Here is a 112,478-nt window from a genome sequence, read left to right as displayed (position 1 = left end):
CAGAAGGGCGCCGACCCCTGGCTGGAGTACTACAACGGCAGCTATTACCTGATCAACACGACCTTCACCGGCGAGCTCACCATGCGGAAGTCCCCGACGCTCGCCGGGCTGGCCACCGCCCCGAGCGTGCAGGTGTGGGCCGACTCCACTGCCGGGCGGAACGCCAACATGTGGGCTCCGGAGTTCCACTACTTCAACGGCCACTGGTACCTGTACTACGTGGCCGGGCAGGCCGGAGCCGCCTGCTGCGACACCCAGCGCACCCATGTGCTGGAGAGCGCGGGCTCCGACCCCATGGGGCCGTACACCTACAAGAACACGCTCACCGGCTCCAACCTCACCCCGGGCGGCTGGCTCATCGACCCCAGCGTGCTGGAGTACGGCGGCAAGCTGTATCTGGTCGGCAGCGGATTCGTCGGCGGCAGCGCGCAGAGCCTGGTCATCGCGCCGATGAGCGATCCGTACACCCTGAGCAGTTCCGCCTTCACCGTCATCTCGCAGCCCACGCTGAGCTGGGAGACCTCCGGCGCCCCCGTCAACGAGGGCCCCGAGCCGCTGTACCACGACGGCCGGACCTTCCTGACCTTCTCCGCCAGCTACTGCCAGACCGCCGACTACAAGCTGGGCCTGCTGGAACTCACCGGCAGCGACCCGCTCGACCCCGTCTCCTGGACGAAGTCGCAGTCCCCGGTCTTCCAGCGCGACGACGCGAAGGGCGTGTACGGCCCGGGCCACAACGGCTTCTTCACCTCGCCGGACGGCAGCGAGAACTGGATCGTCTACCACGCCAACAGCTCGGCGAGCGGCGGCTGCGGCAACGCCCGCACCACCCGGGCCCAGAAGTTCACCTGGAACGCCGACGGCACCCCGGACTTCGGCACCCCCACGGCCACCGGCACGACACTGGCCGGACCCGCCGAGGAGACCGCCACGACCCCGACGGCGTACACGCTCGTGAACCGCAACAGCGGCAAGTGCCTGGACGTCGCGGGCGGCAACACCGCGGACGGCACCAATGTCCTGCAGTGGACGTGCAACGGCGGCGCCAACCAGAAGTGGCACGTCGAGGACCAGGGCGACGACACCAGCCGCCTCGTCAACGTCGCCACCGGCAAGGTCCTGGACACCGCGGACTGCTCCACCGCCGACGGAGCCGACATCCGGCAGTGGTCCTGGCTGAACAACAACTGCCAGAAGTACCGCCTGATCTACACCGGCAGCGACTACGTCCGGATCGTCAACGCCAACAGCGGCAAGGTCGCCGACGTCGCCGACTGCTCCGCCGCCGACGGCGGCGACGTACGCCAGTGGACCTGGCTGGACAACACCTGCCAGCAGTGGCGCCTGACGCCCACCACCTGATCCCGCTCCACCGACAGAGAGGAAGACCGATCTCCGTGAAACGCATCGTCGGACGGGTGCTGACAGCCGTCCTCGCCGTACTCGCCCTGCTCGTCACCGCCACCCCCGCGCACGCCGCCGCCCCCACCTCACCCGCCGTGACCTTCACCAACCCCCTCGTCGAACAGCGCGCCGACCCGCACATCTTCAAGCACACCGACGGCTACTACTACTTCACCGCGACCGTCCCCGAGTACGACCGGATCGTGCTGCGCCGGGCCACCACCCTCCAGGGCCTCTCCACCGCCCCCGAGACCACCATCTGGACCGAGCACGCCAGCGGCGTGATGGGCGCGCACATCTGGGCGCCGGAGATCCACTACATCGACGGCAAGTGGTACGTCTACTTCGCCGCCGGGTCCACCAGCGATGTGTGGGCGATCCGGATGTACGTCCTGGAGACCAGCGCCGCCAACCCGCTGACCGGAACCTGGACCGAGAAGGGGCAGATCACGACGGAGTGGGAGAGCTTCTCCCTCGACGCCACCACTTTCGTCGTGAACGGGGTCCGGTATCTCGCCTGGGCACAGCACAACCCCGGCGAGGACAACAACACCAGCCTCTTCATCGCCAGGATGGCCAACCCATGGACCATCAGCGGCACACCGGTGGAGATATCGCAGCCCACCCTGTCCTGGGAGACGGTCGGCTACAAGGTCAACGAGGGCCCGGCGGTCATCCAGCACGGCGGAAAGGTCTTCCTGACCTATTCGGCCAGCGCCACCGACGCCAACTACTGCCTGGGCATGCTCACCGCGTCCGCCTCCGGTGACCTGCTGGACGCCGCCTCCTGGACCAAGAGCCAGCAGCCGGTCTTCAAGACCAACGCCTCGGCCTCGCAGTACGGGCCCGGCCACAACTCGTTCACGGTCTCCGAGGACGGGAAGTCCGACATCCTCGTCTACCACGACCGCAACTACAAGGACATCACCGGCGACCCGCTCAACGACCCCAACCGCCGCACCCGTCTGCAGAAGATCTACTGGAACGCCGACGGCACCCCCAACTTCGGCATCCCGGTGGCCGACGGCGTCACCCCGGTCCGCCTCTCGTCGTACAACTACCCGGACCGCTACATCCGCCACTGGGACTTCCGCGCGAAGATCGAGGCGAACGTCACCAACCTCGCCGACTCCCAGTTCCGGGTCGTCACCGGCCTCGCGGGCAGCGGCACGATCTCCCTGGAGTCGACGAACTACCCCGGCTACTACCTCCGCCACAAGAACTTCGAGGTCTGGGTCGAGAAGAACGACGGCACCGCCGGCTTCCAGAGCGACGCCTCCTTCTACCGGCGCTCCGGCCTCGCCGATTCGGCGGACGGCGTCTCCCTGGAGTCGTACAACTACCCGGGCCGTTACGTCCGCCACTACAACAGCCTCCTGTACATCCAGCCGATCAGCACCACGCTCGGCGAGGCGGACGCGACCTTCTACCTGGAGTAGGTGACCGGACGACGGTGTCGCGGGCCGCGCGAACGCGGCCCGCGAACCCGGGGACCTTGATTCCCGCGACGCCTACCGTCCAGTAATATCCGGCCAGGTCGTCAGAGGAGGAACCGTGCCCCGGTCCGAACGCTCACCCCTGCTGCTAGCCGGTCTGCTGGCCACCGCGGGGGTCGCCCACTTCGCCGCTCCCCGGCAGTTCGATGCGACGATTCCGAGGATGCTGCCGGGCTCGCCCCGGACGTGGACATACGCGAGCGGGGTGATGGAGCTGGCGCTCGCCGCGGGCGTGGCGCTGCCGCGGACCCGGGCGGCGGCAGCGCGGGCCGCCGCCGCGTTCTTCGTCGGGGTGTTCCCCGCGAACGTGCAGATGGCCGTGGACTGGCGGCACCGCCCCGCACCGCTGAAGGCGGCGGCCATCGCGCGGCTGCCGCTCCAGGTGCCCCTGGTGCTGTGGGCCCGTGGTGTCGCGCGGAACGGGGAGGGCCGGTCGTGAGCGAGCGTGTCGACGTCGGCGACAAGATGGAGGACTTCGCGCTGCCGGACGAGACCGGCACGACGCGGAGGCTGTCGGAGCTGCTCGCCGACGGGCCCGTCGTGCTGTTCTTCTATCCCGCCGCGCTGAGCGCCGGCTGTACCGCCGAGGCCTGCCACTTCCGTGACCTGGCGGCCGAGTTCGCCGCCGTCGGAGCACGGCCCGTCGGGATCAGCGGTGACTCCGTGGAGCGCCAGCAGGAGTTCGCCGGGCGCCACACGCTCGGTATGCCCCTGCTGTCCGACGCCGACGGAACGGTCCGGGAGCGGTTCGGTGTGAAGCGCGGCTTCTCCCTCGCGCCCACCAAACGTGCCACCTTCGTCATCGCGCAGGACCACACGGTCCTGGAGGTCGTCCGCAGCGAACTGCGCATGGGCACCCATGCCGACCGGGCGCTGGCCGTACTGCGCACCCGGCGGGGGTGAGGGGAGCCGCGTTCGCGCTTGATGCGCCGGAACAAAGGGATCATCCTGGGGCGTATGGAGCATGTCGCGGCCGCGGCGATCATCGACGCCCTGGGCATCGTGACGGGGTGGAGCGAGGGCGCGCGGCTGCTCACGGGCCACCGTGCCGAGGAGGTCGTGGGGCGGCCCGCGGCCGGACTCCTCGACGGGGAGGTGCCGGAGCGGACCGTCGCCGCACGCGCCGGTGTCGTCGCCCTGCGCCACCGGGACGGCCACCGCGTCGAGCTCGCGCTGACCGCGTGCCCCGTGCTCGGCCCGGACGGCCGGCCCACCGGACACGTGGTCACCGCCGACCGGCCCCGGGGAGCCGAGCCCGCGCTGGCGGGCCAGGTCTTCCAGCAGGCGTCCATGTGTATGCAGGTCTTCGACACCCGCCAGCGCTACCTGCGCATCAACGACGCGGCCTGCCAGGAGATGGGCGTGTCGGAGGAGGGGCTGGTCGGCCGGCTCTTCATGGAGAGCGTGGAGGATGCCGAGCACAGCCGGGGCTTCCAGCGCCATCTGCGCCAGGTCGTGGAGACGGGCATGCCGGTCCGCTACGAGGCCTTCAGCAACGCGCCCGCCCTGAACCGGGACCACGCCTGGAGCGTCGAGATGTGGCCCGTGAAGGACTCCTCCGGCGAGCTGACCGCGGTCGCCCTGGCCGCGCTCGACAGCACCGACCAGTACTGGGCCCGCAAGCGGCTGGCACTGCTGAACGAGGCGGCGACCACCATCGGCACCACCCTGGACGTGGTGCGCACCGCCGAGGAACTGGTGGAGCTCCTCGTACCGAAGTACGCCGACTTCGCCAGCGTGGACCTGCTCGACTGGGTCCTCGGGGCCGACGAGCTGCCCATGGTCCCGGTGGACGACGTCGTGGTGCGCCGCGTCGCTCACGGCTCCACCAGGGAGGGCGTCCTGGGCGCGGCGGTGCACCTCGGCGAGACGCACCTCTACCAGGCGTCCTCGCCGCCGGCGCGAGCGCTGCGGGAGGGCCGGGCGGTGCTCTGCCAGGCCGGCGAGCCGGGATTCGTCCAGTGGCTCGCGGAGCGCGACGCCCGCTCGCCCGAGGGCCGACCCTACCGCCAGGGCGTCCACTCCATGATCGCGGTGCCGCTCCGGGCCCGCGGCATCACCCTCGGCGTCGCGGCGTGCGTCCGTATGGCACACCCGGACGACTACGTCGCCGATGACGCCGTGTTCGCCGAGGAACTGGCCAGCCGCGCCGCCGTCTGCATCGACAACGCGCGCCGCTTCGCCAAGGAGCGGACCACCGCCCTGGCCCTGCAGCACAGCCTGCTGCCGAGGGGACTGCCCGGCCAGGCGGCGGTCGACGTGACCCACCGCTATCTTCCGAGCGGGTCCCTGGCGGGCATCGGCGGCGACTGGTTCGACGTGATCCCGCTGTCCGGCAGCCGGGTCGCCCTGGTCGTGGGCGACGTCGTGGGGCACGGCATCCAGTCGTCGGCGACCATGGGCCGGCTGCGCACGGCCGTGCGGACCCTCGCGGACGTGGACCTGCCCCCGGACGAGCTCCTCACCCACCTGGACGACCTGGTCACCCACCTCGCGGCCGGGGACGGCGGCGAGGAGGTGGCCGAGCTGGGCGCCACCTGTCTGTACGCCGTCTACGACCCGGTCTCGTGCCGCCTCAGCCTGGCCGCGGCCGGCCACCCCGCACCGGCCCTCGTCCTGCCGGGCGGCACCGCCGAGCTCGTCGACGTGACAGCCGGGCCACCGCTCGGCGTGGGCGGGCTGCCCTTCGAGGCGGCCGAACTGGAACTGCCCGAGGGAGCGGTCGTCGCGCTGTACACCGACGGCCTCGTGGAGGACCGCGAACGCGACGTCGACCGGACGACGGAGGAGATGCTGCGTGCGCTGACGGCACCGGCCGACTCGCTGGAGGCCCTCGTCGACAACGTGCTGAAGGCCGTCCTCCCGGAGCAGCCCGGCGACGACGTGGCCCTGCTGCTCGCCCGCACCCGGGCCCTCGGAGCGGACCGGGTGGCCACCTGGGGCATCCCGCCCGATCCCGCGCACGTGGCCGTCGCCCGCCAGGCGGCCACCGAGCAACTGGCCGCCTGGGGGCTGGAGGAGACCGTCTTCGTCACCGAACTCGTGGTCAGCGAACTCGTCACCAACGCCATCCGCTACGGCGTACCGCCCATCCAGCTGCGGCTGATCCGGGACCGCGCGCTCATCTGCGAGGTCTCCGACGGCAGTTCCACCTCACCGCACCTGCGCCGGGCGCACGCCTTCGACGAGGGAGGCCGCGGTCTGCTCCTCGTCGCCCAGCTCACCCAGCGCTGGGGCAGCAGGCAGACGGGCAGCGGCAAGACGATCTGGGCCGAACAGCCGCTGCCCGGTACGTGATCATGGAACGGCGGCGGTGATCACGGAGCGACGCCGTTGATCATCGATGCGGTCGTCACTGGAAGGAGCAGCCCGGATTCGGCGCGTCCTCGGAGAACGGGGCGCCGTGCGGCAGGACGTACAGGACGTCGAGGACGAGTGGCTTGTCGCCCCGGTTGGCACCGAGATGGACGTCGCCCGGCCCGCCCGGCTCGTACACGGTGGTGCCTGTCCGGTACAGGCCGTCCTGGGCGCAGTCCGCGTGGTAGTGGGTGAGGGTGCCCTGCCTGACGTAGCCGTAGACGGGGCCGTCGTGGTAGTGCCAGCCGGTGGTCTGCCCCGGCGGAATCGTCACCTCCCGCAGGACGTAGTCGGTGCCGCCCACGGTGGTCCGGCTGATGACCCGTCCGGTGACGCCCGGGCCGGCGGGCGTGGCGTCGGCGGTGCCGCCGGCCAGGACGGTGCCGGCGACCACCGCCCCGGCTATGGCGGTACGGAGCGCGTTGCGCATGCGAAAGGCCTCCTGGGACGAAGAGACGTAGATCGAGTACCGCCGTGAACATAAAGGCCCGGAGGGGCAGTTGGGGGCGGAACCGGTCGATCCGGTGGGGTCGGCCGGCTTCCGCGCGGGATCAGCTCCCGCCCTGCCGCCCGATGCCGTCCAGCTCGGCGATCGCGTCGGCGGGCAGGACCAGGCCCGCGGCGGCGATGTTCTCGCGCAGGTGCTCCGGCGAGGAAGTGCCCGGGATGAGCACGATGTTCCGCGAGCGCCGCAGCAGCCAGGCCAGGGCGACCTGCTGCGGTGAGGCGTTCAGCCGTGCGGCGACCCTGGTCAGCGTCTCGGACTGCAGAGGGGTGAAGCCGCCCAGCGGGAAGTACGGGACGAAGGCGATGTTCTCGGCCGCGGTGCGTTCGACCAGGGCGTCGTCCTGCCGGTTGGCCAGGTTGTACAGGTTCTGCACGGTGACCACGGGCGCGATGGTCCGGGCCTCGTCGAGCTGCGCCGCGGAGGCGGTGCTGAGCCCGAGGTGGCGGATGAGGCCCTGCTGCCGCAGCTCGGCAAGCGCGCCGAACTGGTCGGCGATCGAGTCCTCGTTCGGGGTGTCCATGTCACCGAGGCGCAGATTGACCACGTCCAGGGTCTCCAGGCCGAGGTGCCGCAGGTTGTCGTGGACCTGCGCCGTCAGGTCCGCGGGGTGCCGGGACATGATCCAGGCGCCGTCGGCACCGCGGCGGGCACCGACCTTGGTGACGATGCGCAGGCCCTCGGGGTAGGGATGGAGGGCCTCCTTGATGATCTCGTTGACGACCACGGGACCGTAGAAGTCGGCGGTGTCGATGTGCGTGATGCCCGCCGCCACCGCCTCGCGGAGCACCGCGACGGCCCGGTCCCGGTCCCTGGGCGGACCGAAGACGTGCGGCCCCGCGAGCTGCATGGCGCCGTAGCCCATGCGGGTCAGGGCCAGACCGTCGACCGGGGTGAAGGTTCCGCCGAGCGCTGCAGACATGTCGTACCTCTCGTGCTGTCCGTCGCGGCGGGCCGTCGATCCGGCGGCCCGCTCTCGGCGCCCACCCTGCGCCGGCGGCACGGGCGACGGCAGTGTCCCCCTGATCCTGGGAGTGGCAGGGCCACTCACCCCGCGCGACCCGGCCGTACGGTGGTGGCATGGACGGAACGAACGCGCTGGGGGAGTTCCTGCGGGCCCGCCGGGCGCTGGTCCGGCCGCACGACGTGGGACTGCCCGGCGGCGGTCTGCGCCGGGTGCCGGGACTGCGCCGCGAGGAGGTCGCGATGCTCTCCGGCATCAGCTCCGACTACTACCTCAGGCTGGAGCAGGGCCGCGACCGCAACCCGTCCGTCCAGGTGCTGGAGGCCATCGCCAGGGTGCTGCGGCTGGACGCCGACGCCACCGCGTACCTCGTCGGCCTGGTCCAGGAGCGGCCCGCCGACGCCCGGCGCCTGGCCCGCGCCCGGCCGGCACGCGGACAGGAGCAGGTGCCGGTCGGCATCCTCCAGCTCATCGACGGCTGGACCCGCAACCCCGCCTATGTCCAGAACCGGTACACCGACTGCCTGGCCGCCAACGCCCTCGCGCGGGCGCTGACTCCGAACTACGCGCCCGGAGTCAACCTGCTGCGGGCCGTCTTCCTCGATCCGGCCGAGCGGGAGCTGCGCCGGGACTGGGAGGACCTCACGGAGGAGGGCGTGGCCACCCTGCGGGCCCACGCCGGGGCGGACGCCGACGACCCGCGGCTGCGGGACCTGGTCGGCGAGCTGTCCGTGCGCAGCGAGCGCTTCCGTCTGCTGTGGGCCCGGCACGACGTGCGGCCCCGGCGCGGCCGGGTGAGCCACCTGACCCACCCGCAGGTCGGCGACCTCGACCTGCACTCGAACAAGCTGTCCATGGACGGCACGGACGGCCTCACCCTGGTCGTCTTCCACGCCGAGCCCGGCAGCCGCAGCGCCGAACTGCTGGACATCCTTGGCAGCCTCACCGCGACCGGGGCGGATCGTGTCACCCTCACAGGGACGGACGGCACCGGATCGGAGCGTGCATGACGACGGACAGGGGCACGGTGTACGGGGGCACGGCGGAGGGGGACACGGTGGACGGGGCCGAGCGGGGCGCGGGGATCGAGGTGAAGCCGGTCGCCGGCCACATCGGAGCCGAGATCACCGGGGTCGATCTCGCGGAGGAGATCGACGACGCTGTGGTCGCGGAGATCCGGGCGGCGGTGCTGCGCTGGAAGGTGGTCTTCTTCCGCGACCAGAAGCTCGACCACGCCTCGCACGTGGCGTTCGCGCGCAGGTTCGGTGAACCGGTCGTCCTCGGGCGGCGCGGCAGCGCCTCGCCGCCCGGCTTCCCGGAGGTGGAGACCACGGCCGACCGGCTGGAACTGGGCGGACGGTTCGGCATGGACCACGACGAGTGGCTGAGACGGCGCCGGCACACGCTGCTGCGCGGCTGGCACTGCGACCACGGCGCCCGCGTCGACCCGCCTGCCGCGACCGTCCTGCGCGCCGAGACCGTCCCGCCGTACGGCGGCGACACCACCTGGTCCAACCTGGCCGCCGCGTACGCCGGACTGTCCGCCCCCGTGCGGGCCTTCGTCGACGGGCTGCGGGCCGAACACCGGCTCGGCGTCGGCTATCAGGCGCGGCCCGGCGACGACGGGTACCTGCGGCACCTCCTGGACCATCAGGTCGCCTCCGTCCACCCGCTGGTGCGGGTGCATCCGGAGACGGGGGAGCGGGTGCTGTTCGTCAACGGCTACTACGTCGAGCAGATCGTCGACGTGTCCCGGCCGGAGAGCGCGGCGCTCCTGGAGATGCTGCTGGAGCAGGCGGTCAGGCCCGAGTACACGGTCAGGTTCCGCTGGGAGCCCGGCAGCGTCGCCTTCTGGGACAACCGGGCCACCATCCACCTGGCCCCCGGCGACAACGCCCACCTGGGCTTTCCCCGGACCATGCACCGGGTGATGCTCACCGGTGACGTGCCGGTCGGCGTGGACGGCAGACCGTCCGAGCCGCTCACCGGCACCGAGGCGGGCCGCTGGTGAGTCAGGCGGCGGGCCGCCATCCCAGCGCCGGGCCCAGCCCGGTCGCCATGTCGGTGAGGATCTGTACGTAGTCCTCGTGCTCGAAGGTGAACGGCAGCGCGAACGCCACCTCGTCGGCCTCCCGGAACCCGGCGTGCGCGTGCAGCCGCTCGGCGATCTCCGCCGAGGTGCCCACCAGGTCCGGCGCGAACAGCAGTCGCGCCGGGCCCTGCGGAGTCGTCGTACGGGGCAGCCGCTTCGCCGCGTAGGCCTCGTACCTGGCGCGCTGCTCGGGCGTGGCGGAGTCGGTGGGGATGACGACCAGGCCCTGGGAGACGCGGGCCTCCTCGCCGTCGGGGTGGTGGGCGCGGAACTCGCGGATGTGGGAGAGCTGGATCTCGGCGAAGTCGACCGGCCCCTCCGTGCCCTCCGCCTTGACGACGCTGCTGGTCAGGAAGTTCATCCCGTGCTCGCCCGCCCAGCGCGCCGAGCTCAGGCTGCCGCCGCCGTACCAGAGGCGACGCCCGAGCCCGGGGGAGTGCGGCTGGACCACGTCGGAGAACACCTCGAAGCCTTCGACACCGCTGAAGTCGGTCGCCGGCTCGCCCCGCACGAAGTCCAGCAGCCGTCGCACCCGCTCGTAGCCAAACTCCTCCGCCTCGGCCGTGTCCGGGTACAGGGCTTCCTTGACCTGCTCGTAGTGCATCGGCGGGCCCACGCTCACACCGGGGTTCAGACGGCCGCCGGACAGGATGTCGACGGTCGCCAGGTCCTCGGCGAGGCGCAGCGGGTTCTCCCAGCCCAGCGGGATGACCGCGGTGCCGAGTTCGATGCGGCTGGTGCGCTGCGAGGCCGCCGCCAGAACGGCGACGGGGGACGAGATGCCGTACTGCAGATGGCGGTGACGCACCCACGCGCTGTCGAAGCCCAGCCGCTCGCCCAGCTCGATGATCTCCAGCGTGGACTCGTGGCCCGGCCGCGGATCCGCACCGTCGAACAGGCCGATGGTGAGGAAGCCCAGCTTGCGCAAGGGGCGTGGGGTGGGCGGCACGGGCTCCTCCGGCGGTCTTACATCGGCGCTGCCCCGATTCTGACAGGCGAACATTGCAGCCGTGTGATCAGAAAAGCGGGATGGTGACCTCGTCCTCGACCGGCGGGTCCAGTTCCTGCGCGCGCTTGCCGGTCGCGGCGAAGCAGCGCAGCCGTACCGCCTCCGGGGTGACGTCCAGGCGCAGGAAGCACTTGAAGAACGGCGGGCTGTAGGTCACCGAACCCGGCGAGAACAGCTGCGTGTAGATCTTCCGTACCGGCAGCCGGACCCGGGAGGTCCGGTCGGGCCGGCCGCCGGCGCCGAGCAGGCTGGCGATCAGCCGGGTGCGCCGGGTGACGCGGGTCTCCGGGCCGGGCGCGCGGCCGGGCTTGATGCCGAGCCGTTCGGCGATGACGGCCGTGGCCTCGGCCGCGGTGAGGGTGAAGAAGCGGCGCAGGCGCAGCCGGCGGCCGTACAGCCGGCTGTAGAAGGCCAGCGAGTCGCCCCGCAGCGGATAGCAGCGGAAGTCCTCCTCGGTGACGCCGGCTATCGACACCCGGGGGATGGTGTGCGTGGCGTGCATGAAGGCCCCGCCGCCGCCCGAGACGACGTACTGGATGGTGCGGCCGTGCACGTCGACCGGATAGCGCTGGTAGTTGTGGATGTCACCGCCGATCGCCGCGACGTAGTGGTGGGCGGGGTCGCGGACGATGTCGTCCACGGTGCCGCCGCCCTCGATGGCGCACGGGTGGTGCTCGCCGTCCACGTACAGCGGGGAGCCGGTGACGAGGATCTTGGGGCGGGGTCCCCGTGACACCTCGCGGAGCCACGCGCCCTGCTCGGCGTCGATCGTGCCCAGCAGACCCGTGTCGATGCCTATGATCCGCACAGGTCCCGCGTCGATCGCCCAGTACGGGCCCGGCTGGACGGCCTGTTGGGCGGGCGCCGAGCGCAACTTCCGTGCCTCGGCGAGGAGTTGCTCGTCCGTCGCCCGCGGTTTGTGCCACAGCAGCGCGCGCCACCAGGCACGGCTGAGCGTGCGGGGGGCCGGCTCGGGGGCCAGGGGCGGGGCGTCGTCGCAGAAGACGCGCATGAAGCCGCCGAGGTCCTCGTACCAGTCGTGGTTGCCGGGTATCGCGTACACCGGCGCTCGGTAGTCCTGGTACGGCCGGAAGAACTTCGTGCCGTAGTCGTCGGTGGTGCCGACCGGATAGATCACATCACTCGCGATCACCGCGAATCTCGTGTCCTGACTGACCTTCAGAAAGCCCGGCACGACTGCGTACTGGGAGTCGCCGCCCTCGCCGGTGTCGCCGACGACCATGAAGGAGAACCGGTCCGGATCCTCCCGCCGGATCACCTTGTCGGCGGGAGCGCCGGCGGCCGCCCGCTGCGCCGCCAGGCGGCTGCGGGTACGGCCCGTCGGGTCACCGAACCAGGACGCGACCACCCCGTTGCGGGCGACCCACAGCGCCCTCGGATCGAGCCACGACAACTTCTCGACGTGGTGCGGCATCAGCTGCTTGTAACGGCCCGGTTCGGCGGCGCCCCAGCCGGCGCCTTCTGCGGTATCGCGTGAAGAGTCAGACACGGCGTGAACCGTAGCAACGCCCGCCACATGACCTGCCAAGGGCTTGCCGGCGGGGGATTGTTGACCGCGTCACCGTCGCGGCCGGCGGGTCGCCGAGCCAGGTCCGCCATAGGGAAAACCCTTGAATGTTACCGACGGTACTGACATGGCTGGGTCAATGCTGAGATTCTCCCTCCGACCCCCCACAGCGTTCCCCATGGTCCGTTCACGGATCACGCTCCCGCACAGCTCATCTCGTCCCGGACAGCACACCCCGTCTGCCCGGTCTGTCACCGGCCGCGACCCGGCGGCCGCAGCAGGAGGAGTTCGAGTGAGACGCCTTCCCCACAGACGCTCCGCGGTCGGAGCAGCGCTGGTCTCGGCCGCGGCCTTCCTCGCCGTCGGCATGCAGTCCGTCCCGGCGACCGCCCAGCCCGCCACCCCCCACCCCGGTCCGCTGCGCACCGGCGGTCTGGAGGCGAAGCTCACCCCGGCCCAGCGCGGCGCACTGATCAAGAGCGCCCAGCAGAAGACCACCGCGACCGCCCGCACCCTCGGCCTCGGCGCCAAGGAGAAGCTCGTCGTCAGGGACGTCGTCAAGGACAACGACGGCACCGTGCACACCCGTTACGAGCGCACCTACGCCGGCCTCCCCGTCCTCGGCGGCGACCTCGTCGTGCACACCCCGCCCGCCTCCCTGGCCACCGGCACGGTGAGCACCACCTTCAACAACAAGCACACCCTCAAGGTCGCCTCCACCACCGCGACCTTCACCAAGGCGGCCGCCGAGACCAAGGCCCTCGGGACGGCCAGGTCCCTCGACGCCAAGAAGCCCGCCGCCGACAGCGCCCGCAAGGTGATCTGGGCAGGCACCGGCACCCCGAAGCTCGCCTGGGAGACGGTGATCGGCGGCTTCCAGGACGACGGCACGCCCAGCAAGCTGCACGTCATCACCGACGCCACCACGGGCAAGGAGCTCCACCGGTACCAGGCGATCGAGACCGGTACCGGTAACACGCAGTACAGCGGCACGGTGACCCTGAACACCACGCTGTCCGGTTCGACGTACCAGCTGTACGACACCACGCGCGGCGGCCACAAGACGTACACCCTCAACAACGGCACGTCGGGCACCGGCACACTGATGACCGACTCCGACGACGTCTGGGGCACCGGTTCCGGCTCCAACACCCAGACCGCCGGCGCCGACGCGGCCTACGGCGCCCAGATGACCTGGGACTTCTACAAGAACACCTTCGGCCGCAGCGGCATCAAGAACGACGGCGTCGCCGCCTACTCGCGCGTCCACTACAGCACGGCGTACGTCAACGCCTTCTGGGACGACGACTGCTTCTGCATGACCTACGGCGACGGCACCAGCAGCACCCACGCCCTGACCTCACTCGACGTGGCCGGCCACGAGATGAGCCACGGCGTCACCTCCAACACGGCGGGCCTCGACTACACCGGCGAGTCGGGCGGCCTGAACGAGGCGACCTCCGACATCTTCGGCACCGGCGTCGAGTTCTACGCCAACAACTCGACCGACGTCGGCGACTACCTCATCGGCGAGAAGATCGACATCAACGGTGACGGCAGCCCGCTGCGCTACATGGACAAGCCCAGCAAGGACGGCTCGTCCGCGGACAGCTGGTACTCCGGCGTCGGCAACCTCGACGTGCACTACTCCTCGGGTCCGGCGAACCACATGTTCTACCTGCTCTCCGAGGGCAGCGGCACCAAGACCATCAACGGCGTCACCTACACCAGCACCACCTCCGACGGCGTCGCCGTCGCCGGCATCGGCCGGGACGCTGCCCTGCAGATCTGGTACAAGGCGCTGACGACGTACATGACGTCGAGCACCAACTACGCCGGCGCCCGCACCGCCGCCCTCAACGCGGCCGCGGCCCTGTACGGCACCAGCTCGACCCAGTACGCCGGAGTCGGCAACGCCTTCGCCGGCATCAACGTCGGCAGCCACATCACCGTGCCCACCTCGGGTGTCACGGTCACCAACCCGGGCAGCCAGTCCTCGACCGTGGGCACCGCGGTGAGCCTGCAGGTCTCGGCGAGCAGCACCAACAGCGGCTCACTGACCTACGCGGCGACCGGCCTGCCGACCGGCCTGTCGATCAGCAGCTCGACCGGCCTGATCTCCGGTACGCCCACGACGGCGGGCACCTACAGCACCACCGTCACGGTGACCGACTCCACCGGCGCCACCGGCACGGCCTCCTTCACCTGGACCGTGAGCTCCAGCGGCGGCGGCGGAACCTGCACCTCGGCCCAGCTCCTCGGCAACGCGGGCTTCGAGTCGGGCAACACCACCTGGACCGCCACCAGTGGCGTCATCACCAACTCCAGCAGCGAGTCGGCGCACGGCGGTTCGTACAAGGCCTGGCTCGACGGGTACGGCTCGACGCACACCGACACGCTGTCCCAGTCGGTGACCATCCCGAGCGGCTGCAAGGCCTCGTTCACCTTCTACCTGCACATCGACACCGCGGAGACCACCACCAGCACCCAGTACGACAAGCTGACGGTGACCGCCGGTTCGACGACCCTGGCGACGTACTCGAACCTCAATGCCGCGACCGGCTACACCCAGAAGACCTTCGACCTGTCCTCGTACGCGGGCTCGACGGTCACCCTGAAGTTCAGCGGCGTGGAGGACTCCTCGCTGCAGACCAGCTTCGTCGTGGACGACACCGCCGTCACGACCAGCTGACCCACCGCACATGACACGTCCCGCACGCGGAAGCCGTCCGCGTGCGGGACGCGTGCGTGTCAGCTCAGCGGATCCAGTGTGAGGTACGCCTGCTGAGGGCCGCCGTCGTGGACCAGCGACTCCTGGTTCCCGACGTCGTCGAAGGCGAACGCGTACGCCTTGCCGTCCGCCATCTGGGCGTGGATCTTGCGCGCGTAGTGGTTGGTGACCACATCCTTGTAGAAGTCCGCCGTGTTGGTGTCCGGCTGGTTGGAACTGGTCAGCAGCGTCGACCGGTTGAAGCCTGCGCACAGCGTGCGGGAGATCGGGCCGCGCACCTGGTCGTTGGGCGCGTCGAGCAGGTTGTGACAGCCGAAGATGCTGTTCGCGTCCGGCTTCTGGAAGCTCGTCACCACCGCCCCTGACGAGTTGGTGAAGTTCATGACGTTCCCCGAGACCCGGCCGTAGTACTTGGTGCTCGGCTGGTCGGCGAACGGCGTGACGGTCAGGGTCGACGTCGAGTACTTCGACCAGACCCGGTTGACGTAGTCGTCCATGACGGTCGACGGAAGCGCCCCCGTCTCCACCCCGTACAGCGGGGAGAGCGCGCGGAGCACGGTGCCGTCGGACCGGGTCTGGATCAGGTTGGCCCAGCCGCCCGGCTGTCCGCGCAGCGCGTTGAAGAATCCGTTGTATCCACCCGACTTGAGGTGACCGGTACTGCTGACGCTTCCGTCGGACCGCTGCACCCCGACCGCGTAGGGCGCGGAGAACATGTCGACCTGTGTGCTGTTGAGCCACAGTCCGGAGTCGTTGAGCGTGTACTCCGACCAGTTGAAGAGGATGTTGCGGTTGGGGTCGCTCGGATTCTGCACGGCCGGCTGCACCAGCCCGCCGGTGGTGAGCCGGAAGTCGAGCTTCTGGCCGTAGGAGAAGTAGATCCGGCCGGAGAACTTCGGGATCCGGATCGTGATCGACTGCCCGGCCGCGGGCCCGGGAATCGAGGCGTCGGGAGCGGGTGTCGGCGGGATCCCGCCCGCCGGCCAGGCGTGGAAGGTGCCGTTCGCGTCCGCCCAGCCCTGCCGTCCCGTCGACAGCTGGGTGCCGAGATCGTAGATGTAGACCGCGTCGCCGCGGCCGGAGTTGTTGGACACCTTCAGGGGGATCGTGTCCGGCACGGCGGCACCGGCCGGTTCGGGCGAGGCCAGCACGAGCAGTGCGCCGACCAGGGTCGCCGCGGCCGCGAAGGGCAGTGCGGGACGGGTGAGTCTTGCGAGCACTCTCCACCTCCGTGTGGGGTCGGGGCGGTACGGACATTGGTCCGGACCAGTTCTGAGAGCGCTCTCAGAGTTGCGCCGAGGCGCGTGCATGTCAATGAGTTGGACCGGCTCAGAAGGTACGGTTCAGCAGGTCGAGCAGCGCCGCCCAGTGCCGCTCGTCGGCCTCGCGGTCGTACGCCGAGGTGTCCGCCTGCGTGTACCCATGGCGAGCGCCCGGGTAGACCTCGCAGCGGTGCCGTACGCCCGCCGCCGTGAGCGTGTCCTCGAGGAGCTCGATCTGCTCCGCGGGCATGGACGGGTCCTGGTCGGCGTGGCCGAAGTACAGCTCGGCCGTCACGTGTCCGGCGACCAGGTGCGGGCTGTCCGGGCCCTCGGTCGCCAGCCGTCCGCCGTGGAACCCGGCCGCGGCCGCGACCCGGTCCGGGTAGCCGCCGGCGACGAGCAGGACCAGCCGGGCCCCCATGCAGTAGCCGGTCAGCGCGACCGGGCCGTCCGCGACCAGCGGGCTGTCGGCCAGCCAGCGCAGATAGGCACCCGCGTCCCGCTCGGCGAGCTCGGGCGTCAGCGACTGCACGATCGGGCCCACGCGCTCCCAGATGGTGGGATCGGCGGCGGTGTCGATGAACTCGGGCAGGTCGACGACCGGCGCCCGGCCGTGACGGTAGAACACGTTCGGCACCAGCACCGTGTAGCCGGCTCCGGCGAGCCGGTCGGCCATCGCCCTCAGGTGCGGACGCAGTCCGTAGGCGTCCTGGTAGAAGAGGACGGCCGGACGGGGGCGCCCGTCACCGGGGTGGACCAGGTAGGCGTCGGCGGTGCCGTCCTCGGTCGGGATGTCCACGGCTGCTGCCTGTACGGCGGTCATGGCGTCGGTGCCTTCCTGAGGAATCGTCGTCGGAGGCGGGCGCCTCCATGACGCGGCGGGTACGGGATCATGGTTCCACGCGAGACCGACGCCCCCGTGCCTGACCCTCCGGCCCTGGGAGTCACTCGAAGCGTGTCGTGTCGCCCGCTCCCCGCCGTACGATCTCCGCCTCGCCGCTGGAGAAGTCGATGACCGTGGTCGGCTCGGTGCCGCAGTCCCCGGAGTCCACCACCGCGTCCACCGCGTGGTCGAGGCGGTCCTTGATCTCCCAACCCTGGGTCATCGGCTCCTCCTCGTCGGGCAGGAGCAGCGTGCTGGACAGCAGCGGTTCGCCGAGCTCGGCCAGCAGGGACTGGGTGACCACGTGGTCGGGGATGCGTACGCCGACGGTCTTCTTCTTGGGGTGCAGCAGCTTGCGCGGCACCTCCTTGGTCGCAGGGAGGATGAACGTGTAACTGCCGGGGGTCGACGCCTTGACGGCCCGGAACACGTCGTTGTCCACGTGGACGAACTGGCCGAGCTGCGCGAAGTCCCGGCACATCAGGGTGAAGTGGTGCCGGTCGTCGAGCCGTCGGATCGCGCGGATCCGGTCGATGCCGTCACGGCTGCCGAGCTGGCACCCCAGCGCGTAGCAGGAGTCGGTCGGGTATGCGATGAGCGCACCCGAGCGCACGGCATCGGCGATCTGGGCGATGCTGCGCGGCTGCGGGTTCTCGGGGTGCACGTCGAAGTACTTCGCCATTCGCCGAGCTTATGCCGTCGGCCGGGGCCAGGTGCGCAGGCGGGCTCCGGGGCTCGCGTCGTCCCGAGGCCGGGGGAAGGCTCCGAGCGGACCGCAGGCGGAACCTTACCCTCCTGCTCCGGGCCGTTTGTCGGGTAACGTCCACCCCCGAACACCGAGGTCAACGCGATGGACAAGGAGAGGGCAGACGTGGGTGGCCGAGCGGACGAGGACCCGCGCTCACAGACGCCGTACGACACGGACGCCTCATGGGCCGAGGAGCTCCTCGATCATCTGCGCCCGACCGGGCGCGACCTGCGCCGGGTCGTAGCCTGGCTCGCCCGCGCCGTACGGGGAACGGCCTGCCTGCAGGACGCCGGCGGTGTCCTCCTCGCCGGAGAGCGGATGACGCTCGACGACGTGCTCGTCGCCGATGTCGTCGCCGGCCGGATCTCCTCCGCCGCGCTGCAGGACGCCGGCCGTCACGTACGCCTGGTCGCCGTCCGGCACCCCGACCCGCACCCGGCGTCGACGTGCCTGCTGGCCGTCGCGCGCGCGACCCCCTTCGACCGGCGCGCCGCCGAGATCGTGACCCGTACCGCCGGCGTCGTCGAACTGCTGCTCGGGGACCGCGAGCTTACGGCCGCCTGCCACAGGCTCCGGCGCGCCGCCTCCGACCTGCGGCTGGCGATCCTGCAGCTGCTGATGGTGGAGGACACCGTGTCGGCCCGCCGGGTCGCCGCGGGCCTGTGGCCCGGCCTGCTCGACACCGACACGGCCCGTGTGTACGTCGTGGAGGGGTCCGCAGGGGAACGGGACCGTCTGGCCGACGCATGCCTGGAGGTGACCGACGGTCAGGCCCTGGTCGTGCGCTGCCCCGCGATGGACGGGCACGTCATCGTCGTCAGCGCCGCGGTCAGGGCGGGGGAACGGCTGCGCTCCCTCGTCGGCGGCCGCCCCGGCACCTTCCTCGGCGCCAGCGCCCGGCAGAGCCTCGCCCAGACGGCCACCGCCTACGGCCAGGCCATCAGCGCGCTCGCCGTCGCCCACTTCCGCCCGGACCAGGCGGCCGTCTATGCCGAACGCACCCACCCGGAGCGGCTGATGGACCCCGCGACGCTGCGTGCCTGGTCCGCCGGCGTCCTGCGCCCCCTCGACACCCTGCCCCACCACACGCGCGCCGAGCTGCTCGCCACCACAAGGCTGGGCCTGGAGTTCACCGCGGTGAGCGCGGCCAAGGTCCTCGGCGTCAACCGCAACACCGTCCGCGCCCGCATGGACCGGGTCGAAGGTCTGCTGCGCACCGACTTCTCCGATCTCACCGTCCGCGCGGCCGCCCATCTCGCCCTGAACACCGAGGCGGGCTGCGCGGCAGGCGCCGCCGACGGCGCCGAGTCCCGGCCCGGCGCCGTCCGGCTCGGTGACCTGGTCGCCGGTCCCGCGCTGCGCACCTGGGCGCACGACCTTCTCGGGCGTCTGACCCGCGACGGACGCGACCTGCGCGGTACCCTGCGTGCCTGGATCGCCGCCGGGGGGAACGCCGAACGCGCGGCCCAGGACCTGGGCGTCCACGCCCAGACCGTGCGCGAACACGTCCGCAGCGCCGAACCCGTCCTCGAACGTCAGCTCCTGGCCGCGGGCACCGACCTCTACGAGGTCGTGCTGGCCCTGCTGGCAGTCGGTGACCTCGCCGAACCCGCACTCCACGGTACGTAGCCGGGCCATTCGGACTCACCTGTGCACGGGTGAGTCCTCCGTGCGTCGAAACGGGCATTGCCGCGATACCCAACGGCCCGACCTGCACGTAGGTTCACGTTCCGCGGGGCACGACCGGAACGGGGGACCGGTCGCGCCCCCACCGGATGCCTAGCGCAGGCGGACCGGTACCTCCTGCCAGCCGAAGGCGATGAAGGACGGGACCTGCCGCAGCTCGTCGGCCGCGACGGCCAGCCCCAGGTCCGGGAACCGGTCGAACAGCGCGGGGAGCGCGGTCAGCGCCTCCATCCGGGCGAGCGGCGCGCCGATGCAGCGGTGCACCCCGATGCCGAACGCCAGGTGGTCGTCGGCTCCGCGCGCCGCGTCGAAGACGCCCGCGTCCGCCCCGTACCGCTCGGGATCCAGTCCGGCGGCGGCGTACGTCGTGATGATCGCGTCCCCGGCCGGAACGGTGACGTCCCCGACCTTCAGGTCGCTCACCGCGAAGCGCAGCGGCAGCGAGGAGATCGAGGGGTGCACCCGCAGCGTCTCGTCGATCACGGCGTCCCAGGAGACCGCGCCCGAGCGCACGGCCGCGAGCTGCTCCGGGTCGCGCAGCAGGGCGACGATCGCGTTGCCGATGAGGTTGACGGTGGTCTCGAAACCGGCGCCGATCACCAGCAGCAGCGTGTAGAGCAGCTCTTCGTCGCTGAGCCGGTCGCCGTCCTCGTCCCGGACCCGGATCAGCTCCGTGGTCATGTCGTCGCCCGGGTGCGCGACCTTGTGCGCGATCAGCCCGCCCAGCACCGTGCCGATCCGCTCCTGCACGAACGCGGCGTGCTCCGGGCTCGGGTCGGTGGTGTCCATGATCGCCGCGATGAGCTGTGCGGTGTCCGGCCGCATCTCCTCGGGCATGCCGAACAGGTCGCAGATCAGCCGCATGGGCAGCGTGAGCGCGAGCCCCTGCCGGAGGTCGACCGCCCCGCCGTCGGCCCCGGCGCTCTCCAGCGCGTCGAGCAGCTCCGCGGTGATGGCCTCCACCCGCGGGCGCATCGCCTCGGTGCGCCGGTGCGTGAAGCTCGGCGCCACCAGCTTGCGCAGCCGCGCGTGGTCGGGGCCGTACGAGGAGAGCATGTTGACCACGCCGACCCAGCTGATGATCCATCCCCAGGAGGGGTGTTCGCCGACCTCGGGAAACAGCCGCCAGTGCAGCCGGGGATCCTTGCTGACCTGGGGATCGAGGATCAGTTCCTTGAGGACGTCGTACCGGGTGGGGGCCCAGGCGGGGATGCCGCCGGGCAGCTCCACGGGCACGATCGGGCCGAGGGCGCGCAGCTCGGCGGCCTCGGCGGGGATGTCGGCGCCGAACGGGTCGACGACGAACCGTTCGATGTGGTCGGTCACGGTCACGACAACTCTCCTGGCTGGTCGGGGGAGCGGGGGCTGAACCGCACGGGCAGGGACGTCAGCGAGCGGTGGAAGGGGCCGGGCCGCCAACTGAGGCGCTCCCGGGGCACTACGGGTTCGAGGTCGGGCAGCCACTGGGTGAGCTGCTCGATCGCCTCGGTCACGATGAGCAGCGTGTGGTGCCGGACCGGACAGGTGTGCGGGCCCGCGCCCCAGGACAGGTGCGAGGCGTCCCCCGGGCGCCGGCCGCTGGTCGCCTCCTGCTCGGCGAACAGCCCGACCGCCCCGAACGACACCACCACCGGCACCGCGTCCCGGATCCACGCCCCGTGGAACGACACGGGTCTGCGGGCGTAGTAGATGCCGTAGTTGGCCAGCGGCGTCTCGTGGTGCAGCACCTCGACCACCGCGTCCATGACCGGGCGGGCACCGCTGGTCAGGGTGGAGTAGTAGAGCGGATTGCCGAGGATTCTGGACAGGGCGTTGGACAGCAGGTTCGCGGTCGGCTCGTAGCCCGCGCCGAGGGTGAGGAACACCTGCCAGGTGACCTCCTCCGGCGTCAGCCCGGCAGGGTGGTCGAGGAGCCTGCTCGGCAGGTCGTCGCCGCGCCGTTCGACCTTCCCGGCGATGAGCCTGAGCACGTACTCGGCGAACTCCGCCTCGCCCTCGGCGGCCTGGGCGCCGCCCTCCATCATCTTGCCGAGGCCCTCGTTGAGCCGGTCGCCCTGGCTGTCCGGCAGGCCGAACAGGTTGTTGAACACCAGCGCCATCAGCGGCCGGGTGAAGTCGGCCACCAGGTCCGCCTCGCCCAGGGGACCGAAGCGGTTCACCAGGAGCCGCACCGCCCGGTGCACCCGGCCCCGCAGGTCGTGTGGCTCCACCAGCTCGAAGACGTCGATGAGCGTGGTGCGGTAGCGGACGTGGGCGCCGCCGTCGGAGAACAGGGCGTTGGGCCGCCAGCGCATCATGGCGAGGACCGGTGAGTCGTCGGGGACCGTGGTCTCCCACGCGCGCGGGTCGTGCGAGAAGGTGTCGGTGTCGCGCAGCACGTCCAGTGCGGCCTGGCGGTCCGTGACCAGGTACGCCGGCACACCCGGCGCGAGCTCCGCCCAGCCCACCGCGCCCTGGGCGCGCAGGGCCGAGTAGTAGCGGTGGGGATCCTTCGCGAAGCCGTCCTCCCACAGCCGCACGGGTCCCGAGACGGTGAAGGACTGCCGGTCCGTCGGTTGGGTGGTCACCGGTTCTCCGCTCGGGGATCGTCGATCAGGTGCTGGACCAGGGCGAGCAGCGCGTCGATGGAGGAGTGCGCGTCCCTCGCGTCGCACGTCACCATGGGCGTGCCCGGCTCCAGGTCCAGGGCCGCGCGCAGCTGCTCTCCGGTGTAGTGGCTCGGGGCGTCGGGGAAGGCGTTGAAGGCGACCGCGTACGGCACCCCGGTCTCCTCCACCAGACCGAGCACGTCGAAAGAAGCATCGATCCGGCGGCTGTCGACCAGCACGAGGGCGCCGAGCGCCCCGTACGCTATGTCGTCCCACAGCGGGCGGAACCGCTGCTGGCCGGGCGTGCCGAACAGGTACAGCACGATCTCGTCCGGCAGGCTGATCCGGCCGAAGTCGATGGCGACGGTCGTCGTCGCCTTCTCCCGCACCCCGTCGAGGTCGTCCACGTGTGCGGACTCCTCGGTGAGATGCTCCTCGGTGTGCAGGGCCCGGATCTCCGACACCGAGTCGATCAGGGTCGTCTTGCCCACCCCGAAGGGTCCCGTGACCAGGATCTTCACCAGGTGCCGGGCGGTGTCGGGCAGATGTATGCCACCAGTGCCGCGGACGTCACTGGTGCTTGAGGGCGCGGAGGCCATCGGCCACTCTCTTCAGCAGGTCGGGGTCGAACCGTTCGGCGGGCGGGATCGGTGCGCGGGCCAGGACCAGATTCCGGTCGACGAGCTCGGCGGCCAGCACGCGTACGGCGGAGACCGGCAGCTCCAGCAGGGCCGCGGCCTCCATCACCGTCAGCGCCCCGCCGTCCAGGAGGTCCAGGAGGGCGAGTTGAGCGGCGGGCAGCCCCGCGGGCACCGGCTCCCCGCCGGCGGTGAGGACCGACAGCCGCTCCAGGTGCGGACGGCTGGGCCGGGCCACGCCGCCGGTCGACAGATACGCGGGAACCAGGGGACGGCCGCCACGGCGGCCGGTCATGCCGGCGCGCCGCCGTCGGAGACTCTGGGCGCCGCCGCCATCGCCTTCTCGCCCAGCCGGGCCACCTGCGAGTGGACCCGGTGCGCCAGCAGGTCGAGGCGCACCTCGGGGTCGCCGTACGCGGCGACACAGGTGCCGTGGTCGGTGGGCACGATCAGCACGTACCCGTGGTCGGACTCGATGACGACCTGCCGTACCTCGGCCCGGTCCCGGTCGGCGAACGCGGCCGCGGCGGTACGGCAGGCGCCCTGCACGGTGCTGGTGATGGCGGCCACCCGCTCGGCCGAGGGCTGCGACAGCGCGTCGGTGTAGCCCGTCACGAGTCCGTCCCTGGTGAGCAGGACGGCGGCGACGACGTGCGGTACCTGCAGGATCGGTTCGAGCACCCACGCCGTGTCGCCCGCATCGCGGCTGGTCATCGAGCCGCTCCCCCTTCGTGTTCGGTCTGTTCGGTGTCGTCGGTCCGTTGTCCGTGCGCCGGTTCGGACTCGCTGCGGCTCGCGTCCGCCGGTCTGGGGGCGCGTGCCGCCGCGGTGCCGTACTGCAGCGCGGCGAGCGCGGCGGCGGCGTCCTCCGGGCGCCGGGGCGGACTCTGCGGCGCGGGTGCGGCCGGGGCGGCGGCCCGGGTACGGCGCCGCCGCTGCGGAAGGCCGCCCGGGTCCCGCAACCTCTGGTGCCCCGACGCCGAGCCGGGACCGTCGTGTTCGGCGCCGTATCCATGGGCAGCGTCGCGGCTCGGTGCGGTGGCTGCTGCGTCCGGTACGGCCGCTGCCCTCGCCGGCGCCGCGGAGGCCCTGGCGTCGGGTGCGGCGCTTCTGCGCGTCGAGCGCGGGGCGCTGGCCGCCGGCGGCTGCTCGACCGGGTCGACGCGGCTGAGCAGATGGCTCTCCACGCGCAGCACCGCGCGCACACCGCCGTACGGCGAGGGGGAGGAGACGTCGGCGCTCAGGTCGAACTGCCGGGTCAGCCGGCCGATCGCGGCCAGGCCCATGCGGGGCGGGTCGCCGAGGTCGGTGAGCAGGATGGGGTCGCTGCCGGCCACCAGGCGCTGGGCGCGGGCCCGTTCGTCCTGTGTCATGCCCAGGCCCGCGTCGTCGACAGTGACGCAGACCCCGTGGTGGACGTGTTCCAGGTTGACCACGACGTCGGTCTCCGGCGCGGAGTGCCGAAGCGCGTTGTCGAGGAGCTCGGCGACGATGATGGCGACCGGCTCGACCGCGTGCGAGACCAGCGCGGTGCCCGGCTCCAGGTGGTTGTGGACCCGGACGCGGTGGTAGCCCCCGAGCCGGGCCTGGCCACCCGTCACCGCGTCCACCACATGGGACTCCTCACGGGCGAGCCCCACCCAGGCGCCGCACACCACCGCGGCGACCTGCGCCCGGCGCAGCGACTGCTCGTTCTCGTGGTCCAGTGCGAACAGTGTCTGCGTCAACTCGGGGTCGTCGTACCGCTGTTGCAGTCCGCGCAGGGCGTCCTGCAGCCGGTACAGGGCCGCCTGGATCTCCCGGGTGGCGCCGCGTAGTCCCGCCTGTGCGGCCGCGTCTATTCGGGTGCGCTGCGCCGTCAGCTCGGACCGCAGGCCCGTCAGTGCGTGCTCCAGCGCGATCCCCGCCGGCGTTCCGGCGGTCTGCGGCCGTGGCGGGCCCGGCACGACGACGTGGGGATGCGCGAGCTGCTGGGCGGCGGCCGGGATGCGCCGCGCCGCGAGGTGCTCGATCTCGGCGGTGAACGCCTGCTCGGCGCTGTCCAGTCGGGCCCGCAGCTCGGTCAACTCGACGCGTAACGCGGCCCGTTGGCGCCGAGATCGCAGCAGACCACCGCCGAGCGCGAGCGCGGACAGCGTGCCGGCGGCGAGACCGCCGGCCACCAGGTCCGGTAATTCGATCATCGAAAGGGCTTCCAGAGAAGTCGGGCGGGGGAGGACAGGGGAGTCCAAGGCGCTCACTGAAGGCGCTCGCAGCACAGTACACACCGTCATCGACCGACCTCGCACGGTTGGAGAAGAACTCGTTCCGAATCGGCTCAGAATCTGTTCGCTTCTGTGTGGACTGTCTGAATTGCCATGTCCACACGGCCGGGTGGCGGCGTGCGCCCCGCTTTCGGGTGACGCCGCCGCTTGTCGGTGGCGGGACCCGCCGCGGGTGGCGCAGCATCACAGTCGGCCGGGCACGACTGCCCGGTGCGTCGTCCGCCGGGAGTACGCCGTGCACATCCTGCTCGTGGCCAGCGCCTTCAACAGCCTCACCCAACGTGTCCACGCCGAACTGCGCGACCACGGCCACACCGTGGCGGTGGAGCTCGCACTGCCGGGCACCTCCCTGACGGCGGCCGTCGAGCGGCACGACCCGCACCTGGTCCTCGCCCCGATGCTGAAGACGGCGATCCCGCGGGAGGTGTGGGCCGCCCGGCCGTGCTTCGTCGTGCACCCGGGCCCGGTCGGGGACCGGGGTCCCTCCTCGCTCGACCGGGCCGTCCAGGAGGGCGCCACGCAGTGGGGAGTGACGATTCTTCAGGCAGTGGAGGAGATGGACGCCGGTGATGTGTGGGCGACCGTACGGTGCCCGGTGCCGCCGGTGTCCAAGAGCGACCTGTACCGGGGCGAGATCGCCGACGCCGCACTGGCGGCCGTCCTGCTCGCCGTGGACCGCTTCGCCACCGGGCGCCACACCCCGCTGCGGCAGGGCGCCGCGCGCACCCGCCCCTACCTCGACCAGAGCGTCCGGCGGATCGACTGGGCCGTGGACGGCACCGAGACCGTCCTGCGCAAACTCCGCGCCGCGGATTCACAGCCCGGCGTGCTCGACGTCCTGCTCGGCGACGAGTGGTACCTGCACGGCGGCCACCCCGAGGACCGTCTCCACGGAGCACCGGGAGCGCTGCTGGCCACCCAGACCGGGGCGATCTGCCGGGCCACGAAGGACGGCGCCGTGTGGATCCCGGAGCTGCGGCGCCGAAGCGGTCCTGGGCGGCCGCGCGCGATCCGGCTGCCCGCGGTGACCGCCCTCGGCGACCGGCTGCCGCCCCTCCCCGAACTGGCGCCGCTGCCGGCCTCCACCGCGGGGACCTGGACGGACATCCGCTACCGGGAAGCCGGGAGCGTCGGCTTCCTGTCCTTCTCCTTCCCGGGCGGTGCCCTCAGCACCACCCAGTGCCGGCGCCTGCTCGCCGCGTACCGGGAGGCGTGCGCCCGCCCGACCACCGTGCTGGTGCTGGGCGGGCAGCGGGACTTCTTCTGCAACGGCATCCACCTGGGCGTCATCGAGGCCGCCGCCGACCCCGCCGCGGAGTCCTGGGCGAACATCAACGCCATCGACGACCTGGTCGAGGCGGTCCTGACGACCACCGACCGGCTCGTGGTCTCCGCCATCGGGGGCAATGCGGCGGCCGGCGGCGTGATGCTCGCCCTGGCGGCCGACGAGGTGTGGTGCCGCGCCGGTTCGGTGCTGAACCCGCACTACCGGCTGATGGGGCTGCACGGCTCGGAGTACTGGACGTACACGCTGCCCCGCCGCGTCGGCGCGGCCACGGCCGACCGGCTCATGGGCGAGGCCCTGCCGATGAGCGCCGCGAGCGCCGTGCGTCTGGGTCTCGTCGACCGACTGGTCGACTGCGGACCGGGGGACTTCGCCGCCGAGGTCGGCGGCCTCGCGGCCCGGCTGGCCGCGCTGCCGGGAACACCGTCCCGGATCGCGGCGAAGAAGGAGTCGCTGGACCGCCAGGAGAGCACCGAGCCCCTCTCCGCGTTCCGGGAGCGGGAGCTGACCCGGATGCGCAGGACCTTCGACGACCCCGAGGCCCCGTATCACGCGCTGAGGTGCGCGTTCGTGCGCAAGGAGCGGCAGGCCGGCACACCGCCGCAACCCACCGTCGGCACCGGCCCCGCGGGAGCCACCGGACCGGACCCGTCCGGGGCCCGTGTCACCGGAACGGACGGCGCCAGCGTCACCTGACCGCCGCATCACTGGTAGCAAGAGTCTGGCAGTCGAAAAACATGCCTTCGTCCCTTACCTCCCCGAGGAGGCGGTCCCATGACACCGGCGACGCCCGACACGGCCGGCACGATGCACACCGCCGGCGCGCCCGCCGACGAGACGCCCACGATCCACATCCTCTGGATCAACGCCGGACTGAGCTGCGACGGCGACTCGGTCGCACTGACGGCCGCGATGCAGCCGAGCATCGAGCAGATCGCGCTCGGCGCGCTGCCGGGGCTGCCGAAGATCGCCGTCCACTGGCCCCTGATCGACTTCGAGTGCGGGCCGGTCGGGGGCGCCGACACGTTCATCGAGTGGTTCTTCAAGGGCGAGCGCGGCGAGATCGACCCCTTCGTTCTGGTCGTCGAGGGCTCCATCCCCAACGAGAAGATCAAGCCCGAGGGCTACTGGTGCGGCTTCGGCGACGACCCGGACACCGGCCAGCCGATCACCACCAGCGAGTGGATCGACCGGCTCGCGCCCAAGGCCCTCGCGGTCGTCTGCGCCGGCACCTGCGCCACCTACGGCGGTATCCACGCCATGGAGGGCAACCCGACCGGTGCCATGGGCGTGCCCGACTACCTCGGCTGGGACTGGAAGTCGAAGGCCGGCATCCCGATCGTGTGTGTCCCGGGCTGCCCGGTCCAGCCCGACAACTTCGCCGAGACGCTCACCTACCTGCTCTACCAGGCGGCCGGCTCCGCTCCGATGATCCCGCTGGACGACAAGCTCCGCCCGGCCTGGCTGTTCGGCGCCACCGTGCACGAGGGCTGCGACCGCGCCGGCTACTACGAACAGGGCGAGTTCGCGGAGACGTACGACTCGCCCAAGTGCCTGGTCAAGATCGGCTGCTGGGGGCCGGTCGTCAAGTGCAACGTGCCCAAACGGGGCTGGATGAGCGGTATCGGCGGCTGCCCGAACGTCGGCGGCATCTGCATCGCCTGCACCATGCCCGGCTTCCCGGACAAGTTCATGCCCTTCATGGACCAGCCCCCCGGCGCGACGATCTCCACCACGGCCAGCGGCGCCTACGGCGCGGTGATCCGAAAACTGCGGTCCGTCACCCTCCACACCGTCGACAAGGAGCCGAAGTGGCGCCACAAGGGCCGCAAGCTCACCACCGGATACCGACGTCCGTGGTGAACCCGCCGCGCGGCCGAACCACCGCGTGAACCCACCCCCGTCCCCCGCCCGACCCCCGCCACACGAAGGACACCACACAGACCATGACCCCCAAGACCAAGGCGGCCGGCGACGGCAGCGGCCTGATGGAGATGTCCTGGGACCCGATCACCCGGATCGTGGGCAGCCTGGGCATCCACACGAAGATCGACTTCAAGCAGAAGCGGGTCGCCGAGTGCTACAGCACCTCGTCGGTCTTCCGCGGCTACAGCGTCTTCATGCGCGGCAAGGACCCGCGCGACGCCCACTTCATCACCAGCCGCATCTGCGGCATCTGCGGCGACAACCACGCCACCTGCTCGGTGTACACGCAGAACATGGCCTACGGCGTGAAGCCCCCGAACCTCGGTGAGTGGGTCATCAACCTCGGCGAGGCGGCCGAGTACATGTTCGACCACAACATCTTCCAGGAGAACCTGGTCGGGGTCGACTACTGCGAGAAGATGGTCAAGGAGACCAACCCCGGCGTCCTCGAACTCGCCGAACGCACCGAGGCCCCGCACGCCGCCGAGCACGGCTACCGCACCATCGCCGACATCATGCGGTCCCTGAACCCCCTGGAGGGCGAGTTCTACCGCGAGGCGCTGCAGGTCAGCCGGTACACCCGCGAGATGTTCTGCCTGATGGAGGGCCGCCATGTGCACCCCTCCACGCTGTACCCGGGCGGCGTCGGCACCAATGCCTCCGTACAGCTCTTCACGGACTACCTCAGCCGCCTGATGCGGTACGTGGAGTTCATGAAGCGGGTCGTCCCGCTCCACGACGACCTCTTCGACTTCTTCTACGAGGCCCTGCCCGGGTACGAGGAGGTCGGCCGCCGCCGCGTCCTGCTCGGCTGCTGGGGAGCGCTCAACGACCCCGAGTACTGCGACTTCACGTACGCCAACATGACGGGCTGGGGACGGCGCATGTTCGTCACCCCCGGCATCGTCGTCGACGACAAGCTCGTCACCACCGACCTCACCGAGATCAACCTGGGCATCCGCATCCTGCTGGGCAGCTCGTACTACGAGGACTGGGAGGGCAAGGACCTCTTCGTCACCCACGACCCGCTCGGCAACCCGGTCGACCCGCGCCACCCCTGGAACCAGCACACCATCCCGGCCCCGCAGAAGCGGAACTTCGACGACAAGTACAGCTGGGTCATGTCCCCGCGCTGGTTCGACGGCAAGGACCACCTCGCCCTGGACACCGGCGGCGGCCCCATCGCCCGACTGTGGACCACCGCCCTGGCCGGACTCGTCGACACCGGCGGCGTCAAGGCCACCGGCCACAGCGTGATCATCAACCTGCCGCGCACCATGACCAAGCCCGAGACCACCTTCGAGTGGAAGATCCCGAAGTGGAGCAACGCGCTCGAACGCAACCGCGCGCGCAGCTACTTCCAGGCCTACACGGCCGCCCTCGCCCTGCACTTCGCAGAGCAGGCCCTGGACGAGGTCCGCGCCGGACGCACCCAGACCTGGGAGAAGTTCGAGGTCCCCGACGAGAGCATCGGAGTCGGCTTCACCGAGGCCGTCCGCGGCGTCCTCTCCCACCACATGGTGATCCGCGACGGCAAGATCGCCAACTACCACCCCTACCCGCCCACCCCGTGGAACGCCAGCGTCCGGGACTCCTACGGCACACCCGGCCCGTACGAGGACGCGGTGCAGAACACCCCGATCTTCGAGGAGAACCCGCCGGAGAACTTCAAGGGCATCGACATCATGCGCACCGTGCGCAGCTTCGACCCCTGCCTGCCCTGCGGCGTCCACATGTACGTCGGCGGTGGGAAGACCGTGCAGAAGATGCACGTCCCCACCGGCCTGAGCGGACTGGGCGGATGAGCGCGGCCACGGCGGCCGCCGCCACGCGTCCGATGAACGCGGAACAGGCCGGGCGGCGGATCGAGGACGTCCTCGACCGCCTGGCCGACACCGGTGACACCGCCGCGGTCGCCGCGGCGGAGGAACTGGTGCGCTCCCTCATGGAGTTCTACGGCGCCGGGCTCGCCCGGCTCCTGGAACTGCTGCCCGCGGGCGGTCCCCTGGAGGCACTGCTCGGCGACGAACTGGTCGCCGGTCTGCTGGTGCTCCACGGCCTCCACCCCGACGACCGGGAGACCCGCATCGCCCGCGCCCTGGCCACCGTTCCCGACCAGGGCCTTGAGGTCGAGGACTTCGACGAGCCCACCGGCACCCTCCGGCTGCGGGCGGCGGCCGGGCCGGGCTGCGGCTGCGCCGCCACCGCGACGGCGGCACGGCAGACGACCGAGGACGTCATCGCCTGCTTCGTACCCGAGGTCACGGCCGTCGAGGTGCGGAGCGTCGGCGGCCCGGGAGAGCCCGCGCTGCTCCAGATCGGCATGCGGCCCGGGGCCGGCGGATGACCGCGCCCCCGGCACAGGCGTCCGGCCTGCGCAGGTTCCTCGCCGAACGCCCTGAGCAGCCGGAGCGGTGCGGACTCTGCTCGGCCGTCGTGGACGAGGACGAGCACCGCCACCTCGTCGACACCGAGCAGCGGGCCCTGGTGTGCGCCTGCCCGCCCTGCTACCTGCTGATGGACCGGCCGGGCGCCGGCGCGGGCCGGTTCCGGCCGGTCCCCGGCCGCTACCTCGCCGATCCCGGCCATCGCCTCGACGACCAGGCCTGGGACGCGCTGCGCATCCCCGTCGGTGTCGCGTTCTTCTTCCGCAACGCCTCGCTCGACCGGCTGGTCGCGCTCTACCCGAGCCCGGCCGGCGCCACCGAGAGCGAGCTCGATCCGGAGGCGTGGACAGGCGTCCTCGCCGCCACCGGGCTCGCCGGGCTGCTCGAACCGGACGTCGAGGCACTGCTGCTGCGCCGTACCGGCACCGGAGTCGAGTGCCATCTCGTGCCGATCGACATCTGCTACGAACTCGTCGGCCGCATGCGCCTGCTGTGGACGGGCTTCGACGGCGGGGCCGAGGCCCGCGCCGCCCTGGACGCGTTCTTCGCGCGCGTCCGGAGCCTCGCCCGGCCCGTGGGCGAGGGGGAGCGGCCGTGACCGGACTCTCCTTCGTCTGCACCGGCGTACGCGCCGACCCCTACGCGGCCGGGCCCACCCTGGTGTTCCGGCTGCGCATCACCAAGCCCGACGACGAACCGGTGCACGCCCTCCTGCTGAACTGCCAGATCCGCATCGAGCCCGCCCGGCGCGGCTACGAGGGCGCCGAGGCCGACGGGCTCACCGACCTCTTCGGCGAGCGCTCCCGGTGGGGCAGCACCCTCCAGCCCGTGCAGTTCGCACAGGTCCCGCTCATGGTCACGGGCTTCACCCGGGAGACCGAGGCGGACCTCGTCGTGCCCTGCACCTACGACATGGACATCGCCGCGACCCGCTACCTCGACGCTCTCCAAGGGGGCGAGGTGCCGCTGCTGATGCTCTTCTCCGGTACGGCCTTCACCGGAAAGGGCGGGTTCCGCGTCGAGCCCGTCCCCTGGGACCGGGAGGCGACGTTCCGGATGCCCGTCGCGATCTGGCGCGAGATGGTCGAACAGCACTTTCCCGGCTGCGGCTGGATCCGGCTGCCCCGCGACACCATGCTCGCCCTGCTCGCTTTCCGCTCCCGCCGGGCGCTGCCGTCCTGGGAGGCGACCGTACGCGCCCTGCTGGAGGAGACGCGCGGCGCATCCGTCACCGGCCCCGTCATGTCCGGGAGGAGCGCCCCGTGAGCGTGACCACGTTCGCGCCCGAGACCGAGGCGCGGCTCGCCCTCGCGCGGCAGGTGGCCGACGCCGTCCTCTTCGAGGGCTATGTGCTCTACCCCTATCGCGCCTCGGCCGCGAAGAACCGGCTGCGCTGGCAGTTCGGCGTACTGGTGCCGCCCGCCTGGGGCGCCGAGTGCGAGGAGCACGCCTTCCAGCACACCGAGTGCCTGATGGAACCCAGGGCGGGCGCCACGCTCGCCGTGGAACTGCGTTTCCTGCGCGCCCGTCGGCGCACGGTCCAACGGGCGCTGCCCGACGGCGGGTTCGAGACCGTCCCCGAACTCCGGCTGGCCGACCGGGTCCTGGTCCCCTGGGACGAGGGGGTCGAGGAACGCGTCGAGGCGGTCGTAGCGGTGGCGGACCTCCTGGCCGGCGATGTCACCCTTCCCTTCGACCGGCCCGCGGGAGAGGAGACCGAACCCGTCCTCGACGAGACGGGCCGGACCGTCGGCCGCACGATCCGCCGCTACGAGGAACTGGGCGGAATCCTGCGCCTGTCGGCGCGCGAACTCGACGGGCCCTACCGGGTCGTGCGGCTGACCGCCGTCGCCGAGAACACCAGCACCTGGCTCCCGCCGGCCGGCCACGCGGCCGACCGCGACGCGGCGCTCCCGCGCTCCCTGGTGGCCGCCCACCTCCTCATGGCGCTGAGCAAGGGCTCGTTCCTGTCGATGACCGATCCCCCCGAGTGGGCGAAGGCCGCGGTCGGCTCCTGCCGCAATCTGCACACCTGGCCGGTGCTCGCGGGCGAACCCGGCCGGGCGGACGTCGTCCTGTCCTCGCCGATCATCCTGGAGGACCATCCGGCCATCGCGCCCGAAAGCCCCGGCGCCCTCTACGACGCCACCGAGATCGACGAGATCCTCGCTCTGCGCACCGCCGCCCTCACCGACGAGGAGAAGCGCGAGGCACGGGGCACCGACGAGCGGGCCGCCGCCGTGATCGACCTCGCCGACTCGCTGCCCCGGGAGGTGCTGGAGCGGCTGCACGGCGCGGTGCGCGGCCTGCGCGAGGTGACACGGCCCGCGCCCGCCGCCGGCTTCCCCGACGAGCACGGCGTGCAACAGCCCGATACACCCTGGTGGGACCCGGCAGCCGACGCCGGCTTCGACCCCGTCCACGACCGGGTCACGGTCGACGGCCGGCCGGTGGGCGCGGGCAGCCGGGTCGTCCTCAACCCCGGCCTGCGCCGCACCGACGCCCAGGACCTGTTCCTGCGGGGGCGCGCCGCGACGGTCGAGGCCGTGCTGCACGACGTGGACGGCGGAGTGCACCTGGCGGTGACGGTGGACGGGGACCCCGGCGCCGACCTGCGCCGCGAACAGGGCCGGTACCTGTACTTCCAGCCCGACGAACTGACCCCCCTGGAGGACGGCGCATGAGCTCTTCCCCGGAGCGGGGCCTTGGCGGCCGCGTGCTCGTAGCGGGCATCGGGAACATCTTCCTCGGCGACGACGGCTTCGGTGTCGAGACCGTGCGCGCCCTCGCCGGACGCCCGCTGCCCGGCCATGTCGAGACCGTGGACATCGGCGTGCGGGGCGTGCACCTCGCCTACCAGGTCCTCGACGGCTACGACACCCTGATCCTGGTGGATGCCACGGCCCGCGGCGGAGCCCCCGGCACCCTGTACGTGATCGAGCACGACGACACCGGCGCGGGCGGTACGGAGCACGCCCCGCTCGACGGCCACCGCATGACCCCCGACGCCGTGCTCGCCCTGCTGGGCACCCTCTGCGCCGGAACCGGCGGCCGGCCCCCGCGCCGCACCCTTGTCGTGGGCTGCGAACCGGCCTGTGTGGAGGAGGGGATCGGTCTCAGCGGGCCGGTGTCCGACGCCGTAGCGCCGGCCGTACGGCTGATCGAAGAGCTGCTGGGCGCGCCCCCGGAGCCCGGCTCGCGGCCCCTGGCCGGCGAAGCCGTCAAGTGAGGAGAGACAGGATGAAGAAGAACATCGTGCTCGGAGTGCTGTCCGCCGCCGTCGCGGCCCTGGTCGTGCAGTCGCTGCCCGACATCAGGCGCTACCTGCGGATGAGCAGGATGTGAGGCACGGCCGCGTCCGCCCGGCGGCTCGTTGCGGCGAACGGCGTACGCACCCGGGCGGCGACGGCGTGCCGAGCCGCCCGCCCGCGCCGCCACGCCTCTAATGGGATCCGGTGACCGGCGCGCACACCACGCGCCAGGACGGAGACCGATGCACGAGATGTCCATCGCGCTGGCGGTGATCGAACAGGTGGAAGAGGCGGCCGAGCGGGCCGGGGACGTCACCGCGGTGCGTTCGGTGCGCCTGGAGGTGGGCGAACTGGCCGGTGTCGTACCCGACTCCCTCTCCTTCTGCTTCGAACTGGCCTGCGCCGGCACCGTGCTGGAGGGCGCCGAACTGATCACCGACACCGTGCCGGGGCGGGCGCGCTGCGCACCCTGCGCGTACGAATGGGCCGTCGGCATGCCGCCCTCACTGACCTGCCCGCGCTGCGACGGCGGGACGGCCGACCTGCTGTCGGGCCGTGAACTGCGCGTCACCAGCGTGCGGTGGGACGACGGCACGGTCCCCGCACCCACCCGCGAACCGTTCGTCGAGGAGCGCTGAACCATGTGCCGTGTGGTCGACCTGCAACAGGCGGTCCTCGCCCGCAACGACGAGGCCGCGCACACCCTGCGCGCCGAACTGGCCGCCCGCGGCACCACCGTCGTCAACCTGCTCTCCAGCCCCGGCAGCGGCAAGACCGCCCTGCTGGAACACGAGCTGACGCTGGCGCGCGAGCGAGCCGTGCCGGTCGCGGCGCTCACCGCCGACCTCGCCACCGAGCACGACGCGGCCCGGCTGGCGCGTTCGGGCGTCCCGGTCAAGCAGGTCCTCACCGACGGGCTGTGCCACCTGGAGGCCGGGATGCTCGCCCGCCACCTGGACGGGTGGCTGCCCGATCCGACCCGGCTGCTGTTCGTGGAGAACGTGGGCAACCTCGTCTGTCCGGCCTCCTACGACCTCGGAGAGACGCTGCGGATCGTGCTCGCCTCGGTGACGGAGGGCGAGGACAAGCCGCTCAAATACCCCACCGCCTTCGGCCTGGCCCACCTGGTGGTGGTCACCAAGACCGACATCGCCGAGGCGGTCGGCTTCGACGAGGCCGCCTTCCGGGCGAACGTGGAGCGGGTCAATCCCGGAGTCGAGGTGCTGCTGACCTCGGTACGCGGGGACCAGGGCCTCGGCACCCTGCTCGACCGGGCCCTCGCGGCCGCGGAAGGCGCCCCGCCGCACAGCCCCGTCATGGCCCGTCAGCCCCTTCACCACCATCATCACCACGACCACGACCACACCACGGTCCCGTCCCGGTCGTGAGCGTCCTGCCCCCACCGGCCGAAGCCGACGGCCTGACACGCCTGCGCCGCCGGGTCACCGTACGGGGCGTGGTCCAGGGGGTCGGCTTCCGGCCCTACGTCCACACCCTCGCCACCGCCCTGGACCTGTCCGGGCACGTGACCAACACCCCGGACGGTGTCGTCCTGGAGGTCGAGGGCGCGCCGGAGGCGGTCGCCCGGTTCTGCGCCCGGATCGCGCCGGACGCGCCGCCCCTGGCCCGCGTGGACACGGTCGACCACCAGGACGTGCCCGCCACCGGCGACACAGGGTTCACCATCCTCGTCTCCCGCACGGCCGGACCCGCCCGCACGCTGATCCCCCCGGACACGGCGACCTGCGCTCAGTGCCTGCGTGAACTGGCCGACCCCAGCGACCGGCGCCACCGTCACCCCTTCGTCAACTGCACCCATTGCGGGCCGCGGTTCACGATCGTCACCGGCCTGCCCTACGACCGGGCGCAGACCACGATGGCCGGCTTCCCGATGTGTGCCGACTGCGCCCGCGAGTACGCCGATCCCGGCGACCGGCGCTTCCACGCCCAACCCGTCGCCTGCCCGGCCTGCGGGCCACGCCTGCGGCTTCTCGCGCGCGCACCCGAACCCGCAGACCCACCGGCTCCGGTCGCGGCCGCCGATCCGATCGGCACGGCCCGCGCCCTCCTCGCGAGCGGCGCGATCGTCGCCGTGAAGGGCCTCGGCGGCTACCACCTGGCCTGCGACGCCACCGACCCCCGTGCGGTCGCGCTGCTGCGGCGCCGCAAGTCCAGGGGCGACAAGCCGTTCGCCGTCATGGCCCGGAGCCTCGACGACATCGAGCACCTCGTGCGCCTCGACCCCGAGGAACGCCGTCTGCTCACCGGCGCCCGCCGTCCTATCGTCCTGCTGCGCCGGCGCACGGACACCGGGACCGCGCAGCCACGGCCGGCGGACACCGTCGCCCCCGGCAGCCCCGACCTCGGCGTCATGCTGCCGTACACCCCGCTGCACCACCTCCTGTTCGGCCTGCCCGGCGACCGCGCGGGCACCCGGCTGCTCGTCATGACCAGCGGCAACGTCTCCGGCGAGCCGATCGTCACCGATGACGGGGAGGCACTGGAGCGGCTCGCGCACCTGGCCGACGCCTGGCTCACCCACGACCGGCCGATCCACGTGCCGTGCGACGACTCCGTGGTGCGCGTGTGCGACGGGAAGCCCCTCGTCGTACGCCGGGCCCGCGGATACGCGCCCCTGCCCCTCGACCTCCCCGTGCCCGTGCGCCCGGCCCTCGCGGTCGGCGGCGACCTGAAGAACACCTTCTGCCTCGGCGAGGGCCGCCGGGCCTGGCTGTCGGCCCACATCGGCGACATGGACGACCTCGCCACCCAGCGGGCCTTCGAACGCGCCGTGGGGCAGCTGGAGTCGATCACGCCGGTACGGCCCCTGCTGCTGGCCGCCGACCGGCACCCCGGCTACCGCTCTGCCGGGTGGGCGGTCCGCAACGCGGCCGGCCGGCCCGTCGTACGCGTCCAGCACCACCACGCCCATGTCGCCGCCGCGATGGCCGAACACGGCCTGGACGGCAGCCGGCCGGTGCTCGGGGTCGCCTTCGACGGCACCGGGTACGGCGACGACGGGGCGGTGTGGGGCGGCGAGTTCCTGCTCGCGGACTACGACGGCTTCACCCGCTTCGGACACCTCGCCTACGTGCCGCTGCCCGGCGGTGACGCGGCGGTGCACCGGCCCTACCGCATGGCCCTAGCGCACCTGCGCGCGGCCGGGCTCGGCTGGTCCGCCGACCTGGCGTGCGTCTCCGCCTGCCCGCGCGACGAACTCCCGCTACTGGACCGGCAGTTGCAGCGGAACCTCAACTGCGTGCCCACGTCCAGCATGGGCCGGCTCTTCGACGCGATGTCGTCCCTCGCGGGCGTGTGCCACCGGGCCGGTTACGAGGCGCAGGCGGCCGTCGAACTGGAGGCGGCGGCCCTTCAGGCTCCCCCTGAGGACACCGTCGCCTACGCCTTCGCCCTGCGCGGCACCGACCCGGTGCGGGCCGACCCGGCGCCCGTCCTGGCCGCGGTCGTGGACGATCTGCGGGCGGGTGCGGACCGGGCGAGGGTCGCGGCCCGTTTCCACCGGGCCGTGGCCGACCTCGTCCACCGCCTCTGCGTACGGGCGCGGCAGCGCCACGGAGTGGACACCGTCGCCCTGACCGGCGGGGTGTTCCTCAACTCCCCACTCTCCTCGGCCTGTACGACCGCGCTCGACGCGGACGGCTTCACGGTGCTGCGCCACCACCTGGTCCCGCCCGGCGACGGAGGCCTGGCCCTCGGCCAGCTCCTGGTGGCCGCGCGCACGACAGCCCCCGACTGACGAACCACCCACAGCGAGGAGAGGCCCATGTGCCTGGCGGTACCCGGCAGAGTGCTGCACATCGAGGAACGCGACGGCACCCGGTTGGCCACCGTCGACTTCGGCGGTGTGGTCAAGGAGGTGTGCCTGGAGTACCTGCCCGACCTGCGGGTCGGTGAGTACGCCATCGTGCACGTCGGGTTCGCGCTGCAGCGGCTGGACGAGGAGTCGGCCCGGCAGACGCTCGAACTCTTCGCCGAACTCGGCATGCTTCAGGAGGAGTTCGGCGACCCCTGGGAAGCGGCCGCGGGCGAGGCCGTACCGCCCGTCGGCGAGGAGGCGCGGCAGTGAAGTACATCGACGAGTTCCAGGACCCCGAGCTGGCGCGACGGCTCCTCGACGAGATCCACGCCACGGTGACCAGGCCCTGGGCGCTGATGGAGGTGTGCGGCGGGCAGACGCACTCCATCATCCGTCACGGAATCGACCAACTCCTGCCGGAAAAGGTCGAGTTGATCCATGGACCGGGCTGCCCCGTGTGCGTGACCCCGCTGGAGGTCATCGACAAGGCCCTGGAGATCGCCTCCCGGCCGGAGGTGATCTTCTGCTCCTTCGGTGACATGCTCCGGGTGCCCGGCACGGGACGGGACCTGTTCCAGGTGCGCGGTGAGGGCGGCGACGTACGGGTCGTGTACTCGCCGCTCGACGCCCTGCGGATCGCCCAGCAGAACCCCGGCCGCCAGGTGGTGTTCTTCGGCATCGGCTTCGAGACGACCGCGCCGCCCAACGCCATGACGGTCCATCAGGCCCGCAGGCTGGGAATCCGCAACTTCAGCCTGCTGGTCTCGCACGTCCGTGTCCCTCCCGCCATCGAGGCGATCATGCGCTCCCCGAGCTGCCGGGTGCAGGGCTTCCTGGCCGCCGGGCACGTGTGCACGGTGATGGGCGTGGACGAGTACCCGGAGCTGGCGCGGCGCCACCGGGTCCCGATCGTCGTGACCGGCTTCGAACCGCTGGACATCCTGGAGGGCGTGCGCCGGACCGTGGCACAGCTGGAACGCGGTGAGCACACCGTCGAGAACGCCTACCCCCGTGCCGTCCGTGCCGAGGGCAACCCGGCCGCCAAGGCCATGCTGGAGGACGTCTTCGAGGTCACCGACCGCGCCTGGCGGGGCATCGGCGTGATCCCCGGCAGCGGCTGGCGGCTGTCCGCCGCGTACCGCGACTACGACGCCGAGTCACGCTTCTCCGTGCAGGGCATCCGGACCCGCGAACCGGCCGAGTGCCGCAGCGGAGAGGTCCTGCAGGGACTGCTCAAACCGAACGAGTGCGCGGCGTTCGGCACCCGCTGCACCCCCCGTACCCCGCTCGGAGCGACGATGGTCTCCAGCGAGGGCGCCTGCGCCGCGTACTACCTCTACCGGCGCCTGGACCTCACCCCTGCGGCCCGGGAGGCGAGCCCCGTTGCCTGACACCACGACCGCCCTGGACCCCACCGCCTGGGCCTGTCCGGCGCCGCTGCGCGACCAGCCCCGGATCGTCATGGGCCACGGCGGGGGCGGCACGCTCTCCGCCGAACTGGTCCAGCACGTCTTCGCACCCGCCTTCGGCGGCGACGTGCTCGCCCAGATGGGCGATGCCGCCGCGCTCTCCCTCGGCGGGCTCCGGCTGGCCTTCTCCACCGACTCCTTCGTCGTACGGCCGCTGTTCTTCCCCGGCGGCAGCATCGGCGACCTCGCCGTCAACGGCACCGTCAACGACCTCGCGATGAGCGGAGCCCGGGCCGCCTACCTCTCCTGCGGATTCATCCTGGAGGAGGGCGTGGAGCTGGAGACCGTCGCCCGGGTCGCCGAGGCGCTCGGCGCGGCCGCGCGCGCCGCGGGCGTCGAAGTGGCGACGGGAGACACGAAGGTGGTGGAGGCCGGCCACGGCGACGGGATCTACGTCAACACGGCCGGTATCGGGGTCATCCCGGCGGGCGTCGACCTGCGTCCGCAACGGGTCGTGCCCGGTGACGTGGTGATCGTCAGCGGTGCCGTCGGCGTGCACGGGGTGGCGATCATGAGCGTTCGCGAGGGCCTCGAATTCGGCGTGGAGATCGAGAGCGACTGCGCCGCGCTCGGCGGTCTGGTGCAGGCCATGCTCGCCGTCACACCGGATCTGCACGTGCTGCGCGACCCGACCCGCGGCGGCCTCGCGGCATCGCTCAACGAGATCGCGGCCGCCTCGGGGACGGGCGTGGTCGTCACGGAACGGGACGTCCCGGTCCCGTCGGCCGTGGCCAATGCCTGTGCGGTACTGGGCCTCGACCCCTTCTACGTCGCCAACGAGGGCAAGCTGGTGGCCTTCGTCCCGCGCGAGCACGCGGACGCCGTCCTGGACGCGATGCGGGCACATCCGCTGGGCGGGGAGGCGAGGATCATCGGCGAGGCGGTGCGGGAACACCCCGGGATGGTGGTGGCCCGCACCGGTCTGGGAGGTACCCGCGTGGTCGACATGCCGATCGGGGAGCAACTGCCGAGGATCTGCTGACCGGGCCGTGGTGCGCGCGTTCAGGATGCTTGTCGGACCGGCCGGTGGTCCGATCGGGCGGTGTGCTCACCCGAGCCGGTGAACCGGCCGTACCACCGGCGCGCGGTGAGCGTTGCTCCGGCATGGACCGGACTTCCTTCGGGTTCCGACGCTCACCGCACCTGGAGCCCGCGCCTCTCCGCCGCGCACAGCCCGTCGGCGCCCCGCGGACACGTGAACCGATCTACGCGCAGCTCGTCGCGGAGTGGCGCGCCGAGGGGCGGACCGTGCCGGCCGCCGCCGAGCTGAAGTGGGCCTTCCGCATCGGGCTTCCGGCACGCACCGGGCCGGAAGCGAAGCGTCCCTGAGGCGCTACCCGTCGCCGGGTGGCGCGAGGACCGCCAGCGTGCCGTTGGCCTGGCGCAACGCCATTTCCAGGGTGCCGGGCCCGTGCAGCGAGCCGGTGCCGTCGGGCGGGATCAGCCACTCCAGGGACCGGGCCGACCGGTAGGGCGGCGGCACGGCCACCCACGAACCCTTGCTCGCGTAGCGCAGTCCCGCGCCGACCCACTGCCCGGACGGGTCGGGCGGCACGAAGAAGCCGACCCGGTGGGCCGTCGTGTCCACCAGGGTCGGCCCCGGCACGGGCAGCGACGGCCGCCACAGCAGGTCGAGGGTGAGCAGGCCGAGCCGGTCGGGAACGCTCAGTACGTCCCAGAAGCGGCCGGCTTCCAGCAGCGCGATGCCGTCGCCGTGGTCCCAGTCCCATTTGCAGGTCCGGGGGTCTGCCGCCGCCGCGGCAAGCCATTCCACGCCCTGCATCCACATCGTGTTCGTCATGCTGCTCCGGGTGATCTCCGCTTGCCTGACACGGCCGTACACAGTGGCTTTCACCGGGCACTCGGTGCGACACCACACCTACCCGGCGTATGCATGCTGGTAGATAGATCTACCTCACGGAAGGGGTGGCGCGGCCTGGCGTTTCGTGCCGTTTGTTCGAAGGGTGAGCGCGCTTTCGGCACACGGACGGAGGAATCGTTACTGCCAGTGAGGGAGATGGCGCTTGATTCAAGCGTCGTGACGATCGAATCGTTTGTAGATCCTTGTCTTCTCGGCTGTTCCGGTCGTACGCTCCGACTGATCCGTCGTCGTAGTCGTCGCCCCTGGGGTACTCCATGGACCGCACCCGTCTTCACCACCTCCTGGCCCGCGAGAGCGCCGAGGCCGACCGCCGCAACCCGCGCTCGAAGGCGGCCTACGGCCGGGCCGACCATCTCTTCGGCCGGGTGCCGATGACGTGGATGAACAAGACCGCCGGCGCCTTCCCCCGCTACCTGGCCACGGCCCGGGGAGCCCGGGTCACCGACATCGACGGACACGAGTACATCGACTTCTGCCTGGGCGACACGGGAGCCATGGCCGGTCACTCGCCCGACGTGGTGGGTGAAGCGGTCAACCGCAGGTTCACCGAGCAGGGCGGGGCCACCGCGATGCTGCCCACGGAGGACGCCGAATGGGTCGGCGCCGAGCTGACCCGCCGTTTCGGGCTCGCCCGCTGGAGCTTCTCGCTGACCGCGACCGACGCCAACCGCTGGGCGATCCGGCTTGCCCGGGCCGTCACGGGCCGGTCCAAGATCCTTGTGAACAGCTACAGCTACCACGGCAGCGTCGACGAGTCGCTGATCGTCGTCGGCCCGGACGGCCGCGGCACCGCCCGGCCCGGCAACGTCGGAGCACCCTGCGAGGTCACCCTGACCAGCAGGGTCGCCGAGTTCAACGACCTGGCGCAGCTGGAGCGCGAACTGGCCCACGGCGACGTCGCCGCCGTCCTCATGGAACCGGCGCTCACCAACATCGGCATCGTGCTCCCCGAACCCGGATACCTGGCGGGTGTACGCGCCCTCACCAGGCAGTACGGCACCCTCCTCATCAACGACGAGACGCACACCTTCTCCGCCGGGCCGGGCGGCTGCACCGCGGCCTGGGACCTGGAACCCGACCTGCTGACCATCGGCAAGGCCATCGGCGGCGGCATCCCGGCCGGCGCCTACGGGCTCTCCGCCGACCTCGCAGGGCAGCTGCTCGCCCGCGAGGACCTGGACCTGGTGGACATGGGCGGGGTCGGCGGCACCCTGGCGGGCAACGCGCTCTCAGTCGCCGCGATGCGGGCCACCCTGGAACACGTCCTCACCGACGAGGCGTTCGCCCACATGGCCAAGCTGTCCGAACGCTTCGAGGCAGGCGTCCGCGCGGGCATCGAGGCACACGCGCTGCCCTGGTCGGTGAGCCGCCTCGGCGCCCGCACCGAGTACCGGTTCGCCGACCCGGCACCGCGCACCGGCACCGAGTCCGAGGCCGCCGCCGACCCGGAGCTGGAGGACTTCCTCCACCTCTACCTGGCCAACCGGGGCATCCTGCTGACCCCGTTCCACAACATGGCGCTGATGTGCCCCGACACGACCGAGCGGGACGTGGACACGCACACCGAGGTCTTCGCCGCCGCCCTCGCGGAACTGACCGGCTGAGACACGCCGTTAGGGTGGGCCCGAGCCGACCAGGGGCGGAAAGGAAGCACGTGGACGAGATCGACCGGGCCATCCTGCGCGAACTGCAGACCGACGGGCGCATCGCGTACGCCGACCTCGGCCCGAAGGTCGGCCTGTCCGCCTCGGCGGCCCGGCAGCGACTGCAGCGGCTGCTCGACACCAAGGCCGTCCAGGTCGTCGGCGTCACCGACCCGATGGCCATGGGCGGGCAGGCCATGGCCCTGCTCGGCATCGGCGTGGACGGCGACCCGCGTGCCGTCGCCGACGCCCTGGCCGACCGGCCCGAGGTCGTCTACTCGGTGCTCACCTCGGGCGGCTTCGACCTGTTCGCCGAGGTGGTCACCCCGGGGCCGAAGGATCTGCTGGACTTCGTCAACGACGTGGTCCGGCAGATCGAGGGGGTACGGCAGGTCCAGTCCTTCCCGTACTTCGCCATTCACACCCACCGCTTCCTGTGGGACGTGGGCTGACTCAGGCCGGAGAGGTCCTAGGGCTCGGGGGCGAGGACCAGCATGCTGGTGTCGTCATGGATCGTGCCGCAGTGCCGGACGAGATCCGCCCAGACCAGCTCGGTCAGCGGGGCCGAGCCCTGGGCGGCCAGCTCCGCGAGCCGTTCGGGCAGCGGATAGAAGCCGCCGGAGTCGTCCCGCGCCTCCCATACGCCGTCGGACGCCAGGAACAGCCGGTCGCCCGGCTCCAGCGCCACCGTGACCTCCTTGGGCGCATCGACACCGACCAGACCGAGCCCCAGGGGAGTCCCCGCCGCGACGCCGATCTCGCGGACCTTCCCGTCGTGCAGCAGGATCGGTGCCGGATGTCCGCACGCCACGATGCGCACCGAACGGGCGTCCGCGGAGAACTCCAGCAGCATGGCGGTGGCGAACAACTCGGCATTCTGCGCACCCGCCGAGTCGACCGTCAGCCGGCGGTCCATCCGGGCCGCGACCGACTCCAGGTCGGGCTGGTCGAGCACCGCTTCCCGGAAGGCCCCCAGCAGTGACACCACGGTGGCCACCGCCGACAGCCCGTGCCCCTGCACGTCACCCATCACCGCCCGCACGCCGTACAGCCCGTCGCGCACCTCGAAGAAGTCCCCGCCGACCAGCGTGCCGTGCTGGGCGGCCCGGTACAGCCCCGCGCACCGGACCGGCCCGACCCGCTTCGGAAGCGGTGGCACCACGGCCCGCTGCACCACCTCGGCGACCGTCCGCTCCGTGACCAGCTGGGCGTCCCGGTGACTGCGCACATAGGACACGAACACGCTCAGTACGGAGACGAAGACGATGGTGAGCAGATCGGTCTCGCCGGGCCGGTTCAGATGGGTGGCCGGAATGTGCAGCACGCCGATCACCAGAACGCCCAGCACCGCGGTGGCCAGCGGTCCGTACGACAGGACGGCCAGCGGCGGGATCGCGCCGAGCAGGAACCCCAGGTCGAGGTAGTTGCGACTGGCGACGGTGACCACGACGACGCCCACCAGCAGGGCGATGGGCAGCACCCGCACCCACCACGGCGGCGGAGCGCCCCGCAGCCAGCTGCGCTCGTCCCGGTACTGGCGCGACCAGCGGCCGCCCACCGTCCTCACAAGCCCAAACTACGCTCCCACCCGGCCCCGGGCCCGCCCGCGAAAAAGCGGTGGACGCGTGCGTACGCGCCCGCCTACGGTGTGACACCACGCCCGACGACCCCGCGGAAGGAGGCGAGTGCCATGCGGTCCACGACCATCCAGCGCTCCCTCCCCGTTGCCCGGGCGTGCCACGTCTGACCTGACCGGGAGCGCTCCACGCAGTACGCATCCCGGAGGAATCCATGACCGGTCTGGTCATCCGCGCGCTCGACGAGAGCACCGTCCATGTCTTCGACACCCTGTCCGACCCGCTGAGCGCACGTGATGCGCACCGGCCGGTGCAATACCGCCCCGACTGGAAGCGCGTCGCCCTGCGCGACGGCGCGGTGGTGGCACGGGGCGCCTGGTGGGGCGGCCCCGACGACCCCGAGCCGCTCCTCGTCGACCACTTCGACGTGGCCGAGGGCGAGGAGGACGCAGGGGCCGAGCTCCTGCGGACCGCGCCCTGGCAGGTCGACCACCTGGAGATCAACCTGCCCAGCGGCTGGCGCGACGCACCCGCGTTGCGCGCGGCCGCCGAGGCGCGCTTCACCGCCGTACGCAGGGCCGGATACGAGCTGCTGGTGGAACGCTTCGTGTACCGGTGGACACCGCAGTGCGGCCTGCCCGAGCGGCCCGGCCGTCTCGTCTTCGGCGCCGACCCGGACGACGCCGTGTTCTTCGACGCCCTGCGCCGCATCCACTCCGTCACCCTGGACGCCCATGCCCGCCGGGCCATCGAGGAAGGGGGAGTGGACCGGGCAGCCCAGGAGGAGCTCGACTTCTTCCGGTGGTGCCCGTCACCGCGGGAGTGGTGGCAGGTCGCCCGCACGCCGGACGGAGAACCGGTCGGCATCCACATCCCCGCGCACAATCCGTCGGGGCCGTGCATCGGATTCATCGGCGTGCTGCCGCAGCGGCGCGGTCACGGCTACGCCTACGACCTCCTCGCGGAGTGCACCCACTTCCTGGTCGAGCGAGGAGCCGAGGTCATCGCCGGTGCGACCGACCAGGGCAACTTCCCCATGGCCGCGCACTTCACCAGCGCCGGGTATCCCGTCGTCAGGGAGCTGGCCACCTTCCGGGCCGGGTCCGATGTCAGTGCCGGCTGACATGCTGTCCGTGCGGTGACCGGCAGCGGGCGGCGGAGGGTGCGGGGATGGCGTTGGGCGGCTCGGTGTGGCGCGTGCGCAGCGGCGGGGAAGCCGTGGGCGAGATCCTGATCGACGACATGGACTTCCCCTGGCTGTCGGGGAAGTTCACGCCCGGCCCCGGCTTCGACTCCGTCCGGCATCTCTTCGTCCGCGAACTCGCCCTGGCGGAGCGGGACGACGACTGGGAGCAGTGGGAGAGAGCGTACGACGAGATCCGGCGCCGGGTGTCACTGTCCTCGCCGGACGGCCCCGTCCCCGAGTTCCTGCTGCACATAGAAGGGGACCGGGCCTGGTTCCGGTGGAGCGACGAGCCGTTCGACGACGACTGACCGGACGGGGCCCGGCCGACCCCGGGGACGGCCGGGCCCAGGGGGCGTTTCCCTCCGGCCCCTGCCGTGCATGTGGCCGACGCGTCCTGCCGATCGCAGCAGTCGGCCGGTCTACCCGGTCAGCAGGCCGGCGCCCAGCACGAGTAGGGTGAAGACCTTGGCGACCTCCAAGGTCACGTAGTGCACATGGCCCCGGGAGCGCGGCAGTTGCCCTCAGGCCAGTACCCGGTCGGTCCTCCGGTTGAGGCGGGGCCGTACGATCCCGAGCTGCACCGCGAGCAGCACCGCCAGCACCGCGGTGGCCCCCGCGGTGACGGCCGACACGCTGTTGGTGGCGACCACAGCGATCACTGCGATGAACAGCGCGACTTCCATGAGGTTCAGCGCCCGGAAGACCAGGCGACCGATCCCGAGCCCGAGCGGGACCGTGATCCCGGGGGCGCGGAACTTCAACGGCGCTTCGACGAAGGAGATGGCGAGGACCATCCCCAGCCAGACGAAGGTCACGGCACCGGCTGTCGCGGCGGCGGTGGTATTCATGACTCCTGAGGCCTCTCTGCATGTCGCGCGGCCGCTGTCGGCTCCCTCATGCGGTGGGCCAGGCCGCCAGGTTCTCGGTGAAATCGGGAGGGCAGGCCACGGCCATGACGGAGGCCGGTTCGGTTCCCGGGTTGGCCACGCTGACGCGCTCGCCGACGCCGATGTGCGCGGCCATACCCGGTGACAGGGTCCGGGACTGCCCTTCGTGCAGGAGCTCGATGGACCCGGCCAGCGGGATCAGCACGATCTCCGAAGGTCCGTGGGCGTGTTCGGGCATGCCGCCGTCGGCAGGGATCTCGATGTGGAAGACAGCGACCTGATCGGAGATGCCGGACGGGGTGAGCAGGGCCACGGTGGGACCGCCGGGGACGGGGGCGCGGTGCCGTTCGGTGCCGGCGATCTCGGCGATGTGCATGGGTCCTTCTTTCGGGGCTCGACTGCGCGGTTCGGTGTCAGGCGGTGGGTCAGGGACGAGTCACTCCGCGCCTGCTTGTGGCGGCAGAGCGGCGATCAGGGGGTGGTCGCGTTCGATGAGGCCCAGCGTCGATGCGCCGCCGGGCGACCCGAGCTCGTCGAAGAACTCCGTGTTCGCCTGGAGGTAGCCCTTCCATTCGGAAGGCAGGTCGTCCTCGTAGAAGATCGCCTCGACGGGGCACACCGGCTCACAGGCACCACAGTCCACGCATTCGTCGGGATGGATGTACAGCGACCGCTGTCCCTCGTAGATGCAGTCGACCGGGCACTCCTCGACACATGCCTTGTCCTTCACGTCCACACATGGCTGCGCGATCACATAGGTCATGGGTCCCTGCCTTTCTGCGACTCCGCCGGGCGCGGGCCAATTTATCTAATAAATATTAGGAACGCTAGTGCCGCGCTCGACCACGGTGCCATCACGGGGGCCCCGGTCGGTGTGCCTCCGTCGGCCGATGACGATGATTGCCAGGGCACCGGCGTCGCTGACGATCAGCCGGTAGCCGGCGCCGTGCAGTGCCCGCATGGCACGGACCATCGGGGTGGGGGCAGGGCACTTGAGGACAACCATGTGGCGTTGTCTTGCCCAGGACCAGTCGTACTGGGCGAAAAGCGGGGCGACGAGCGCGAAGACGGCCCGGGCGCAGCTGTCAGGAACCTGCGTGGTCGGGACAGCGTTCTCGGCCGCAGAACAAGGCGTCATGAGCGGGAACCTCAGCTGTGGGGACCAGGTGCGGCGACGCACCTGAATATCTCTGATACATATCGGCGATGGTAGCTGCTGGCGGCCTCCGAGCCCAGAGGCCTCAGGTGTCTCAGTCCGCCGACGCCCTTCTCGGCTCGGCCCGCGCGACTGCGATTGACCCCATGCCCCGTGTGACCAGGGGACATGCCGCAAGTTCGCGTCGGGGGTGGCGGCCGACCGGCACCTCGGGACCCCCAGGGTGCGACGCAGCTCACACTAGCCAAGGTCCCTTATTTTTATGATCCAAACTCGCTGCAATCTCCATCGCTGAGAGAAGGCAGCATGTCGAGAACGAAAGCCCTGATCAGTGCTGTCGCGTTCGCAGCAGCGCTGGCCACGCCCGCATGGACGGTGCCACTGGCCCTGACAGGCGGCGACACCAGCGCGGAATCCGTAGCGGCCGGATCCTCCCAGGCCGAGACATCCGGACACGACGACCAGGCGGCCGGCGGACACGGCGAGGCCGGGGCAGCCCGGACCGGCTCCACGGTGGTCGACGCCCAGACCTACAACGGCATGGTTCCTGGGCCGCTCATGCACGTGAACGTCGGTGACAAGGTCCGCATCGTCGTGCAGAACACGCTCCCCGAGTCGACAGTCGTCCACTGGCACGGCCTCCCGGTACCGAACTCCATGGATGGTGTCGCGGACGTCACCCAAGACCCCATCAAACCTGGTGAGTCGTTCACCTATTCGTTCACCGCGACGCGGGAATCCGTCGGCTGGTACCACTCACACCACAACGGGACCAAGCAGGTCGGTGACGGACTGTTCGGAACGTTCCTCATCGGCGACGTACCCGTGCCCAGGGGGGTCGAGGTCGCCCAGGAGATTCCCATGGTCCTCCAGGACGCCGACGCCATCGGACTCTCACTCAACGGCAAGTCGTTCCCCGCCACCGAGCCCATCAGGGCACGGAAGGGCGAGTGGCTCAAGCTCCACTACTTCAACGCGGGAACGCAGGCCCATCCCATGCACCTGCACGGCCTGGACCAGCTCGTCATCGCCAAGGACGGCTTCCCGCTGCCTCAGCCCTACAAGGCGGACACCGTCCTCGTAGCACCGGGCGAGCGCTACACGGTGCTCATCAAGGCAGACCAGCCCGGGACTTGGGCGTTCCACTGTCACATCTTCCCCCACTCCGAAGGGGCCCAGGGCATGTTCGGCATGTTCACCGAGTTGATCGTCACCTGACCGGGTGCCCGCTGCCCTGTGGCCCGCCGGCGGATTCGGCGTCGGACCTCGCCACACGACTGCGCACCGCGTACCCGATTCCGCGGCTGCGTCCCGATGGAACCGCTCGATTGGAGCACAACCGTGTCCGACAACACGGAGCCGGCCGGCTCCGGCAGAACCGTCACCGAGATAATCCGCCCCTTCGTTCCCGCGGTCACCACCGCGGTCACCCTCGGCCTGCTTCTGGGCCTGATCATCACCGGAGTGTTCCGGTCGGGCGTGTCCGGTCACACCGAGGCCGCCGGCCACGGTGCCCAGCCCGCCGCCGCGGCGGGCGGCACTGTGACCGTCGACCTCGAGTTGGGTGACATGTACGTCAAACCCTCCTCGATCACCGTCCCCGCCGGGTCCAAGGTGGTGGCCAAGGTCGTCAACAAGGGCGCCATGCCCCACAACATGTCGGTGCAGGGCAAGGATGTCCCGCTGCTCGACCCGGGAGCGTCGACCACGTACGAGTGGGGCGCCTTCGACCAGTCCACGCAGGCATGGTGCACCGTCCCCGGCCACAAGGAGGCGGGCCTGCTCCTGAACATCAATGTGCAGGGCGCCGGGACAGCGGACCACGCGAGCGACCACTCCGGCCGGAGCGGTGCGACCACCGCAGCCGACGGGGCCGCCAAGATCGACCCCAACGCCGAGCCCTCCAAGGACTGGAAGCCGGTCGATCCCGTGCTGCCCCCGTCAGGTCCGTCCACCCACGAGGTGACGCTGCACGTCAAGGAGACGGAGCAGGAGGTCGCCCCGGGCGTCCGCCAGCTCCTGTGGACCTACGACGGAAAGGCCCCCGGCCCCACCTTGCACGGCAAGGTCGGCGACACCTTCAAGGTGACCCTTGTCAACGACGGGTCGATACCGCACTCCATCGACTTCCATGCCTCCAAGGTCGCGCCCAACGTCCAGATGCGGACCATCAAGCCGGGAGAGAAGCTCCTCTACGAGTTCACCGCCAAGTACGCCGGAGCGTTCACCTACCACTGCGGGGCGGCGCCGATGATCCACCACATGGGCAACGGCAGGTTCGGCGCGATCATCATCGACCCGCCGAACCTGCCCAAGGTCGACAAGGAGTACGCCTTCGTCCAGTCCGAGCTCTACCTCGGGGCCCGCGGCAAGGTGTCCGACCTCAACAAGATGACGGAGGGCAAGAACGACGCGGTCGTCTTCAACGGCTACCACAACCAGTACGTCCACGCCCCGATCAAGGTCGACCCCATCTGGTTGAGCCCCAACGCTCCGCTGGTGGTGGTCGCCGGTCTGGTGGCCAACATCGGGGCGATAGCCCTGTGGGCGGTCAGCCGCACGCATGGACTGTCCTTCGGCCCGCATGGCGGTGGGCCTGAGGAAATCGGCGCTCTCGACGTGTCGGCCGGTCTGGCCGAGCTGATCACCCTGACCACCCTGGTCCTGCTGGTGACCTACAGGCCGGGTCCTGACCGGTGATCCTCTGAATCCATGAGGAAGAAGCCCGTGTCCCGGTGGACATCCTCCACTGGGACACGGGCTTCTTGGTTTCTACGAAAAATCTGTCATAATTGGTGCATGGTGGATTCAAGTACTGGTAGGCCAGGTCGAGCCCTCGCCAGCGACACCCGGCAGGCTGTCCTCGACCTGTTGCGCCGGTCCGGAAAGCCCGTCACCGTGCAGGAGATTTCCGCCGAGTTGGGTTTGCACACCAACACGGTCCGGTTCCACCTCAACCGCCTGATGCAGGACAACCACATCTGGGAAGAACAGGCGAGCGCGGTCGGGCCTGGCCGCCCGAGCATGGTGTACACCGCTGCCCAGTCGGCACGCCCCGAGCCCGAGGGCGGCTACCGATTCCTCGCTGAGATCCTGGCGAGCCATCTCGCGTCCACTTCCCCGGAACCCGAGACGACGTCGATCGCAGCCGGCCAGGAGTGGGGACGCTTCCTCACCGAGCGGCGCGCCCCGTTCGCGCGTGCCACCAGGGCGGAAGCGATCGAGCAGGTGCAGTCCATGCTCGCCGGCATGGGCTTCGATCCTGAAGTGGAAGAGGAGGGCAGCCGGATCCTCCTGCGCCATTGCCCCTTCCGCAAGGTCGCCGACGAACTGCCGGGCGTTGTCTGCTCGATTCACCTGGGACTGATGCGCGGAGCCCTCGCGGAGATGGGAGCGCCGGTGGAGGTCACCGAACTCCAGCGATTCAACGCTCCGCGTCCCTGCATCGCGAGCCTGAGCAACCCGAAGGAGCAGCAGGCTGGGCGTGACGCTCCGGCCTGACGCCGGCATGCGCCCCTTGTTCACACAGCCTGGCGGATCCGCGGCATGGCCGGGTCCGCCATTTCACGCATGCGTACGTGCTCCGCACGAGGACCCGATGGCGGACACAGCCGACGGGGCACTCGTCGGCGTACGCGCACCCTTCACCTCTACGCCGGCTGCGCGATGACGCAGGTCGGAGTGCCCGTCGCGGCGGATTCACGATTTTAAACGAATAATACATGTGTTAATCTCGGCGAGCCCTGATCGGCCCATTGAGGAGCCGACGGACCCCTTGGTGCAGGTCGTGTTGGGGCTGGCTGTGCCCATTGGGGCGAGAGCTCGCCGTCTACCTACGGTTCGTGCCTGTGCTCACTGATTTCTCCAAGAAATATCCGCGCGCATCTTCGGAAGGGAACCCGGAGTGAGCATGAAAGATCTCGCCCCGACGACCGTGCCTCCCTCACCGGCAGACGCGGCCGACGCGGCCAGCGCGGCCGGCGGGCGACGGAACAGCAAGGTGATCGGCTGGCTGACGGCCACCGACCACAAGGTGATCGGCAGCCTCTACCTGATCACGTCGTTCGCGTTCTTCCTCGTCGGCGGAGTGATGGCGCTCCTGCTGCGCGCCGAACTGGCCCGCCCCGGACTGCAGATCATGACGAACGAGCAGTTCAACCAGACGTTCACCATGCACGGCACAGTGATGCTGCTGATGTTCGCGACCCCGCTGTTCAGTGGCTTCGCGAACTGGATCATGCCGCTCCAGATCGGCGCCCCCGACGTGGCGTTCCCGCGCCTCAACATGCTCGCGTACTGGTTCTATCTGTTCGGATCGCTGATCACCGTCGGCGGCTTCGTCACCCCGCAGGGTGCGGCGAGCTTGGATGGTTCGTCTACGCGCCGCTGTCCGACGCCACACACAGCCCCGGGGTCGGTGGCGACATGTGGATCATGGGTCTGGCCCTGTCCGGCCTCGGCACCATCCTGGGCGCCGTCAACTTCATCACGACGATCGTGTGTCTGCGTGCCCCGGGCATGACGATGTTCCGGATGCCGATCTTCACCTGGAACGTCCTGCTCACCTCACTGATCGTGCTGATCGTCTTCCCGGTGCTGGCCGCCGCGCTGCTCGCCCTGGAGATGGACCGCAAGTTCGGCGCCCACGTCTTCGACGCGGCCAACGGTGGGGCACTGCTGTGGCAGCACCTGTTCTGGTTCTTCGGCCATCCCGAGGTGTACGTCATCGCGATTCCCTTCTTCGGGATCATCTCGGAAGTCATCCCCGTCTTCGCCCGCAAGCCGATGTTCGGCTACCTCGGCCTCGTCGGGGCGACGATGGCCATCGCCGGCCTGTCCATCACCGTCTGGGCACACCACATGTTCGCGACGGGAGGTGTCTCTCCGGATACCTCCTCTGGCAGGCGGAAGTGAAAGAGGCGCGCGACGCCGCGGAGACATTCGCCGACCGTCTGACCTGGCTGACGACCGCGCAGCGCGAGGCCGTCGTCCGCGTCTACACCGACGACCGGCTGGAGACAGCCCGCGAGGTCCTGTTGCGTATCGCCGGTCGGACTCTCGAACTGCGGGACGAATATCAGGCCCGCTATCGGACGATGCGAGCGAGACTCCTCTCCGCGTCGTTGATCGTCGCGACCGTCGCGGTCGCGGTGGCGGTGGTCTGGCTCATGGCGACGGTGAACCTGCACCGGTGAGCCGCGCCGCAGCCGGTGGCGGACCTGATCCACCCGCTGCGGCATGAAAGAGACACGCTCTGGTCGAGCTCTAGTCGGCTTCGCCGTTCAGTCGGGCCTCGGCCATGGCGAGGATCTCGGTGACCCGTAGGCCGAAGGCCGCGTCGCAGGAGTGGGGACGGCCCGTGCGGGCGGCCGCGAAGAGGGCCTCGGCGGCTCGGGCGACGGCGGGAACCGCTCCTTCGCTGCTGCGCGGAAGGAGCGTCACCCCCGCCTCGCCCCGGAGCTCGACCGCGGCCCCGGCCGCCGCCGGCGGGGCCGTGAGGCTCAGGGCCAAGGTGCTCGATGTGTCGGTGACATGGTCGAGGACGAGGTGGACGGTGTCCCCGGGGCCGTGCGCCGCGGCCGTCACCCCGCGGACGTCGCCGAGCACCGGCAGGAGCACGGACAGGGCGTGCGGGCCGACGTCCCACAGTGCGCCCTTCGCCCTGCGCCACGGCGAGGCCGCGAACGGGCTGTCACTGGTGAACACCGCCCCGAGCCACTCCGCCCGCGCGGTGAACCAGCCCGTGACGGCGGCCTGTTCGTCGATCCAGGCCTGCGGCTCCTTCTGGAACCGTGTGGTGAAGAACACGACCGAGGCGACACCGGCCCGCTCGGCCGCCTCCACCACCGCCCGGCCGTCGGCGACGCTCAGGGCGAGCGGTTTGTCCAGCAGCAGATGACAGTGCGCACGGGCCGCGCGCACCGCCAGGTCCGCCTGCACGGTCGGTGGCAGCGCCACGGCCACCGCGTCCACGTCGTCGAGCAGGGCGTCCACGTCGTCGTACGCCCGCGTGCCGTACTGCTCGGCCAAGGCCGAGGCAGCCTCCGGACGGCGGCCCCACACCCCGGCGAAGTCCAGTCCACCGTGCCCGCTCAGTGCGGGGGCGTACGCCCCCTGCGCCCACGGTCCGGTCCCGAGCAGTCCCACACGCATATGGCGGTCCCTTCCTGATGCCGTTGCCGATGCCGTCAAGGAGCCGATCTCCTGGCTCCGTTGACGTACGCCCCTGCCGATTCGGTGTCCTGAGCCAGCCACTCCGCGATGGAGCGGGCGATCGGCTGACCCGTGTCCATCTCGACGAAGCCGAACTGGCCCGACTGGTTGCACTCCAGGAACCACCAGATCCCGTCGGCGTCCTCCGCGAAGTCGAAGGCCCCGTAGGCGAGTTCTGCCCCCTTCATATAGGTGTGCACGGCCTCCGCGGTACGTGGGGGCACGTCCACGGGCTGCCAGGGGGAGACGGACGGGGCGAAGCGGACGTCCACGTCGTCGGGGTCGGCGTCCTCGGCGACCGCCTTGCGGGCGGCGAGCAACCGGTCGCCGACGACGGTGAGACGTATGTCGGCCCGCTTCGCCACCCGTCGCTGCAGCAGGGTCGGTCCGAAGGCGACGGCCGAGAAGTCGGTGTCCGGCGCGACCCGGCTCGTCGGCACCGCCCGCGGCGGCTCCTGCGGATGCGCGCCCGACACGGGCTTGACCACCAGGTCCGGGAAACGCGCCGCGAACTCCCGGGCGGCCTGGGGAAAGGTCGTGATCAGAGTGGCCGGCACGGGCAGCCCGCTGCGCTGGGCCAGCCGCAGCTGCCAGGGCTTGTGCCGTGCCCGCTGGGCGGCGTCGGGATCGTTCATCCAGCGGGCGTCGGTGCAGCGCAGCATGCCGTACAGCGCCTGGGAGGACTCCTCGGTCAGCCAGGCGGACGGCTGGGCGGCCCGGGCGGCCGCGATGCCCGGCCTGCGCACCCAGATGGAGCGCAGACCGTTCATGCTCACCAGGCGGCCCGCCACGGACAGGTGTCCGCGGCAGGCCCCCTGCACGTACTCGCCCGAGAGGGCGACCCGGCTGGTGAGATCGGCGGGGTCGAGTCGGACCACGGGCACACCGGCCTCGTTGAGCCGGAGGACCACCATGTCCGCCGTCACGTCCTCGTCGGAAGTCAGGATGAGCACGGTCATCGGGGAATCCGCGGTCAGTCGTCGAAGTGCGTCTTGGAACCCGCCGTGGAGGTAGTGGTCCCCAGCGCTCTTAGCGTTGCGTGATCGGCGGCTGCGATCCGGCCATCGGGGAACACGTTCAACTGCAGTCCGGAGTCGTACGCGTACGGAGCGGTGACTTCCAACTGCACTGCGGGGCGCGCGTAGTTGAGCGTGAACGGTTGCATGGTCTCTCCCTGTTTAAAGCTTCCATGCACTTATACGAATCGAACGCGTGGTTGGTTTCCTTACTCTGAGTAATCTCAGCCCGATTTAAGATCCCGTTAAGGATCAACAGAACGTTGTTCCGTTGCGTGGCTGAGATAGCATGCCCGCATGGCACATGACGCCCAGGACGAAGAGGCCCGTCGGAGGCTTTCCGCCCTGGCGGAACATCCCGCCGACGACGGCGCTCCGGCGGACCGGCTCGCACGGGACGCGGCCCTGCTCGGCCGGCTGCTGGCGGCCGCCGACCGCCGAGGGGCGGACGGCGACGAACCGGCGCCGGAGGTGACCGTGGACCACATCGGCGCCGCGCTCAGCCTCTTCGACGAACTGCGGCACCAACTGGACCGCCTGGAGAGCCAGGTGGTCATGGAGGCGCGGCGCCGGGGCATGGACTGGCGGCAGATCGCCCGGCACCAGGGCCTGAACTCCTCCCAGGCCGCCTCGCAGCGCCACCAGCGGCTGACGACCCGGCTCGAAGAGATCCGCCAGGGCGTCCGGTAGCCCGGTAGAAAGACGGATGTGGAAATGACGGACCAGCCCGACGAACTGTTCGCGGCAGTCGACTCCCTGCTCGCCGCCGTCGACGGCGGCACCGTGCTGCCCACCCCCGCGGAGCGGGTGAGGCTGCGCGAGACGGCCGGGCTGACGCAGGCCGCCGTGGCCCAGGCGCTCGGCGTCCGCGTGCCGAGCATCCAGGCCTGGGAGGCGGGCCGCGCCGAGCCCAAGGGCGAGCGCCTGGAGGCCTACCGCAGACTCCTCGACGGCCTGGCCTCCCGCTATCCGGCCGCGACGCCGCCCGCCTCGGCGACAGGCGCGGGCCCCGAACGCCCGCACGCGCCCGCGGCGGACCCGGTCCCGAGCGACCAGCCGGCGCACGCGCCGGAACTCCCCACCACGGGCACGAGCCCGGAGCACGGCCGGCCCACCGCCGAGAACGGGGCCCCGCCACCCGAGGCGGAGGGCGCCGGGCAGGGGCCCGCCGGCGACAACGCCGCACACTCGGGCCGGGGCGGCGCTCGGCCCGCCGCGTGGCACGCGGGCCAGGGCTCGGCCCCCGGGGGAGCTCAGGCATCCGCCGGGTACAGGTCCCCGGCCGCAGCGGGACCGTCCGGTGAGGAGTCCGCCGTCGCGCGTTCGGGGGCGGACGCGGTCCGGCGCGGACCGGCTGCCGGGCCGCGCCGTCCGGCCGCGCGCAAGGGCGCGGCCAAGGCGCCCCGGAGCGCCGCAGAGTCCGTGCCCGCCGAGGCCGTCGACCCGCGCTTCGCCCACGGGCCCCTCGCCGTGGTCGACGCGGACGGCGGTGAGGTCAGCGCGTACTGCGTCGGCGGTCTCGTCCTCGACGTGCCCGCGAAGTCGCTGCCGGCGCTGGTGGAGTGGACGCTGACGGAGGCGAGGCTCGGACAGCCCCGGCTGCACCGCTCGGGCAAGGACGCCGACCCCCTCGTCGTGCTGACCGCGGCGGCGTGCGAGCGTTACGGGCTGCCCGCCGGCCTGAGCGACGAGGAGCGCCTCGCGGGCCGTGTCCCGGAGTCCCACAAGGTGGTCCGGCAGCTGAAGAAGGCCGACTGGCAGCTCACCAAGCGCGGATTCGGCCCGTGGGCCCGCATCTACCGGCCCGCCCAGGGCGGCCGGCGCTCGTGCGTCCAGCTCTGCATCCCCTCCTGGCACGCCCTGGACACCCGGCACTGGGGTGACGCCGCCGAACTGCCACCCGCCGAACTCGCCCACGTACTGGGCATGTACGCCACCCGGGTCCTCACCCCGCGCGGCTCCACCGCCGTCACCGGCCTGGAGCTGATGACCGCGCTGCACCCGCCCACCCGCGCGGTGAAGGACGACAACGGACAGTGGGTGTCCGCACCGAACCCGGGCGCGCTGACCCAGGTGGTGGACTGCGCCCCCTGCGAGGCCCCTGACGGCCACCCGCTCCTCGCCCACCTGCCGCGCTTCCACCAGCGCACCCCGTCCGAGGTGCTGCGCGAGGAGGCCTACGACTGGGCCCGGCCGCTGACCGACGAGGAGTGCATGAACCCGTACCTCGTCGGGATCGACGTCAACATGGCCTTCGCGGCGGCCGCCAACCGCACCGTCGTCGGCCTGGGCGCGCCGGTCCACGCGCACAACCCCGCCTTCGACCCGTCGCTTCCCGGTTCCTGGCTGGTGGACCTCTCCCACATCCGGCTGGACCCGCGCCTGCCGAGCCCCTTCACCCCGGACGGCGACGCGCCCCTCGGCCCGGCCTGGTACGCGACTCCGACGGTGGCGTACGCACAGGAACTCGGCTACGAGGTCGCCCCCTTGGAGGCGTACCTCCGTCCCGAGCACGGCCCGTATCTCGACGCCTGGTACACCCGCCTGCGCGACGCGTACATCGCCACCATGGCCGACCTCGGCATCACCACCGGGATGACGCCGGAGGAGTTCCTGACCGCGATGGACGGACACAAGGACCGGGACCCGCAGTCGGCCCTGGTCCTGGCGGCGATCAAGGCCACGGTCAAGGGCGGCATCGGCAAACTGCGCGAGCGGGCCCGCACCGGATGGCGGCCGGGAGAACGCTGGCCGGCGCTGGAAAGGCCGACGTGGCGGCCCGACATCCGTGCGGCCGTCATCTCCAAGGCGCGGATCAACATGCATCGCAAGATGCTGGCCACGGCCCGGGCGACCGGCCGGTACCCGGTGGCGGTGCTGTCCGACTGCGCGGTGTACGCCTCCGACGGCCCGGCCCCCCTCGACTTCCTGCCCTACCGGGACGGCAAGCCCCTGCCCGGCGGCTTCCGGATCGGTGTGAGCCCGGGCATGGTCAAGCACGAGGGCACGCAGAGCGTGCTGTGGGCGGAAGGCCTGCGCGAGGAGCACGGCGACCACCTCAACCTGGCCCGCTACATCAAGTCCGGCCGGATCCACGCCCCGGACGCGGAGGAGTAGTCCCCGCCCCGGCCTGACACGGGACCGGCCCGGTCACGTCGCCACGGCCCTCCGGGCGACCGCGAGGGCCTGTTCCGCGTAACCCCGGCCGAACAGCACCGCGTGCACCAGAAGCGGGAAGAGCTGGTGCACGCCGATGCGGTCCTCCCAGCCGTCGGCCGGCGGGGCCGCCTCCCGGTAGCCGTCCAGCACGCGGTTCAGGTGGGGGCAGCCGAAGAGGTGGAGCATCGCCAGGTCGGTCTCCCGGTGCCCGCCGTGCGCGGCCGGGTCGATGAGCCGGACGTGACCGTCGGTCCCCCACAGCACGTTGCCGTTCCACAGGTCGCCGTGCAGCCGGGCGGGCGGCTCGGTGGGTCCGGACAGCTCGGGCAACCGCTCGCAGACGCGCTCGACCACGCCGGCCTCGCCGGGCTGGACGGTCCCGTTGTCGACCGCGCCGCGCAGATAAGGCAGCACCCGGTGCTCGGCGTACCAGCGTGGCCAGTCGGTGCCGGGCGCGTTGCGCATGGGGGCGAGACCGATGTACGCCTCCTCGGGGCCGCCGGGCGGCGGGGCACCGAACGCCGGTGCCCCGGCGGCGTGCAGGGCGGCCAGCTCCTGTCCGAAGCGGAACGCCGCCTCGGCACCCGGCCGCCCGGCCGGGACACGGTCGATCATCATCCACCGCTCGTCGTGCCCGTACACCTCCGGTACCCGGACCGCCCCGGCCGCGGCCAGCCAGCGCAGCCCGGCCACCTCGGCCCGGACGGCACCGGGGGCGTCGCCGCGCTTGGCGATCACCACCCGGCCGTCCTCGAGCGTCACCTCCGCGAGGTTCCCGGACAGCGCCCGTTCACTCGTGACCGGGCGTCCGGTGAGCCGGGCCACCGCGGAGCCCGGCCCCTCGCCCGCTTCTTCGCCGCGCTCGACCACGGTCCCCAGCGTACGGTCCGCGCGGGATCAGCTGCCCCAGGTCCCCTGGTCCGAGGCGCAGTTCCAGCCGGTGCCCTTCAGCGTGAACTTCACCTTGTAGGTGTGGGTGTTGAGCAGGTGCGTCGGCACCTTCATGCCGAGGCTGGCCTTCTTCTTCAGCGTCAGCGTGTACACCGACACGACCTTGGTCGTGTTCTTGGTGATCTTGCCGCCCGTGGCCTTGGCCGTGCCGAAGCGGATGTTCTTGACGTCGGTGACCGTGAGGGTGACCTTCGAGAAGCTCTTGGTCGTGCTCTTGTTCTTGAGCCCGAAGTAGAGGCCGCCGTTGGTGACCCATCCGTGCGAGTTGACGTAGAAGCGGCCCGGGTAGACGAGGTCGATCGGGCAGCCGGAACTCTTCGGCGCCGAGGTCTGCGCGGACGCGGCTCCCGCGAAGCCGAGCTGGGCGGCGGTGACGATCCCGGCCGCGGCCAGGACCGTGGCGGATGTGCGCATGCGATTCACTGTGGTGTTACCTCCCCCTGTGGCCCGGACGGGCCACGACGGCAGAATCTCATCTCCGGTATCCCGAAGACCTCTGAATTACAGGGCATTTCGAACGTTGCTACGACGATTTTCGGCCGAACCCGCTCAGTTGCTGTTCGCGTCGAGGAGCCGCAGCGGGTGAACCTCAGCTGATGTGGCGCACCCGCGTCGCGCCTCGATCAGCGGTCCGAGGTGCGGGGTAGACCGACCGGGTTGCCGGACGGCAGCAGCCCGGAGTCCCGGACGGTCCGGGCCAGTGGTTCGAGGAGGGTGGCGAGACGCGCGGTGCGGTCCGCGCCCAGGGCGGCCCAGGGTCGCTCGGCCGCGGCGTCGGTCTGCGCCTCGACGGCCGCGCGCCCGGCCGCGCCGGCCGGCGTCAGGGCGCCGTCCCGCCCGAGCCACCCGCGCTCGCGCAGCCCGGCAGCGGCCTCCTGCCAGGCCGGGACGTCCCACGCGCGGGTCTCCCGCAGCATCCGGTCGTCCCCTTCACCGGCGGCCGCCTTCAGCACCATCGCCTCGACCGGTCCGAGACCGTGGCACACCAGAACCGCGAAGTGCCCGTCACCCCGGTGTTCCCGCAGTGTGGTGAGGGCCTGCCAGAGCCGCACATGCGGCTGCTCCGGGCGGTCCACGGCCTGGTTGGCGGCGGCGAGAACCCGGCCGGCGGTGTCCGCGGCCATGGCCGCCTCCCAGGCCAGATCGGCGGCCTCGGCCATCTCCGGCGAGCCGACGGCGTCCGTCCCGAACAGCCGTGTCATCGCGGCGTCCATGGCCTGCTGCCGCGCCGCGAGAACGTCGGCCGGGACTGCGTACCGCCATGCGTCGGGCAGCGCCCGCGTCACGCGGTCGGGGTGGAAGACATAGAAGGAACCGGTGACGACGGAGGCGGGCACCGCGCCCAGCGGTGCCGCGCGCAGCGCGAAGTAGCCCATCCAGAAGCCGCGCATCCCGAGTCCGTCGGCGGTCTGACGCGCCTCAGGGGCGAAGTAGATGAGGTCGTGCACCGGCTCGTACCGCTCCCACAGTGCCCGCGACAGCCCGTCGCCCACGGCGTCCCCCCGTCCCGCGGCCCGCGCCGCTCGGTTCCGTTGCGTACCCACGATCATGACTCGCGCCGGGAACAGCGCGCGACATGACCGCGGTCACATGGGGTGCGGGGACCACCCGGAGAGGCTGATCTCCGCCGTCGGCAGCGGGAGTCAGGTGGCGCCGCCGGAGGCGGCGATCCGTCCGATGCGACCGACGCCCGCTGCGGTGAACCACAGGGCACCGAGGCGGCGTCACGGGTATCTGTGTTCCTGGGCGCGGGCGACGTGCGTGTTCAACAGCCGAGGGGAGGGGGGCGAAGCCGTGGCGGGCGTACGCCGGGATCGCCCGGGGGCTGGAGTGCACGGTGACCCGTTCGAGGCCGAGTTCGCGGGCCCTGGTCAGGACCGCGTCGATCAGGCGGCCGCCGAGTCCGCCGTCGCGCTCGGCGGGGACGACGTACACGCACTGCAGGTCCCCGGACGCCCGCAGCGGGGCGCGCGGACTGGGTACGCGCTGGAGGACCGCGAGCCAGGCCATGCCGATGACGGTCTCGCCGCGGAGCAGGACCGTGCAGCGGTGCGAGGAGCCGTTCTCCCGCGCCCAGGCGACGAAGTGCCGTACGAACTCGTCCCGTTCGGTGACCGGTTCGCCTTCGTTCTCGAGGATCCACTGCCAGCGCAGCTCGGCGACGGCGGTCAGTTCGTCGGGGGCGGCCGGGCGGATGGTGATGGTGTCCACCCGTGGCATTGTCCGGGCGTCTGGCTCGGCCGTCACTCCCGCGTGCTGTCCCGGCGGTGTCATTGACATCAGGAGTCAGTCCTCTACCGTGGAGCCCCGCACAGCATGTCGCACAGTCTTCGATATTTCGAACCACAGCCAGTGGGGCGGGGGCCGGGACTCCCCGTCCCGCGCCATCGACATGCGGAGGACATCGTGACCCCACCTCTCGGCAGACGGACGTTCCTCACCGCGGCCGGCGCGGCGGCGACCCTGACCGTGACGGACGGCCCCGCGGCCCGGGCGGCACAACGCCCCGCCGCCGCACCCCGATCGAAGGCCGCGCAGGTGCGGCCCTTCCCGCTCACCGCCGTGTCCCTGCTGACCGGCCCGTTCCAGGACAACCAGAGCCGCAACACCGCCTATCTGCGCTTCGTCGACATCGATCGCCTGCTGCACGCCTTCCGCCGCAACGTCGGACTGCCCAGCAGCGCCCAGCCCTGCGGCGGCTGGGAGGCCCCGACCGTCGAGTTGCGCGGACACTCCACCGGTCATCTGCTCTCCGGTCTCGCCCTGACCCACGCCAACACGGGCGACACCGCGTTGCGCGACCAGGGCCGCCGACTGGTCGCCGCGCTGGCGGCGTGCCAGGCCGCGTCGCCGTCGGCTGGCTTCGGCAAGGGGTACCTGTCGGCCTTCCCGGAGAGTTTCTTCGACCGGCTGGAGGCCGGTACGGGGGTCTGGGCCCCGTACTACACCCTGCACAAGATCATGGCGGGGCTGGTGGACCAGTACCGGCTGGCGGGCAACGACCAGGCCCGGGACGTGGTCATCGGCATGGGCGAGTGGGCCGACCGGCGCACCGCGAAGCTGAGTCACGAGCAGATGCAGCGCGTGCTGGAGACCGAGTTCGGCGGCATGAACGACGTACTCGCCGACCTGCACGCGATCACCGGTGACGCCGTCTGGCTGGAGGTCGCCGAGCGCTTCACGCACGACCGGGTCTTCGACCCGCTGGCCGCGAACGAGGACCGGCTGGCCGGGCTGCACGCCAACACACAGATCCCCAAGATGGTCGGGGCGATGCGACTGTGGCAGGAAGGTCTGCCGGATCGCTACCGCACCATCGCCGAGAACTTCTGGCAGATCGTCACCGACCACCACACCTATGTCATCGGCGGCAACAGCAACGGCGAGGCGTTCCACGAACCGGACGTCATCGCGGGCCAGTTGTCCAACGGCACCTGCGAGAACTGCAACAGCTACAACATGCTCAAGCTGACCAGGCTGCTGCACCTGCACGCCCCGGAGCGCACCGACCTCCTCGACTACTACGAGCGCACCCTGTTCAACCAGATGCTCGGCGAGCAGGACCCCGGCTCCGCGCACGGCTTCAACATCTACTACACCGGCCTCGGCCCCGGCGCGTTCAAGCAGCAGCCCTCCTTCATGGGAACGGACCCCGACGCCTACTCCACCGACTACGACAACTTCTCCTGCGACCACGGCACCGGCATGGAGACGCAGGCCAAGTTCGCCGACACGATCTACACGCACGACGAACAGCGCCTGCTGGTCAACCTGTTCATACCGTCCCAGGTGAACTGGCAGGAGAAGGGCATCACCTGGCGGCAGACCACGCGCCTGCCCGACGCCGCCTCGACCCTGCTCACGGTCACCGCCGGAGGTGCCGCACACCAGCTCCTGGTCCGTGTTCCCGCCTGGGCCTCGGGCGCCCGCGTCCGGCTCAACGGACGTACCCTCTCCGACCGTCCGGCTGCGGGCAGTTGGCTGATTATCGACCGTACCTGGCGCACCGGCGACCGGGTCGAGCTCACGCTGCCCATGCGGACGCGGGTCGAGGCGACGCCCGACGACCCCGACGTCAAGGCCGTCCTGCACGGACCCGTGGTCCTGGCCGGCGCGTACGGCGGCACCGCGAACCCGTGGATGCCCCGCCTCGACACCGCCTCGATCAGCCAGGCATCGGCCGACCCGCTGCGCCTGACGGCGACCGACGACAGCGGGACCGTCACGCTGCTGCCGATCGCCCGTATCCACCACCAGCACTACAACGTCTACTGGCTGACCGGCCAACCACCCTCCGCGCCGCCGGAGTTCGCGGCCTGGCACCGGTTTGACGAGACCTCGGGCACGACGGCCGCGGATGCCACCGGCAACGGAAAGGCGGCGACACTCGCCGGCGGCGCCTCGTGGACGCAGGGGCACACCGCCGGAGCGGTGGCCCTGGACGGCGCCGACGGCCATGTCACCCTCGCCGAGGACCTGCTGGCAGGCGCGTCCGCGTACTCGGTGGCGACCTGGGTCAGGCTGACCGGCCGGCCCGCCACCTGGAGCCGCGTCTTCGACTTCGGCACCGGCGTGAGCGCCAACATGTTCCTGACCCCGCTCAGTGACGCGGGCACCCTCCGGTACGCCATCACCGCCGGCGGCGGGGGAGCGGAGCAGCGCATCGACGCCGATCCGCTGCCCGCCGACCGCTGGGTGCACGTCGCCGTGACGTACGGAGCGGGCACCGCCGTGCTCTACGTGGACGGGCAGGAGGCGGGCCGCAACACGGCGGTCACCGTCGAGCCGCGCTACTTCGGCAACCACATCAGGGCCGCCTACATCGGCAGGTCCCAGTACCCCGACCCGTACCTGAAGGCGGCGGTCGACGACTTCCGTGTCTACGGCAGGACACTGACCGCGGCCGAGGTCGGGACGCTGGCCGGGGAGAGCTGACCGGCCCGCGTCCGCGGAGTCCGCCGAGCCCGGCCCAGGGGGTGTCATGCGCTCGTCCACCCCGGGGCCGGGCGCTGTGTGCGGCGGAGGGCGAGCGGCGCCCCGAGGCCCCTCAGGGCGAACTGAACTCCCCTCATCATTCCGGCATGTCGAATTCACGTCGGGTGGAGAGGCGGCGATGAAGAAGCGGGACTGCGGCGGCGTGACACGGCGTCAGGCGCCTCGGCTGGGCGTGGTGGCACCTGGTACGTCGGTCACGGCCACCCCCCCCGACGGTGTACGTCTACACCCCGAGGGACAGCGTGCGGCCGCGCGACGCTCAGGATGAGGCCCGGCCGCGTCATGCTCACCGCGAAGGCGGCGGGACTTCGGCAGGCGACGCTCGCGCTGTCGGCCACAGGCACTCCACAGACATGACTCCCGTGTCGCAGAAGCATTGACGCGCCACTCCCACCCCTCTAGTTTCTGACCGGCTCACCGAACTTCATTCGGTATATCGAACATCTCTAACGGCTCCACGTCCCCCTGGAGAGCAGATGAGCGCCGATCCCCGCCCCGCCATTCCATCGAGACGACTCTTCCTCGGCATGGCGGCTGCCCTGCCCCTCGCCGCCGCGACCGACCTGACGATCGGTGCCCGTCCCGCGCACGCCGCCGACTCGGCCTATGTCATGGGGTACTTCACCGAGTCCCCGGACATGCTGGCCGCGAACTACGGTCTGCACCTCGCCGTCAGCACCGACGGCCTGCAATGGACACCGCTCAACCAGAACAACCCCGTCGGGACCCCGACCGCGGGCTCCGGCGGGCTCCGCGACCCCTTCATCCTGCGCAAGCAGGACGGCACGTTCGTCGTGCTCGCCACTGACCTGTACGGCACCGACTGGACGTACGTCAGCCAGTACATCCACGTCTGGGACTCGACGGACCTGCGCACCTTCACCGGATACCGGCGGCTGAAGCTGCACGACATGGACACCCACAGCTGGGCGCCGGAGGCGTTCTGGGACGCGGGCCGCGGCAAGTACGGGATCATCTACTCGTCGGTCAACGACAGCGGCCACAACGTCATCATGATCAACTACACGAGTGACTTCATCACCGTCGGTGACCCCCAGGTCTTCTTCGACCCCGGCTACGACGTCATCGACGGCGACCTCGCGGTCGGCGTGAACGGCGTCAACTACCTGTACTTCAAGAAGAACTCGACGCTGGTCGGCGCCCGCTCCACGACCCTGGATCCCGGCAGCTTCACCGAGTTCAGCACGCCGGTCTCGCACAACGGCACCGAGGCCCCGACCCTCGTCAAGTCGCTGACGTCCGGCACCTATTACCTGTGGGGCGACACCTGGAGCCCCAACGGAGTCTTCTACGCCTGGCAGTCCTCGGACCTCTCGGCCGGCACCTGGACGGCTCTCGACCAGCGTATCTACACCCAGCCGCTCAACTCCAAGCACTGCACGATCCAGCCGATCACCACGAGCGAGTACGCCAACCTGATCGCCACCTGGGGCACCCCGAGCTGGAACCGGCTCAAGTCGTACAACTACCCGGCCCGGTACGTCCGCCACTCCGACTACGTCGGCAGGATCGACGCGTACGCCTTCGACCCGTACCCCGACTCCCAGTGGAAGCTCGTACCCGGTCTGGCCGACAGCACCGGGATCTCCTTCCAGTCGGTCAACTACCCGACGCGCTACCTCCGCCACTACAGCTACCAGCTGCAACTGGACGTCAACGACGGCACAACGACATTCGCCCAGGACGCCACCTTCTACAAGACCGCGGGCCTGGCCGACGCCACCTGGACGTCCTTCCGCTCCTACAACTACCCCACCCGCTACATCAGGCACTCCGACTACGTCCTGCGCATCGACCCCGTCTCCACGACCACCGAGAAGGCGGACGCCACCTTCTTCATCGGCTACTGAGCCGTTCGGGCAGGTCCTCCACGGTCGATCCACGGTGGCCTCGATGAGCCGTAGCGACATCGACGAGGACCTGGTCCGATCCCTGCTCAGGGAGCAGCACCCGGACCTGGCGGAACTGGACCTGCGCCGGGTCCCGGTGCCGGCCGGCCGAGCTGGCGGCGTGCGGGCCGGGCCGCCCTTGAGCGGGTGGAGGAGACCTCCTGACCCTGGCGGTGGCCGCCCTGCCGACCGTGCTGTGTCCGGCAGCGCGGGGGACGTGAACCGCCCCGCCGTCGTGGTCAGTTCACGGTGCTCCGCGGCCCGCGCGGGCGGGGACTCCCGGGACCGGGTTTCGGGCGGGTGCGGGTCCAGGACGGATCGGTCGTCCGGACGCCCGGTGCCGGGTTCGTGTCACGCGGCGGGACGATGACGGGCACGGGGCGGGGTACCCGCGGGTCAGGGGTGTGTGAGTCCATGCGGCAAGGGTCCTTCGGCCGAGTGGGGGACGGGCCGGTCAACGAGCGTGGCCGTCGCCGGGGGAGTGTCCGTGCCCGACGTCAGGTCGGCCCAGACGATGCGCCCGGACCGGTGCGGGGCGCCGGTGACTCCCCACTCCTCGCTCAGGGCGTCGACCAGGAGGAGTCCACGCCCGCTCTGGTCGTCGGGGTCCGGCTGCCCGGGCGTCGGGAGCGTGGTGCCGCGGTTCTGGTCCTCGACCTCGATGCGTATGCGGTGCGCGGTGCTGTGCAGCCGACACACGATCCGATCGCTCTTCGAGTGCGTGACCGCGTTGGTGACGAGCTCGGAGGTCACGACGGCGGCGTCGTCGCACGCGTCCTCGTCGGCGCCCCAGCCCGTCAGCACCTCACGGACGCCTCTGCGGGCCGTGGCCACGGACGCCGGCGTCGCGGGCAGCACGAACACATGCGTCCGGCGGGGCGGTTCGGCCCCGGAGACGAGGCGGTCGGGGCCGTCGGGCCCGGGGAGTCGACCGGTGTACTCGCCTCCGGGTGGTCTGATGGGCAGCCGTGCTCCGGGAAAGCGGCCGGGAAGCGGGTCCTCGGACAGTCGGTCCAGCGGCTGGGGGAGGGAGGGCGGAGCCATCGCCGTACGCCTTTCGTCCGGCCTCGCAACGTGGGGGGCGGTGTCGCGTCGATCCGGCCGCACGGGACAGCAGACGACAACCCGCGCCGGATGACGCCGGATGGCCGCCCAATCTCCCCCAACTGAGCTGCCTCGCCCGCTCCTTCGGTCGGCCGGAACAGTGAGTCCACTGTGACACCTGCCAACAACCGCCCGCAACTGGCAAGTTGAAAATTGCAATAGCTGGTGTGCATGCTGCTTCCGTCAAGAAGTGTTCGAACGAGCCTGTCGAGACCGACCGCGTGAGACGGTGACCCTGGAACCCGGTGTGAGGGGGCAAGGCGTGACGGCGGAGACCGACTGGGGCGGCGCTCCCTCCGTCCTGCGCATGATTCTCGGCAGGCAGCTGGAGGAACTGCGGACCCGGTCCGGTCTGACGTACGAGCAGGCGGGCGCGGCCATCGGAGTCAGCCACTCCACCATCCGCCGTATGGAGGCCGCGAAGGTGGCCCGGCTCCGGCTCGCGGACGCCGAAAAGCTGCTCCAGACCTACGGTGTGACGGACCGGCAGGAGCTCGACACCTTCCTGCAGTCCGTCCGCGAGGCCAACAAGCGCGGCTGGTGGCACACGTACCGGGACGTCATGCCGGACTGGTTCGCCGCCTATCTGAGCCTGGAGCAGGCCGCGCTGCAGATCCGGGCCTACGAGAACCAGTTCGTCCACGGGCTGCTGCAGACGGAGGACTACGCACGCGCCCTGCTCTCCGCGGGCAATCCGCACGCCCCGGAGGAGGCCACGGAACGCCGGGTCGCGCTGCGCATGCGCCGCCAGGAACTCCTCGCGCGCGACGGGCCGCCGCGGGTGTGGGTCGTGATGGACGAGACGGTGCTGCGGTGGCCGGTCGGGGGCGCCGACGTGATGCGCGCACAGGTCGGCCACCTCATCGAGGTCCACCGACTGCCCCAGGTGACCCTGCAGATCATGCCGTTCGCCAACGGCCCGCACCCGGCCATGCGGGCCGGTTCCTTCCACCTGTTCCGGTTCCGGGCGCCCGAACTGCCCGACATCGTCTACCTCAACGGCCTGGTGGGCGCGGTCTACCTGGACAAGGGCGACGACGTCGTGGTGTATCGCGAGGCTCTGGACCGGCTGGGAGCCCAGGCGGCGCCCGCCAGGAAGACCGAGGCTCTCCTCGGTGCGATTCGCAGGGAGCTCTGACGTGCGACCTCCTCCTCCGAACCCCCTTGCTGCCGCTGAGAGTTCACCGTGACCTACTGATCCCCCCGCACCCCCTACTCGAATGGGAGATACGGCGTTGCCCGACAACGGATGGCCGGCCGACCGCATCGACACCGAGAACGCCCACTCCGCGCGGATCTACGACTACATCCTCGGCGGAAAGGACTACTACCCCGCCGACAAGGAAGCGGGCGACGTCATGTCCCGGGAGTGGCCCGCGCTCCCCGTCCACATGCGCGCCAACCGGGACTGGATGAACCGTGCCGTGCGCCGGCTCGCCGAGAAGGCGGGGATGCGGCAGTTCCTGGACATCGGGACCGGCATCCCCACCTCCCCGAACCTCCACGAGATCGTCCAGTCGGTGGCGCCCGATTCCCGGGTCGTCTACGTCGACAACGACCCCATCGTCCTCACCCTCTCCCAGGGCCTGCTGGCCAGCGCGCCCGAGGGCAGGACGTCGTACATCGAGGCCGACTTCCGTGACCCGGCGGCCATCCTGGACGCCCCCGAACTGCGCGAGACCCTCGACCTCACGCAGCCGGTGGCCCTCACGGTGATCGCCATCGTCCACTTCATGCTCGACGAGGACGACGCGGTCGGTGTCGTCCGCCGCCTCCTGGAACCGCTCCCCTCGGGCAGCTACCTGGCGATGTCCATCGGCACCGCCGAGTTCGCGCCGGACGAGGTGGGCCGCGTCGCCCGTGAGTACGCCGCCCGCAACATGCCGATGCGGCTGCGCACCATCGACGAGGCCCACGAGTTCTTCGAGGGCCTGGAGCTGACCGAACCGGGCATCGTCCAGGTCCACAAGTGGCACCCGGACGGCACGGGCGAGCAGAACATCCGGGACGAGGACATCGCGATGTACGGGGCGGTCGCCCGCAAGCCGTGACCGGTCCCGTGCCAGGGCTCGGGACCGGGGACCGTCTCTCCGGCCCCGGCCCCGGTCCCGGTCCCGGCCCCGGTCCCGGTCCCGGTCCCGGCCCCGGTCCCGGTCCCGGCCCCGGCCCCGGTCCCGGTCCCGGGCGTGCGGCGGTGGCGCTCACCGCGGTACGGCGTCGGGCGGTGGTCACCCCGTCCGGGGCTGTGTCTGGGAGCCGTGCTGGAAGGCATCGGTGTGGATGATCCGTCCGTGGTGCCGGCGGTGGGCGGGGGACGTGCGGTGGAGGGCGATCAGGGCGGCGTCGTCGTCGAGGCGGCCGCCGCAGTGGGCGAGCAGATCACGCCGGATGTGGTGCATGAGCGCCTCCGGGCTTCCCTCGGTCCACTGCGCGGCGCGCTCCGCGAGCGGGTAGAAGTGACCGTCGGCGTCGCGGGCCTCGATGACGCCGTCGGTGTACAGCAGCAGGGTGTCGCCGGGCTCGAAGGAGAACGCGTCCAGCGTGTAGTCCGCGGGCTCTGACGGGTGGACCCCCAACGGGGGCGACGGATGCAGACTCGGGACCGTCACCACGTGACCGGGACTGAGCAGCAGTGGTGGAGGGTGGCCGCAGCTGGTCAGCCGTGTGATCGGGTCTCCGTCGGGGATCTCGACCAGCAGGGCGGTGGCGAAGCGCTCGCCGGCCTCCTCGGGTGTCTCGAAGTCGGCCGCGTAGCGGGTGACGCTCTGCTCCAGGGTGACCGCCAGGTCCGGCAGGGAGGTGTGCCGGTGGGCGGACTCGCGGAAGGCGCCGAGCAGCAGCGCGGCCTCGCCGATGGCGGACAGGCCCTTGCCGCGCACGTCACCGATCAGGACACGCACCGAGTTGTCGACCCGGGTGGTCGCGTACAGGTCGCCGCCGATCTGGGCCTCGTCCTCGGCGGCCAGGTACAGCGTGGCGATCCGCAGGGGGCCGATCTGCTCCGGCAACGGCCACATCAGCACGTGCTGGGCGGCCTCGGCCACGGACCGGACCTGGGCCAGCTGGGCCTTGCGCCGCTCGCGGATCGCGCAGTAGATCACGATCAGCACCGACAGCACGAAGAGGGTGATGAGCTGCACGATGTGGTTCATGGTGCCCAGGCCGCCGTGGAACACACCGATGACGGCCTGGGCCGCCACCGCGAGCCCCCCGACCAGTCCCGTGGCCCAGGGCCCGGCGAACGACGGGGTGAGCGCGGGCGCGATGACCAGTGTGGGCCCCAGATGGACGTCCTCGGGCGAGCGGATGTCCACGATCGTGATCACTACGATGAGCGCGATCGGAAGCAGCAGCAGTGCGTGACTCGATTGCCAGGACTGCCGCAGCCCCGCGAGGCTCCGCCGGAATCCCACGCTACAAGCGTGCCCCACCCCCACCGGCCCGGCCATCCTGGGACGCCGTCTCGCCCGTTCGGACGCCGTCCGCGTGCTCCGGCGCCCGCCCGCTGACGGAATGGGGTGGTCAGGCATGCACCCTGCCGGAGGCCTCATGAGCGACGCGCACGAGCCCAGATCGGCACCCGGTCCGGCCCCTGGCGGCGAGGGGACGGCGAAGGGGGCCATGGCCGCCGGGGTGGCCCGCAAGGTCGCCTCGGCCGTGCTCATCGTGCTCACCTGCATCCTGGTCCCCGTCGCCCTGCTGACGACCTGGGTGCACGACATCGTGCTCGACACCGACCGGTACGTCGCCACCGTCTCGCCCCTCGCCACCGATCCGGCCATCCAGGACGCGGCCGTCCACCGGATCACGGAGGCCGTGGCCGTCCATGTCGACGGGCAGCAGGCCGCCGACGACATCGCCAACTGGCTGGAGACCCAGGGACTGCCGCCGCGCGCCGCCGACGCGCTCAAGGGGCTGGGCCCGCAGCTGGACGCCGCGGTCGACCAGGCCGTGACCAAGGCGGCCACCCGAGTGGTGCAGAGCGAGGTCTTCGACAAGGTGTGGACGGACGCCAACAGGGCCGCCCACAACCTCGTCGTCCACGCGCTCACCGGCAAGGGGCGGGGCGCGGTCGGTGTCTCCGAGGGCACCGTCACCCTCGACGTGGGCGCGCTGGTCGAGAAGGTCAAGAACGACCTGGTCGACGCCGGGCTGTCCCCCGCGAAGCACATCCCCACGGTCAACGAGCAGATGGTGCTCTTCAAGTCCGACGAGCTGGCCAAGGCCCGTGAGGGCGCCCGGCTGCTGGACGCCCTCGGCAACTGGCTCCCCGTCTTCGTCGTGCTCATCGGCGCCGGCGGCGTGTTCCTGGCCCGTGGGCGACGGCGTGCCCTGGCCCGCACCGCACTCGGAGCGGCCTTCGCCTGCCTGGTCGTGGCCATCGGGCTGGTCGTCGCCCGCCGCTACTACCTCGACCACCTCCCGCCCGAGGTGCAGTCGAAGGCGGCCGCCTCCGCGGTCTTCGACACGCTGGTGCGCTTTCTGCGCGTCAGCCTGCGTACGGCGATCGTCCTCGGCGTCGTCATCGCGCTCGGCACCTACTGCATCGGACCGGGACGGCTGCCCGTGGCCGTCCGCAGCAGATCGGAACGGACCGCGGACGCCACCGCGCGCTGGGCCGCGGCCCACCAGATCCGTACGGGCCGGGCGGGAACGTGGGCCCAGCAGTACCGCCGGGCCGTCACACTCGCCGCGCTGCTGATCGTCTCCCTGGTCTTCGCCCTGTGGAACCATCCGACGGTTCTGACGGTCCTGCTCCTGGCGCTGGTCCTGCTCGCCGTCCTGGCGGTGCTCGCCCTGCTGTCCGCGAGCGGCCGGGTCGGCCCCGGCGGGCAGGCGGCCGGGACCGGCCCGCCGGGAGAGGGAGCGGGCTGATCAGCGGCCGCCCTGCGACGGGGGCATGGGCTGCTCGGTCCAGATCGTCTTGCCCTGGTCCGAGTACCGGGTGCCCCACGCGTGGGCCAGCTGCGCGGCGATGAACAGCCCCCGTCCGCCCTCGTCGACGGTGCGGGCGTGGCGCAGGTGCGGTGCCGCGGCGCCGCCGTCGCGGACCTCGCACGTCAGGCCGCGGTCGTTGATCAGACGGAGTTCCAGGGGCGGATCGCCGTACCGGATGGCGTTCGTCACGAGCTCGCTGACGATGAGTTCCGTGTTGAATGCGGTCTCCTCGTCCACGTTCCAGGCGGTGAGCTGGGCGCGGACGCGGTGCCGGGCGAGGGCCACCGAGGCGGGATCGGGATCGAGGCGCCAGGCGGCGACCCGGTCGGAGGGCAGAGTGCGCACCCGTGCGACGATCACCGCGGCGTCGCCCGCCCGCAGGCCGGGCGGGAGCGCATACACGATGGCGTCGCACAGGTCCTGGAGCGGGCGTTCCGCGTACTGCGGCGCCGACCGCAGGGGTCCCGGGCACTCCGCGAGGTACGAGGTGAGCAGCGGATCACTGGTGAAGACCAGGACGCTGCCCTCCGGCACGGCGAACTCCACGGACCCGTAGGGCGTGTCCTCGTCCGTGCCCAGGCGGGGTCCGGACGGCGGGTCGGGGATGCCGACGGTGCGGTCGGGCCGTACGACGAGAGCCGCCGGCCGGCCCGCTCCGGCCATCAGACAGGTGCCGGTCAGCGGGTTGTGGATCGCGTACACGCAGTCGGCGGTCAGGGTCTCGCGGCGCAGCGGATCGCCCAGCGGGAGGTTCGCACGCTCGGCGGCCAGCTGGGCCGTCGTGTCGTGCAGCCGGGCGAGCAGCTCGTCGGGCGCCAGGTCGAACGCGGCGAGGGACCGGATGACCGTGCGCAGCTGCCCCATCGTCGCCGCCGCGTTCAGACCGCGCCCGGACACGTGTCCCACGACGAGCGCGGTACGGGCGCCGGACAGGGCGATCGTGTCGTACCAGGCACCGGGATCGGCACCGGTGACGGACAGGAACGCGGTGTCCAGGGACGCGTGGGTCTCGGGCGTACGGGGCAGCAGCTGGCGCTGGATCGTGGCGGCGACGGTGTGCTCCCGTGTGAAGCGCCGGGCGTTGTCGACGCACAGGGCCGTGTGGGCGGCCAGCTCCACCGCGAGTCTCCTGTCGTCCTCGTCGAAGGGGGGCGTCTGCCCCGTGCGGTAGAGACTGACCAGGCCGACGACAGCGTCGCGCAGCGCCAGGGGGGCCGCGAGCAGGGTGTGGGCCCGCGACGAGCGGATGGCCTCCGCTCGCGGAGGGTCGACATGGAACCACGGAGCGTCGGGCTGCAGCTCGACCACCCGTGGGCGCAGGTCGGCCAGGGCCTGGGTGAAGGCGGTGGGGCCCGGCAGCCGGCGAACGTCACCCACGGGGTGCGCCGTCGGCGGCCGGGAAATGTCGCTGCGGAACGCGGTGCGCATCAGTGGCGTGTCCCCGTGCAGGGGGGCGAGCGGCGGCTCGTCCCCGCGGATCACGGCCTCCACCACTTCGACGATGGCGACGTCGGCGAACGCGGGCACCAGGGCGTCGACGAGCTCCTCGCCGGTCACCGCGGCGTCCAGGGTCCGGCCCACGGTCCGGCGGACCGTGTCGAGGACCTCGGCCCGGGCCCGGTTCCTCTCGCGCTCGCTGACGTCGACCGAGGTGACGGCCAGGCCGATCACCGTGCCCTGTGGGTCTTCCAGACGCAGCACGGTGACCTCGAAGTGGCGTACCCGCATCGGGTCAGCCTCGATGCGTACCCGGATGACGCGGTTCCGCAGTGGGACCCCGGTGTCCAGCACGGTGCGGAGGGCGGCCTCGACGCCCTCGTCCCCGAAGCCCTCGCCCCGGATGAGGCCGTACACCTCGCCGACCGGGCGCCCGATCACCTCGTCAAGCGAGACGATCTGCATGGCCGGTGTGGCGGTGTTGACCCGGACGACGCGCAGGTCGGTGTCCAGGAGATGGAGCCCGACGGGTGACTGCGTGAACAGCGCCTCCAGCATCGAGGCCGCCCGCTCGTCCACCTGTCCGCGGGGACCGCCGTACGCCACAGAGACCACCTCCCAGCTCACGCACCTCCCAGCGTGCCCCGCGCTCGAAGCCGCCGCACCCCGCCGTATCACCTCTGCCGGGTGAGGCCGGGCGGCGCGTCGCGGCGGAGGATCGCGGTGAAGCACAAGTTCGCCTGCGCCACACGCCACACGCCACCCGCGGGGAGAGCAGCTCATGCGGTACGAGATCCGCATCGACGGACGACTGTCGGAGACGCTCGCCGACGCCTTTCCCGAGCTCGACCACGTGGTCGTGTCCGATCAGACCCTGCTGTTCGGCCCGATCGTGGACGAGGCGCACCTCTACGGGCTGTTGGCCCGATGCCAGTCGTTGGGGCTGCACGTCCTGGAGATGCGTCAGCTGCCGGAGTGAGCGGCCCGTGTCCCCGTGCGAGCCATGACCGAGGAGGAGCCATGACCGTACCGCCTCGTTCCGAACCGGGCGCCGGGCGGGACCCGGTCCCCGACGGCACGGCCTTCGGGTCGGAAGGGGATCCCCTCGAGGCCGTGGCCGCTCTCGGCGCCTCCTGGCTCTGGACACTGGGCTCGGCGCTCGTGACCCTGATCCCGGGCATTCTGATTCTGGTCTGGCCCGACGAGACCCTGCACGTGCTGGCGGTCGTCATCGGCCTGTACCTGCTGCTGAGCGGGGTGTTCCGGTTCGTCTCGGCCTTCGCCCGGGAAGCGCACGGGGAACGGCTCGCCCGCGTCCTGCTCGCGATGCTGTTCGTCGTGGCCGGCGTGCTGTGCCTGCGCCACCCCCTGCAGACCATCGCCGCGCTCTCCCTGATCGTCGGCGTGACCTGGCTGGTGTCCGGAATGCTGACCCTCTACACCGCCATCGCCTCCAAGGACCTCGCGCACCGTGGCGTCGTCTTCGGCGCGGGCGCGCTGGGCGTCGCCGCGGGAATCGTGGTCCTCGCCCTGCCGATGGAGTCCGCGGTCGCCCTGACCCGGCTCCTCGGGCTGTGGCTGGTCCTGCTCGGACTGGTGGAGCTGGCGGTGGCCTTCGCCCTCCGGGCCACGACCCGCAGAGCGCGGAAGGGCCGTCCGTCCGGACCTCCCGCATCCTGATCACCCTTCTCGGGTGAGGTGCCCGACCGCCGCGGGCGACACGCTGATGTGGGGTCGGACAGCCAGCAGGGCGTCCACCCGGACGGAGGAGGACAGAAGTGGCCGTGCACACGTACCTCGCCTACGACTATCCACTGCTGAGCGCCTTCTGGACCATGCTGTGGTTCTTCCTGTGGGTCATGTGGTTCATCCTGCTCTTCAAGGTCATCCTCGACATCTTCCGCGACGACTCGCTCGGCGGCTGGGGCAAGGCGGGCTGGCTCGCCTTCGTGATCCTGCTGCCCTTCCTGGGCGTCTTCGTCTACGTCATCGCCCGCGGCAAGGGCATGGGCAACCGCGAAATCGCGGACGCGCGGGCGCGGAAGCAGGAGTTCGACAGCTACATCCGGCAGACCGCCGGCGCGCAGTCCCCGCCGAGCAGCGTCGACCAGCTCGCCAGGCTGTCCGAGATCCGCGCCAAGGGCGACATCACGGAAGAGGAGTTCCAGCGGGCGAAGGCGAAGGTCCTGAGCTGACGGGCGGCCAGGGGATGTGAGCGCCGCCTACCGCCGCGCGCTCGAGGACGGCGGGAGCACGGCCGGCGCCCCGAACCGGACGGCGACCCCGGGGGAGTACAGCACACTGACCGGGAGGCTCGTCATCGGCGGGAGGCCGGCTGCCGTGACCAGGTCGTCGTCGAGGTGGAGCAACCGGGCCCGGTGCAGCGGCCACGGCTCGTGTTCGTTGGGCAGGTGCACCGTGCGGCCGTGCCAGGACACGTGCAGACCCCATCGTGCGGTCAGGAACCGCTCCAGCGGCGTGGGTCGGGCGATCGGGGGGCCGACCCGCACGACGGCCCGGCTCGCCGCGCTCCTGGCTCCCGGACGCCGCCGACGGCAGCTGTAGGTGAGCACGTCCCCCTCGCGGCCCAGGCGCATGGCGGACCACTTGTACGGCAGCCGGACGCCGAGCCTGCCCACCAGCGCCGGTATCAGCCGGGCCGCGTCCAGGGACCGGAACACGACACCGCGCCGGCCGTGCTCGTCCACCGAGTACAGACGTACGTTCGTCTCGCAGAACGTGCCCAGGTACGGCAGCCCCGGCCCCGGACCCAGGCCCACGCCGCGCATCAGGAACGGGACCAGGCCGACGTAGGTGACCCCGTCGAGGGTGTCGGGGCGGGTGCCGGCCGGCAGCAGCGCCGACACCTGTTCCGGTTCCACCGGCCAGTGCAGGAAGGACAGTTCGTGCCAGCCCTGGACGAGCGTCGGCCGTCGCACGGGCCGGGGGGTGGACAGGGTGATCGGCTCGGTCTCCATGACGCTGCTTTCTAGCACGGGGCCGAGCCCGCCCGTCAGTGCTGGGGCGGCTGCGGCTGCCGGAGCATGGCCAGGGTCAGGACGCCGCCCCCGATGCCCCAGCCGCCGTCGGTGACCTCCTCGACGAGGACCATGGTGTTGGCACGGGCGCGCTCGCCGTAGATCTCGGCATAGAGCTCGGTGGTGCGGGTGACGATCAGCTCCTTCTGCTTCTCGTCGAGGGTTCCGGCGGGGACCTTGAAATTCGCGAACGGCATGCTGGCTCTCCTTCGGATATGCGGGCTATGGGATGCGGGCTACGGGATACGGGATACGGGATACGGGATGCGGGCTTATGGGATATGGGATACGCGCGGCCGTCAGACGATGCCGCCATTGGCCCGGACGACCTGGCCGTTGACCCAGTGGCCGGCCGGCGAGGTGAGGAAAGCCACCACCTCGGCGATGTCGGCCGGTGTGCCGAGCCGCTCCAGCGGGGGCTGGGCGGCCAGCCGGGCGACCGTCTCCTCGTCCTTGCCCTCCAGGAACAGGTCGGTGGCGGTGGGACCGGGGGCGACGGCGTTGACGGTGACGTCCCGGCCGCGCAGCTCGCGAGCGAGGATCATCGTGAGCGCCTCGACGGCGCCCTTGCTCGCGCTGTACGCGCCGTAACCGGGGAACGCCAGGCCCAGCACGGACGTGGAGAAGGTGACGAGCGCTCCGCCGGCGCGGAGCGTGCGGGCCGCCTGCCGGGCGACCACGAAGGTTCCGCGGATGTTGGTGCGGTGCATCGCGTCCAGCTCCGCCAGGTCCAGCTCGGCGACCGGGGCCAGATACATCCGGCCGGCCGCGTGGACGACCACGTCGACCCCGCCGAACTCCGACTCGGCGGTGGCGAACAGAGCGTCCACCTGCGCCTCGTCGGCGACGTCGGCCCGCACGGCGACCGCCCGGCCACCGGCCGCGACGGCCTCCCTGACGGCGGCCTCGGCCGACTCGCGGTTACCCGCGTACCCGACCGTGACGGCGTATCCGTCGGCGGTCAGCCGGCGCACCGTCTCGCGGCCGATGCCGCGCGAGCCGCCGGTGACGACGGCGACCCGGGGCGCATCGGCCGTGGTGGGGCCGGCGGAGGTTTCCCGGGAGGTTTCCTGCATGGACATGGAGACTCCTGCGAAAGGTGCCGTACGAGGGCGCCACGACGTGCGGATCGCGGCGCCGGGCGGCCGGTGCCGCCCTGCTTGCGTCTCCACCGTGGGCCGGAACCCCCGTGACAACCATGGCTCGGCGCACCCTGGGGTTGCCATCCCCTGGTTCGGCTCGCCGGCGCGCGTGACCATGGAGGGGTGAATCATTCGGAGCTCGCCGCCTACCTGAAGTCCCGGCGCGACCGGATCCGCCCGGCCGACGTCGGTCTGCCCACCGGCCCCCGGCGCCGGGTGCCCGGACTGCGGCGCGAGGAGGTCGCCCAGCTGGCCGGGCTGTCCGCGGACTACTACACCGAGCTGGAGCGCGGCCGCGGCGCCCAGCCCTCGGCACAGGTCCTGGCGGCCCTGGCCCGTGCGCTGCGGCTGAACGGCGACGAACGCGACCACCTCTTCCACCTCGCCGACCGACCGCTGCCCCCGGCGACGCACGGCCCGGCCGCCCACGTCCAGCCGGCCCTGCTCGGCCTGCTGGACCAGCTCACCACCACCCCCGCCCAGGTCATCACCGACCTGCACGAGACCCTGGTGCAGAACCCCCTGGCGGTGGCGCTCGTCGGCCCGCCCCCGGTGGTCCACGGACCGGCGGCGAGCTTCGTGTACCGCTGGTTCACCGACCCCGGCTCCCGGCAGGTCTACCCGGCGGAGGACCACCCCCATCACTCCCGGGTGTTCGTCGCCGATCTCCAGGCGGTCGCGGCCCGGCGCGGCGGGGACCCCGAGGTGACCCGGATGGTGGCCGCGCTGCGCCGCCGCAGTCAGGAGTTCGTCGCCCTCTGGGACACCCATGACGTCGCGCTCCGCCGCACGGACCACAAACGGATTGTCCACCCCGCGCTGGGCGTGATCGAGCTGGACTGCCACAGCCTGTTCAGCGAGGACGGACGACAGCGCCTGCTGTGGTTCAGCGCCCCGCCCGGCACCGAAGGCGCCGCCCGGTTGGAGCTTCTCTCGGTCATCGGCACCCAGGACATGACGTCCGGGGCGGACGAGTTGGGGCAACGTCGGGGGTGAACGCGTCCCGGGACCGCTGCCGCGCCGCCTGCCCGCTGACGCTAAGTTGGGGGACATGACAGAGGGCGGGGAACCACGACTGTTTTCCAATCGCTGGGCCCAGGCCGTGGGCCCGGCCGGGAGGGTGCCGGACCGCGACAGGTGCGCGTGCTTCGAGCAGCACCGGAGGGCTCCGCAGCCGAGCGTGAGCTTCCACCCCGAGCGGCAGGACACGTCGGCACCGGGGTGGCGGCACCTGCTGGCGTTGATCGAGGAGGCGGCGGCCGACGAGCGCGAGGAGTTCAAGCCCCTGGTCGAGCTGAGCGCGGAGGAACGGCGCCAGATCATCACGCTGCCGCCGTCCATCGCCCGGCTCAAGGCGGTACGGCACCTGGTGCTCTACGGCAGCAATCTCGTCCGCATCCCCCCGGAGATCGGCGCCATGGAGAGCCTGGAGGAGTTCAGCCCGTACACATCGCACCGACTGCACTGGTTCCCCTACGAGTTGACCCGGTGCGCGAACCTGAGACGCAGCACGGTCAGTACACGCTCGATCTACGGCAACTTCAAACTGCGCCCGCACTTCCCCCTGTTGCCACAACCGACGCCCCGGACAGCGGAGTTCGACCCGGGCCGCCTCGACCCAGGAGCCTGGGGCGCGGAGACGATCCCCTCCTGCAGCGTCTGCGCCGGGCCCATACCCGCGTCCGGAGTGCACCAGGTCTGGATCTCCCTGCCGGTGGCCACCGACGTGCTGCCCCTCCTGGTCAACGCCTGCTCCCGGACATGCGTCGACTCGCTGCCCCGGCCGCCCGCGAACCACGTCGCCACTCCCCATCGTGGCGGGCCCACAATTCACCAGCCCCCTCCGCGCTGAGATCCGCCGGAACCGGGGCACGGAAGGGACTTGAGTCTCCCGTCGGGGGAGACGCGAAGGTGGGGCCATGGACGGCGGCACGCTCTACTCGATCGGTGAACTCGCCCGGCGCACCGGGCTGACGGTCAAGACGATCCGGTTCTACTCCGATCGCGGCATCGTGACGCCGGCCGACCGCACACCCGCCGGATACCGCCGTTACGGCCCCGACGCCGTCGCCCGTCTCGCTCTCGTACGGACGCTGCGCGAACTGGGACTGGGCCTGGAGACGGTCCGGCGGGTCGTGGACCGGCGACTCGCGCTCGCCGAGGTCGCCGCGGAGCACGCCGCGGCGCTGGATGTGCAGATCCGCATCCTGCGCCTGCGCCGGGCGGTGCTGACGGCGGTGGCCGAACGGGAGCCCACCCCCGAGGAGATGGAACGCATGCACCAGCTCGCCACACTGTCCGAGGCCGAACGCCGGCATCTGATCGACGACTTCCTGGACTCCGTCTTCGACGGCCCCGGCCCGGGCGGCCCCGAGGGCGTACCCGGCTTTGCCGCGGCCCGCCGCTCGATGACTCCCGAGCTGCCCGACAGCCCCTCGGACGAACAGGTCGGAGCCTGGGTGGAGCTGGCGGAACTGTCCCTGGACCCGGACTTCCGCGCGAGCATGCGGCGCCTTGCCGAAGGCCACGCCGCCGAGCCGGCCGGCGACGGCCCGGTGACGCCGCGACCGGACGTCGTCGCCGTCGCCCGCGATGTCGTGGGCGCGGCCGTGGCATCCGGAGTCGACCCGGAGTCACCGCGGGCCGATTCCGTCGTCGCGACGCTCACGGCACGGTGCGCGCCCGTCCACGGCCGCGTCGACGACGCCGAGGCACACCGCCGGCTGCTGCACCGGCTGGAGGCCGCGAGCGATCCTCGCAGGGACCGGTACCTCCAGCTGCTCGCGCTGGTCAACGGCTGGCCGGCCCCGGAACGGCTGGCGCCGCTGCTCGACTGGTCCGTTGCGGCCTTGCGCGGCCGGGCGCCCCGTCGACCGGGCGGTCATGTGAAGTGACGGTGTGCCGTTCGGCGGTCCCTGGGTGGCGACGCCGCGGGTGAGGCGGCTTGCTGGTGCCGGGGACCGCCGGACAGGAAGCGAGCCGCGCATGCAGAGAACGGCGCCGAGGGACCAGGCACTGCAGACCCCGCGGGCCGCCGGGCTGGCGGGGATCCTCTTCGCGCTGCTGTTCGCGGCGGCCATCGTCCTGATCCGGCTGGGGATTCCCCAAGGCGCCGACGGGGTCACCGCCCAGGGGTTCACCGACTCCGCGCACCGCAGCGCGGTGCGCGCGGCCCTCGCGCTCGTGCCGTTCGCCGGCATCTTCTTCCTGTGGTTCATCGGCGTCGTACGAGCCCATCTCGGCGACGCCGAGGACAAGTTTCTCGCCACCGTCTTCCTGGGAAGCGGGCTGGTCTTCACCGCCACGATGTTCGGGGCCGCCGCGGCGGCCGGTGCCCTCCTGGCCACGGCACACCCCGCCGGCACCACTCCCGCACTGCCCACCTGGGACTTCGGCCGCCACTTCGCCTACACGCTGATGATCGGGTACTCGATGCGGATGGCGGCCGTCTTCACCGGCTCGCTGTCGGTGCTCGGGCATCGCCTCGGAATCCTGCCCAGGTGGCTCACCCTGCTGGGCTTCCTCACGGCGCTGACGCTGCTCTTCGTCGCGCCGGGCGTCGCCTGGTCCGAGCTGGTGTTCCCGGCCTGGTCGCTGGTACTGAGCGCGTACCTCCTCGTCGTGAGCGGCCGCGCCCGGCCCGGGGCCGTAGCGGCCCCGTGACACGGGCTCACTCGACCGGCCGGTCCCGGCGAGCGCGATGCCCGCCCGGTATCCATGCTGAAGGGCGGGAGATGACCGCCGTCCCGAGGCGACTGCCCGCCGAGCGGGTGGAGCACCCAGGGACCTGGCCGCCGAAAGGGCGGAGCATCGATGAGGCTTGTCGTCGATCTCAACAGATGCCAGGGATACGCGCAGTGCGCGTTCCTCGCGCCGGACGTGTTCGCCATGCACGGCGAGGAGGCACTCGTCTACGACCCGAGGGCGCGGGAGGAACAGCGGGAGAGACTGGCCCGCGCCGTCGCCGCCTGTCCCGTGCAGGCGATCACCGCCGACGGCCTGGACGGCACGGGTGACGTGCCCGCGGGATCCGCCGGGGAGTCCTCCGATGGTCACTGACTACCTGGACTGGCTCAGGCGCGAGGGCCGGATCGTCATCGTGGGCGCCTCGCTGGCGGGCCTGCGGGCCGCCGAGACGCTGCGTGCCGAGGGCTTCACCGGTTCGCTCACCATGATCGGTGACGAGCCGTACGAGCCGTACGACCGGCCCCCGCTGTCCAAGTCGGTCCTGCTGGGCAAGGCGGACCCGCTCCACACCGAACTGCCCCGGCGCCGCGAGATCGACGCGAAGTGGCGCCTCGGTGTCGCCGCGACCGGTCTCGACATGACCGCGAAACAGGTGCGGCTGGCCGACGGGGACGAGGTCGAGTACGACCGCCTGCTGATCGCGACCGGGGTGCGCGCCCGGCCCTGGCCGAAGGAGTCGGAGGCGCAGCTGGACGGCGTCTTCACGCTGCGGACCCGCGGCGATGCGTCCGCCCTGTACCGGAGACTGAAGGCCGGGCCGCGCCGCGTCTTCATCATCGGTGCCGGATTCTCCGGGTCGGAGATCGCCTCGGCCTGCCGGGAGATGGGCCTCGCGGTCACCGTGGCCGAACGCGCGGGCGCGCCCCTGGTGGGAGCCCTGGGCGGGGTGATCGGCGCGGTGTCCTCGGAGATGTACCACGAGAACGGTGTGGACCTGCGCACCGGTGTCATGGTCACCGGTCTGGAGAGCGACACGGTGGGCCGGGTGAAGGCCGTCCATCTGTCCGACGAGAGTGTGGTCGAGTCGGACCTCGTGGTCGTCTCGCTCGGCTCGCTGCGCAACACCGAGTGGCTGGCCGGGTCGGGGCTCGGCGCGGGTCCCCGGGGCATCGCCTGCGACGCGGGCTGCCGTGCCTTCGACTTCCGGGGCATCGTCACCGACGACATCTTCGTCGCGGGCGACGTCGCCCGGTCCCCGCACGCGCTGTTCGGCTACCAGTTCCTCTCCCTCGAACACTGGGGCAACGCCGTCGCGCAGGCCGAGATCGCCGCGCACAACATGATCAGCTCCAGCGCGGAGCGTCGCCCCCATCTGTGGGTGCCCGCCTTCTGGTCGTCGCAGTTCGGCGTGAACATCAAGTCGGTCGGCGTCCCGCCCATGGGCGAGCAGATCATGATCACGCAGGGCTCGCTCGCCGAGCGACGTTTCGTCGGCGTCTACGGTTATCAGGGGCGCGTCATCGCCGCCGTGAGCTTCGACAACACTCGGTGGCTGGAGTTCTACCAGCGGCAGATCGAGGTGGGCGCGCCGTTCCCGGTGGAGTATCCGACGGTGGACCGCCGTCCCGAGGGCCGCCAGCCGGTCCCGGCCGACTTCCCCGACCCGTCCCTGCCGACCCACGGCCCGACCGTGACCCTCAGCGGATACTCGCCTGCCGAGCGGCAGTTGGTCTTCACTCCGGGCCACTGAGCGGCGCCCACCCGCCGCTCCGCGGACCTTCACGTCCCACAGACCTTCACGCCCCAAGGACCCCGCATGACGCACCCCTCGCTCCTGCGCCAGATCACCGATTTCGCGAACCGCGCCAACCCGTATCCGCTGTACGAGGAGCTCCGCAAGACCCCGGTGCTGCAGGAGGAGGAGGGAGGCCCGTTCCTCGTCAGCTCGTACTGGGACATCGAGGGTCTGCTCCACGACCCGCGGGTCAGCTCCGACGCCAGTAACCTCGTCGCCCCGGGCGACGACGAGCTGTCCGGGCCGGAGGCGACGGGGCTGCCGCCGAGCTTCATCCGGCTCGACCCGCCGGAACACGACCGGCTGCGGCGGATCACCAACAGGTCTTTCGGCCCGCCGCACCGGCCCACCCGCGTCGACTCCATGCGCGGCGAACTCGCCCAGATCGTCGGCGACTTGATCGACGGATTCGGCGACGCACGGCAGATCGACCTGGTCGACCAGTTCGCGTACCCCTTCCCGGTGACCGTGATCTGCCGGCTGCTCGGCGTGCCGCGCGAGGACGAGCCGCGCTTCCGTGCCCTGGTCGACCCGATCGTCGCCGGTCTGGACCCGGACACCCGGACGAGCGCCGACTCCGCGCGGGTCGCGGCGGAGGCACGGCTGCAGCTGGGCATGTACCTGAACGGTCTGGTGGAGCAGCGCGCCAGGGAGCCGCGCGACGACATGCTGTCCGACCTGGTGAACAGCCATGGTCCGGACGGCGCCATGACCACGATGGAGGTGCTCAGCACCGCGACGCTGTTGCTCATCGCCGGTCACGAGACGACCGTCAACCTGATCACCAACGGCATGCTCACCCTGCTGCGCCACCCGCAGTACCTCCAGCGGCTGCGTGACGACCCGGGTCTGTCCGTGAAGATCGTCGAGGAACTCCTGCGTTACGAACCGCCGGTGCAGCTCGTGCCCCAGCGCACCTGCATCGCCGACATCGAGCTGCGCGGGGTGACCATCCCGAAGGGTTCCCGGATCTGGCTCGTCCTCGGTGCGGGCAACAGGGACCCGGAACGCTTCCCCGACCCCGACCGCTTCGACCCGGACCGCGAGGACATCCGGCACCTCGGCTTCGGCAGCGGCATCCACAGCTGTTTCGGCGCCCCGCTGGCCCGCCTGGAGGCCCAGATCGCGCTCACCGAACTCGTCCGGCGCCTCGACAACCCCCGTCTGGTCGAGGACCCGCCGCCCTACCGTCCCAACGCCGTCCTCCGCGGCCCGCGCCACCTGAACATCACCTTCGACGACCTGCGTCCCTAGGCACCTGGTTCCCCTGGTCCGCCAGGTACTCCCCGTCCCCCTGGTCTCTTTGCTCTCTTTACTCCCCCAGGTCCTCCCCGTCCCTCTGGTCCCCCAGGTCCTTGTTCCGCCGGTGCGAGATCTGTTTCCGGGCCGACTGCCATCGGGAGCGCGCCTGCTCGACCACGCTGTCCCACTGGCCGCGGACCTCGCGCTCCGAGGGGCGTTGACCCTGGCCGATCCGGACGAGTTCGTCCCGTACCTCTCGGCCGAGCGCCGCCGACCCGACGAGGACGAGCATGACGCCGAAGAGGCCCGAGATCATCGCGAAGACGGCGCCGACCGAGCCGTACCGTGAGGCGTAGGAGTTGAACAGGCGCGGAAGGTAGACGCCCGCGCCCACCGAATAGACCCCCGTCAGCACGGACCCGGTCACCGCGAACGGCAGCAGGTCCGTCCAGGTGATGCGGGCCGCGGACAGGAGCCGGCCGCTCCAGAGGAGGAAGGCGGCCGTCACCGGTACGTCGCACGCCGCGGCCGCCAGCCCCAGTCGGCCCTGCCCCAGGGCCGAGTGCAGCAAACCGCTGACCGTCAGATAGACGCCCAGGGAGAGGATCCACCACAGCCCGTTGCGCGTGTTGCGCACGCTGAGCGGCTTGAGTTCCCAGGTCTGTTCGAACAGTCGCTGCGTGGCGCGTTCGAAGCTCAGCGCGGAGACGGTCAGGAACAGGACCCCGAACACACCCACGCTCGGACCCGTGTCCCCGGCCGGTGTGAAGAGGGCCCTGACCGCGTCGGCGCCCTCCCCGGTGAGGCCGTAGCGGCCGATGATGCGGTCGGCGATGTCCTCGTCGTGCAGGAAGGTGCCGAGGGCGGCACCGATGACGATGGCGAGCGGGATCAGCGCCGTCAGCGCGCTGGACGCCAGAGCCATCGAGCGGTCGAAGCCCACGATCTTCTGGAACCGGTTGACCATGCGCAACGCGAAGGCGGGACGCAGCCAGAACGTCAGCGTTCTGACGAGGCGTTCGCGACTGATCCTTGCCGTCCTGCCCTCCGGGAAGATCGGGACCTGCGGGGCGGCGCCAGCCTAACCGGCGATCACGCCCCTGGCCGGGGGACTCGCGTGCCCGCCCGATCGTCACCCGCTCGGTCCATCAACTGTCGACGCGAAACGGGACGCCGCCATCGGCTGACTCACCCGGCCACGAGACGGCTGCCGATCACCTCGGCGACCTCGGCGTGGGACAGGTACTCCACGATGCTGTGGGCCCGGTCGCGGGCGTTGAGGACGGCGATGTCGGTCAGTCCGTCCGCCCAGTCGTCGGCCAGCGGGCAGCCGATGGCCACCGCGTCCGTCGGGCACCACGCGTTGAGCCAGTCCGCCACGTTGTCGGGACGCTTCGCTCCGCCGACGAGCAGCCTGCTGTAGACGCTGTCCAGGCCCAGCGGGCTGCCCGCCGTGGTGAGGTGCACGGCGCGCACGCCGGGGGACAGCCGGGTGGTGAGGTCCAGGCCGACGACCGTGCCGAGGCTGTGGCTGACGAGGACCAGCTCTCCCTCGTCCGGCACGGTTTCGAGCACGCAGTCCAGGACCGCGTCCCGGATGCGCCGGTCGTCGAGGTACGCGGCCACGTCGCGGAAGACCAGGGCGATGGCCCATGCGTCGAGGTCGCTCCGGGCGGCCAGCCAGCTCAGCTGTTTCTGCAGTCTCCCCACGACGTCCGGCAGGCCGATCCGTTCGGTGGCCAGTTGCCTCTCCGGCGGTATGTCCCACTCGGAGGCCGCCTCGCCGATGATCTCCTCGTACACGGTGTGGGCCGTGGTGGAGGTCGGCGCGACCACCTCCGCGGCTGTGGCGGCTGATGCCTCGACGACCCGGGGGACGGCCTCGTGCGCGGTGAGGGCCTGCGCCAGCCGGTCGCCGTAGAAGGGGAACCAGACATCCGCGGGGTCGACCGGAGGCAGCCCGGCGCGGACGAGGCCCTGGTTGAGTCCGGCCGTCCACTCGCGCCGCAGCTTCTCGGGATCCTTGCCCTCCTGGGAACGACCGTGCAGGAAGACCAGATGCCGGTGGCCGCCGAACGCCCCGTCCCGGGCGCGCAGACCCGTGGGCGTGACGGCCTGACCGGCCGCCGGTCGCGGTACGGCCGCGACGGGCACCGCCGCGGCGGCGGAAACGGTCTCCGCCGCGCCCAGGCCGGACTCGGTACCCATCTGCGCCAGCAGGGGCGGGGAGGCGGGCGGCAGCTCGGCGAGATGCTTCAGGATGGAGCTGACGCGCACACCCTCGTTGGCCACCCAGTCGATGGCGTCGTCGCCGTCGCCGGGCTGCCAGACCTGTCCGTCGCCGCGCAGCACGCGGCCCCGGTCGTCGGTCCTGGGCACACCGCTGTGGTGCAGGGCCACGACCTCCCACTGGTCGTTGAAGACGGGAGAGCCCGAATTGCCCGGCTCGGTGTCCGTCTTGTAGTGGAGGAAGTCGTCGAGCCGAACCTGCAGCATGTTGTCGCGGACGGCGATCTCCTTCAGACGGCCCATCGGGTGCCCGACGATGTTGACCGGCTCGCCGATGACCAGCTTTCCCGGCTGGGCGCTGAGCCGGTTCCAGCCGAACGTCTCACCCGGGGGCCGGCCGTCGGCGCCCGAGGCGACGAGCACCAGGGCGAAGTCGAGGCGCTCGTCCGCCACGAACAACCCGCCGGGGTCGAGTTCCAGCCGGACCGCGGGCTGGGGTGTGTTGTCGACGGTCACCTGGGCGTCGAACTCGATGAAGCACTGCCGGGCCGTGTCCGCGTCGGGAAGCACGTGATGGTTGGTCATCAGCAGGCTCGGCGACACCAGGAAGCCCGTGCCGAGGGGCAGTTCGCGTCCGTTCTCCCGCACCGAGATGCGGGCCACCGTACGTGCCGCCCGGGCGCCGCGCGGCAGGAAGCTCCACGCCTGCAGCTCCTTGGACACTCCGAGGATGCGTTCGTACGCGGCGGACGCGGCCAGCGGTTCCGCACGTACGGCCTCCACCACCAGGGCTGCGGGCACAGCGTGCCGGTCGAGCAGGCGCGCGGCGCGGGCGGCGAGCGCCTGCTCCGAGTCGGGGAAGTCCACCCCGGCGTCCTGCTGCCGCTCCACCGCCCGCCGTTGGTCGGTGGTCTCGCGGTACCGCGTGGCCGCCGCCGCGACCTGGCGGTCCCGCTGCTCGCGGGACCGTTCCTCCGCTCCCATCTCAGATCTCCGTCCGTCCGGCGGAGTGCCACGGCACGAAGGCGTTCGTCAGCCCCGCGAGGGCCGTACGCAGCTCGGGGTGGTGGCGCAGCAGCACGGTGATCATGCTGTTGTCGTCGATCCAGGCCATGCCGGCCTTGGAGTACACCTCGGGCGTGTAGTACTCGGTGAAGAACCGGTCGCTGTTCAGCCGGCGCGAGGCCATCAGGATGAAGATGCGGAACGCGGTGTCGCTGAAGGCGAAACCGGCCGGCAGCTTCTCCGCGTACAGCCCGACCATCAGGTCGACCTTCTCGATGTCGCCGTCGTAGAGCCACTCGATCTGCTCGGCCCACGCCCGGTTCTCCGTCAGCTCCAGGAAGTTCGCCGCGGGCTTCAGCCGCAGCAGCCGCCGGAACTCGTTGTAGCGGGGGACGCCCAGCTCCCGGGAGCGCAGGATGTCGGTGGCGGCGAGGTCCTGCAGATGTCCGTCCGGGCGCTCGAACTCCTGAAGGAACCTGGGGAAGTTGTGCAGGGTGACCAGTCCGGGGTGGAGCGTGCCGAAGCTGTACAGCAGATCGGGCATCGCCGTGGTCTCCAGGAACTTCAGCGCCCCGGGGCCCGAGATGTCACGGAGGGTGCAGTGGCGCAGGGACGTGTCGTCGGCGGCGGCGCGCAGGTGCCAGTCGTCACGGATGAGCGGATGCATGCGGTAGACGGCGACGAACTCCTCGGTGAGGGCGTAGGGGACGCCGTAGTGGTCCGTCTCGCCGCCGGGGATGCCGCTGACGACCTCGCTGCCGCTGATCCGGCCGAAGAGGTTGTGCGCGCGTTCGCCCGCGATGCCCCACCAGTTGGCGCGCAGCGCCTTGACAGTGGTGGGGTGGCTGATCACGGCCGGCGTCCACTCCACGGTGTGGATCTTGGCCAGGAGGGCGGCGTTGACGAGCCGGGCGCGCTGGAACAGCTCCTCGTCACTCCACGAGGGGTACGCGGCGTGCAGGTGGTCGCAGATCGCGTTGTGCTCCCGGGTGAACAGGTCGTGCATCATCGCGAGGCCCAGCCAGAAACCGGGGACCTGGGACGGGTCCTGGGAGGGGTCCGAGGGGATCGGTGACTGCTCGTCGTCCCACAGGTGCAGTCGGCCCAGTTCACCGGTGCGCATCTGGCGCTGCTCGGCCTCGTTCCTGCCGTAGATCTGGGACGCGTCCCACCAGTGGGAGGACACGTTCACGCGGGTGTCGGGCGTGCCGGCGGGTGCCAGCGGGTCGCGGGTCGGGTCGTCCGGGGTCCGCATGATCTTCATGGGGTGTTCCGGCCACGGGTCGTCGTCCATGAGGGGGACTTCCCAGGGCCGGTCGGCGGGGCTGGTGCCGTGGCTGAACCAGTCGCGGATCATGAACTGCAGCCAGGCGGCGACCAGGGAGTTGACCGATTCGGCCGGGACCAGCTCGTCACGGGTGAGCAGCTCGCGGCTGACCTGGCGCGGGTTCGGCCTGGACAGCACGTCCGCGGGCGTGGCCGGGGCGATCGACTCCAGCGGGATGTTCCGGCCGAAGCGGGTGCCCGCCATGCCCATGCGTGGTTCGCCGAGGTCGTTGTGGCTGCCGTCGGCGGTCCGGTTGATCCGGTTGCCCGCGGACGGGGGAGCGGGTTCGGGCAGATCGACCGAGGGCAGGACGCCGGTGTCGTGGAGGTTCTTCTGCCGGAGCCTGACGCGCAGCCCGAGGAGCGTCAACAGGCCTGCGACAACAGGCAGTTTGTCCCAGCCGACACGGCGGTCGGTGTATTGGGCGAGGCCGGTGATGATCCGCCAGGGGAGCGACGTACGGTATCCGGTCGTTGTGGAACTCCGTGCGCCGCGTCGTTGCTTGCTCATCGCGATGCTCCTTCGCTGGCTCCTGGTCGTCTGGCGTAGGAGACGACGGGGCCGTGCCGGGTCAGGCGCGGGCCGCGTCGCCGAGGATCACGTCGCTCGCCTTCTCACTGATCATGTAGATGGGGGCGGCGACGAAGAAGCCGGGGATGCGGGGGAAGACCGAGGCGTCGACGATCCGCAGGCGGGCCACCCCGCGCACTCGGAAGCGGCTGTCGACGACGGCCGCGGGATCGTCCGCCCGCCCCATCCGGCAGGTGCAGGAGGCGTGGTGGCCCCAGGCCTCGTCCCGGACGAAACGGCGGACGTCGTCCCGGCTGCCAACCTCCTCGCCGGGCCACAGCTCCTTGAGGATCACGGATCCGGCCCGGCGGTTCATCCCGCGCACGAACTCCACGGCCCCGGCCATCGCCTCCAGGTCCAGGCCGTCCCGGTCCGTGCCCTCGGTGAAGTAGTGGAAGTTCACCAGCGGGGTGTCACGCGGGTCGGCGGAGCGCAGTCGCACCCGGCCTCCGGTGTTGCGGGTGCGGCTCTTGAGGACGGCCCAGGTGAAGCGGTCCTTGTGGCGCGTCAGGTCGAGCGAGTAGCCGGGACGGTAGCCCCGGAAGTCGAAGGGGCCGCCGAAGATGAACAGGTCGGGAGTGTCCAGCTCCGGCCGGGACTTGCGGGTGATCCCGACGACGGCGCCGTTGGTCGTGTACAGCCCCTCGCCGCGCTGCCAGGCCCGGTAGCAGCGGTCCGGTTCGGTTCCCGGCCGCGGCGCGTGGAAGTCGCAGTCCCTGATGACCGGGAAATCGCGGTCCATCTGGCTGACCACGCCGACCTCGTAACGGTCCTGCAGATTGGCGCCCACGCCCGGGAGGTCGACCCGTACGGGGATGCCGTGCGGTTGCAGCTCCGCACGCGGTCCGATGCCCGAGAGCATCAGCAGCTGGGGTGTGTTGAAGGCTCCGGCGGCCAGGATCACCTCGCGGGAGGCGAAGACCCTGCGCCGTACCGGGGGCCCGGTGGCCGGTGCGGCGGCGGGGTCGGCCGTGTAGGCGTGCGCACCGTCCAGGTAGTCGACAGCGGTCGCCGCGCCGCTCCCGTCCAGAACGACCCGGGCCGCCAGGGCGTTCGTCCGGACCACCAGGGTGTCCGGATGGCTGCGCTGCACCGCCTGGACACGCTCGCGCACGGCACTGCGTCGGCCGTTCGCCGTGGAGAGGGGGATCTGCCACAGGCCCTGCAGCGCATGTGTCTGTGCCCGCCAGTCGTTGGGATCGACGAAGGAGCCGAGTCCTTCCAGCGGGGACAGCGGCCGGTCGAGGAAGTCGGCAAGGGCTTCCTCGGCGGCGGAGAGGAGGATCTTCAGCAACTGCTCGTCCTGGACGGCCAGTTCCGGGTCGGCGAGGGCGGTCGGCAGCCAGCCGTCGAATCCGTGCCGGGCGTCGTTGCGGTACCGGGCGGCGACGAAGGGCAGACGTCTGAGCAGCGCGGTCAGCGCCGCGCTGTCGGGGGGCTTCTTCGGCCTCGGCCGGTATGTGCAGCGCTCCAGCCGTTCGAAGTACCGGCGCATGGCCGTGCTGTGCCACGACGTGTCGCCGGTCTCCTCCGCGATGGCGTCCCAGTCGCGGTTGTACGGATACACGGTGATCAACGCGTGGTGCGCGGTGCATCCGCCGACGGCCGCGGCGCGCGGGTAGAGGACGCCCCTGCCCGGGACGAGCTTGCTGTCGCGCCGCTGTTGTTGTTCGTCGGCGTAGTGCCGTACGAAGTAGTTCCAGCACTGTACGGGGTCCTCGGAGGCGTCCGCGTGGAAGGCCGGCACCAGGTAGTTGTCGTTCTGCTCGGCAGCGCCGGCGTCGAGCAGCAGGGTGCGCATGCCGGCGGCCGCGAGGTTGGCCGCGAGCGGTCCGCCGCCCGCGCCGGCACCGACGACGACGTAGTCGAAGCCTGTCTCGGTGGGGGGAGCGGCACCCGGCTCCGTGGTCACGTCCGCCTCCCCTTCAGGGGGTTGGCGAGCGAGGTGGCGGCCAGGACGGTGTTGGCGGCGGAGATGAGGGTGGTCAGTACCGCGGTGCGGCGCGGGACCTGGCCGCTGATGCCGAGCATGGCCGCTGTCGCGGTGTCACTTCCGTGGATGAGGACGGCCTCGGACAGATCCTGTCGCAGCTGTTCGCCCTCGTGGGCCAGCAGGGCGAGACCGAGAAGGATCGTACGGATCCCGAACAGCCGGAAGGCGTAGACGGCCGCCGGGCTGAGGGGCTCGCGGTCGGGTTCGAAACGACGGATGAGCAGGTCGGGTGCCAGCAGTCCGGCGGCGCCGTTGACGAGCCGTATTCCGGCGAGTGCGTAGACCGTGGCAGGGCGGGGTTCGGCGCGATCGGTGGCCATGTTGTCTCCTGAAGGTGCGTTGATTCCTGCGGTGACGGGCAACTACCGCCGAACCTCACGACACGGGAGAGGAACACCCTGGAACACTCCGATTACCACGTTATGGGAGTAGTTGTTCACCTGCACCTTGGGGGCCTGACGGTCCGAACGGGACATGAATCAACCTGGTGGGTCGTCCACCCGTCTATACGGTCGCGGGAGGCGGAAGCGATCGGTGGACAGCCCCTGCGAGGGGGAGTTCATGAGCGCTGGACTAATGGGGGAGTCGTCTTCCCCGATCCCGCGCGTCGTGTTGTGGGCGGGGCGTGTGCTGCGGGGCGAGTGGCGGGGCGTCGTCGTCGATCCCGTACGCCGGCTTCGCCGGTGCGGGGTCTCGGGGCTCTGTCTTGCGTTCGTGGCCGCGTCAGGGGTCATCTTCTTCCACCACCTGGCCCAGCGGCCGGCCGGAGCGAGAGCGGTGTGGCTGCTGGGCGGTGTCACGGCCGACCTGCCCCTGTGGTTGTCCCTGCTGCGCACCCCGGTGTCGCTGTACGTCCCGGCGCTCGATCTGCCGGTGTGGGCGGGCATCACGCAGCTGTTCCTCGCCTTCGCCCTGGCCGAACTCATACTCGGCCGGGCCCGTACCCTGTTCGTCGCGTACGTCACCACACTGGCCGGGACGCTCACCGCCCGGGTGATGATCGCGCTCGGTCCCGGCTGGTGGGGGCTGGGGCTGCCGCCCCAGTGCGGGAAGGTGCTCGACACCGGGCCGTCCGCCGCGGTGGTGGGACTGTTCACCTACATCGCGGTGATCCGGCGAGCGCCCGTCGTGTTCGCCCTGACCGGCGGGGCGATGGCGTGGGAGTCGATCGCCGTGCCCAACCTGGCCGGCCGTGAACACCTGATAGCGGTGGGCTCGGCGGTCGTCCTGGCGCTCTTTCAGGGACGCCGGAGGTCGCTGGAGAGGACGGCCGGGGGCACCCTGCCGGTGCCGGCCGTCGACGGTGCGCGAAGCAATTCCATACCATGGGTTTCCACTGCCTTTCTCGAACATTCGTCCAACTCTCCTGAATCATCTCCAACAAGAATGAGCAGAAACCTTTCACGTGAATCGAGGAAAACCAAGGCATAGCGATCTCCGAGGTCGCTTGCTAGACTCGCGCCGTTGCCTGAAGTGGCCCAATCGATAACTCGGGGGGCGCGGGTCCATGAAGGTCGGTGTGACGCTACCCTTGGCGGAATACCCCACCAGACAACCCTCGTACGAAGAAATAAGAGCCCTCGCCCGGCAGGCCGAATCGGCCGCGTTCGACTCGGTCTGGTGCTTCGATCACCTGCTCTTTCGCGAAGGTGGCGGCCCTACCGAGGGCATCTGGGAATCGTGGACGACGCTCACCGCGCTTGCCGAGGCCACCTCCCGGATCGAACTGGGCACGCTCGTCCTGTGCACTGCTTTCCGGAATCCCGCCGTCCTGGCCAAAATGGCGGCAACTCTCGACTCCATCAGTAACGGGCGACTCATTCTCGGACTGGGTGCAGGTTGGCACCGTCCGGAATTCGAGGCGTTCGGCCTGGAATTCGATCACCGCGCGGAACGCTTCGAGGAAGCCCTGACGATCATCGCTTCGCTGCTGCGCACCGGGCGGGCGGAATTCGACGGCCGGTATTCCTGGGTCCATGGCGGTGAACTGCGCCCGCGCGGTGTGCGGGCCTCGGGGCCGCCCATTCTGGTGGGCGCCTTCGGGCCGCGGATGCTGCGTGCGACCGCACGCCACGCAGACCTGTGGAACGGCTGCTGGTTCGGCCCTCCGGCCGCGTTCGAGGGAGCCCTGGACGGGGTGCGGGCCGCCTGCAGGGACGTCGGCCGGGAGCCGGCGTCCCTGCGGCTCACCGCCGGCGTGAACGTCGTACCGCTCGGCGAGGCGACCGGAAGAGACCCGGACCAGCCGGTGCTCTCGGGCACCCCGGCGGACATCGCCAAGGGGTTCGCCGGCTACCGGGATCTCGGTGTCGAACACCTCGTCTGCAATCTCAACCCCCATCACGCTGCCGCACAGCGGCAGCTGGCCGAAGCCCTGCGGTGCTACCGCGCCGAGTTCGACCCGAGTGAGGAGTGAGCCCTCCGATGACATGGACGATCGACGAGGCCAGGGTGATGCCCTTCCTGAGGGCGGCCCACCGCCGGGACCTGCTCGCCCGGTTGTGGCGGCCGCCGGCCCCGGACGTCGCCGCGGGTGTGCCCGAGCCCGTGGTTCCCGCGCCGGACAACCCCGACGAGCCGGAGGTGCGGGCCAAGAACTTCAAGGACTTCAAGGACAGCAAGGACTCCAAGGACGGCAAGGACTCCAAGGAGTCGAAGGACTACAAGGACTTCAAGGACTACAAGGACAGCAAGGACGTCAAGGACGGCAAAGAGGGCAAGGACCACAAGGACTTCAAGGACGGCAAGGACTTCAAGGACAGCCGGGACGGCGCTTGGACGCCTCCCGAGCGGGGCGGTGTGCCGTTCGACGAACGGCCCGTCGACGACGCAGGGCCCACGGAACACATGTCGGCCGAGGCCGCCGTGGATGCCGACGACATCCTGGCCGTACTGCGCGCCTCCCGGGCCGGCCGGTTCCTGCGGGAGCGTGGCCTTGTCATCTGAACCCCTCACCCCGGCCGACCTCATCGTGGTCGCCGACCCGCAGGACGCCGTGGCGGGCGAGATGGCGGAGTACGTGGCCGAACAGGGCCGCTCCGTGGCGGTCCTCGACGTCTTCGACGCGGCGCAGCTGTTCACCGTCACCACTCGCGCGGGCGCGGCGACGGTCGAACCCGTCGTTCCCCTCGTCCTCCTGCTGCCGCCACCGCCCACACGGCGGATCAGTTTCGACGCCGAGTTCCAGCTGGGTGAGTGCCTCGCGCACCTGTGGGCCGTCGCGGCACTCACCCCCGCCCCCGTCATCAACCGCCCGTCGGCCACCCTGGTGGCCGGCCGCACCTCGCGCTCCGCGGCGGTGACCGAACGGCGGGCCGGGGAGGACGGCGGCAGCGAGGTGTTCTCCTTCGACTACCCCCGGCCGGGCAGCCCCGAAGGGGACACCTTCTGGGTGGAGGACCTCGGCACGCTCCGTGCCCGCCCCTGGCCGCGGCGGCCGCCGGGGACGGGTCCCTACCGGGCACGGTGGTCGGACGCCGACCCCGCGACGGAGACGGTCGTCGTGCTCGGCGACCGAGCCTGGTGCTGCACCACCGTCGACCTCGGCCATCTCGCCCTGGAATCCCGCAGCGTCGCCGCGGCGGCCGCACTCGACCTGTGCCTGGCGGCCCTCGTCTGGAGGGTGACGGACGGCGCGGCCGAGGCACGCCTGGTGCACGTGGAACCGTTCCCCGCCCTGGAGCAGTTGCGGATGGTCTGGCTCGGCCTCGGACCTCGCCTCATGGAGGTGCTGTTCCCATGATCTACGCGGTCGGGCTCGCCACCGACGGAACGCTCGCCCACTTCATCGGCGAGGCAGTCGTCGAACGGTCGGAACCGGTCACCCTCATCGACCTCGGCGACCTGGTCGAGGAGGGCGCCTGGCGCTTCGCGCTGCCCGACGACGGCGACAGCTGGGTCCTGGCCGGCGACCGGCGCCACGACCTCTCGCCGTCGGACGGCTACTTCTGCCGGCTCGCGGACCTCTCGGTCTTCGAGGACGACGCCACCCGCACGGTGCGCTGGCAGAGTCTGCTGACGTCCTTCACCGCATGGCTCGACCGGGTCCCCGGCACGGTGGTGAACCGCCCCGGCGCGCCGGGCGACAACGGGTCCAAGCCGCTGCACGAAGTCACCCTCGCCCGGCACGGCTTCGAGGTACCGGAGAGCCTGTCCGGCTCGGACCCGGGACGCCTGCGCGCGTTCGCCGACGCCGGACCGACGATCGTCAAGGCCCTGTCGGGCGTGCGGGCGGACAGCAGGCTCGTCACCGGCGCCGAGTTCGACGACTTCGTGCCCCCGCAGGGCCCGGTTCACCTGCAACGCTACGTGGCGGGCAGCGACGTGCGCGTCCATGTCTGCGGAGCGGACGTCCACGCCGAGGAGGCGCTGTCCTCGGCGGTCGACTACCGCACCGCGCACCCGCGGGATGTGGAGTTCCGCCCCCACGACCTGCCCGCCGGCCTGGCCGCCCGCATCGTCGCCTGCACACACGACCTCGGTCTGGCCTTCGCGGGCTGGGACCTGAAACGGGACGCGCACGGCTCGTACTGGTGCCTGGAGGCCAACCCGATGCCCGGATACGACTGGTACGACCGCCGGGCGGGCGGCGCCATCACCGCGTCGCTGCTCCGCCTGCTGACGGGAGGGCCCGCGTGATCACGGACCTTCCCCTGCTCACCGCCGAACGCACCGGCGACCTGCGGGAGCGCGTGTACTCCCTGCGGGAGCACTGGATCGCACGTGGCGGAGATCCGCCCGCGTTCCTCACCCTCGGCACGCCGAGCTACCTCGACATGGCGGAGCGTCCGGAGACCGACAACTACGAGCGCCACGGCGTGGGTTCCCGGCCGCTGCTGTGGAAGCACTTCCAGGACCTGTACGACCTGGTGGGCGACGCGCTGCAGGACCACCTGGACGCCCCGGTCCACTACGCCGACCACCTGGCGCTGCCCGGCTTCCACATATGGCTGGAGGCCGCCATCTTCACCAGGCCGCAGGCGCCCGTCCACTTCGACCTGCAGTACCAGGCGTTCGACTGGCCGCAGGGCACCGACACCGACCGGCTGCTGTCGTTCACCCTGCCGCTGCGGGTGCCCGTGGCCGGCGGCGGACTCAACCTCTGGGAGGCGACCTACCAGGAGTTCCGCCGCGCCCTCGCGCGCGGCTGGGTGGAGAGCGCGGCGGACCTGCAGCGCTTCCACCCCAGGAAATACGTCCCCTACACACCCGGACACCTCTACCTCCACTCCGGGCACGTCCTGCACCAGGTCGCCCCCAGCAGCGCGGTGCACCCGGGCGACGAACGCCTGACACTGCAGGGCCACGGCGTGTGGTGCGACGGCCGCTGGCTGCTCTACTGGTGACGCGATGACGGTCCTGACCCGCACCGACCTGGAGGACTTCACCGAGCGCGGCCACTGCGTGCTCCGGGGCGCGTTCGACGAGCGGCGCGCGGCGGCGGTCCGCGAGGCCGTGTGGGCGCGCATGCGGCTGAAGGCCGGCATCGACCGCGCCGACCCGAGTACCTGGCCCGGCGCGTACGACATCGAGGAACGGCTCCACATCCCCGAAGTACGCGCCTGCTTCCCCGACGTGCTCGCACAAGCGGTCGAGGAACTGGTGGGCCGGGACCGCTGGCGCGGGGACCGGCACTGGGGGTTCTGGCCGGTGAACTTCACCCACGGCGCGGACCGGCCGCCGGGGGCGGTCCCCGCGTACGGCTGGCACATCGACGGAAACTGGTTCCGCCACACCCTCGACGCGCCCCACCAGGGCCTGCTCCTCGTCGGCCTGTTCTGCGACATCGCTCCCGGAGCGGGCGGCACCCTGGTGGCCGAGGGCAGCCACCGCCGTACGGCCCACGTCCTCGCCAGGCATCCCGAGGGGCTCACCCACAAAGAACTCTTCGACCACGTGCTCTCCGAGCCCCTCGGCAATGTCACCGAGCTCACCGGCCGGGCCGGAGACGTCGTCCTGGCCCACCCGTTCCTGTTCCACACCCGCGGCTTCAAGCACACCGGCCCGCCCCGCTTCATCAGCAACACCGAGGCGGGCCTGACCGCGCCCCTGCGCCTGCGCCGCACCGACGGCTCCGCGTACTCGGTACTGGAGGAGTCCATCAGGACGGCCCTCGCGGCGCCCCCACCGGTCTTCGACCCACCGCTGAAGTGCCGGTTCTGAGCTTGCGGACCGCCCACCCGAAGCCCGTTGTCAGTGGCGCCTGCGAGTCTGCACACCATGGATGAGCAGGAGTTCATGCGCGGCAGGGTGTACGGGGCCGATCACGACGACGCGGGTCCCCAACCGGGCCACACCTATGCGCAGCTGGTCGGGGGCCCGCTGGACGGGCTGCTGCTGGACATCACCGACCGGCCCGCCCCGTCGCCGCCGGAGCAGGTGGCGCTGGTGACGGAGATAGGCCGCTACGGACCCGGCGGCCGCGCCCTGTACGCGCCCCGGCCGAGCGATGTCCGCCGCTACGACTGGCACGGCGACGTACGCTGACGGCCGGGCCGTTGATTTGGGCTGGGCCGTTCGATGTCGATGTCAATGTGATGTTTCCCGCCTTCAGCGACACGCCAGCCCGCCCCTAACGTTGCCGCATGGCACGGCAGGGGGATGGCCGACACCATGGAGTTCGTCGCCGGCAGGCTGAAGGGGTCGAGAATGTTCCGCAAGGTGCTGGTCGCCAACCGTGGCGAGATCGCGATTCGCGCGTTCCGCGCAGGCTATGAGCTGGGCGCGCGGACGGTAGCCGTCTTTCCCTACGAGGACCGCAACTCGCTGCACCGGCTGAAGGCCGACGAGGCCTACGAGATCGGCGAACCGGGGCACCCCGTGCGGGCGTACCTCTCCGTCGAGGAGATCGTCGGCGCGGCACGCCGGGCGGGAGCGGACGCGGTCTACCCGGGCTACGGCTTCCTCTCCGAGAACCCCGAACTGGCCCGCGCCTGCGAGGAGGCGGGCATCACCTTCGTCGGGCCGAACGCGCACACCCTGGAGCTCACCGGGAACAAGGCCCGCGCGGTGGCCGCGGCCCGCGCGGCCGGCGTCCCGGTGCTCGGCTCCTCCGCGCCCTCCAACGACATCGACGAACTGGTCCGCGCCGCCGAGGACATCGGCTTCCCGGTGTTCGTCAAGGCGGTCGCCGGCGGCGGCGGTCGCGGTATGCGCCGGGTCGAGGACCCCGCCCTGCTGCGTGAGTCCATCGAGGCGGCGTCGCGCGAGGCCGCGTCCGCGTTCGGCGACCCGACCGTCTTCCTGGAGAAGGCGGTCGTGGATCCGCGCCACATCGAGGTGCAGATCCTCGCCGACGGGGACGGCAACGTCATCCACCTGTTCGAGCGGGACTGCTCGCTGCAGCGCCGCCACCAGAAGGTGATCGAGCTCGCGCCCGCGCCCAACCTCGACCCGGAGCTGCGCGACCGGATCTGCGCCGACGCGGTGCGCTTCGCCCGCGAGATCGGCTACCGCAACGCGGGCACCGTGGAGTTCCTGCTCGACCGGGACGGCAACCACGTCTTCATCGAGATGAACCCGCGCATCCAGGTCGAGCACACGGTGACCGAAGAGGTCACCGATGTCGACCTGGTGCAGGCCCAGTTGCGCATCGCGTCCGGTGAGACGCTGGCCGACCTCGGGCTGTCGCAGGAGACCGTGACCCTGCGCGGAGCCGCGCTGCAGTGCCGTATCACCACCGAGGACCCGGCCAACGGCTTCCGCCCGGACACCGGCCGCATCAGCGCGTACCGCTCGCCGGGCGGCTCGGGCATCCGCCTCGACGGCGGCACCACGCACGCGGGTACGGAGATCAGCGCGCACTTCGACTCCATGCTCGTGAAACTCACCTGCCGCGGCCGGGACTTGAAGGCCGCGATCGGCCGGGCCCGGCGAGCCGTCGCCGAGTTCCGCATCCGCGGTGTCGCCACGAACATCCCGTTCCTGCAAGCCGTCCTCGACGACCCGGACTTCCAGGCCGGGCGGGTCACCACGTCGTTCATCGAACAGCGGCCGCACCTGCTCACCGCGCGCTCCTCCGCCGACCGCGGCACCAAGCTGCTCACCTACCTCGCCGACGTCACGGTGAACAAGCCGCACGGCGAGCGCCCCGAGTTGCTGGACCCGCTCACCAAGCTGCCCGTACTGGCGGCGGGCGAGCCGCCCGCGGGCTCCCGGCAGAGGCTCGTCGACCTCGGCCCGGAGGGCTTCGCCCGCTGGCTGCGCGAGTCGCCGACCATCGGCGTCACCGACACCACCTTCCGCGACGCCCACCAGTCGCTGCTCGCCACCCGGGTGCGGACCAAGGACCTGCTCGCCGTCGCCCCGGTCGTCGCACGGACCCTGCCCGAGCTGCTGTCCCTGGAGTGCTGGGGCGGCGCCACCTACGACGTCGCCCTGCGCTTCCTCGCCGAGGACCCCTGGGAGCGGCTGGCGGCGCTGCGCGAGGCGGTCCCCAACATCTGTCTGCAGATGCTGCTGCGCGGCCGCAACACCGTCGGCTACACGCCCTACCCCACCGAGGTGACCGACGCCTTTGTGCAGGAGGCCGCCGCGACCGGCATCGACATCTTCCGGATCTTCGACGCCCTCAACGACGTCGGCCAGATGCGGCCCGCCATCGACGCCGTACGGGAGACCGGCACGGCGATCGCCGAGGTCGCCCTCTGCTACACCTCCGACCTGTCCGACCCGAACGAGCGCCTGTACACCCTCGACTACTACCTCCGCCTGGCCGAGCAGATCGTGGAGGCGGGCGCCCACGTCCTGGCCGTCAAGGACATGGCCGGCCTGCTGCGCGCCCCGGCCGCGGCCAAGCTGGTGTCGGCACTGCGCCGCGAGTTCGACCTCCCGGTGCACCTGCACACCCACGACACCGCGGGCGGCCAGCTCGCCACCTACCTCGCCGCGATCCAGGCGGGCGCGGACGCGGTGGACGGAGCGGTGGCCTCGATGGCCGGAACCACCTCGCAGCCGTCGCTGTCGGCACTCGTCGCCGCGACCGACCACTCCGAGCGCCCCACCGGCCTCGACCTCCAGGCCGTCGGCGACCTGGAGCCGTACTGGGAGAGCGTCCGCCGCATCTACGCGCCGTTCGAGGCGGGCCTCGCCTCCCCGACCGGGCGCGTCTACCACCACGAGATCCCCGGCGGCCAGCTGTCCAACCTGCGTACCCAGGCGGTCGCCCTGGGCCTCGGCGACCGCTTCGAGGACATCGAGGCGATGTACGCCGCCGCGGACCGGATCCTGGGCCACCTGGTCAAGGTCACGCCGTCCTCGAAGGTGGTCGGCGACCTCGCCCTGCACCTGGTCGGTGCGGGCGTGAAGCCGGAGGACTTCGAGGCGACACCCGACAAGTACGACATCCCCGACTCCGTGATCGGCTTCCTGCGCGGCGAGCTGGGCACCCCGCCCGGCGGCTGGCCGGAGCCGTTCCGCACCAAGGCGCTCCAGGGGCGCGCCGAGGCCAAGCCCGTGCAGGAGCTGACGACCGAGGATCGTGAGGGCCTGGAGAAGTCCCGGCGCACGACACTCAACAGGCTGCTGTTCCCCGGTCCGACGCGCGACTTCGACACCCACCGCCAGGCGTACGGCGACACCAGCGTCCTGGACAGCAAGGACTTCTTCTACGGACTGCGCCCCGCCAAGGAGTACGCCGTCGACCTGGAGCCGGGCGTACGGCTCCTGATCGAGCTTCAGGCCGTCGGCGAGGCCGACGAACGCGGTATGCGCACCGTGATGTCCACCCTCAACGGCCAGCTCCGGCCGATCCAGGTGCGCGACAACGCGGCGGCCTCCGATGTGCCGGTCACCGAGAAGGCCGACCGCTCCAACCCGGGCCATGTCGCGGCTCCGTTCGCCGGTGTGGTGACTCTCGCGGTCGCCGAGGGCGACGAGGTGCGGGCGGGTGCCACGGTCGCCACCATCGAGGCCATGAAGATGGAGGCCACGATCACCGCCCCGAAGGCCGGCAGGGTGTCCCGGCTGGCCATCAACCGGATCCAGCAGGTGGAGGGCGGCGACCTCCTCGTCGAGATCGGCTGACCCCCGCGCCCCGGGGGCCGGACCCGCAGGAGCGGTCCGGCCCCCGGGGCGCGCTCGCTGTTCTCGTTGTTATGGTCCACGTTATAGTCAACAACGCACCTAGTTGCCTATGCGTCTATTGCGGGGGAAGGCGGTAGCCCGGTGTCGGTCGGTGGGTATCTGCGGTACGTCGCCCTGGGGGACAGCCAGACCGAGGGCGTCGGTGACGGGGACGACGGCGGCGGTCTGCGCGGGTGGGCCGACCGGCTGGCCGAGCGGATCGCGAGCGACAGCCCGGACCTGCGGTACGCCAACCTTGCCGTGCGCGGCCGCCTGGCCGGACAGGTGCGGGCCGAACAGCTCGCCCCGGCGCTCGCGATGCGGCCGGACCTGGCCACCGTGGTCGCTGGCGTGAACGACCTGCTGCGCCCCCGCTTCGACGCCGACGAGGTGGGCGGCCACCTGGAGGAGATGTTCGCCGCGCTGGCCGGACAGGGCACCCGGGTCGCGACGCTCACCTTCCCCGACGTCTCCCGCATCACCCCGCTGGCCCGCCCGATCGCCCCGCGGGTGTTCGCGCTCAACGACCGCATCCGGGAGGCCGCCCGGCGCCACGGCGTGGTCGTGGCCGAGACGTCCGGCCATCCGGTGGTGACCGATCCCCGGTTGTGGAGCCCCGACCGGCTGCATGCCAGTCCGCTCGGTCACGCGCGCATCGCCGCCGCGGTCGCCCACGCACTCGAACTTCCGGGCAGCGACGACAGCTGGACCCGGCCGCTTCCCGGCAGCCACGCGCCTTCGGGGCTGCGGGCAGCGGGCGCCGAACTGCGCTGGGCCGGCTCTTTCCTGGGACCGTGGCTGGTCCGCCGGATCCGCGGCCGCTCGTCCGGCGACGGACGCGGGGCCAAGCGCCCCACGCTGCTTCCGGCGACCGCGCTCACCGAGGAGTCCTTCTGACGCGTGCTCCGTGGGCCCCGTGCAGCGCGGTGATGGCCACGCATGGGGTCGCCCCAGCACCCCAGCAGATAGTCGACCGGTCGTACACTCGACGTATGGGACGGACCAGCGACGCCAGGGACAAGATCCTCACCGCCGCGCAGTCGCTCATCGAGCTGCGCGGCTACTCCGCCCTGGGGGTGGCCGAGATCTGCAAGACGGCCGGCGTGCCGAAGGGGAGCTTCTACTACTTCTTCGAGTCCAAGGAAGCCCTGGCCCTGACCGTCGTCGACGAGCACTGGGCCGCCCAGAAGCGTGACTGGACGCGCATTCTGACCGGCGAGGCGGAGCCACTGCAGCGGCTGCGCCTGCTGTTCGAGGAGACGCAGGCCGTGCAGCACGCGGGGCAGCAGAGCTGCGGGACCGTGTCGGGCTGCCTCTTCGGGAACCTCACGCTGGAGATGAGCAACCACACCGAGGCCATCCGCACGCGGTTGCAGGAGATCTTCGACGCACAGGTCGAGATGGTCGAGTCGGTGATCGTCGAGGCCCTCGGGCGGGGTGAGGTCACCGTGGCCGACACGCGGGCGGCCGCGCAGTCCGTGGTCGCCCAGCTGGAGGGGCAGGTGCTGTTCGCCAAGCTCTACAACAACACGGGGCGACTCGGCCCGCTGTGGGCGAACTGCCTCGCCCTGCTCGGAGCGCGGCCGACGACCGAGCCCGTCGCCGGCGTCTGACGCCCGACGCCTGACCGTCGGCACGGATCAGGGTGCCCGCCAGATGTTGTCGAAGGCCGCCTCTTCGATCTCGCGCCGGTGCCGTACGGCCGCCAGTTCCGTCACCGCGTCGTGGACGGCGTCGAGTACGGTCGCGATCGAGTCGTCGGTGAGGTCCGCGAGGTCTTCCCCGGTCGGCTCGTCCCGGATCCCCACGGCGGCCCCGAGCTGGGCCAGGACGGGCTCGCCCGAGGTCCAGCGATCGGTCGCGCGGCGGTGGGCCGGTGTATCGGGCCGTGCCGTCGGATCGGTGCGCAGCGGAAGCCAGCCGCGTCGTTGCCCGGTGAGCTCGCCTTCCGCCTCCAGGGCGGCGAGATAGGCCGCGGACAGGCCACGGCCGCGACGCCACAGCCAGTCCTGCACGGACTCGTACGGCGCCTGCCGCCTCAGCGACGACACCGCCTCGTCCAGCAGACGATCATCCGTCGCCTGCTCCGGGCCGGGCACGATGCTGTCGTCGTCGAGGGTGAGGGCGTGGCCGTCGATGAGGTCGATCAGCTCGGCTCCCGCGAGGGCCAGCGAGAGGTCCCCCTGCTCGACCGTACGGCCGGCGGTGACGTCCAAGGCGACGGTCATGAGGTCCCGCGATGTGGTCATGTCGGACTCCATGTCAGAGGTTCGGCTGTCGTACCGGCGCGGCGTGTCGCACCACCACCATGTGGTGCGGGGAGCCGACGCGCAGCATGGCAGCGGCCGCCGCGGCCGCGAGGAGGCGTGCCGTCACTGCGTGGCGTCGGTCCGGCCCGGGTCGTTGGGGTGCGATTCGAGCGCCGTCACGGTGGGGGTCATCCACGGGCGCAGCGGGAGCGTGCCGAGCACCTTCTCGTGGAGTTCCTCCTCGTCGGCGGCTCGCCAGATGCCGATGCTGCGCAGCTCGCCGACCGGGCGCCACAGCCGCGCCAGATGGCCGGTGGCGGCCAGTTCCCGGGCGCGGACGGCTTCGGCGGCGCGCCTACGGTCGACCTCGTCCTGACCGGTGCCCTCCGGGATGGCGGTGGTGATCTCCACCAGGAACTCTCGCATGGTCCTGCTCCGCTCGCTGGATTCGCTCCCCCCATGGTCCGCCTGCCGGAGGGACCGCGCCATGACCGGCGTCTTCGCTGCTGTCAGGTGCAGACTCGCACCGACGTAGCATGACCGGCGTGGAACTGCGCCAGCTGCGGTACTTCGTCGCCGTCGCCGAGGAGCTGAACTTCGGCCGGGCCGCGGAGCGCCTCCTCATCGCGGGACCTTCCCTGTCCCAGCAGATCAAGGCACTCGAACGCGACCTCGGTGTGCGTCTGTTCGATCGCGATCGCCGTTCGGTGTCCCTCACCGCGGCCGGTTCCGCCCTGCTCCCGTACACCCGTTCCCTGCTGGAGCGGGCCGACGACCTCCGGCACCGCGCGGATCGGCTGTCCGGGACGGAGTCGGTGCGGCTCGGCTACGTCAACTGGCTGCCGCCCGATCTGACCGCCCGTACCGCAGCGCTGGCGCAGGTCCATGTCGACGCGTGGATCGCGCCCTCGCACACCCAGGCCGCCCGGGTGGCCGACGGCAGCCTGGACCTGGCGGTGTGCTGGGTGCGCACGGAAGATCTGGAGCGGCACGGCCTGTGCGCCCGGCTCGTCGGCGCCGACCGGCTGCACGCCGTCGCCACCGGCGACGACACCGCTGACGTGCCCGCCCGGGACACCGACGTCCTCCTCGACGCCGACACCACCTCCTGGTCGTCCTGGAACGTCTACGCCGAAGAGCTGGCCCGGGACACCGGGGCCCACGCGGTCCACATCTCCGACGGGGGCATCACCGGCCCGGCCTTCTTCGACCACGTCCGCCGCAGCGGCCGACCTGTCGTCAACTCGCCCAAGGGCCAGACCGCTCCGCTCCCACCGGACCTCGTCCGCCGCCCGGTCACCGAGCCGGAGATCCACTGGACCTGGTCCCTGGTGTGGCGCCGAGGTGAGGTCCGCGCCGCGGTCCTCGCCGTCATCGACGCCCTGTGCGCCGGCGGCGACTTCGGGATCCATGGTCCCGGCGCCTGGCTGCCGGCCGGCGATCCCTACCGTTCACCCCGCTGACCTGCGCTGGGAGGCCGCGCCTACCAGCTGGGAGGAAACCGGTCCCGAGCCGGGGCGTCCCGGGCTTTGACCTCTCCCGGGCGGCGACCTACGGTCAAATAGTCGACCGGTCGGTTAGCTCGGTCGGGAATCGCCCCTTCTTCCGTTTGTTCCGCGAGGAGAACACCATGAGTACTCAAGGCCAGAAGGTCGCCGTCATCACCGGCGCGTCCCAGGGCATCGGCGCCGGCCTCGTCGACGCCTACCGCAAGCTCGGCCACGCGGTGGTCGCCACCTCGCGCACCATCGCTCCCGCCGACGACGCCGGCATCGTGACCGTCCAGGGCGACATCGCCGACCCCGCCACCGCCGAGCGCGTCGTGGCGGCGGCCGTCGAGCGGTTCGGCCGTATCGACACGCTGGTCAACAATGCGGGGATCTTCGTCGCCAAGCCGTTCACCGACTACACCGAGGACGACTACGCGGCCGTGACCGGAATCAACCTCGCCGGCTTCTTCCGCATCACCCAGCAGGCCCTGCCGCGCATGCTCGCCCAGGGCGGCGGCCACATCGTCAACATCACCACCAGTCTGGTCGACAACGCCGACTCCCGAGTTCCCTCCGTCCTGGCCTCGTTGACCAAGGGCGGTCTGCAGTCCGCGACCAAGTCCCTCGCGATCGAGTACGCCATGCGCGGCATCCGCGTCAACGCCGTCTCGCCCGGCACGATCAAGACGCCCATGCATCCCGAGGAGGCCCACGAGGCCCTCGCGGGCCTGCACCCGGTCGGCCGGATGGGTGAGCCCGGTGACGTCGTCGACGCGGTCGTCTACCTGGAGAACGCCCCCTTCGTCACCGGCGAGATCCTCCACGTCGACGGAGGCATGAGCGCCGGCCACTGATCCGCGGGACCCCGTTCGTGACGGAGGCCGGAAAGCCACCGTCACGGCCCGACGACACGACCAGGAGGAGAACCCCGATGAACGGCACCACGGACAGCGAAGCGATTCTGCGCGGTGTCCTCGACCAGTGGAAAGCAGGCGTCGACGGCCACGAACCGGAGCTGGTCGCCGCCCGGTTCACCGAAGACGCGATCTTCCAGGGGCTGCGCCCGTACACCGTGGGGCGGCCGGGAGTCGCCGCCTACTACGACTCCCAGCCCATCGGACTGACGGCCGAGTACCGCATCCTCGAGACCAGGCGCCTCGCCGACGACCTCGTGCTCGGCTATCTGGAGGTCGACTTTTCGTTCACCGACCGACCCGCCGTCAACGTCAACCTCGGCGTGCTGCTCAAGCGCACGGAGGAGGGCTGGCGCATCGGCCACTACCAGGTCTCCCGCCTCGGTTAGCCCCTGTTCCTCGACGCCCGGGGCGTTCGGCGCCCCGGGCGGGCGAGAGGTGTACCGGAATTTGCCTAAGGCCTTTAGGCAAATGCATAATCCTCTCGGCTCAATGGGAGGAAGGTTATGGCGCGCGCAGGACTGACCCCGGAACGCCTGGCAAGGGCGGGAGCGGAACTGGCCGACGAGGTCGGCTTCGACCAGGTGACCGTGTCGGCGCTCGCCAGGCGGTTCGACGTCAAGGTCGCGAGCCTCTACTCGCATGTGAAGAACTCCCAGGACCTCAGGACCAGGATCGCCCTGCTCGCCCTGGAGGAACTCGCCGACCGGGCCGCCGACGCGCTGGCCGGCCGGGCGGGCAAGGACGCCCTGGCCGCGTTCGCGAACGTGTACCGCGACTACGCCCGGGAGCATCCCGGCCGTTATGCCGCGGCCCAGCTCAGGCTCGACCCGGAGACGGCGGCCGCGAGCGCCGGCGTGAGACACGCACAGATGACACGGGCGATCCTGCGCGGCTACGACCTGACGGAGCCGGACCAGACCCACGCGGTCCGGTTGCTGGGCAGCGTCTTCCACGGCTACGTCAGCCTGGAAATGGGGGGAGGGTTCAGCCACAGCGCCCCCGACTCGCAGGAAACCTGGACGCGGATCGTGGACGCCCTCGACGCCCTGCTGCGGAACTGGCCCGCGCCCTGACCCGAACCACCCGTAAGTCCGTACACGTCCACAGGAACAGGCGGGGCAATGCACACCACCCGGGGCGGCTGGATCACCACGCCCATCACCGCGAACCTGCTGCGTGGCGCCCTCGACGCGGAGCGCACCGCGCACGGGCTGCTGCCGCACCGGCTGCCCGCCTGCGCCCGTGCCCAGAACACCGACGGACAGCTCGCCATGGCGGAGGCCCAGCCCTCCGGCGTACGGCTGGTCTTCCGTACCCGCGCCACCGCCGTCGAACTCGACACCCTGCCCACCAAGCGGGTCTACGTGGGCGCCCCGCCCCGACCGGACGGCGTCTACGACCTGATCGTCGACGGCAGCCCGGCCGGCCGGGCCGTCGTGACCGGTGGCAACACCCTGACCATCGACCTGACCACCGGGACCGCCGAACACCGGCCCGGCCCGAGCGGCACCCTCCGCTTCACCGGTTTGTGCGACGGTGTGAAGGACGTCGAGATATGGCTGCCGCACAACGAGGCCACCGAACTCGTCGCCCTGCGCACCGACGCCCCCGTGGAGCCCGTGCCCGACCGCGGCCGCACAGTGTGGCTGCACCACGGCAGTTCGATCAGCCACGGCTCGGACGCCGAGAGCCCCACCACCACGTGGCCCGCACTCGCCGCCCGCCTCGGCGGCGTGGAACTGATCAACCTGGGCATGGGCGGCAGCGCTCTGCTCGACCCCTTCACCGCCCGTGCGATGCGGGACACCCCTGCCGGTCTGATCAGCATCAAGATCGGCATCAACCTGGTCAACACCGATCTGATGCGCCTGCGGGCCTTCACTCCGGCCGTCCACGGCTTCCTGGACACGGTCCGGGAGGGGCACCCCGTCGCACCCCTGCTCGTCGTCTCGCCGATCCTGTGCCCCATCCACGAGGACACCCCCCGCCCCAGCGTCCCGGACTTCAGCCGTCTGGCCGCCGGACAGCTGCGGTTCCTGGCCGCCGGTGATCCGGCGGAGCGCGCGAGCGGGAAGCTGACGCTCGGCGTCATCCGGGACGAGCTGGCCCGGATCGTGGAGAAGCGGGCGGCCGAGGACCCGAATCTCCATTACCTCGACGGCCGTGACCTGTACGGCCCGGCCGACTCGGCCGAGCTGCCGCTGCCCGACGAACTCCACCCGGACGCCGCCACCCATCGCCGTATCGGCGAACGCTTCGCCGCGCTGGCCTTCGCCGCCGACGGCGCCTTCGCCGGGCGCGGCGCCTGACGGTCCGGGCTCAGGACGGCTTCGCCGCCGACACCGCGTTGACGGTGACCTTGTTGTCGCACTCGGCGAACTGGCCGTCGTCCAGGGCGACTTGCTGGGCCCCGGAGCCCGGCAGGCCGATCACCATCGTCGGATACACGACCGGCTTCGCACCGGACTCGCAGTAGCCGTCGGCCTCGCCCTGTACCTGCACGAACGTCAGCTTCACCCATGCCTTGGCGCCCGGCGTCACGGTCACCGGCGAGGCCGTGCCCGTGGGGGTCACCGCCAGCGGGCTGTTGTGCTGCGGGGCACCGTTGCCCGCCCCGGCCACCGTCGGATGCCCCTGGAGGACACAAGGCTGCGCGGAGACGTTGGTGAACTCGACCACCGCCGCCCCGATCCCCGTGCCGTCGGGGCGAACGGCCGCCTGCCGGGCGGTCGCCTTCAGGGCGGTCGGTGCGCAGGTCTTCGCAGCCTTGCCCGACGACCCGGATCCGGTGTCCGCGGTGGAGGCGCTCGTGGCGGAGGCCTTCGGCGTGCCCGGGCCGGAAGGCTTCACGCTCGGATGGCCTGGCGTCGTCGTGGCGGACGCCGTGCTCGGCGTCTGCGACGGCGACTCGGCGGCCGGTTCGTCACCGCCCGGCTGGCACGCGGTCACCACCAGCGCGGCTGACACGGCGGCCATGGCCATCGCCGTTCTGCGGAAACCCTTTTCGTACTGCATGTCGCCCCCCGATATCGGATTGCACGGGCCGGCCCTTCGCCGGCACTCGTCGATGGAGACATGTCCTCAGGTTGCTGGGTTTCCGCTGTGGATCACCTGTGACACGGCAGTGACAAAAGGCCGGGCCGTACGCTGGGGCTCAGGCCAGCTTCTTGAGGACCTCGGCCGCGAGCGGGGCGGACGAGGACGGGTTCTGGCCGGTGACGAGGTTGCGGTCGACGACCACGTTCGGCGCCCAGGGCTCGCCCGCCCGGACGTTCACGCCGGCCTCGACCAGCCGGGTCTCCAGGAGCCACTTCGCCTTGTCGGCCAGGCCGGCCTGCGTCTCCTCGGCGTTGGTGAACGCGGCCACCTCGTATCCCGCGAAGGCGTTGGAGCCGTCCTCGTGGACGGCGGCCAGGAGCGCGGCCGGTCCGTGGCAGACGACGGCGAGCGGCCTGCCCGAGTCGAGGGCGTCGATGAGCAGCCGGCCCGAGGCGGCGTCGACGGCGAGGTCCTCCATCGGGCCGTGGCCGCCGGGGTAGAAGACGGCCGCGTACTCGGCGAGGTCGACGTCCTCCAGCGTGATCGGGTGCTCCAGCTCCGTCATCGCGGAGAGCCCTTCGGCGATCTCGTCGGCGCCCTGCCGGCCGCCGTTGACCTCCGGAGCCAGGCTGCCCTTGTCCACGGTGGGGACCACGCCACCGGGCGTGGCGACGACGACCTCATGGCCGGCGGCCTTGAACGCCCGGTACGGGGCGACGGCCTCCTCGGCCCAGAAGCCCGAGGGGTGCCGGGTGCCGTCGGCGAGCGTCCAGTGGTCGACGCCGGTCATCACGAAAAGGATCTTCGACATGCTGTTTCTCCCTGTGGATCATCTGGATCATCTGGATCGTCAGTGTGGCGAACGTCCTCGAAGGTATGTCCGCCTGCCATAGCTTTCCAATGAGGAATCCAATGTCTGGCATAGGGATTCCAATGGGTGTCCCCTGGGTGGGAACGCCGACCGCGGTCGCGGGCGTTACTGAACCACCGGAAGGGAGAAGGGGACATGACCACACTCCGCACCACGGTATCCGCAGGCGCCACTTCCGAAGGCCTCCTCTGGGAGCCCAGCGGCCGCTGGGTGCGCGGTCGCAAGGGCGACATCACCGTGGTGGACAGCAGGCACCCCGTCCTCGTCTGGGAGCCCGGCGTGCCCGTACCGATGTACGCGTTCCCGCGTGAGGAGGTCCGCGAGGACCTGCTGCGCCCGGCGAAGAACCCGCCGACCGGCGCCCACACGGGATCGCGGATCTTCTACGACCTCGAAGCCGACGGCGAGCTGCTGGAGAACGCGGCCTGGACCTTCCCCGCGGACGACCTGGCCGGCCACATCGCCTTCGAATGGTTCCGGCGCACCGGCCGCGGTCTCGACCACTGGTACGAGGAGGAGGAAGAGATCTTCGTGCACCCGCGCGACCCGCACAAACGGGTGGACGCCCTGCCGAGCAGCCGCCACGTCGTGGTCGAGATCGGCGGCACGGTCGTGGCCGACACCCACCGCCCGGTGCTGCTCTTCGAGACGGGCCTGCCGACCCGCTACTACATCCCGCGCGAGGATGTCCGCCTCGGCCTGTTCGTCCCCACCGACCACGCCAGCGCCTGCCCCTACAAGGGCACCGCCGAGTACTGGTCCTGGCGCGGCGAGGGCGACGTCCCGCCCAATGTCGTCTGGAGCTACCCGGAGCCCCTTGCGGCGGTGGCCGCGGTCAAGGGGCTCCTGGCCTTCTACGACGAAGCCGTGGACGTCGTGGTGGACGGCGAACGACTGGAGCGCCCCACCACACCCTTCAGCCGGGCGCTCTCGACACGCTCCACGGCCTGACGCGCGCTCCTGCGCCCGTGCCGGGCGGCCTCACGGTCCCGGTCATTCGCCCTGCAATCTCCCGATGCGGGAGGCACCCTTGACAGCGTGCGTACTGTTTCGCGACGTTTGAGCCTTGCTCCGCAATCCGGAATCCCGGGCGTCGGCCGCGCAACGAGCGCGTACACCGCGTGGATCAGCAGATATACAAAGAAGTGGCAGGACGCGGACATCGCGTCATAGGGGGGAGCGATCGCCCATGCGATCCATGAGCCATGTTCCACATGCCCGACCGGCCTGTGCCGCCACCGGCACGTCGCACGCGGCCTCCGCGGAAGGGCGGTTGATCTGAGGTGGACATCACGATCCACAGACCGGGTGAGCTGACGGAGCCGCTGCGCCGGGCCTGGCACCGGGCGATGGACGAGTCACCGGAATACGCCAACCCGTTTCTGGCACCGGAGTTCGCGATCGGCATCGGCAGACATCGCGCCGGGGCGAGAGTGGCGATCCTGCGCGAGGAGGGTGAGCCCGTCGGCTTCTTCCCGTACGAACGCGACGCCTTGGGCGTCGGCCGGGCGATCGGCCTCGGCCTCTCCGACTGCCAGGCCCTTGTGCACCGCCCCGGAGTCACCTGGGACGCCCAGGAGTTGCTGCGGGCCTGCCGGCTGTCCATATTCGAGTTCGACCACCTCGTCGAGGAGCAGAGACCGTTCGCGGAACATGTCACCGGGCTGTTCGCCTCGCCGGTGATCGACGTGAAGCCCGGCGACGGCGGCTACCCGGAGTGGCTGCGCGGCTCGTACCCGGGGCTGGCCAAGACGACGTTGAAGAAGGAACGCCGCCTCGGGCGCGACGTGGGCGAGGTGCGGTTCGTCTTCGACGAACGCGACCCGCGGATGCTGCGCACGCTGATGCGGTGGAAGTCCGCCCAGTACCGCAGGACGGGACGCATGGACCGGTTCGCGAGGCCGTGGATCGTCGACGTGGTGGACCATCTGTTCCATGTCCGCGAGGAGCACTTCACGGGCGTGCTCTCCGTTCTGTACGCCGGGGACCGGCCGGTCGCCGCGCACTTCGGACCGCGTTCGAGCGCGGTGCTCGCGGCCTGGTTCACCGCGTACGACCCCGAACTCCGGTACTACTCGCCCGGGTTGATGATGCACCTCCGGACGGCCGAGGCGGCGGGCCGGAACGGGGTGACCCTGGTGGACCTGGGGCGGGGCGACAAGGAGTACAAGGACTGGCTCAAGACCCGCGAGCTGCGCGTGGGGGAGGGGTTCGCGGCCCGGCCCCATCCGGTGGCGGCGGGCTACCGGCTGTGGCGCAGGCCCGTGCGCGGTCTGCGGAACACGGTCCTGGCCCATCCGCGGCTGCGGGATCCGGCCGACCGGCTGCTGAAGACGGTCGGGACGCTGCGCACCTCGCACCGGGCGGACTCCGACGGGGCGGCATCCGGTCGGCGCTGAGCGGCCGCGCCGAAAGCGTGTGGAACGTGTGTTCGTTTAACTGTCGGGGCGGGCTGCCCCGGTGCGGCCGCTCGTTATG

Annotated in this window: 108 protein-coding genes and 2 pseudogenes (1 of these 110 only partly in view); 69 read left to right on the top strand and 41 right to left on the bottom strand. The window is 71.3% G+C overall.

Going from position 1 to position 112,478, the window contains the following annotated elements:
- The 5 genes from ACIPSA_RS38965 to ACIPSA_RS38945 all read left to right on the top strand — a co-directional run.
- Positions 1–1,362: the 3' portion of a family 43 glycosylhydrolase gene (locus tag ACIPSA_RS38965; protein WP_402643738.1), read on the top strand. It extends 123 nt beyond the left edge of the window; the window shows 1,362 of its 1,485 coding nt (coding positions 124–1,485); its start codon lies beyond the left edge, outside the window; the stop codon is at positions 1,360–1,362.
- 35 nt (positions 1,363–1,397) lie between these two features.
- Positions 1,398–2,843 carry a family 43 glycosylhydrolase gene (locus tag ACIPSA_RS38960; protein ID WP_402643736.1) on the top strand — a complete coding sequence of 482 codons (1,446 nt, stop codon included), beginning with the start codon at positions 1,398–1,400 and terminating at the stop codon, positions 2,841–2,843.
- 115 nt (positions 2,844–2,958) lie between these two features.
- Positions 2,959–3,339 (top strand): DoxX family protein, encoded by a 381-nt coding sequence (locus ACIPSA_RS38955; protein WP_402643734.1) that lies wholly within the window; start codon positions 2,959–2,961, stop codon positions 3,337–3,339.
- A gap of 26 nt (positions 3,340–3,365) precedes the next feature.
- The gene (locus tag ACIPSA_RS38950) at positions 3,366–3,803 is read left to right on the top strand and encodes a peroxiredoxin (RefSeq protein WP_402643840.1); all 438 of its coding nucleotides are present in this window, start codon (positions 3,366–3,368) and stop codon (positions 3,801–3,803) included.
- Between the two features lie 54 nt (positions 3,804–3,857).
- A complete protein-coding gene (locus ACIPSA_RS38945) occupies positions 3,858–6,197 on the top strand; it encodes a SpoIIE family protein phosphatase (protein WP_402643733.1) in 2,340 nt (779 codons plus the stop codon).
- A 55-nt stretch (positions 6,198–6,252) separates the two neighbouring features.
- Here the strand turns inward: ACIPSA_RS38945 and ACIPSA_RS38940 are convergent, their stop codons facing one another.
- Positions 6,253–6,687, bottom strand: coding sequence for a cupin domain-containing protein (locus ACIPSA_RS38940; protein WP_402643732.1), 435 nt, complete (start codon positions 6,685–6,687; stop codon positions 6,253–6,255).
- Between the two features lie 121 nt (positions 6,688–6,808).
- Positions 6,809–7,684, bottom strand: a complete 876-nt coding sequence (locus ACIPSA_RS38935; RefSeq protein WP_402643730.1) for an oxidoreductase — start codon at positions 7,682–7,684, stop codon at positions 6,809–6,811.
- A 158-nt stretch (positions 7,685–7,842) separates the two neighbouring features.
- Here ACIPSA_RS38935 and ACIPSA_RS38930 point away from each other — a divergent pair, with 158 nt between their 5' ends.
- Together ACIPSA_RS38930 and ACIPSA_RS38925 are read left to right on the top strand one after the other, a co-directional pair.
- Complete coding sequence (locus ACIPSA_RS38930) at positions 7,843–8,736, top strand: helix-turn-helix domain-containing protein (RefSeq protein ID WP_402643728.1); 894 nt, start codon at positions 7,843–7,845, stop codon at positions 8,734–8,736.
- Complete coding sequence (locus tag ACIPSA_RS38925) at positions 8,733–9,737, top strand: TauD/TfdA dioxygenase family protein (protein WP_402643725.1); 1,005 nt, start codon at positions 8,733–8,735, stop codon at positions 9,735–9,737. The genes ACIPSA_RS38930 and ACIPSA_RS38925 overlap by 4 nt, the downstream gene beginning before the upstream one ends.
- Before the next feature lies 1 nt (position 9,738).
- Here the strand turns inward: ACIPSA_RS38925 and ACIPSA_RS38920 are convergent, their stop codons facing one another.
- Both ACIPSA_RS38920 and ACIPSA_RS38915 read right to left on the bottom strand, forming a co-directional pair.
- Positions 9,739–10,767, bottom strand: a complete 1,029-nt coding sequence (locus ACIPSA_RS38920; RefSeq protein ID WP_402643723.1) for an LLM class flavin-dependent oxidoreductase — start codon at positions 10,765–10,767, stop codon at positions 9,739–9,741.
- A gap of 67 nt (positions 10,768–10,834) precedes the next feature.
- Positions 10,835–12,337 carry a metallophosphoesterase family protein gene (locus ACIPSA_RS38915; RefSeq protein WP_402643720.1) on the bottom strand — a complete coding sequence of 501 codons (1,503 nt, stop codon included), beginning with the start codon at positions 12,335–12,337 and terminating at the stop codon, positions 10,835–10,837.
- 385 nt (positions 12,338–12,722) lie between these two features.
- Between ACIPSA_RS38915 and ACIPSA_RS38910 the strand changes: the two genes are divergently transcribed.
- A complete protein-coding gene (locus ACIPSA_RS38910) occupies positions 12,723–15,047 on the top strand; it encodes a M4 family metallopeptidase (protein ID WP_402643838.1) in 2,325 nt (774 codons plus the stop codon).
- 59 nt (positions 15,048–15,106) lie between these two features.
- Here the strand turns inward: ACIPSA_RS38910 and ACIPSA_RS38905 are convergent, their stop codons facing one another.
- The 3 genes from ACIPSA_RS38905 to ACIPSA_RS38895 all read right to left on the bottom strand — a co-directional run bounded on the left by ACIPSA_RS38905 (position 15,107) and on the right by ACIPSA_RS38895 (position 17,913).
- Positions 15,107–16,306 (bottom strand): glycoside hydrolase family 64 protein, encoded by a 1,200-nt coding sequence (locus tag ACIPSA_RS38905; RefSeq protein WP_402643718.1) that lies wholly within the window; start codon positions 16,304–16,306, stop codon positions 15,107–15,109.
- Between the two features lie 109 nt (positions 16,307–16,415).
- Complete coding sequence (locus tag ACIPSA_RS38900; protein ID WP_402643716.1) at positions 16,416–17,171, bottom strand: dienelactone hydrolase family protein; 756 nt, start codon at positions 17,169–17,171, stop codon at positions 16,416–16,418.
- Between the two features lie 121 nt (positions 17,172–17,292).
- Positions 17,293–17,913 carry an L-threonylcarbamoyladenylate synthase gene (locus ACIPSA_RS38895; protein ID WP_402643713.1) on the bottom strand — a complete coding sequence of 207 codons (621 nt, stop codon included), beginning with the start codon at positions 17,911–17,913 and terminating at the stop codon, positions 17,293–17,295.
- A gap of 189 nt (positions 17,914–18,102) precedes the next feature.
- Between ACIPSA_RS38895 and ACIPSA_RS38890 the strand changes: the two genes are divergently transcribed.
- Entirely contained in the window at positions 18,103–19,608 is a 1,506-nt protein-coding gene (locus ACIPSA_RS38890; protein WP_402643710.1) for a helix-turn-helix domain-containing protein, read from the top strand.
- A gap of 150 nt (positions 19,609–19,758) precedes the next feature.
- Here the strand turns inward: ACIPSA_RS38890 and ACIPSA_RS38885 are convergent, their stop codons facing one another.
- The 6 genes from ACIPSA_RS38885 to ACIPSA_RS38860 are packed head-to-tail and all read right to left on the bottom strand — an operon-like array spanning position 19,759 to position 25,074.
- The gene (locus tag ACIPSA_RS38885) at positions 19,759–20,997 is read right to left on the bottom strand and encodes a cytochrome P450 (RefSeq protein ID WP_402643707.1); all 1,239 of its coding nucleotides are present in this window, start codon (positions 20,995–20,997) and stop codon (positions 19,759–19,761) included.
- Positions 20,994–22,232 carry a cytochrome P450 gene (locus ACIPSA_RS38880; RefSeq protein ID WP_402643705.1) on the bottom strand — a complete coding sequence of 413 codons (1,239 nt, stop codon included), beginning with the start codon at positions 22,230–22,232 and terminating at the stop codon, positions 20,994–20,996. The genes ACIPSA_RS38885 and ACIPSA_RS38880 overlap by 4 nt, the downstream gene beginning before the upstream one ends.
- A complete protein-coding gene (locus tag ACIPSA_RS38875) occupies positions 22,229–22,852 on the bottom strand; it encodes a GTP-binding protein (RefSeq protein WP_402643703.1) in 624 nt (207 codons plus the stop codon). The genes ACIPSA_RS38880 and ACIPSA_RS38875 overlap by 4 nt, the downstream gene beginning before the upstream one ends.
- Positions 22,824–23,186, bottom strand: a complete 363-nt coding sequence (locus ACIPSA_RS38870) for a DUF742 domain-containing protein (protein WP_402643700.1) — start codon at positions 23,184–23,186, stop codon at positions 22,824–22,826. Before ACIPSA_RS38870 ends, ACIPSA_RS38875 begins: the two co-directional genes overlap by 29 nt.
- Entirely contained in the window at positions 23,183–23,605 is a 423-nt protein-coding gene (locus tag ACIPSA_RS38865) for a roadblock/LC7 domain-containing protein (protein ID WP_402643697.1), read from the bottom strand. The genes ACIPSA_RS38870 and ACIPSA_RS38865 overlap by 4 nt, the downstream gene beginning before the upstream one ends.
- Positions 23,602–25,074, bottom strand: a complete 1,473-nt coding sequence (locus ACIPSA_RS38860) for an ATP-binding protein (RefSeq protein WP_402643695.1) — start codon at positions 25,072–25,074, stop codon at positions 23,602–23,604. The genes ACIPSA_RS38865 and ACIPSA_RS38860 overlap by 4 nt, the downstream gene beginning before the upstream one ends.
- Before the next feature lie 316 nt (positions 25,075–25,390).
- On the opposite strand from ACIPSA_RS38860, the gene ACIPSA_RS38855 reads away from it, so the two are divergent.
- The 16 genes from ACIPSA_RS38855 (at position 25,391) to ACIPSA_RS38780 (ending at position 40,619) form a co-directional block, all read left to right on the top strand.
- Positions 25,391–27,136, top strand: a complete 1,746-nt coding sequence (locus tag ACIPSA_RS38855; RefSeq protein ID WP_402643693.1) for an enoyl-CoA hydratase-related protein — start codon at positions 25,391–25,393, stop codon at positions 27,134–27,136.
- A gap of 78 nt (positions 27,137–27,214) precedes the next feature.
- Entirely contained in the window at positions 27,215–28,303 is a 1,089-nt protein-coding gene (locus ACIPSA_RS38850) for a hydrogenase expression protein HypE (RefSeq protein ID WP_402643691.1), read from the top strand.
- 83 nt (positions 28,304–28,386) lie between these two features.
- The gene (locus ACIPSA_RS38845; protein WP_402643688.1) at positions 28,387–30,171 is read left to right on the top strand and encodes a nickel-dependent hydrogenase large subunit; all 1,785 of its coding nucleotides are present in this window, start codon (positions 28,387–28,389) and stop codon (positions 30,169–30,171) included.
- Positions 30,168–30,713 carry a hypothetical protein gene (locus ACIPSA_RS38840; protein WP_402643686.1) on the top strand — a complete coding sequence of 182 codons (546 nt, stop codon included), beginning with the start codon at positions 30,168–30,170 and terminating at the stop codon, positions 30,711–30,713. Before ACIPSA_RS38845 ends, ACIPSA_RS38840 begins: the two co-directional genes overlap by 4 nt.
- Positions 30,710–31,351, top strand: coding sequence for a DUF5947 family protein (locus ACIPSA_RS38835; RefSeq protein WP_402643683.1), 642 nt, complete (start codon positions 30,710–30,712; stop codon positions 31,349–31,351). The genes ACIPSA_RS38840 and ACIPSA_RS38835 overlap by 4 nt, the downstream gene beginning before the upstream one ends.
- Positions 31,348–32,019: a DUF6084 family protein gene (locus ACIPSA_RS38830; RefSeq protein ID WP_402643681.1), complete on the top strand. Its 672-nt coding sequence runs from the start codon at positions 31,348–31,350 to the stop codon at positions 32,017–32,019. Before ACIPSA_RS38835 ends, ACIPSA_RS38830 begins: the two co-directional genes overlap by 4 nt.
- Positions 32,016–33,437: a hypothetical protein gene (locus ACIPSA_RS38825; protein ID WP_402643678.1), complete on the top strand. Its 1,422-nt coding sequence runs from the start codon at positions 32,016–32,018 to the stop codon at positions 33,435–33,437. The genes ACIPSA_RS38830 and ACIPSA_RS38825 overlap by 4 nt, the downstream gene beginning before the upstream one ends.
- A complete protein-coding gene (locus ACIPSA_RS38820) occupies positions 33,434–33,982 on the top strand; it encodes a hydrogenase maturation protease (RefSeq protein WP_402643675.1) in 549 nt (182 codons plus the stop codon). The genes ACIPSA_RS38825 and ACIPSA_RS38820 overlap by 4 nt, the downstream gene beginning before the upstream one ends.
- Before the next feature lie 11 nt (positions 33,983–33,993).
- Positions 33,994–34,098 (top strand): DUF6893 family small protein, encoded by a 105-nt coding sequence (locus ACIPSA_RS38815; protein ID WP_402643673.1) that lies wholly within the window; start codon positions 33,994–33,996, stop codon positions 34,096–34,098.
- A gap of 148 nt (positions 34,099–34,246) precedes the next feature.
- The gene (hypA, locus tag ACIPSA_RS38810; RefSeq protein WP_402643671.1) at positions 34,247–34,642 is read left to right on the top strand and encodes a hydrogenase maturation nickel metallochaperone HypA; all 396 of its coding nucleotides are present in this window, start codon (positions 34,247–34,249) and stop codon (positions 34,640–34,642) included.
- A gap of 3 nt (positions 34,643–34,645) precedes the next feature.
- Positions 34,646–35,392 (top strand): hydrogenase nickel incorporation protein HypB, encoded by a 747-nt coding sequence (gene hypB, locus ACIPSA_RS38805; RefSeq protein WP_402643669.1) that lies wholly within the window; start codon positions 34,646–34,648, stop codon positions 35,390–35,392.
- A complete protein-coding gene (gene hypF / locus ACIPSA_RS38800; protein ID WP_402643666.1) occupies positions 35,389–37,761 on the top strand; it encodes a carbamoyltransferase HypF in 2,373 nt (790 codons plus the stop codon). Before hypB ends, hypF begins: the two co-directional genes overlap by 4 nt.
- Positions 37,762–37,788: 27 nt before the next feature.
- Entirely contained in the window at positions 37,789–38,091 is a 303-nt protein-coding gene (locus tag ACIPSA_RS38795; RefSeq protein ID WP_402643664.1) for a HypC/HybG/HupF family hydrogenase formation chaperone, read from the top strand.
- Positions 38,088–39,212: a hydrogenase formation protein HypD gene (gene hypD, locus ACIPSA_RS38790; protein WP_402643661.1), complete on the top strand. Its 1,125-nt coding sequence runs from the start codon at positions 38,088–38,090 to the stop codon at positions 39,210–39,212. The genes ACIPSA_RS38795 and hypD overlap by 4 nt, the downstream gene beginning before the upstream one ends.
- Positions 39,205–40,272 (top strand): hydrogenase expression/formation protein HypE, encoded by a 1,068-nt coding sequence (gene hypE, locus ACIPSA_RS38785; RefSeq protein ID WP_402643658.1) that lies wholly within the window; start codon positions 39,205–39,207, stop codon positions 40,270–40,272. Before hypD ends, hypE begins: the two co-directional genes overlap by 8 nt.
- Positions 40,273–40,394: 122 nt before the next feature.
- Entirely contained in the window at positions 40,395–40,619 is a 225-nt protein-coding gene (locus ACIPSA_RS38780) for a hypothetical protein (protein ID WP_402643656.1), read from the top strand.
- Positions 40,620–40,623: 4 nt separating this feature from the next.
- Here ACIPSA_RS38780 and ACIPSA_RS38775 read toward each other — a convergent pair whose 3' ends face one another.
- Positions 40,624–41,091 (bottom strand): hypothetical protein, encoded by a 468-nt coding sequence (locus ACIPSA_RS38775; protein ID WP_402643654.1) that lies wholly within the window; start codon positions 41,089–41,091, stop codon positions 40,624–40,626.
- 335 nt (positions 41,092–41,426) lie between these two features.
- On the opposite strand from ACIPSA_RS38775, the gene ACIPSA_RS38770 reads away from it, so the two are divergent.
- Together ACIPSA_RS38770 and ACIPSA_RS38765 are read left to right on the top strand one after the other, a co-directional pair.
- Positions 41,427–42,776 carry a transaminase gene (locus ACIPSA_RS38770; protein WP_402643651.1) on the top strand — a complete coding sequence of 450 codons (1,350 nt, stop codon included), beginning with the start codon at positions 41,427–41,429 and terminating at the stop codon, positions 42,774–42,776.
- 50 nt (positions 42,777–42,826) lie between these two features.
- Entirely contained in the window at positions 42,827–43,267 is a 441-nt protein-coding gene (locus ACIPSA_RS38765; protein ID WP_384472723.1) for an Lrp/AsnC family transcriptional regulator, read from the top strand.
- A gap of 17 nt (positions 43,268–43,284) precedes the next feature.
- On the opposite strand, the gene ACIPSA_RS38760 is transcribed toward ACIPSA_RS38765, so the two are convergent.
- Positions 43,285–44,382 carry a PP2C family protein-serine/threonine phosphatase gene (locus tag ACIPSA_RS38760; protein ID WP_402643648.1) on the bottom strand — a complete coding sequence of 366 codons (1,098 nt, stop codon included), beginning with the start codon at positions 44,380–44,382 and terminating at the stop codon, positions 43,285–43,287.
- Positions 44,383–44,606: 224 nt separating this feature from the next.
- Here ACIPSA_RS38760 and ACIPSA_RS38755 point away from each other — a divergent pair, with 224 nt between their 5' ends.
- Positions 44,607–45,515, top strand: coding sequence for a GNAT family N-acetyltransferase (locus ACIPSA_RS38755; RefSeq protein ID WP_402643646.1), 909 nt, complete (start codon positions 44,607–44,609; stop codon positions 45,513–45,515).
- Between the two features lie 47 nt (positions 45,516–45,562).
- Positions 45,563–45,886: a hypothetical protein gene (locus ACIPSA_RS38750; protein WP_402643644.1), complete on the top strand. Its 324-nt coding sequence runs from the start codon at positions 45,563–45,565 to the stop codon at positions 45,884–45,886.
- Positions 45,887–45,997: 111 nt separating this feature from the next.
- Here ACIPSA_RS38750 and ACIPSA_RS38745 read toward each other — a convergent pair.
- The 4 genes and pseudogenes from ACIPSA_RS38745 to ACIPSA_RS38730 form a co-directional block, all read right to left on the bottom strand.
- A pseudogene (locus ACIPSA_RS38745) lies at positions 45,998–46,426 on the bottom strand (hypothetical protein).
- Between the two features lie 46 nt (positions 46,427–46,472).
- Positions 46,473–46,841 (bottom strand): cupin domain-containing protein, encoded by a 369-nt coding sequence (locus ACIPSA_RS38740; protein ID WP_402643642.1) that lies wholly within the window; start codon positions 46,839–46,841, stop codon positions 46,473–46,475.
- Positions 46,842–46,901: 60 nt separating this feature from the next.
- The gene (gene fdxA / locus ACIPSA_RS38735) at positions 46,902–47,228 is read right to left on the bottom strand and encodes a ferredoxin (RefSeq protein ID WP_402643639.1); all 327 of its coding nucleotides are present in this window, start codon (positions 47,226–47,228) and stop codon (positions 46,902–46,904) included.
- 45 nt (positions 47,229–47,273) lie between these two features.
- Positions 47,274–47,603: a hypothetical protein gene (locus ACIPSA_RS38730; protein WP_402643638.1), complete on the bottom strand. Its 330-nt coding sequence runs from the start codon at positions 47,601–47,603 to the stop codon at positions 47,274–47,276.
- 324 nt (positions 47,604–47,927) lie between these two features.
- On the opposite strand from ACIPSA_RS38730, the gene ACIPSA_RS38725 reads away from it, so the two are divergent.
- From ACIPSA_RS38725 to ACIPSA_RS38705, 5 genes and pseudogenes are all read left to right on the top strand, one after another.
- Positions 47,928–48,839 carry a multicopper oxidase family protein gene (locus tag ACIPSA_RS38725; RefSeq protein WP_402643635.1) on the top strand — a complete coding sequence of 304 codons (912 nt, stop codon included), beginning with the start codon at positions 47,928–47,930 and terminating at the stop codon, positions 48,837–48,839.
- Positions 48,840–48,962: 123 nt separating this feature from the next.
- A complete protein-coding gene (locus ACIPSA_RS38720) occupies positions 48,963–50,321 on the top strand; it encodes a multicopper oxidase domain-containing protein (RefSeq protein ID WP_402643632.1) in 1,359 nt (452 codons plus the stop codon).
- Between the two features lie 99 nt (positions 50,322–50,420).
- The gene (locus ACIPSA_RS38715) at positions 50,421–51,122 is read left to right on the top strand and encodes a helix-turn-helix transcriptional regulator (RefSeq protein ID WP_402643630.1); all 702 of its coding nucleotides are present in this window, start codon (positions 50,421–50,423) and stop codon (positions 51,120–51,122) included.
- A gap of 409 nt (positions 51,123–51,531) precedes the next feature.
- Positions 51,532–52,502: pseudogene (locus ACIPSA_RS38710) on the top strand (cbb3-type cytochrome c oxidase subunit I); the annotation flags it as partial.
- A 29-nt stretch (positions 52,503–52,531) separates the two neighbouring features.
- The gene (locus tag ACIPSA_RS38705) at positions 52,532–52,816 is read left to right on the top strand and encodes a hypothetical protein (RefSeq protein WP_402643628.1); all 285 of its coding nucleotides are present in this window, start codon (positions 52,532–52,534) and stop codon (positions 52,814–52,816) included.
- 70 nt (positions 52,817–52,886) lie between these two features.
- On the opposite strand, the gene ACIPSA_RS38700 is transcribed toward ACIPSA_RS38705, so the two are convergent.
- Genes ACIPSA_RS38700 through tgmA form a run of 3 tightly spaced genes read right to left on the bottom strand, consistent with a single transcriptional unit; the run spans position 52,887 to position 54,999 of the window.
- On the bottom strand, positions 52,887–53,774 hold the full coding sequence (locus ACIPSA_RS38700) for a Gfo/Idh/MocA family protein (protein ID WP_402643625.1): 888 nt from the start codon (positions 53,772–53,774) through the stop codon (positions 52,887–52,889).
- A 35-nt stretch (positions 53,775–53,809) separates the two neighbouring features.
- A complete protein-coding gene (tgmB, locus tag ACIPSA_RS38695) occupies positions 53,810–54,793 on the bottom strand; it encodes an ATP-grasp ribosomal peptide maturase (protein WP_402643623.1) in 984 nt (327 codons plus the stop codon).
- Between the two features lie 14 nt (positions 54,794–54,807).
- Positions 54,808–54,999 carry a putative ATP-grasp-modified RiPP gene (gene tgmA / locus ACIPSA_RS38690; protein WP_402643620.1) on the bottom strand — a complete coding sequence of 64 codons (192 nt, stop codon included), beginning with the start codon at positions 54,997–54,999 and terminating at the stop codon, positions 54,808–54,810.
- A gap of 148 nt (positions 55,000–55,147) precedes the next feature.
- Here tgmA and ACIPSA_RS38685 point away from each other — a divergent pair, with 148 nt between their 5' ends.
- Positions 55,148–55,540 carry a hypothetical protein gene (locus ACIPSA_RS38685; protein WP_402643617.1) on the top strand — a complete coding sequence of 131 codons (393 nt, stop codon included), beginning with the start codon at positions 55,148–55,150 and terminating at the stop codon, positions 55,538–55,540.
- Positions 55,541–55,564: 24 nt separating this feature from the next.
- A complete protein-coding gene (gene tap / locus ACIPSA_RS38680; protein WP_402643616.1) occupies positions 55,565–57,967 on the top strand; it encodes a telomere-associated protein Tap in 2,403 nt (800 codons plus the stop codon).
- A 33-nt stretch (positions 57,968–58,000) separates the two neighbouring features.
- On the opposite strand, the gene ACIPSA_RS38675 is transcribed toward tap, so the two are convergent.
- From ACIPSA_RS38675 to ACIPSA_RS38660, 4 genes are all read right to left on the bottom strand, one after another.
- Complete coding sequence (locus ACIPSA_RS38675) at positions 58,001–58,879, bottom strand: fructosamine kinase family protein (RefSeq protein WP_402643614.1); 879 nt, start codon at positions 58,877–58,879, stop codon at positions 58,001–58,003.
- Positions 58,880–58,906: 27 nt separating this feature from the next.
- Complete coding sequence (locus ACIPSA_RS38670) at positions 58,907–59,374, bottom strand: hypothetical protein (RefSeq protein ID WP_402643611.1); 468 nt, start codon at positions 59,372–59,374, stop codon at positions 58,907–58,909.
- Between the two features lie 209 nt (positions 59,375–59,583).
- The gene (locus tag ACIPSA_RS38665) at positions 59,584–60,453 is read right to left on the bottom strand and encodes a hypothetical protein (protein WP_402643608.1); all 870 of its coding nucleotides are present in this window, start codon (positions 60,451–60,453) and stop codon (positions 59,584–59,586) included.
- Positions 60,380–61,171, bottom strand: coding sequence for a GNAT family N-acetyltransferase (locus ACIPSA_RS38660; protein WP_402643606.1), 792 nt, complete (start codon positions 61,169–61,171; stop codon positions 60,380–60,382). Before ACIPSA_RS38660 ends, ACIPSA_RS38665 begins: the two co-directional genes overlap by 74 nt.
- 195 nt (positions 61,172–61,366) lie before the next feature.
- On the opposite strand from ACIPSA_RS38660, the gene ACIPSA_RS38655 reads away from it, so the two are divergent.
- Positions 61,367–63,895, top strand: a complete 2,529-nt coding sequence (locus tag ACIPSA_RS38655) for a beta-L-arabinofuranosidase domain-containing protein (RefSeq protein WP_402643603.1) — start codon at positions 61,367–61,369, stop codon at positions 63,893–63,895.
- A gap of 536 nt (positions 63,896–64,431) precedes the next feature.
- Positions 64,432–65,826 (top strand): glycoside hydrolase family 43 protein, encoded by a 1,395-nt coding sequence (locus tag ACIPSA_RS38650; RefSeq protein WP_402643601.1) that lies wholly within the window; start codon positions 64,432–64,434, stop codon positions 65,824–65,826.
- A 435-nt stretch (positions 65,827–66,261) separates the two neighbouring features.
- Here ACIPSA_RS38650 and ACIPSA_RS38645 read toward each other — a convergent pair whose 3' ends face one another.
- Complete coding sequence (locus tag ACIPSA_RS38645; protein ID WP_402643598.1) at positions 66,262–66,909, bottom strand: ATP-binding protein; 648 nt, start codon at positions 66,907–66,909, stop codon at positions 66,262–66,264.
- Positions 66,910–67,231: 322 nt separating this feature from the next.
- Between ACIPSA_RS38645 and ACIPSA_RS38640 the strand changes: the two genes are divergently transcribed.
- The gene (locus ACIPSA_RS38640) at positions 67,232–68,107 is read left to right on the top strand and encodes a helix-turn-helix domain-containing protein (protein ID WP_402643596.1); all 876 of its coding nucleotides are present in this window, start codon (positions 67,232–67,234) and stop codon (positions 68,105–68,107) included.
- Positions 68,108–68,204: 97 nt separating this feature from the next.
- Positions 68,205–69,020 (top strand): SAM-dependent methyltransferase, encoded by an 816-nt coding sequence (locus tag ACIPSA_RS38635; RefSeq protein ID WP_402643594.1) that lies wholly within the window; start codon positions 68,205–68,207, stop codon positions 69,018–69,020.
- A 177-nt stretch (positions 69,021–69,197) separates the two neighbouring features.
- Here the strand turns inward: ACIPSA_RS38635 and ACIPSA_RS38630 are convergent, their stop codons facing one another.
- Positions 69,198–70,382: a PP2C family protein-serine/threonine phosphatase gene (locus tag ACIPSA_RS38630; RefSeq protein WP_402643591.1), complete on the bottom strand. Its 1,185-nt coding sequence runs from the start codon at positions 70,380–70,382 to the stop codon at positions 69,198–69,200.
- Between the two features lie 136 nt (positions 70,383–70,518).
- Here ACIPSA_RS38630 and ACIPSA_RS38625 point away from each other — a divergent pair, with 136 nt between their 5' ends.
- Positions 70,519–71,844 carry a hypothetical protein gene (locus ACIPSA_RS38625; protein WP_402643588.1) on the top strand — a complete coding sequence of 442 codons (1,326 nt, stop codon included), beginning with the start codon at positions 70,519–70,521 and terminating at the stop codon, positions 71,842–71,844.
- Here ACIPSA_RS38625 and ACIPSA_RS38620 read toward each other — a convergent pair whose 3' ends face one another.
- Complete coding sequence (locus tag ACIPSA_RS38620) at positions 71,845–73,971, bottom strand: SpoIIE family protein phosphatase (RefSeq protein ID WP_402643586.1); 2,127 nt, start codon at positions 73,969–73,971, stop codon at positions 71,845–71,847.
- Positions 73,972–74,125: 154 nt separating this feature from the next.
- On the opposite strand from ACIPSA_RS38620, the gene ACIPSA_RS38615 reads away from it, so the two are divergent.
- From ACIPSA_RS38615 to ACIPSA_RS38605, 3 genes are all read left to right on the top strand, one after another.
- The gene (locus ACIPSA_RS38615; RefSeq protein WP_402643584.1) at positions 74,126–74,323 is read left to right on the top strand and encodes a hypothetical protein; all 198 of its coding nucleotides are present in this window, start codon (positions 74,126–74,128) and stop codon (positions 74,321–74,323) included.
- A 41-nt stretch (positions 74,324–74,364) separates the two neighbouring features.
- Complete coding sequence (locus ACIPSA_RS38610) at positions 74,365–75,024, top strand: HdeD family acid-resistance protein (protein ID WP_402643581.1); 660 nt, start codon at positions 74,365–74,367, stop codon at positions 75,022–75,024.
- A 98-nt stretch (positions 75,025–75,122) separates the two neighbouring features.
- Positions 75,123–75,539: an SHOCT domain-containing protein gene (locus tag ACIPSA_RS38605; RefSeq protein ID WP_402643579.1), complete on the top strand. Its 417-nt coding sequence runs from the start codon at positions 75,123–75,125 to the stop codon at positions 75,537–75,539.
- Between the two features lie 27 nt (positions 75,540–75,566).
- On the opposite strand, the gene ACIPSA_RS38600 is transcribed toward ACIPSA_RS38605, so the two are convergent.
- The 3 genes from ACIPSA_RS38600 to ACIPSA_RS38590 all read right to left on the bottom strand — a co-directional run bounded on the left by ACIPSA_RS38600 (position 75,567) and on the right by ACIPSA_RS38590 (position 77,464).
- Entirely contained in the window at positions 75,567–76,322 is a 756-nt protein-coding gene (locus ACIPSA_RS38600; RefSeq protein ID WP_402643576.1) for a YqjF family protein, read from the bottom strand.
- Positions 76,323–76,357: 35 nt separating this feature from the next.
- Positions 76,358–76,579: a tautomerase family protein gene (locus ACIPSA_RS38595; RefSeq protein ID WP_402643573.1), complete on the bottom strand. Its 222-nt coding sequence runs from the start codon at positions 76,577–76,579 to the stop codon at positions 76,358–76,360.
- Between the two features lie 102 nt (positions 76,580–76,681).
- A complete protein-coding gene (locus tag ACIPSA_RS38590; RefSeq protein ID WP_402643571.1) occupies positions 76,682–77,464 on the bottom strand; it encodes an SDR family oxidoreductase in 783 nt (260 codons plus the stop codon).
- Between the two features lie 183 nt (positions 77,465–77,647).
- Between ACIPSA_RS38590 and ACIPSA_RS38585 the strand changes: the two genes are divergently transcribed.
- The 7 genes from ACIPSA_RS38585 to ACIPSA_RS38555 all read left to right on the top strand — a co-directional run bounded on the left by ACIPSA_RS38585 (position 77,648) and on the right by ACIPSA_RS38555 (position 84,260).
- Entirely contained in the window at positions 77,648–78,520 is an 873-nt protein-coding gene (locus ACIPSA_RS38585; protein ID WP_402643569.1) for a helix-turn-helix domain-containing protein, read from the top strand.
- 184 nt (positions 78,521–78,704) lie between these two features.
- On the top strand, positions 78,705–79,376 hold the full coding sequence (locus tag ACIPSA_RS38580) for a leucine-rich repeat domain-containing protein (RefSeq protein ID WP_402643566.1): 672 nt from the start codon (positions 78,705–78,707) through the stop codon (positions 79,374–79,376).
- A gap of 67 nt (positions 79,377–79,443) precedes the next feature.
- Positions 79,444–80,418 carry a MerR family transcriptional regulator gene (locus ACIPSA_RS38575; RefSeq protein WP_402643564.1) on the top strand — a complete coding sequence of 325 codons (975 nt, stop codon included), beginning with the start codon at positions 79,444–79,446 and terminating at the stop codon, positions 80,416–80,418.
- Positions 80,419–80,509: 91 nt separating this feature from the next.
- A complete protein-coding gene (locus ACIPSA_RS38570; protein WP_402643562.1) occupies positions 80,510–81,187 on the top strand; it encodes a hypothetical protein in 678 nt (225 codons plus the stop codon).
- Between the two features lie 150 nt (positions 81,188–81,337).
- A complete protein-coding gene (locus tag ACIPSA_RS38565; protein WP_402643559.1) occupies positions 81,338–81,583 on the top strand; it encodes a ferredoxin in 246 nt (81 codons plus the stop codon).
- Positions 81,573–82,961, top strand: a complete 1,389-nt coding sequence (locus ACIPSA_RS38560) for an NAD(P)/FAD-dependent oxidoreductase (RefSeq protein WP_402643557.1) — start codon at positions 81,573–81,575, stop codon at positions 82,959–82,961. The genes ACIPSA_RS38565 and ACIPSA_RS38560 overlap by 11 nt, the downstream gene beginning before the upstream one ends.
- A gap of 66 nt (positions 82,962–83,027) precedes the next feature.
- Positions 83,028–84,260, top strand: a complete 1,233-nt coding sequence (locus tag ACIPSA_RS38555; RefSeq protein WP_402643554.1) for a cytochrome P450 — start codon at positions 83,028–83,030, stop codon at positions 84,258–84,260.
- A 58-nt stretch (positions 84,261–84,318) separates the two neighbouring features.
- Here ACIPSA_RS38555 and ACIPSA_RS38550 read toward each other — a convergent pair whose 3' ends face one another.
- The 5 genes from ACIPSA_RS38550 to ACIPSA_RS38530 form a co-directional block, all read right to left on the bottom strand.
- The gene (locus ACIPSA_RS38550; RefSeq protein WP_402643552.1) at positions 84,319–85,215 is read right to left on the bottom strand and encodes a YhjD/YihY/BrkB family envelope integrity protein; all 897 of its coding nucleotides are present in this window, start codon (positions 85,213–85,215) and stop codon (positions 84,319–84,321) included.
- Positions 85,216–85,436: 221 nt separating this feature from the next.
- Positions 85,437–87,461: a trypsin-like serine peptidase gene (locus tag ACIPSA_RS38545; protein ID WP_402643550.1), complete on the bottom strand. Its 2,025-nt coding sequence runs from the start codon at positions 87,459–87,461 to the stop codon at positions 85,437–85,439.
- Position 87,462: 1 nt separating this feature from the next.
- Positions 87,463–89,319 (bottom strand): peroxidase family protein, encoded by a 1,857-nt coding sequence (locus ACIPSA_RS38540; protein WP_402643547.1) that lies wholly within the window; start codon positions 89,317–89,319, stop codon positions 87,463–87,465.
- Between the two features lie 61 nt (positions 89,320–89,380).
- Complete coding sequence (locus tag ACIPSA_RS38535) at positions 89,381–91,291, bottom strand: GMC family oxidoreductase (RefSeq protein WP_402643544.1); 1,911 nt, start codon at positions 91,289–91,291, stop codon at positions 89,381–89,383.
- Entirely contained in the window at positions 91,288–91,692 is a 405-nt protein-coding gene (locus tag ACIPSA_RS38530; protein WP_402643541.1) for a hypothetical protein, read from the bottom strand. Before ACIPSA_RS38530 ends, ACIPSA_RS38535 begins: the two co-directional genes overlap by 4 nt.
- A 241-nt stretch (positions 91,693–91,933) precedes the next feature.
- On the opposite strand from ACIPSA_RS38530, the gene ACIPSA_RS38525 reads away from it, so the two are divergent.
- The 11 genes from ACIPSA_RS38525 (at position 91,934) to ACIPSA_RS38475 (ending at position 103,047) form a co-directional block, all read left to right on the top strand.
- Positions 91,934–92,803, top strand: a complete 870-nt coding sequence (locus tag ACIPSA_RS38525) for a hypothetical protein (RefSeq protein ID WP_402643538.1) — start codon at positions 91,934–91,936, stop codon at positions 92,801–92,803.
- Between the two features lie 88 nt (positions 92,804–92,891).
- Complete coding sequence (locus ACIPSA_RS38520; protein ID WP_402643536.1) at positions 92,892–93,788, top strand: LLM class flavin-dependent oxidoreductase; 897 nt, start codon at positions 92,892–92,894, stop codon at positions 93,786–93,788.
- A gap of 8 nt (positions 93,789–93,796) precedes the next feature.
- Positions 93,797–94,318, top strand: coding sequence for a hypothetical protein (locus tag ACIPSA_RS38515; RefSeq protein ID WP_402643533.1), 522 nt, complete (start codon positions 93,797–93,799; stop codon positions 94,316–94,318).
- Complete coding sequence (locus ACIPSA_RS38510; protein WP_402643531.1) at positions 94,308–95,114, top strand: hypothetical protein; 807 nt, start codon at positions 94,308–94,310, stop codon at positions 95,112–95,114. Before ACIPSA_RS38515 ends, ACIPSA_RS38510 begins: the two co-directional genes overlap by 11 nt.
- A complete protein-coding gene (locus tag ACIPSA_RS38505; RefSeq protein WP_402643529.1) occupies positions 95,111–96,010 on the top strand; it encodes a RimK family alpha-L-glutamate ligase in 900 nt (299 codons plus the stop codon). Before ACIPSA_RS38510 ends, ACIPSA_RS38505 begins: the two co-directional genes overlap by 4 nt.
- Complete coding sequence (locus ACIPSA_RS38500) at positions 96,007–96,717, top strand: hypothetical protein (protein WP_402643526.1); 711 nt, start codon at positions 96,007–96,009, stop codon at positions 96,715–96,717. The genes ACIPSA_RS38505 and ACIPSA_RS38500 overlap by 4 nt, the downstream gene beginning before the upstream one ends.
- Positions 96,718–96,721: 4 nt before the next feature.
- Positions 96,722–97,534 (top strand): phytanoyl-CoA dioxygenase family protein, encoded by an 813-nt coding sequence (locus tag ACIPSA_RS38495; protein ID WP_402643524.1) that lies wholly within the window; start codon positions 96,722–96,724, stop codon positions 97,532–97,534.
- Positions 97,535–97,591: 57 nt separating this feature from the next.
- Complete coding sequence (locus tag ACIPSA_RS38490; RefSeq protein WP_402643521.1) at positions 97,592–97,858, top strand: hypothetical protein; 267 nt, start codon at positions 97,592–97,594, stop codon at positions 97,856–97,858.
- Positions 97,859–98,020: 162 nt separating this feature from the next.
- Entirely contained in the window at positions 98,021–101,395 is a 3,375-nt protein-coding gene (locus ACIPSA_RS38485) for a pyruvate carboxylase (protein ID WP_402643835.1), read from the top strand.
- A gap of 141 nt (positions 101,396–101,536) precedes the next feature.
- On the top strand, positions 101,537–102,331 hold the full coding sequence (locus tag ACIPSA_RS38480) for an SGNH/GDSL hydrolase family protein (RefSeq protein WP_402643520.1): 795 nt from the start codon (positions 101,537–101,539) through the stop codon (positions 102,329–102,331).
- A gap of 95 nt (positions 102,332–102,426) precedes the next feature.
- A complete protein-coding gene (locus ACIPSA_RS38475; RefSeq protein ID WP_402643517.1) occupies positions 102,427–103,047 on the top strand; it encodes a TetR/AcrR family transcriptional regulator in 621 nt (206 codons plus the stop codon).
- 27 nt (positions 103,048–103,074) lie between these two features.
- Here ACIPSA_RS38475 and ACIPSA_RS38470 read toward each other — a convergent pair whose 3' ends face one another.
- Positions 103,075–103,683, bottom strand: coding sequence for a GPP34 family phosphoprotein (locus ACIPSA_RS38470; RefSeq protein ID WP_402643514.1), 609 nt, complete (start codon positions 103,681–103,683; stop codon positions 103,075–103,077).
- Between the two features lie 123 nt (positions 103,684–103,806).
- Entirely contained in the window at positions 103,807–104,109 is a 303-nt protein-coding gene (locus ACIPSA_RS38465; protein WP_402643512.1) for a muconolactone Delta-isomerase family protein, read from the bottom strand.
- 110 nt (positions 104,110–104,219) lie between these two features.
- Here ACIPSA_RS38465 and ACIPSA_RS38460 point away from each other — a divergent pair, with 110 nt between their 5' ends.
- The 5 genes from ACIPSA_RS38460 to ACIPSA_RS38440 all read left to right on the top strand — a co-directional run bounded on the left by ACIPSA_RS38460 (position 104,220) and on the right by ACIPSA_RS38440 (position 108,399).
- Complete coding sequence (locus tag ACIPSA_RS38460) at positions 104,220–105,146, top strand: LysR family transcriptional regulator (protein WP_402643509.1); 927 nt, start codon at positions 104,220–104,222, stop codon at positions 105,144–105,146.
- Between the two features lie 167 nt (positions 105,147–105,313).
- Positions 105,314–106,027, top strand: coding sequence for an SDR family NAD(P)-dependent oxidoreductase (locus ACIPSA_RS38455; protein ID WP_402643507.1), 714 nt, complete (start codon positions 105,314–105,316; stop codon positions 106,025–106,027).
- A 77-nt stretch (positions 106,028–106,104) separates the two neighbouring features.
- The gene (locus ACIPSA_RS38450) at positions 106,105–106,476 is read left to right on the top strand and encodes a hypothetical protein (RefSeq protein WP_402643505.1); all 372 of its coding nucleotides are present in this window, start codon (positions 106,105–106,107) and stop codon (positions 106,474–106,476) included.
- 117 nt (positions 106,477–106,593) lie between these two features.
- Entirely contained in the window at positions 106,594–107,163 is a 570-nt protein-coding gene (locus ACIPSA_RS38445) for a TetR/AcrR family transcriptional regulator (protein WP_402643504.1), read from the top strand.
- Positions 107,164–107,211: 48 nt separating this feature from the next.
- Complete coding sequence (locus ACIPSA_RS38440; protein ID WP_402643501.1) at positions 107,212–108,399, top strand: GDSL-type esterase/lipase family protein; 1,188 nt, start codon at positions 107,212–107,214, stop codon at positions 108,397–108,399.
- Between the two features lie 10 nt (positions 108,400–108,409).
- Here the strand turns inward: ACIPSA_RS38440 and ACIPSA_RS38435 are convergent, their stop codons facing one another.
- Both ACIPSA_RS38435 and ACIPSA_RS38430 read right to left on the bottom strand, forming a co-directional pair.
- Positions 108,410–109,105 (bottom strand): DUF4232 domain-containing protein, encoded by a 696-nt coding sequence (locus ACIPSA_RS38435; RefSeq protein ID WP_402643499.1) that lies wholly within the window; start codon positions 109,103–109,105, stop codon positions 108,410–108,412.
- A 139-nt stretch (positions 109,106–109,244) separates the two neighbouring features.
- Positions 109,245–109,940 carry a type 1 glutamine amidotransferase domain-containing protein gene (locus ACIPSA_RS38430; protein ID WP_402643496.1) on the bottom strand — a complete coding sequence of 232 codons (696 nt, stop codon included), beginning with the start codon at positions 109,938–109,940 and terminating at the stop codon, positions 109,245–109,247.
- A 195-nt stretch (positions 109,941–110,135) separates the two neighbouring features.
- Here ACIPSA_RS38430 and ACIPSA_RS38425 point away from each other — a divergent pair, with 195 nt between their 5' ends.
- Positions 110,136–110,951: a DUF427 domain-containing protein gene (locus ACIPSA_RS38425; protein WP_402643492.1), complete on the top strand. Its 816-nt coding sequence runs from the start codon at positions 110,136–110,138 to the stop codon at positions 110,949–110,951.
- Between the two features lie 332 nt (positions 110,952–111,283).
- The gene (locus ACIPSA_RS38420) at positions 111,284–112,399 is read left to right on the top strand and encodes a GNAT family N-acetyltransferase (protein WP_402643489.1); all 1,116 of its coding nucleotides are present in this window, start codon (positions 111,284–111,286) and stop codon (positions 112,397–112,399) included.
- Positions 112,400–112,478 lie beyond the last annotated feature (79 nt).

This window comes from Streptomyces sp. NPDC086549, from assembly GCF_044746205.1.
In the GTDB taxonomy this organism is placed as follows: domain Bacteria; phylum Actinomycetota; class Actinomycetes; order Streptomycetales; family Streptomycetaceae; genus Streptomyces.
Note: the sequence above shows the minus strand (reverse complement) of the source record. Positions and strands in the feature narration are given on the sequence as shown.

What these genes read in the sequence shown, in the direction of transcription:
- ACIPSA_RS38950 (WP_402643840.1), top strand. Translation starts at nt 3,366, where the DNA reads ATGGAGGACTTCGCGCTGCCGGACGAGACCGGCACGACGCGGAGGCTG.
- ACIPSA_RS38945 (WP_402643733.1), top strand. Translation starts at nt 3,858, where the DNA reads ATGGAGCATGTCGCGGCCGCGGCGATCATCGACGCCCTGGGCATCGTG.
- ACIPSA_RS38940 (WP_402643732.1), bottom strand. Translation starts at nt 6,687, where the DNA reads ATGCGCAACGCGCTCCGTACCGCCATAGCCGGGGCGGTGGTCGCCGGC.
- ACIPSA_RS38935 (WP_402643730.1), bottom strand. Translation starts at nt 7,684, where the DNA reads ATGTCTGCAGCGCTCGGCGGAACCTTCACCCCGGTCGACGGTCTGGCC.
- ACIPSA_RS38930 (WP_402643728.1), top strand. Translation starts at nt 7,843, where the DNA reads ATGGACGGAACGAACGCGCTGGGGGAGTTCCTGCGGGCCCGCCGGGCG.
- ACIPSA_RS38925 (WP_402643725.1), top strand. Translation starts at nt 8,733, where the DNA reads ATGACGACGGACAGGGGCACGGTGTACGGGGGCACGGCGGAGGGGGAC.
- ACIPSA_RS38910 (WP_402643838.1), top strand. Translation starts at nt 12,723, where the DNA reads ATGCAGTCCGTCCCGGCGACCGCCCAGCCCGCCACCCCCCACCCCGGT.
- ACIPSA_RS38900 (WP_402643716.1), bottom strand. Translation starts at nt 17,171, where the DNA reads ATGACCGCCGTACAGGCAGCAGCCGTGGACATCCCGACCGAGGACGGC.
- ACIPSA_RS38895 (WP_402643713.1), bottom strand. Translation starts at nt 17,913, where the DNA reads ATGGCGAAGTACTTCGACGTGCACCCCGAGAACCCGCAGCCGCGCAGC.
- ACIPSA_RS38875 (WP_402643703.1), bottom strand. Translation starts at nt 22,852, where the DNA reads ATGGCCTCCGCGCCCTCAAGCACCAGTGACGTCCGCGGCACTGGTGGC.
- ACIPSA_RS38870 (WP_402643700.1), bottom strand. Translation starts at nt 23,186, where the DNA reads ATGACCGGCCGCCGTGGCGGCCGTCCCCTGGTTCCCGCGTATCTGTCG.
- ACIPSA_RS38865 (WP_402643697.1), bottom strand. Translation starts at nt 23,605, where the DNA reads ATGACCAGCCGCGATGCGGGCGACACGGCGTGGGTGCTCGAACCGATC.
- ACIPSA_RS38860 (WP_402643695.1), bottom strand. Translation starts at nt 25,074, where the DNA reads ATGATCGAATTACCGGACCTGGTGGCCGGCGGTCTCGCCGCCGGCACG.
- ACIPSA_RS38850 (WP_402643691.1), top strand. Translation starts at nt 27,215, where the DNA reads ATGACACCGGCGACGCCCGACACGGCCGGCACGATGCACACCGCCGGC.
- ACIPSA_RS38845 (WP_402643688.1), top strand. Translation starts at nt 28,387, where the DNA reads ATGACCCCCAAGACCAAGGCGGCCGGCGACGGCAGCGGCCTGATGGAG.
- ACIPSA_RS38840 (WP_402643686.1), top strand. Translation starts at nt 30,168, where the DNA reads ATGAGCGCGGCCACGGCGGCCGCCGCCACGCGTCCGATGAACGCGGAA.
- ACIPSA_RS38835 (WP_402643683.1), top strand. Translation starts at nt 30,710, where the DNA reads ATGACCGCGCCCCCGGCACAGGCGTCCGGCCTGCGCAGGTTCCTCGCC.
- ACIPSA_RS38820 (WP_402643675.1), top strand. Translation starts at nt 33,434, where the DNA reads ATGAGCTCTTCCCCGGAGCGGGGCCTTGGCGGCCGCGTGCTCGTAGCG.
- ACIPSA_RS38815 (WP_402643673.1), top strand. Translation starts at nt 33,994, where the DNA reads ATGAAGAAGAACATCGTGCTCGGAGTGCTGTCCGCCGCCGTCGCGGCC.
- hypA (WP_402643671.1), top strand. Translation starts at nt 34,247, where the DNA reads ATGCACGAGATGTCCATCGCGCTGGCGGTGATCGAACAGGTGGAAGAG.
- hypB (WP_402643669.1), top strand. Translation starts at nt 34,646, where the DNA reads ATGTGCCGTGTGGTCGACCTGCAACAGGCGGTCCTCGCCCGCAACGAC.
- ACIPSA_RS38795 (WP_402643664.1), top strand. Translation starts at nt 37,789, where the DNA reads ATGTGCCTGGCGGTACCCGGCAGAGTGCTGCACATCGAGGAACGCGAC.
- ACIPSA_RS38780 (WP_402643656.1), top strand. Translation starts at nt 40,395, where the DNA reads ATGGACCGGACTTCCTTCGGGTTCCGACGCTCACCGCACCTGGAGCCC.
- ACIPSA_RS38775 (WP_402643654.1), bottom strand. Translation starts at nt 41,091, where the DNA reads ATGACGAACACGATGTGGATGCAGGGCGTGGAATGGCTTGCCGCGGCG.
- ACIPSA_RS38770 (WP_402643651.1), top strand. Translation starts at nt 41,427, where the DNA reads ATGGACCGCACCCGTCTTCACCACCTCCTGGCCCGCGAGAGCGCCGAG.
- ACIPSA_RS38755 (WP_402643646.1), top strand. Translation starts at nt 44,607, where the DNA reads ATGACCGGTCTGGTCATCCGCGCGCTCGACGAGAGCACCGTCCATGTC.
- ACIPSA_RS38750 (WP_402643644.1), top strand. Translation starts at nt 45,563, where the DNA reads ATGGCGTTGGGCGGCTCGGTGTGGCGCGTGCGCAGCGGCGGGGAAGCC.
- ACIPSA_RS38740 (WP_402643642.1), bottom strand. Translation starts at nt 46,841, where the DNA reads ATGCACATCGCCGAGATCGCCGGCACCGAACGGCACCGCGCCCCCGTC.
- fdxA (WP_402643639.1), bottom strand. Translation starts at nt 47,228, where the DNA reads ATGACCTATGTGATCGCGCAGCCATGTGTGGACGTGAAGGACAAGGCA.
- ACIPSA_RS38730 (WP_402643638.1), bottom strand. Translation starts at nt 47,603, where the DNA reads ATGACGCCTTGTTCTGCGGCCGAGAACGCTGTCCCGACCACGCAGGTT.
- ACIPSA_RS38725 (WP_402643635.1), top strand. Translation starts at nt 47,928, where the DNA reads ATGTCGAGAACGAAAGCCCTGATCAGTGCTGTCGCGTTCGCAGCAGCG.
- ACIPSA_RS38715 (WP_402643630.1), top strand. Translation starts at nt 50,421, where the DNA reads ATGGTGGATTCAAGTACTGGTAGGCCAGGTCGAGCCCTCGCCAGCGAC.
- ACIPSA_RS38700 (WP_402643625.1), bottom strand. Translation starts at nt 53,774, where the DNA reads ATGCGTGTGGGACTGCTCGGGACCGGACCGTGGGCGCAGGGGGCGTAC.
- tgmB (WP_402643623.1), bottom strand. Translation starts at nt 54,793, where the DNA reads ATGACCGTGCTCATCCTGACTTCCGACGAGGACGTGACGGCGGACATG.
- tgmA (WP_402643620.1), bottom strand. Translation starts at nt 54,999, where the DNA reads ATGCAACCGTTCACGCTCAACTACGCGCGCCCCGCAGTGCAGTTGGAA.
- ACIPSA_RS38685 (WP_402643617.1), top strand. Translation starts at nt 55,148, where the DNA reads ATGGCACATGACGCCCAGGACGAAGAGGCCCGTCGGAGGCTTTCCGCC.
- tap (WP_402643616.1), top strand. Translation starts at nt 55,565, where the DNA reads ATGACGGACCAGCCCGACGAACTGTTCGCGGCAGTCGACTCCCTGCTC.
- ACIPSA_RS38670 (WP_402643611.1), bottom strand. Translation starts at nt 59,374, where the DNA reads ATGCGCACATCCGCCACGGTCCTGGCCGCGGCCGGGATCGTCACCGCC.
- ACIPSA_RS38650 (WP_402643601.1), top strand. Translation starts at nt 64,432, where the DNA reads ATGAGCGCCGATCCCCGCCCCGCCATTCCATCGAGACGACTCTTCCTC.
- ACIPSA_RS38645 (WP_402643598.1), bottom strand. Translation starts at nt 66,909, where the DNA reads ATGGCTCCGCCCTCCCTCCCCCAGCCGCTGGACCGACTGTCCGAGGAC.
- ACIPSA_RS38625 (WP_402643588.1), top strand. Translation starts at nt 70,519, where the DNA reads ATGAGCGACGCGCACGAGCCCAGATCGGCACCCGGTCCGGCCCCTGGC.
- ACIPSA_RS38615 (WP_402643584.1), top strand. Translation starts at nt 74,126, where the DNA reads ATGCGGTACGAGATCCGCATCGACGGACGACTGTCGGAGACGCTCGCC.
- ACIPSA_RS38610 (WP_402643581.1), top strand. Translation starts at nt 74,365, where the DNA reads ATGACCGTACCGCCTCGTTCCGAACCGGGCGCCGGGCGGGACCCGGTC.
- ACIPSA_RS38600 (WP_402643576.1), bottom strand. Translation starts at nt 76,322, where the DNA reads ATGGAGACCGAGCCGATCACCCTGTCCACCCCCCGGCCCGTGCGACGG.
- ACIPSA_RS38595 (WP_402643573.1), bottom strand. Translation starts at nt 76,579, where the DNA reads ATGCCGTTCGCGAATTTCAAGGTCCCCGCCGGAACCCTCGACGAGAAG.
- ACIPSA_RS38590 (WP_402643571.1), bottom strand. Translation starts at nt 77,464, where the DNA reads ATGTCCATGCAGGAAACCTCCCGGGAAACCTCCGCCGGCCCCACCACG.
- ACIPSA_RS38575 (WP_402643564.1), top strand. Translation starts at nt 79,444, where the DNA reads ATGGACGGCGGCACGCTCTACTCGATCGGTGAACTCGCCCGGCGCACC.
- ACIPSA_RS38570 (WP_402643562.1), top strand. Translation starts at nt 80,510, where the DNA reads ATGCAGAGAACGGCGCCGAGGGACCAGGCACTGCAGACCCCGCGGGCC.
- ACIPSA_RS38565 (WP_402643559.1), top strand. Translation starts at nt 81,338, where the DNA reads ATGAGGCTTGTCGTCGATCTCAACAGATGCCAGGGATACGCGCAGTGC.
- ACIPSA_RS38560 (WP_402643557.1), top strand. Translation starts at nt 81,573, where the DNA reads ATGGTCACTGACTACCTGGACTGGCTCAGGCGCGAGGGCCGGATCGTC.
- ACIPSA_RS38555 (WP_402643554.1), top strand. Translation starts at nt 83,028, where the DNA reads ATGACGCACCCCTCGCTCCTGCGCCAGATCACCGATTTCGCGAACCGC.
- ACIPSA_RS38550 (WP_402643552.1), bottom strand. Translation starts at nt 85,215, where the DNA reads ATGGTCAACCGGTTCCAGAAGATCGTGGGCTTCGACCGCTCGATGGCT.
- ACIPSA_RS38545 (WP_402643550.1), bottom strand. Translation starts at nt 87,461, where the DNA reads ATGGGAGCGGAGGAACGGTCCCGCGAGCAGCGGGACCGCCAGGTCGCG.
- ACIPSA_RS38540 (WP_402643547.1), bottom strand. Translation starts at nt 89,319, where the DNA reads ATGAGCAAGCAACGACGCGGCGCACGGAGTTCCACAACGACCGGATAC.
- ACIPSA_RS38530 (WP_402643541.1), bottom strand. Translation starts at nt 91,692, where the DNA reads ATGGCCACCGATCGCGCCGAACCCCGCCCTGCCACGGTCTACGCACTC.
- ACIPSA_RS38525 (WP_402643538.1), top strand. Translation starts at nt 91,934, where the DNA reads ATGAGCGCTGGACTAATGGGGGAGTCGTCTTCCCCGATCCCGCGCGTC.
- ACIPSA_RS38515 (WP_402643533.1), top strand. Translation starts at nt 93,797, where the DNA reads ATGACATGGACGATCGACGAGGCCAGGGTGATGCCCTTCCTGAGGGCG.
- ACIPSA_RS38505 (WP_402643529.1), top strand. Translation starts at nt 95,111, where the DNA reads ATGATCTACGCGGTCGGGCTCGCCACCGACGGAACGCTCGCCCACTTC.
- ACIPSA_RS38495 (WP_402643524.1), top strand. Translation starts at nt 96,722, where the DNA reads ATGACGGTCCTGACCCGCACCGACCTGGAGGACTTCACCGAGCGCGGC.
- ACIPSA_RS38490 (WP_402643521.1), top strand. Translation starts at nt 97,592, where the DNA reads ATGGATGAGCAGGAGTTCATGCGCGGCAGGGTGTACGGGGCCGATCAC.
- ACIPSA_RS38485 (WP_402643835.1), top strand. Translation starts at nt 98,021, where the DNA reads ATGTTCCGCAAGGTGCTGGTCGCCAACCGTGGCGAGATCGCGATTCGC.
- ACIPSA_RS38475 (WP_402643517.1), top strand. Translation starts at nt 102,427, where the DNA reads ATGGGACGGACCAGCGACGCCAGGGACAAGATCCTCACCGCCGCGCAG.
- ACIPSA_RS38470 (WP_402643514.1), bottom strand. Translation starts at nt 103,683, where the DNA reads ATGACCACATCGCGGGACCTCATGACCGTCGCCTTGGACGTCACCGCC.
- ACIPSA_RS38465 (WP_402643512.1), bottom strand. Translation starts at nt 104,109, where the DNA reads ATGCGAGAGTTCCTGGTGGAGATCACCACCGCCATCCCGGAGGGCACC.
- ACIPSA_RS38460 (WP_402643509.1), top strand. Translation starts at nt 104,220, where the DNA reads ATGACCGGCGTGGAACTGCGCCAGCTGCGGTACTTCGTCGCCGTCGCC.
- ACIPSA_RS38455 (WP_402643507.1), top strand. Translation starts at nt 105,314, where the DNA reads ATGAGTACTCAAGGCCAGAAGGTCGCCGTCATCACCGGCGCGTCCCAG.
- ACIPSA_RS38450 (WP_402643505.1), top strand. Translation starts at nt 106,105, where the DNA reads ATGAACGGCACCACGGACAGCGAAGCGATTCTGCGCGGTGTCCTCGAC.
- ACIPSA_RS38445 (WP_402643504.1), top strand. Translation starts at nt 106,594, where the DNA reads ATGGCGCGCGCAGGACTGACCCCGGAACGCCTGGCAAGGGCGGGAGCG.
- ACIPSA_RS38440 (WP_402643501.1), top strand. Translation starts at nt 107,212, where the DNA reads ATGCACACCACCCGGGGCGGCTGGATCACCACGCCCATCACCGCGAAC.
- ACIPSA_RS38435 (WP_402643499.1), bottom strand. Translation starts at nt 109,105, where the DNA reads ATGCAGTACGAAAAGGGTTTCCGCAGAACGGCGATGGCCATGGCCGCC.
- ACIPSA_RS38430 (WP_402643496.1), bottom strand. Translation starts at nt 109,940, where the DNA reads ATGTCGAAGATCCTTTTCGTGATGACCGGCGTCGACCACTGGACGCTC.
- ACIPSA_RS38425 (WP_402643492.1), top strand. Translation starts at nt 110,136, where the DNA reads ATGACCACACTCCGCACCACGGTATCCGCAGGCGCCACTTCCGAAGGC.